The organism is Sphingobium sp. CECT 9361 (assembly GCF_918741285.1).
Classification (GTDB): Bacteria; Pseudomonadota; Alphaproteobacteria; order Sphingomonadales; family Sphingomonadaceae; genus Sphingobium.
In genome coordinates this window covers 634,387-747,206 of sequence record NZ_CAKKNC010000001.1, presented here as the reverse complement: position 1 = coordinate 747,206, position 112,820 = coordinate 634,387, and the positions used below count along the sequence as shown (strand labels likewise).

The window sequence follows — 112,820 nt, the reverse complement described above, 5'->3', positions numbered from 1 at the left end:
CGATGGGATCGCCGAAATTGCTTTCGTCAGTGACGATGGCGACGCCCACAGAGGAGCCTTCGTTAACGGGCTTTACGACATAGGGCCGCGGGATCGGGTCACGTTCGAACAGGGTCGCGCTTTCCACGACTTGGCCGCCGGGCATGGGGATGCCGTGGGGGACCAGCGCCTGCTTGGTCAGTTGCTTGTCGATGGCGATCACCGACGTGGCGAGGCCGGAATGGGTGTAGGTGAGGCCCATAAGGTCCATCATGCCCTGCACTGTGCCGTCTTCACCTGGTACGCCATGCAGCGCGTTGAACACCACATCGGGCTTTGCTTCATGCAGGCGCACGGCGACGTCGCGGTCCATGTCGATCCGGGTAACCCGATGACCGCGAGACTCAAGCGCCTTGGCGATCCCCTCACCGGAGGAGAGCGAGACGGAACGCTCGGCGGACCAGCCGCCCATCAGGACTGCTACATGCCAGGGGCCACGGGTCATCAACTAAGTCGCTCTTCATATAAGGCGGGCTGCAAAGCTATTACGCCGGCATCGCAGCCGTCATCCCAAGGGAACAGGCCATCGACGGCCCCTGGCCACACTATCTGGACAACATCAGTCAAGCGCTGGCCGGTTCTCACCTTGTGGTACCACAGCGCGGAATTCACAAACTCTTCAGCTATCTGGCTGGGATGAACGATCCGAGCGATGCACTTGTGACCTTCCAGTAGGCCTTCGATGACGGCACCATCGGTTAGAACGAGACCTTCCCTACATTCACGAAGTGTCTGATTGACCATAAATTTCATCATTTCGATAGGTAAGCCGAATGTGATCACTTCTGGCTGATCCACCGTCTCTTTAAAGCCAATAGAGTAGGCAAAGTTCGGCTGTTCGCCGTCCGGATCGAATACCGCGTTTACCTGACAACCATGCTCGCGCACATTCTCGATGATGCCGCGCTCGAAATCATCGCGGGGCACAATGTTTGTCACTTCGCCAACCCCACCCGCTGAATTTCCCACTCAAGCTCCACGCCGCTGTCTGCTTTCACCTTGTCCCGCACGTCTTCGCCCAATGCCTCAATATCCGCGCTGGTTGCTCCGCCGAGGTTGAGCAGGAAGTTGCAATGTTTTTCCGACACTTGCGCATCACCCCGGCGCAGGCCGCGACAGCCTGCCTTGTCGATCAGCGCCCAGGCCTTGTGACCGTCGGGGTTCTTGAAGGTCGAACCGCCGGTGCGGCTGCGCAACGGCTGGCTGGCTTCGCGTTCGGCGGCGATGCGATCCATCTCTGCGCCGATGACGGCGGGATCGCCGGGCGTGCCTTCGAACAAGGCTTCGATGACGACCGCGCCGACGGGGAGGTCGCTATGCCGATAGGTGTAGCCCAGCTTTGCAGCGGGCCATGTCTCGACGCTGCCGTCGCGCAGGACGAGCGTGACTTCGATCAGAATGTCGCTGGTGTCGCGCCCATAGGCGCCCGCGTTCATGCGGACGGCGCCGCCCACCGTGCCGGGGATGCCGCGCAGAAATTCGAGGCCAGCAATGCCCGCATCGCGCGCGGCGCTTGCCACGGAGATGCCCATGGCTGCGCCACCGGCACGCACGCGATCGCCGGGTTCGACAACGACTTTCTGCATGGATTTGGGCAGGCGCACCACTACACCCGGAACGCCGCCGTCTCGGACGATCAGGTTGGAGCCAACACCCACCGGAAGCACCGGCATCGCGGGATCGAGCGCAGCAAGGAAGCGCGACAAGTCCGCCACATCGCGCGGGCGCACCAGATATTCGGCCGGACCGCCGGTGCGGAACCAGATGAAATCGGCAAGGCTGCCGCCCGGTTCTATCGTGCCGTCGAGAGGGGGAAGCGGAGCGAGCGCGGTCGTCATTTCCGCCCTGTCCACAGCGCGATCCAGCGTTCCCACGCGGCGATGTTCGCTTTGCCGGTGTCGTTCAGTGCCTGCTGCATGGCAATCGGCGCATCCGCTCCCGTCAACGTGTTACGGGCAGCTTCCAGGCTCTTTTCATGCGCTTCAATGACGCGCTTTTGCATGTCGATGCACAGGTCGACAAACTCGATCATCCCGCCGTCTCCGGCAGGCTGGCGGCGATGCCCGTCGCGAGACCGGCGGCCCATTTGGTGATGTCACCCGCACCGAGGCAGATGACCATGTCGTTGGGCTGAAGATCGGCAGCGAGGGCAGCGGTCAGCGCTTCGGGACCGTCGATCACGCTGGCGGCGCGATGGCCGCGCCGCTTGAGACCCGCGACAAGTGCGGCGCTGTCAGTGCCTTCTATCGGTTGTTCGCCAGCAGGATAGACAGGCGCGGCGTAGACAACATCGGCATCGTTGAATGCCTGCTGAAAGTCATCCATCAGATCGCGCAAGCGCGTGAAGCGGTGCGGCTGAACCACGGCAATAACCCGACCCCTCGCGCCTTCGCGCGCTGCAGCGAGAACTGCGCGGATTTCGACCGGGTGATGGCCGTAATCGTCGATGATCGTTGCGCTGCCGCCGGGGAGCGCGACTTCGCCGACCTTGGTAAACCGACGTTTGACGCCACCGAACTTGGCAAAGCCGGTTTGGATGGTCGCGTCGTCGATGCCCATTTGCAGGGCGACGCCGATGGCCGCCATAGCGTTGAGGACATTGTGGCGACCGGGCATCGGCATTTCGATGCCTTCGATCTTGCGCGTGGCGCCGTCCCGCTCGCGCACCTGCACGTCGAAGCGGTTGCCGCCGGGGAAGGAGACGACATTATCGCCGCGAATATCGGCCTGCGCACTGAAGCCGTAGGTCACCACGCGACGATCCTGCACGCGCGGCAAGATGGCCTGCACTTCGGGATGATCGAGGCAGACGATGGCCGCGCCGTAGAAGGGCACATTCTCGATGAAGTCGACGAAGGCATCCTTCACGGCGTCGAAGCTGCCGTAATGATCGAGATGTTCGGGATCGATGTTCGTCACCACGGCAATCGTGCCGTCCAGGCGGAGGAAGCTGCCGTCGCTCTCATCGGCTTCAACCACCATCCAGTCGGACGCGCCGAGACGCGCGTTGGAGCCGTAGCTGTTGATAATGCCGCCATTGATGACGGTCGGATCGACGCCGCCTGCATCGAGGAGCGCGGCGACCATCGAGGTGGTCGTGGTCTTGCCGTGGGTTCCGGCCACAGCGACGGTGGACTTGAGCCGCATCAGTTCGGCCAGCATTTCGGCGCGGCGTACCACGGGAATGCGATTTTCGAGCGCCAGTTCGACTTCGGGATTGCCGCGCTTGATCGCCGTGGAGGTTACCACCACCGCAGCGTCGCCCAGATTTTCCGCCTTATGCCCGATGGCGACGGCGATGCCCTTCTTGCGCAATCCTTCGATCACATAGCCTTCGGCAACGTCGCTGCCCTGCACCTTGTAACCCAGATTGTGCATGACTTCGGCGATGCCCGACATGCCGATGCCGCCGATGCCGATGAAATGGATCGTGCCGATATCCGTGGCGACACCCTTCATGCCGGGATACCCTGCAAAGTGAGGCTGGAGGGTGCGGGGGGTGTGGTCCGCAGGGGGTCGTTCATGATCGGGGCTTTTCCAATGCTTTCCAGTAAATCGGCCATGTCGCGCGCCGCATAGGGACGCCCGCAGGCACGGGCGCGCTTGGCCGCATTGGCGAGCGCGCCAGGTTCCATCGCCATCTTCTGCATCTGCTTGGCGAGTTCGACGGGGGTGAATTGCGATTGTGGAATGGACCGCGCGCCGCCCGCGTCGACCATCTCACGGACGTTGGCGGTCTGATGATCGTCCATCGCCGTGGGCAGTGGGATCAGGATCGCGGGGCGACCGGCGGTGGTCAGTTCGGCGATAGTCGATGCGCCCGCGCGCGCGATGACCAGATGCGCCCAGCTCAGCTTTTCCGCCATATCCTCGATATAAGTCGACAGGTCGGCCGGGATTTCCATTTCAGCGTAAGTCTGGCGAACCTTTTCGATGTCTTCGGCGCGGCATTGCTGCGTGACTTGCAGACGGCGGCGCAGGCCGACCGGGAGCAAAGCGAGGCCATTGGGAACGACGCTGGATAACACCGTCGCGCCCTGGCTGCCGCCGGTAACGAGAAGGCGGAATACGCTTTCATCCGTCAGCGCGGGAAATTCCTCCTCGCGCAATGCCATGACTTCGGCGCGAACGGGGTTGCCGATCAGATGGACCTTGTTTGCATGTTTGTCGGCCAGCCGTTCGACAATGGGATAAGCGGTGGCGATGGCGTCTACCTTGCGCGCCATCAGGCGGTTGACGCGGCCCAGCACGGCGTTTTGCTCGTGCAGCGCGGTGGCAATGCCCATTTTCTGCGCCGCGAGTACCGCGGGCAGCGCGGGATAGCCGCCAAAGCCGACGACCGCCGTAGGTTGAAAGGTTTCGTAGAGGCGCATCGCCATCGCGCGGCCTGCGAGGATTGCCTTGCCGCCGCGCAGCCAGCCGATCGGCCCGCCCTGCATACGGCCTGCGGGCAGGACGTGGACCTGCATATCCTCGAATATGCCGGGAATCTTCGCGCCGCGATCGTCAGTGACCAGCGCGACATGGTGGCCACGCGCGGTCAGTTCCTTTGCCACCGCATAAGCGGGGATCATATGCCCCCCGGTCCCGCCGGCTGCGAGGACGAAGTGACGGGAAATGCTCATCGACCGCTCCATTTCACGACATAGGGGCTGCGGTCCATGAAGGGATTGCGGCGCGTGAACGCCAGCAACAGGCCGACCCCGATGCAAAGTGCGATCATAGAGGAGCCGCCGTAGCTGATAAAGGGCAGCGTCATACCCTTCGACGGAAATATATGCGCGTTCACGCCCATGTTGATAATCGCCTGCAACCCGAACTCAGTCGTGAGGCCAGCGGCGGCCAGAATGATGAAGCTGTCCTCCTCGTCCAGCAGACGCAGGAGAACGCGCACGACGATGGCCAGATAGACGATGGCGATGCCGATGCACGCGAGCAGGCCGAATTCTTCGCCAATGACGGAGAAGATGTAATCGGTGTGCGCTTCAGGCAGGTTGAACTTCGCCTGCCCGCCGCCCGGACCCACACCCGTAAAGCCGCCATTGGTGATCGTCTTATGCGCAAGATCGACTTGATCCGGGCCGGTGTCGGTTGCGACGTTGAAGCCCAGAAAGTCGTTGATGCGATTGCGGCCGTTTTCGTAGAAAATATAGGTGAGAACGAACAGGCCCATGGCCCCGGCCACCAGCCCACCAATAGCGCGCATCGATACGCCCGACAGCAACAGAAGCGCACCCCAGACGGCGCAGAAGATAACCGTTTGCCCAAGATCCGGCTGACGCATCAGGAGCAACGCGACGATGGCCGTCAGCAATCCGCTCAACGGGATGACCGGCAGATTGGCGTCCTTGCCACGCAGGGACAGCAGCCACGCCAGCGTGACGACGAACGCAGGTTTCAGAAATTCCGATGGCTGAAAACGCATGCCGGGTAAGTCGATCCAGCGCTTGGCGCCGTTGATCGTATTGCCAAGGATGGGAACGAGCAACAGCATGAGCAGGAAGAAGGCCGTCATGCCCAGCGCAAGCCGCCGCGCCTGCGTTCGGGGGAGCATAGATATAACCAGCATGACCGGTAAGCCGATGCCCACCCACATGAGCTGACGATAGAAATAGATCAGCGGGTTGACGGCAATCTCACTGGTCGAACGATCAATGGCTGCGACAGGCGACGCCGCCGCCACGGCAACAAGCCCTATGGCGATGAGCACCGCGATCAGCGATAGCAGTACCCTGTCGATTTCCCAGAACCATATGGCCAGTGCAGTGCGCTCACGCGGTACCGTCTTGCCGCGGAAGCCTTTGACAAGACGACCCGGTTTGAAGCTGCCGCTAGCCATCGGTGCAGGCTCCTATCGCATGCACCGCTGCCACAAAGGCATCGCCGCGCGCTTCGAAATCGCGGAACTGATCGAACGAGGCGCAGGCGGGGGACAGCAGTACCACGTCGCCGGGTTGCGCGACGCGGGCAGTGCGGCGCACGGCGGTCAGCAGCATCTCGCTGTCGTCGACGTCCATATGAGGGCGGAGGATATCGGCAAACATGTGGCCGGATTCGCCGATGGTGTAGGCGTGGGCGACGTTGCCATAAAAGGGGACGCACTCGTCGAGATTGTCGGTCTTCGCGATGCCGCCGAGTATCCAGTGGATGCGGGGTTTGCCGTTGATGGGGGGATAGGCCGCGAGTGCCGGTGCAGTGGAGGCGGCGTTGGTGGCCTTGCTGTCGTTGACGTAGAGGACGCCGTTGACTTCGGCGACACGTTGCATGCGGTGGGGCAAGCTGGAGAAGGTTTTCAGCGACGACTGGATGACGGTCTCATCTATGCCAAGGGCGCGCGCTACGGCGATAGCAACCACCGCGTTTTGCGCATTGTGTGGGCCTTGCAAGGAGGGCCACATGGATTGCGCAGCGGTGTCCACGTCGTTGGCGCTTACCCGCTGTACGCCGTTCTCCTGCGAAGGCTGGAGTCCAGGCTGAGTGGCACCGAGCTTCCCTAGGCTCCTGCTTTCGCAGGAGCACAAGTTATCGGCGATGCGGCGTGTCGTATCATCATCGACTGCTATTACTGCAGGATGGCCGACTGTCTGCATCGCGAACAGACGCTCTTTCGAGGCGACATAGCCTTCAAACCCATCATAGCGGTCGAGATGGTCTGGGGTGATGTTGAGCAACACCGCCACGTCGCAATCGAGGCTGTAGGTCAGATCGATCTGATAGCTCGATAGTTCGAGGACGTAGATGCCGCCTTCGGGCAAGGGTTCTTCGCCAAGGACCGGCAGGCCGATATTGCCGCCCATCGACGTGGCAATGCCCGCACTTTCGATGATGTGGTGGATGAGCGCGGTTGTAGTCGACTTGCCGTTGGTGCCGGTGATGGCGACCACGCGATGTGGGGGCAAGGTCGGCCGAGCGAGCGCGAATAGTTCGATATCGCCGATGACCGGGACGCCTGCTTCCCGTGCCTTTTCCGCAATCGGGTGACGGTTGAGCGGGACGCCCGGCGATACGACGATGCCGTCGAAACCGGTGAGGTCGATGGTCAGCGGATCGGCGATTTCTGCCTTGTCCGCAACGAGCGCCTGCGCTTCCTCGCGGGTGTCCCACGCCACGACGCGCGCGCCGCTGGCGACCAGCGTGGCGACGGTCGCGAGGCCGCTGCGCGCCAATCCGAGTACGGCGTAGGTCTTCCCCGCAAAGGCGCTGCTGACGATCACCGCAGCTTCAACGTCGCAAGACCGGCGAGGGCGAGAACGAAAGCGATGATCCAGAAGCGGATGACGACAGTGGCTTCGGCCCAGCCGAGCTGTTCGAAATGATGGTGGATCGGCGCCATTTTGAACACGCGTCGACCGGTGCGTTTGTAGAAGAACACCTGAATGATCACCGACATTGCTTCGACGACGAACAGACCGCCGATGATGCCGAGCACGATTTCATGATGCGCGCTGACGGCGATAACACCGATGGTTCCGCCCAAGGCGAGGCTGCCGGTGTCGCCCATGAACACCGCGGCCGGCGGCGCATTGAACCAGAGGAAGGCCAGCCCTGCCCCCACGATCGCGCCGCACAGGATCGTCAGATCGCCAGCACCCGGCACATGCGGGATACCCAGATACTCAGCGAAATCGGCGCGGCCGACCAGATAGACGATCAGCATGAAGGCGAGGCTCGCGATGATGACCGGCATGGTGGCGAGGCCGTCTAGTCCGTCCGTCAGGTTCACGGCATTGCCGAATGCCACGATAACGAAGGCCGCGAACACATAGTAGAACGGCCCAAGGTTGAGCGCGGGGCCATTCCAGAACGGGACGTAGAGCGCGGTGCCGTTATGGCCGACGATCAGCCATGCCGCGAAACCGGCTATCGCAAATTCGCACAGGAGACGGAACTTGCCGGACAGCCCCTTATGGCTGGCCTTCGTCACCTTGTCGTAGTCGTCCATGAAGCCGATGGCTCCAAAGCCCAGCGTCACGAAGATGCAGGCCCAGACGTACACCGACGAAAGGTTCATCCACAGCAGGACCGAAACGATCATGGCGGTGAGGATCATCAGGCCGCCCATGGTTGGCGTTCCGCGCTTGGCGAGGTGGCTTTGGGGGCCGTCTTCGCGGATCGGCTGCCCCTTCCCCTGACGGACGCGGAGCCACCCGATGAACCGCGGGCCGATGATTAAGCCGATGACCAAAGCGGTCGCAATCGCCGCGCCGGTCCGGAAGCTCAAATAGCGGATGAGGTTGAAAACCCCCTGAAAGTCTAGCGTCTGCGCCAGCCAGTACAACATTATGCTTTATCCCCATCGGCCAACGCCGCGACCACGCGCGATAAGCCGACACTGTTCGATCCTTTGACCAATATCGCGTCACCAGCCTGCACCCGTGACAGGATGAGGCTTTTGGCGGCATTGGCGTCGGGCACATGCGCGAAAGCGACCTGTCCTTCAAGCCGCTGCGCGAGCGGGGCCATGTCTTCGCCGACAAGGATCGCATAATCGACACGGCTGGTCGTGATCGGATCGGCGAGACCGGCGTGGAGTTCCGCGCTGCGGTCGCCCAGTTCCTTCATCGCGCCCAGGACTACGACCCGGCGCGCCGCCTTTTCGCGCCCGAGCTGGCGTAGGGTCGCGGCCATGGAAAGCGGATTGGCGTTGTAGCTTTCGTCGATCAGCAGCGCCTCCCGGCCATCGACATGCAGTGTGGTGCGTGCGCCGCGACCGGCAAGGCCTGGCAACTCCGCAAGCGCGAGACCGGCGGCAGCGATGTCACCCCCCAGCGCTTCGACTGCGCCGAGGACGGCCAGCGCATTGGTCACCCAATGATCGCCCGGTGCGCCGATGGTGAAGCACAACTCCGCCTTGGGGAATTTTGCCGTGACGAGCGTGCCGCCCTGTTCGGCTGGTACGGCCTCAACGGCCCGAATATCCGCGCCTTTGCCGATGCCGAAAGTCAGTATGTGAGCCGCGAAGCGTTCGGCGTGCGCGCGCAGCCCGTCGATATGCGGGCTGTCGAAGGGGATGATGGCAGTGCCGCCGGGTTCGAGACCTTCGAATATCTCCGCCTTCGCATCGGCGATGGCGGCTTCCGAGGCGAAAAATTCAATGTGGGCGGGAGCGATGGCAGTGACGATAGCAACGTTGGGCCGCACCAGCCGCGTGAGCGCTGACAGCTCGCCGGCATGGTTCATGCCCATTTCGAACACGCCATAGGCGCTGTCGGCAGGCATGCGCGACAGGCTGAGCGGGACGCCGACATGGTTGTTGTAGCTTTTGACCGAGCGATGCACCTTGCCGGGGTTGGCGCGGTCGAGCGCCTGGAAGAGCGCTTCCTTCGTTCCTGTCTTGCCGACCGATCCGGTAACACCGATGATTCCCGCCGACGTGCGAGCGCGAGCGGCGCGGCCCATCGCCTGCAATGCGGCAAAGCTGTCATTGACCAGCACATGCGGCACGGCAACGGGGGTACTGACGAGAACGCCCGACGCGCCGGACGCGATGGCGGTATCGACATAGTTATGGCCGTCGGTCGCTTCGCCTTTGAGCGCGACGAACAGATCGCCCGGTCCGACTTCGCGGCTATCGAAAGCAACGCCCGAAACGGCAAAAGCGGCGGACGCCGTTCCGCCCACCGCCGCTGCGATTTCGTCTGAGGTCCAGAGCGCACTCATCGCATTACTCCGCGCACTCCCGTGCGACAGTCACATCGTCGAAGGGCAAGACGCGGTCGCCGATGATCTGGCCCTGTTCGTGGCCCTTGCCCGCGAGCAGGACGATATCGTCGGGGCCCGCCAAAGCGATGGCGGCGGCGATGGCAGCGCGGCGCCCGCCGATTTCGGTTGCGCCGGGTGCGCCCGCCATGATGGCCGCCCGGATGGACGAAGGTTCTTCAGAGCGCGGATTGTCATCCGTCACTATGACGACGTCGGACAGGTCGGTGGCGACCTTGCCCATTTGCGGACGTTTGCCTGCGTCGCGGTCTCCACCTGCGCCGAACAGGGTTACCAGCTTGCCGCGCGTGTGCGGGCGCAACGCTTCGATAGCAGCGCGCAGGCCGTCCGGTGTATGGGCGTAATCGACATAGACCGGCGCGCCGGTGTGCGTGATGACGGCACGTTCCAGACGACCGCGCACGGGCTGGACACGGGCGAGAAATTCCAGAACTTTGGTCGTGTCGCCGCCGGTGGCAATCACTAGTCCGGCGGACACCAGCGCGTTGGCGGCTTGGTAAGCGCCGATCAGCGGCAAGTTGATCTTGTGGGTTTTGCCTTCGGCTTCAACCAGCAATGTTTGTCCGAGATGCGTCGGCGTGCGCTCAACGAGTTTGAGGGCTTCACCCTGAACGCCAACGGAGAGGATGCGCAGGCCGCGTGCTTGGGCGCGGGCGATGACATCAGCGGACTTGGGATCGTCGGCCCAGATGACCGCTGCACCGCCGGGTGCGACCACTTCGTCGAACAGGCGCATCTTGGCATGGAAATAGCTGTCCATATCGCCATGATAATCGAGATGATCGCGGCTGAGGTTGGTGAACGCGCCAGCCTGCACCGGCAAACCTTCGGTGCGGAACTGGTCGAGGCCGTGGCTGGACGCTTCGAACGCAGCATGGGTGATGCCTTCGCGGCGGAGGCCCGACATGTTCGACAGGAAGGTAACGATGTCGGGCGTGGTGAGGCCGGTCGATACCTGATCGACTGCCGTCGTCACGCCCAAGGTGCCGATGGAAGCCGACTTCTCGCCCATCAGCCGCCAGATCTGGCGCGTCAATTCGACTGTCGAGGTCTTGCCGTTGGTGCCGGTCACAGCGACGGTCGTTGCCGGGAAGGGCGCGAAAAATTTGGCGGCCAAGGACGCGAAAAGCCGACGCGGCTCGGCATCGGACAGATGCACCGCGCCATTCACGACCGCTTCGGGACGCGCTACGATGGCGACGGCACCAGCGGCTATCGCATCGGCAATGAAATCCTCGCCATTGAAGCGCGCGCCGGGGAACGCGCCGAAGACGGTGCCGGGCGCAACCTTGCGATGATCGATTGCAAAGCCGATGACCGCAACATCACCTTCGGTCGGATTCAGTCCTTCAATCAGTGCGTCCAGCCGCATTATTCCTCGCCCTTCGGATTCCATAGCAGCGGCATCAGTTCGGAAATATCCACGTCGCGCCGCTCATCGGGAATGATGCCTAGCATAGGGCCGACCCGTTCCACCACGCGCTTTACCACAGGCGATGCCGTCCAGGCTGCGGTGCGCAGACCGAATGTCTCAGCATTGCCCTTCGGCTCGTCCATCATCGCGAGTACGACATATTTGGGATTGTCCATCGGGAAGGCCGCGGCAAAGGTAGTGACGAGCGAGTGATGCGCATAGCCACCCTCGAACGGCTTTTCCGCAGAACCGGTCTTGCCGCCTACGCGATAGCCCTTGGCATCCGCGCTGCGGCCTGTCCCAGCGGCGACGATCATGCGCAAAAGCTGCCGCATCCGTGCGCTGGTCGCAGCGGAGAAAACCCGACGACCGTGCGGCACATCATTGGCCGACAGACGCCGCAACGTGGCCGGGCGCCAGATGCCGCCGTTAACGAGCGCGGCATATGCGCTGGCCAGATGCAGCGGCGTAACCGCGATCCCATGGCCATAGGAGGTGGTCATCGTGGTGATGCGTCCCCAATTGACGGGCCAGAGCGTACCGGCGCGCTCCTTTAACTCGATGCTGGGGCGGCTATCGAATTCGAGCGACCGGAACACCGCCTGCAATGGAGCAGCGCCCATTTCGTCGGCTATCCGCGCGGTGGCGATGTTGGAACTATGTACCAGCGTTTCCGGGACATTGATCCAGCGGCCCAGCGGATGGTCGTCCTTGATGTGAAAGCCGCCAATCGGTAGCGATGCGGTCGCGTCATAGCGCTTCGACATCGACTTGACCGTGCCATGATCCATGGCGGCGGCTATCGATATGGGTTTGAAGGTTGACCCCAGTTCGTAGCGCGATTGCACCATATCGTTGCAGCGTGCGGAATCGTTGCAGCTTGTGGCGGTATCCGCCACAAGCTTGTTCGGGTCGAACACGGGGAGCGACGCCATGGCGATGATTTCGCCGGTATTGGCGTCCATGATGATCCCACCTGCGCCCTTGGCCTGCTGCGAGATCATTTGCGCATACAGCTCACTTTCCAAGGCCGCCTGAACGCGCGTGTCAATCGACAGCATGAATGGCTTACCGGTGGCGCCGTGCCTGGTCAGTTCATCGTTGAAGGCGAGTTCCACACCCATCCCGCCTGCCCCATCGGTCGGCGGGAAGCCCAGCACATGCGCCGCAAGCGTGCGTTGCGGATAAACGCGCTCCTTTTCGCGCGGAAATTCGATGCCGACTTCGCCCAATGCGTTCACGGCCGCCACCTGTTCGGGCATGGCGCGCTTGCGCAGATAGGCCCAGCCTTTGCCTGTCAACTTCTTGTAGAAGTCGGCGGCACTTTGGTCCGGAAAAATCTCATTAAGCTTGCGCGCCAGTTCGGCCGGATCGCCGATAAGCCGATCCGGTCGCACCGAAATCGAATAGCCGTCCATCGTGCGGACCAGCGGCTCGCCATTGCGATCCACGATATCGGCACGCGGCAGGATGCCCGAAGCAATGCTGCTGCGCGCGCCACTGCCGGAGAACACGCCCATCCACATCAGCCTTAAGGCAATGAGGCCCGTGATCGCGATGAAGAGGACGAGCAAAAGCATCAGCCGCTGATGCGCCAGCGCGGTCAGGTTGATGCGGTCCGTGCCGGTGCGAGGCCGGTCCGGGCGGACGACCAGCGTGGCCATCAGTGGTTGCCCTTGCGTTTTTCGCTGGCGGCGCGCTTGCTGAGGTCGCCCAAGGTGCTGTCATCCAGCAGCTTGGCATCGAGCATCGCCATGCGTTCGGCATTGCGCGCTACGGGGCCGGGGCGGCTCCGTTCGGATTTGTCAGACGAAGCCGCAGCCTTGGCGGGACGCGCCAGCTTTTCGACATTGTCGGCAGCCTGCGCCGTTCGAATGATCGCAATGTCGCTGCGAATCTGGGTAGCGGCAGGGCTGGCCTGCGCCACTTGCGTCGCGGCGGGAAGGTCTGCGGGCGTTTGCACCATCGCCGCCATTACCGGCGGCGCGACATAGGCAGGACCGTTGGGCTGCACCCCGTCAAGGCTGGCCAAAGCGCGTTCGCCGCTCAGATATTGTCCAACGGTGGGCGTGGAATAGCGGAAATCCTCTGCATTCCAGCGCTCAAGCTGACGCAGACTGGCCCGCGCGCTAAACTCCGTTTCGAGATAGCGGATGTCGCCACGGGTTTGCGCAATCTGGGCGCGGACCTTGTTCAATTCGTTGCGCTCGGTCGCCGCGCGCAGCGAGACCAGATAAGCGGACAGCGCGCCAAGAGTGACAAGCAATACCCAGAACAGACTTTGCAAACGCTTGACGGCGATCATGACCGGACCCCCATTGCGACGGATGAAAGAGCAGGCGCAGCCGTGCGGACGGCACTGCGCAAGGTGGCCGAGCGGGCGCGCGGATTGGCGGCGAGTTCGGACGGACCGGCGCGCACGGCCTTGGCAGGCTTGGCGAAAGTCGGTGCATCGGCCTTCGTCTGCATCGGCATATGGCGCGAACCGGCACCTTCGCCTCCGCTGCGGCGGCGCAGGAATTGCTTTACGATCCGGTCTTCAAGACTGTGGAAGGTGACGATGGCGAGACGACCGCCCGGCTGCAGCACAGCTTCGGCTGCTTCGAGACCGCGTTCCAGCTCTTCCAGTTCCTGATTGAGATGGATGCGGATCGCCTGAAACACGCGGGTCGCGGGATCTTTCTTGTCATGCGGCTTGTGACCCAGTGCGCGGCGCACGACAGCGGCCAGTTCGCCGGTGCGCGACAAAGGCCGCGCCTCGACGATGAAGCGCGCGATCCGGCGCGACTTGGGCTCCTCGCCATAGCGATAGATGACGTCGGCGATGGCGTCTTCGGGCGCAGTGTTGAGGAAATCGGCGGCGCTAGTCCCGGACTGGCTCATTCGCATGTCGAGCGGACCGTCGGACTGGAAGGAGAAACCACGATCCGCCCGGTCGAGCTGCATCGAGGACACGCCGATGTCGAGCGTGATACCCGCCACCTGATCGACGCCTGCATCCGCGAGCAAGGCCTGCATCCGCGAAAATTCGCCTTCGATCAGCGTGATGCCAGCCGCGTCGGCAACAGCCTGCCCTTCGCGGATAGCGTCGGGATCGCGATCAAACGCAATGACGCGCGCGCCCCGCCCTGCCATGGCGCGGCTGTAGCCGCCTGCGCCGAATGTGCCATCGACATGCGTTTCGCCAGGGGCAATGACGAGTGCGTCGAGAACTTCATCGAGCAGGACCGGAATATGCGGCGCGTCGGTATGGAGAGCAGCGGTCGTCATTTGCCTGACGCCTCCCGTCCGGCAAGGAACTCACGGCACTTTGCCTTCAGAATGGCATGGCCGGACTCGCTGGCTTCGTAAGACGCGGGGTTCCACATCTGGATATAGCGGCTGACGCCGACGAAGAAGATTGCGTCGGTAATGCCGCTGGCGCGTTTCAGGTCGTCAGGCAGGAAGAAGCGACCGCCATCGTCGAAGTTGATGTCGTCCATCAGCGGGAACAGCTTTTCGCGCTCCGCATCCTCATCGTAATCGTCGCCACGGTTCATCGCCGCGAGGGCGCGAGCGGCAATGGAGTCTTCCTGTTGCTGGCGAAAGATGGTGCCGAAACCGGTGGCGCAAGGGTGTTTGTCGTGAAACGACGTCACCAGCCGGTTTTCGTTGCTGCTGCCCAGCTTGACCTGTTTGCGCATTTCGAGAGGCAGGACGAAGCGTCCCTTGCCATCGGCGAGGCTGAAGGCGTTACCCGAGAAGAGTATGTTGCTCGTCACGAGAAAACCGCCTTGCCCCTTTCTTCAGGGGCCGCAGCTCTCCCGCCGCGAAAAGCAGATGCGCAAAGCCTTTCGCCGTCACAGGAATCACAAAGCCTGAACAGCCCCTATGGACACCTAAGTATCAAGGGTTAGGTCGGGAATAAAGGGGAAAATCTGGGTCATGATGGGAATCTACTGTTCGGAGATGGTTTTTCACCGTCGAACAACCCTTTGAAAGCGCGTTGTTCTACACTTGTTCTTTCCTGTTTCTCCAATTGTCCGGGCGTGACTGCGTTCCTTCCAAATGCAGGATCAGCATAGCGCCCAGAATCGCCCAGAGCGCGCCAGCGAGTAACGCCCAACGGAGGCCCGCCACCACCGCCCGATTGCTTTGCGTCCAGATCGGTGCCCCGGACCAGTTCTGTACGGAAGCCAGAGGCTTGCGCAGCCATTGATCGATCAGGGCCATGTTGTCGCCGATCAGCACGCCGCCATCGGGCGCCTGCCATGTCCTTTCGTTCAGCATGTCGGCATCCGCGATAAGGCGCACCTTGCCTTTGCCGATACGGCAGGTGACCGACCATCCGTTGCCGACCTTCTGGCAACGCGCAAAGTTACTGTGTCGAAGCGCGAACCGGGACGCGGCAGACATTATCAGCAGGCGTCCGTTATCGACGAATTGGCGCTGCGCTGCCGTATCCAATGCAGGCTCCAGCGTGAGACCCCAATGCGCCAGCAAGGGATCGAGCAGGCTGGTCACAGGAGGACGACGCCGGTCGCCGGACGCCAGATCGGTGGGCCAGACGAGCAGCGGATCGGCAAGGATGACCGCGCGCCCTCCATCGCGGACCCACTGGTCCAGAGCAACCAGTTCCTCGGGTTTCAGCAAGCGCGGCTGTGCCAGCAACAGGCGGTCGTGCATCTCCAGATTCTGAGGCGATAGCAGATCAAGGCGGTCTATCTCAAATGCCTTGTCGAGCGTGGCCAGCGTGCGGCTTTGCCCCCAATACAGGTCGAGCGCGGTGTGGATCGCGAGCGGTTCGCGTGGCCCTGCGGGCGGAGCGCTTGCCGTCGCAGCCCGAAAGGCAGGCATGGCACCTGCGGCGACACAGCATAATATCAGCGCGCTGAGCAAACCGCCTAGCAAGGTCCACAGGGCGACGAGCACGATTCCCCGCCGCTTCCCCAACATCCACCCGACACCGCTCGCCAATGCCGCGGCGATCAGGATGAACGGCACCCAGGATGCCAGCGCGACCTGTCCGCTACGCAATATCGGCCCATAATATAGTCCGCCGATCAACGCGCCGACGATGGGGAGCAGCATCATCGCCGCGGCGCCAAGCAGGCGGCGCACTACCGCAATCGTCGACAAGTTATTGCGGCTCGCTGTCCATAGGCTTGCTGAGTGCCGGGTCCGGCTGCAAGTCGGGGACGACCTGGCCGGATTGTTCGGCAGACGGCGTTACCCCGAGTTCCGCCAAAGGTTCACGCGGCGCGACAGCGTTTTCAGCGCCTGCGTTCAGCGTCGGCACGACCGGCGGCGGCATGGTCCGCTCATCCAGTTGCGCCTTGTCGATCACGATGTTGGCGAGGCCCACCAGCAGAATGACACCCGCCAATCCCGTCAGCCCGATCTGTACCCGGTGCAGGCCATCCTGCCGCCGATCGCTGCCCTTGCTTTCGCGTTCGGGCATTCTGGTCCTGGACTGTTCCGGGGACGAAGGGCTCACGCCGAAGCCGCCGCTGCAATATGTGATGTGCGTGCCATAGCTGGCATTGACCCTCTTATCCCGCTGCGGATCAATCCTGCGCCAGCCAAGGGAACACCGTCAACCCCTTCGATTCGAGCCACTGGCGATTGTAGAGCGTCGAGAGATAGCGGAATCCGGTGTCGCACAGGATCGTGGCGATGCGATGCCCCGGCCCCAATTGCCGTGCCAGCGCCACCGCGCCCGCCACGTTGATGCCGGAGGACAGACCGAGGCACAGTCCCTCTTCGCTGAGCAGACGGCGGACCCAATCGATCCCTTCAGCATCGGAAATGCGGAACTGGGTGTCGATCGGCGCGCCTTCCAGATTGGCGGTGATGCGGCCCTGCCCGATGCCTTCGGCAACCGAACTGCCCTCCGCCTTCAACTCGCCATGTGCATAATAGTTGAACAAGGCCGCGCCGTGCGGATCGCTGAGCGCGATGGTGATCTTCTCGTCCTTAGCCTTGAGGCCAAGGCCGACGCCTGCAATCGTGCCGCCGGTCCCTGCCGCACAAGTGAAACCGTCGATGCGGCCTTCCATCTGCGTCCAGATTTCTTCGGCGGTGCCAAGAATATGCGCCTTGCGGTTGGCGATGTTGTCGAATTGATTGGCCCAGATCGCGCCTTCGGTTTCCTCGGCAATGCGGCGCGAGGTGTGCACGAAGTGGCCCGGATTGGAATAAGCGGCAGCGGGCACCGTTACCAGTTCCGCCCCAAGGGCGCGGAGCGTGTCCATTTTTTCGCGGCTTTGCGTTTCGGGGATGACGATGATCGTCTTGTACCCCTTGGCATTGGCGACCAGCGCGAGGCCGATGCCGGTGTTGCCTGCGGTCCCTTCTACGATCGTGCCGCCGGGCTTGAGCAAGCCCTTCTCCTCGGCATCCTGTACGATGTAGAGCGCGGCGCGATCCTTTACCGATGCGCCGGGATTGGCAAATTCGCATTTGCCGTAAATGTCGCAGCCTGTCTCTTGCGAGGGGCCGGTAAGGCGCACGAGCGGCGTATTGCCGATCAGCGAAAGTGTCGTGTCGTAAACATGCATGGCGTCCTGATAGCCGAGCCGTGCGCGTTGTGCCAGTGAGGCAGGCTTTGCGACCGACAATAGCGGCTTTTAACGTCAGCCACGGTTAATGTCCCGAACGGGTACAGCGCTGTTTGGGGGGCAGAATAGTAAGGAAAAGGCCGGTATAGGCGCCAGATGCGCCCCACATCGGCATCTTTCGGTACAAAAGCGAAAAGCGTCATGCGGCACCGCGCCACATGGATCGGTTGCGCCATGCTGGCCATCGTCGCCCCGCATCTGTTGCCGGCCGCGACGATGGGGGCGCTGGATCTGTTGCGCGGACCGACGGCGTTTATCGACCCGAGCGAAATGGCGCAGGACAATTTCCCTGGATCGGCATTCTTCTATGCGGAGGGAGCGTTCGATCCCGCGCCGGGGACGACGGTTGCGCAGAGCAGCAAGGTTCTGGCGCTGAGCAACGGTCCCGCCGCCATAGCCGCGCCGTTTCGGGGGCTGACGGCGGTCGACCAGTATCGGGCGACCAACTGCCTGACCTCCGCCATATATTACGAAGCGGGGAACGAGCCGGACGATGGCCAGCGGGCGGTGGCGCAGGTCGTGCTGAACCGGGTGCGTCATCCGGCCTGGCCGAACAGCGTGTGCGGCGTGGTGTATCAGGGGTCGGAACGGGCCGATACCAAGTGCCAGTTCACCTTTAGCTGCGACGGGGCGATGGCGCGGATGCCCAATAGCGCGAGTTGGGCAAGGGCGCGGCGAATCGCGACCGAGGCGCTGGCCGGGGCGGTCTACGCCCCCGTCGGGCTGGCGACGCATTATCATACGCTGGCGGTGCATCCGGCCTGGGCCAGCAGCCTGACCCCGGTGGCCGTGGTCGGCGCGCATATCTTTTATCGGTGGCAGGGGATGAACGGCACCGCCCGCGCTTTTTCGGTCCGGTATAGCGGTCGGGAGTTGCAGGCAGGTCCCTCGCCGCGGATCTTCGTGCCGACGCAGGGTGTCGTGCCGCCGATTGCACCGATCATTGCCCTGCCTTCGCCATTCAGCTCTCCGGCGATGCAAGAAGCCGCCCCGGCCGAGGCGCTCCCGCAGTCTACAATCCGGCCCGAGTTCCGCAATAGTGGGCGACCTTTGCCAGATAAGTCGACACGTAAAATATAGTTTCTGTAATAATATTGTTTATTATCAGTTACTTATAAAATGCGTGTTGGAATTCGCCGAAAATTTTTGGCGAAGTTGAATTTGTCGGGAACTCCAGTTGACATTGCGGGTTCTTACTTTCGGATAGCAAATCTTTTGCCCCCCCGCTCTTGCTATCCACACACATGGACCCGGACGCAACTCTCCCCCCCGATTGCGTTCCGGGTCCAATTTCGTTGGGGCACCCTTCTTCGCTTTCGACAAACAAATCTGGAACGCTTTGCGAACAAGGGGGTTCTGCTGTTGCAGCCTTCGGGCGCACGACGCGCCAAGCGTTCGCTTTCTTAAAAGGAGACTTCCTATGTCGAAGAAGATTATCGCAGCGATGCTGCTTTCGAGCGCACTGGTTCTGAGCGCATGCAACACCGTCGAAGGTGCCGGCAAGGACGTACAGAGCGCAGGTCAGGCCGTCGAAAAGGCTGCTGACTGATTTTTTCTCTGAAAAGAAGGCTGCCGATCGACGCAGCCTCGATATCTTCTATGCCGGGTCCGCCCCGGCATTTTTTTCGTCCTGCGCAGCAACCTTTGCCTGGTGCCGATCGGTAAACCAGATGGCGATGATCGTGATTTCGTAGAGCAGGATGAGCGGGATCGCGAGCATGAGCTGCGATACGACGTCCGGCGGGGTAAGCACCGCAGCGGCGATGAACGCGCCAACGATCATATAACGGCGCAACGCGATAAGCTGGGCGCGCGTGACGAATCCCGCGCGATTGAGCAGCATCAGCAGCACGGGCATCAGGAAGCTGATGCCGAACGCCAATATGAATTGCATGACGAGCGACAGATAGGCGTCCGCGCTTGGCAATGCCTCCACGTTCAGGCCACCGGCGTTGCCCTGAAACGTCAGGAAGAAGTGAAACGCCGTCGGCATGACAATGTAATAAGCGAGCGCCGCGCCCATCGTGAACAGCACTGGCGTTGCAATGATGAACGGCAGCAGCGCACGCTTTTCCTTCGCATACAGGCCGGGGGCCACGAACGCCCAGAGTTGATTGGCGATCACCGGGAACGACAGGCAGAATGCGCCGAACATCGCAATCTTCACCTGAACGAAGAACGCTTCGTACAGCTTGGTATAGACAAGTTGCCCCTTCCCTTCGCCAAAAGCTTCGCGCAGCGGCTGAATAAGGAAGGCAAAGAGCTTGTCGGAAAAATAGAAGCAGATGACGCCGCAGATGACGAGCGCGTACACGCATTTGAGCAGCCGCCCGCGCAGCTCGATCAAATGGTCGAGCAGCGGTGCCTTGCTGTCATCGATATCCTGAGTCATGCAGCCGTATCGTTCTTTGCGCTTGCTGGCTGCACGGGTTCCTCAGCAGAGGCGGTAGCGGCCAGCGGGGTCATCGGCGTATCGGACAAATCGAGCTGAGGCTGCGCATCCGACGCATGCAAGGGCGGAGGTGGCGGGAGATCGGCCTCGCCCATCTGGGTGCTGTCGATGGCTGGCGCGACAGCAGGGGGTTCGACAGTTTCAGGCGGATGTTCTTCCATGATCCGCTTGTTCTGTTCGGCCCACTTCTTTTCCAGTTCCTGCAATTCCACTTCGCGGACCATCGCGTCGATGCCCGTGCGGAAATGTCGGGCCATGCCGCGGGCTTTCCCCACGATCTGCCCGACCTTGTAAAGCGCGCGCGGCAAGTCCTTCGGGCCGATCACGACGATGGCCACGATGACGATGAGCAAAAGCTCCGTCGATCCGATGTCGAACATAATGCTGTCTGAAACTTAGGTTTTTATCAGACCTGCTTATGCTCTTCGGTCTTGGGCACGCTCGGCTCCGGCGCGCGCTGTCCTTCGATCTTGGCCGCAGGACGCGCGGTGGGCAGATCGTCGGAATCGTCTTCCATGCCCTTTTTGAAAGTCTTGATACCCTTGGCCACGTCGCCCATCAGGCTGGAGATACGTCCGCTGCCGAACAGCAACATGACCACCAGCAGGACGATCACCCAGTGCATCAATGAAAACGAACCCATCACAATTCTCCAAAAGCTACGACACTATCTAGGCGTCTTCATCACCCATTTCCACCACGGATTGGCCGTCTTCCTCCGCAGCGCCTGCCGCCATCGCGCTTTCCATCGCGAGATCGACAGGATCGAGCAGCCCGGCAGCACGCAAATCGTCGATGCCGGGCAGATCGCGGCGACTCGTAAGCCCGAAATGCGTCAGAAATTCGGGCGTCGTTGCGAAAATCAGCGGGCGACCCGGCACTTCACGCCGTCCGGCGGGGCGCACCCAGCCTGCTTCCATCAGCACATCCAGCGTCCCCTTACCGACCTGAACGCCCCGGATCGCTTCGATCTCGGCACGGCTGACCGGCTCATGATAGCCGATGATCGCCAATGTTTCCATGGCAGCGCGCGACAACCGCCGCGTCTCTTCCTTCTCCCGCCGCAAAATATGCGCCAGATCGGCGGCCGTCTGAAAATGCCAGAGCCCGCCCCGTTCGACCAGATTGATGCCGCGCCCGGCATAGTTGGCCTGTAGCTTGTGCAGAGTGGCGGACAGATCGCCGGAGGTGCCGACGTGGAGGCGCAGGTCTGCGGTCGACATCGGCTGTTCCGATGCGAACAGAGTCGCTTCGACGGCACGAGTGAAATCGTCGGGTTCGGTGGTCATGCGCGTGCGCCTGTCTGTGGTGCGCGGAGATAGAGGGGGGCGAAAATGCCTTCCTGCCGGATTTCCACTTTGCCCTGCTTTGCCAGTTCCAGCGCGGCGACGAAGCTGCTGGCCAGCGCGGACCGACCCAATGCGCCGCTCACCCCTTGCGGCAGAAAGGATTCGAGCGTCGCCCAGTCGATCCGCGTGCCGATCAGCGCGCCGACGCGGACGATCGCCTCGTCCAGTGTCATGACCGGGCGGCGGGAAACGACGTGGACGGCAGGTTGGGTGCGGGCGCGGATCTGGCCATAGGCCTGGATGAGTTCGAACAGGCTGGCGGACCATGCAGCCTTCCGCACGGTGCGCAATCCTTCGGGTGCGGGGCGGACGAAGACGTCGCGCCCCACCCGGTCGCGCGCCATCAAGCGCGCCGCCGCTTCGCGCATCGCGTGGAGTCGTTGCAGGCGGAGTTGGAGGCGGAGCGCGAGTTCTTCGGGCGACGGATCGACCTGTTCATCGCGGGGAAGCAGCAGGCCGGATTTGAGATAAGCGAGCCACGCCGCCATCACGAGATAATCGGCGGCAAGTTCAAGCTTCAGTTCGCGCGCGCCGTCAATGAAGCCCAGATATTGTTCGACCAGCCCGAGGATCGAGATTTCGCGGAGGTCGACTTTCTGCGTGCGGGCGAGCGCAAGGAGCAGGTCGAGCGGCCCTTCCCATGCGTCGAAGCTGACGGTCAGCGTTTCAGGGCCGGTTGGGCGATCGGTAGGAAGGAAGAGATCGTCCATCGGCGGCGGAACCTCAGGCCAGCGCCAGAAAGCTGTCGCGCTTGGCGAGCAGCACGTCGAGCGGCGCGTCGTCGGTGGGCGTGGCGGCATAGGACATGGCGGCGTCCAGCCGTTCGCGGGCGCGTGGGGTGATGTCGGGGAGTGCGTCCGCGATGCCGATCATCTCGTCCATCCGCGCCCAGCAGTTGAGCGCAAGATCGCATCCCGCCGCGACGACGCCCGCCGCCAGTTCCGGCACGCTGCCGCTTAACGCCTTCATATCGAGATCGTCGGACATGAGCAGACCATCGAAGCCGATGCGGTCGCGAATGATATTCTGGAGGACCGTGGGCGACAGGCTGGCGGGAAGCGTGTTGTCCCATGCCGCATAGACGATGTGCGCAGTCATGCCGATGGGTGCCCAGTTGAGCGTGCGGAACGGTTCCAGATCGATGGCGAGTGCCGCTTCGTCGGCATCGACATGGGGGAGTTCGAGGTGGCTGTCGACAAGCGCGCGGCCGTGGCCCGGCATATGCTTGACGATGCCGGTGACGCCGCCCCGTTTGAGGCCGTCCAGCACCGCCCGTCCGAGCGCCGCGACGCGCATCGGGTCGCTGCCGAAGGTGCGGTCGCCCATGATGTCGCTGGCGCCGGGTTGGCGCACGTCGAGCAAGGGCAGCGCATCGACGGTGATGCCACATTCGCGCAAGGTGGTGGCGATGGCTTGGGCATTGGTGCGTGCCGCCTCGATAGCGGAAGCGGGGGCGATTTCGTACAGTGCGTCGAACGCGGAGCCGGGCGGGAAGGCAGGCCAGACGGGCGGGCGCATCCGGGCGACGCGGCCACCCTCCTGATCGATCATGATGAGGAGATCGTCGCGGCCGTGGAGGGCGCGCAGCGAATCGGTCAGCGCGCGGACCTGCGCGATGTCCGCGATATTGCGGGCGAAGAGGATATAGCCTGCCGGATCGGCATCGCGAAAGAACGCGGCCTCGTCGGGCGTCAGGGACAGTCCCGACATGCCGAATATGACGGGCTTCATGAAGCAGGCTCGATTGTCATGTCCGCTGTCTAGCGTTTAGGCCCGCCGCTGTCGAAGGGTCAGTTAACGACGCCTTAGTTTACTACCAGGCAGCTTTCCCCGGCAACGCGCAACTTGCCGCACAGCGCGCTGGCCTGGCTGGCGCTCCCGGCGCTGGCGCGCAGGCGGTAGAGCGTGGTGTCGCCGACCTTCACCGATTCGACGGATGTGCCGAGCGCGGCAAGATAATCGAAGCGTTTGGACAGGCGGCCCCATGCGTCTTTCGCGCTGGACTGGCTGCCATAAGCGCCAAGCTGGATCATCGCGCCGCTGCCTTTGGTTCCGGCGGCGGGCTGTGCGTTGGCGGGGCGGCGGGTTTCGTCGGCGACGGGCGCGCTGAAACGGGCGGCGGGCTTCGCTCCGGTGACCTTGGCGGTCTGTGCGGGCGCGGGAGTCGGACCGCCGGTGACGGGCGCTTCAGGAACGCGGCTGGGGTCGATCTTGCCAGCGCGCTCAACGCCTTCGCTCGCCGCGAACGACGCATCGCCTTCGCCAGCAAATTTCTTGGCGTCCGCTTCATTGGCGGGGACTTTATAATCGCCTGGAGGTGCAGCGATGAGTTGCGCATCGCCTGCGGCTGCGGCGATATTGCGGCTTTGCACCCAGTAGACGATGCCCACGATCGCGCCGAGCGCAATCAGCCCCGTCAGGATGAACGCCAGCAGCTTGAGCGGCGAAACGCCGTCATTATCCTCTTCACGATCGGCGGGCTCCAGCCATGGAAGGCGGTCGTCGTCCTCCAGATTGAGGCTGCCACGCCCATAATCGCCCATCATTGCATCTCCGTAAGCGCCTCGACCCCCATGAGGGCGAGACCGTTACGGATTATCTGCCCGATTCCCTGACTTAAGAAAAGCCTTGCCGATGTCGTCGCCGGATCGGTCGCGACGATCACGCGCAGTTCCGGATTGTCGTTGCCCTGATTCCACCAGCCGTGGAACGATGCCGCCAAGTCATTGAGATAAAAGGCAATACGGTGCGGTTCGCGGTTCTGCGCAGCGGCCTCCACAATGCGCGGAAACTGGGCGGCGCGCTTCACCAGCTCCAGCTCACCCGTCCCAAGGCGGGACAGGTCAGGCGCAGGAAGTGCGATACCTGCCTCCGCCGCGCGCCGATCCAGCGAGGAAATGCGCGCGTGGGCATATTGCACGTAGAAGACGGGGTTGTCCTTCGACGCTTCCACCACCTTGGCGAAGTCGAAATCCATCTGCGCGTCGGCCTTGCGCGTGAGCATGGTGAAGCGGACCACGTCCTTGCCCACTTCCTGCACCACGTCGGCCAGCGTCACGAAATTGCCCGAGCGTTTCGACATCTTCACCGGCTCGCCATCGCGGAGCAGGCGGACCATCTGGACGAGCTTCACGTCGAAGCGCGTCTTGCCGCCGGTGAGCGCGGCAACCGCCGCCTGAATGCGCTTCACGGTCCCGGCATGGTCGGCGCCCCAGATGTCGATCAACTGATCGGCAGCCTGCGCCTTTTGATAGTGATAGGCCATGTCCGCGCCGAAATAGGTCCAGCTTCCGTTGGACTTTTTGATCGGGCGATCCTGATCGTCGCCAAATTTGGTCGAGCGGAACAGCGGCAGTTCGACCGGTTCCCAATCGTCAGAGGCTTCGCCCTTGGGCGCTTCGAGCACGCCGTCATAGACGAGATCGTGTGCGCGCAGCCATGCTTCGGCTTCCTCGGGCTTGCCCGCTGCCTGCAATTCGGCTTCCGACGAGAAGAGATCGTGATGGATGCCGAGCAGCGCGAGATCGTCGCGGATCATGTCCATCATCGCGGCAACCGCCTGCCGCCGGAAAGGCACGAGCCATGTGCTCTCAGGCGCGGAGACCATCGCATCGCCATATTCGGCAGCGAGTTTCTGGCCCACGGGAATCAGATAGTCGCCGGGATACAGCCCTTCGGGGATGGCGCCGACATCTTCGCCCAGCGCTTCGCGATAACGGACATGCGCCGAGCGGGCGAGAACGTCGACCTGACCGCCTGCGTCATTGATATAATATTCGCGAGTAACCTTATGCCCTGCATATTGGAGCAGCGTCGCCAGTGCATCGCCGACGACAGCGCCGCGGCAATGGCCCATGTGCATGGGGCCGGTGGGGTTGGCGGAGACATATTCGATGTTGACGTGCACACCCTGCCCCATGTCGGAGCGACCGTAATCGGCGCCTTCGGCATGAATCGCGGCCAGCTCCGCCCGCCATGTGGAATCGGTGAGGCGCATGTTGAGGAAGCCGGGACCGGCGACCGACACTTCGGCCACTTCCTCCAGCGCCTGCAATCCCGCCGCGATCCTTTCCGCCAGTGCGCGCGGGTTGGTGCCCGCTGGCTTGGCAAGGACCATCGCGGCGTTGGTGGCAAGATCGCCATGGCTGGGATCGCGTGGCGGTTCGACCGTCACGCCCTTGCGATCCAGCCCTTCGGGCAGATCGCCAGCCGCGACCATCCGGTCGAGAACGGTATCGAGATAAGTCGCGAAACGCGCGTAGAGAGTCACTGCCATTGTCCTTGAATCTGTCGCTTAGGCCGTTCGACCTTTCGACAGGCTCAGGACGAACGGGATTGCAGCATCATATTTATGCGGATCAGCGCGTTACATTATACTGCAACTGATCCTGCGTCAGGTTGAAGCCGACGAGCAGCTCAAAGCTGGTTCGCTGCAACGCGGCCTTCACTTCCGGCGCGGAGAACGGATCGAGCGCAGCGTCGGCATCGCCTGCCTTGCGCTTTTGCGTGATACGCTGCTGAATGTCGGCTGGCAGGGTGGCGACATCCTTGTCCACGTAGGACGCTGCCTTCGCCGAAGCGGTTGCGCGATATTCGCCCGGTGCGAAGCGCAGGACCACTTGCCCGACGCGCTTGGCAATCACGCTGTTGCCGCCGCGCACGACCGACGCGAAATAGGGCAAGGTCACTTCGCGCGCCGCGGTCGCATCGCTGCGGCGGGCCTGAACGTCGAAGGTCGCTTCGGTATAAAGCTGCGTGCCGTCGGCGCAGGTGGCGCGAACATTGGTGATGCTGGCCACCACGTCGATGGCGGCTGCGTCGCGGCTGTTTGCAGGATTGAACAGCGTCACATCGCCGGTGTAGGCGGGAATCGCCGCCGTCGGGCAAGCCGAGCGAACCGTGGTGATGCCGCCGGTCGGATCGATTTCCCCGCTACGCGAACAGCCCGCAAGAGCGACGAGAGCGAGGCTGACAAGGGCGGTTCTGGCAATGGTCACGGGAATTCCCTGAAAAATAAGACTGACCGGCTTCTTATCCATCCACCCCCCGCGAAGCAACACGGATCAGGAAGCGCCTTCCCACGCGCCGCTCCATCGCTTAAAGGCGGAAGCCATGATCGAGCCTGTATCCCAAACCGCCAAAGCCCCCTTGCTGCTGCTGATCGCTGCCCCGCGCGGCTTTTGCGCCGGGGTCGACCGCGCCATCATCATCGTGGAGCGGGCGCTCGAAAAATATGGTGCGCCGGTCTATGTCCGCCATGAAATCGTCCACAATCGCTTTGTCGTCGACGGATTGAAGGCCAAGGGCGCCGTGTTCGTCGAGGAACTGGACGAAGTGCCCGATGGCCTGCCCGTCGTCTTTTCCGCGCATGGCGTGCCGAAGTCCGTTCCAGCCAACGCGGAAGAGCGTGGCCTGTCCTATCTGGACGCGACATGCCCGCTGGTGTCGAAGGTGCATCGGCAGGCGGAGCGGCAGGTGGAAGCCGGGCGGCACATTATTTTCATCGGTCATCGGGGCCATCCCGAAGTCATCGGCACATTCGGTCAGGTGCCCGAAGGGACGATGACTTTGGTGGAAACGGTAGAGGATGCCGAATCATTCGCGACCGACGAACCCCAGAACCTGTCCTTTCTGACGCAGACGACGCTGTCGGTGGATGACACGGCGGCCATCATGGACGTGTTGCAGCGCCGCTTTCCCGATATCGTCGGGCCGAAGGGCGAGGATATCTGTTACGCGACATCGAACCGCCAGAATGCGGTCAAGGCCATCGGGCAATCATGCGATGCCATGTATGTCATCGGCGCGCCCAACAGTTCCAATTCGCTGCGCCTGGTTGAAGTGGCCGAGCGGCAGGGGACGCGGGCGCGATTGATCCAGCGGGCCGACGAAATCGATTTCGCCTGGCTGGAAGGCGTGACGACGCTGGGCATTACGGCAGGGGCGTCCGCGCCCGAAGTGCTGGTGCGCGAAGTCGTCGAAAAACTGGCCGAGCGGTTCGAGATCGAGGAACGGCAAGTCGAGACCGTGCGGGAAAACATATCGTTCAAATTGCCACGCGGCCTCGAAGCGGCCTGACAGCATATGGCCGTTTATACGCATGTGCCCGCCGAAGACATGGCGGTCTTCCTGACGCGCTACGATGTTGGCAGCCTGGTTTCCGCCAAGGGGATCGCCGAGGGAGTCGAGAACAGCAATTACCTGATCGAGACGACCAGGGACCGCTATATATTGACGCTGTATGAAAAGCGGGTCGATGAAAGCGACCTGCCTTTCTTCATGGACCTGCTCGATCATCTGGGCGCGCGGGGGTGCAAGGTGCCGCGCTTCATCGGCGACCGTAGCGGACGGAAGTTGCAGCAGCTTGGCGGACGACCGGCCTGCCTTATCGAATTTCTGACCGGCGTTTCCGTGACCGAACCGACAGCGGCGCAGACGCGCGGCGCAGGCGTGGCGCTGGGGGAACTGCACCGGGCAGCAGCGGATTTCGGCGGGTCGCGGCCCAATGCGCTGGATCGGCAAGGCTGGCACGATCTGGCGGAGAAATGCGGCGACGATTTCGACACCATCGCACCGGGGCTTGGCGCGCGGGTGGCCGATGAACTGGCGTGGCTCGACGCGCACTGGCCCACGGACCTGCCCCGCGCGGTGATCCATGCGGACCTGTTCCCCGACAATGTGCTGATGCTGGGCGACGATGTCACCGGCCTCATCGACTTCTATTTCAGTTGCACCGATATTCGCGCCTATGATCTGGCAGTGACGCATACGGCGTGGTGTTTTGCCAATGATGGCAGCGTCTATCATCCCGAGCGGGGGGCAGCGCTGGTGGCGGGATATGATGCCGCTTTCGGGCTGTCGGATGCGGAGCGTGCGGCGTTTCCGGCGCTGTGCCGGGGGGCTGCCCTGCGCTTTTTGCTGACGCGGGCCTATGACTGGATCAACACGCCGCCCGATGCGATGGTGACGCGCAAGGATCCGCTGGCGTTTCAGCGGCGGCTCGATTTCTACGCTGCTGCGGAATCGGGCGAGTTACCGGGCGCATGAGCGAGGCAACGAAAGTCCAGATTTTCACCGATGGCGCGTGCAAGGGCAATCCCGGTCCCGGCGGCTGGGGCGCCGTCATCCGGTCGGGCGCGCATGAGAAGGATCTGTCGGGGGGCGAGAAACTCACCACCAACAACCGCATGGAACTGATGGCGGCTATCGAAGCGCTGAATGCGCTCAAGCGCCCGTGCCATGTCGTGCTGACCACCGACAGCAATTATGTGAAGGACGGCATCACCAAATGGGTGTTCGGCTGGCAGAAGAACGGCTGGAAAACGGCGGACAGGAAGCCAGTGAAGAATGCCGAATTGTGGCAGGCGCTGGTCGAGGCGACGCGCCGTCACCAGATCGACTGGCGCTGGGTCAAGGGCCATGCCGGGCATCCCGACAATGAGCGCGCCGACCGGCTGGCCAGCGATGCCGCCGATGCGATGCGGGCGAAAGCATAAGGCGTGGAAAAGGGCGCCATGGCCATTGCCTTGGCCATGGCGTTCGGTAAGTCTGAAGCGTGGGAAAAGGCGAGGCGGGACCGTCATGACGCAGCATAAAATGGTGAGCCAGTGGAGCCGCAGGAAGAAGAGTCTGGTGGCGCTTGCGCTGGCCACTCTGGGCGTGAGCGGCACGGTGTGGGCGTGTGCGGATTCCTCCTGCTATCCGACATGGCAACTGGCTGCGCCTTCCTATGACTGTGCGGGGCGCGGCGTCCTCAATCCGGGGAACGATACGCGCATCAATCTGGTGCTGCTGATGCGCAGCCTGTCGCCTGTCGCGGATGCCGGGGCGCGTCCCGCCGGCGATGAGGACAACCGGCAGTTCGGGCAGACGTTCATGAGCTGGGTGGGGCTGAAACAGACATTCTGGCCAAAGGCGACGCCTGATCCCGAGCCGAGTTACGATCCCGCGCCTGCCTGTTCCGTGTCGCCCGATGTCGCTTCGGATTTCAATGCTGCGTTGTCCGCCGAGCAGCGGCTGTCGCCCGCCGAGCGCACCGCATTGGGCAAGATCCGCGCGCAGGTCGGCTGTGGCGAGGTGGCGTGGGACGATGCCGCTGTGACGAGCGCGCAGGGGCGCGATTATCTGGCGTATCTCAAGGCAGCGGATGCTTTCTACAAGGAGGATTGGGCAGGCGCGCGTCAGCGTTTCGCGTCGCTGAGCCGCGCGAAAAGCCGGTGGGTGGCGGAAACCGCAACCTATATGCCGATCCGTATCGGCCTGCGGTCCGCGATTGCAAAAGCGGTCAACGAATATGGCGATTTTGCGGGGCCGGATAAAGTCGATCCGGCAGCCGTGGCGGAGGCGCGGAGCGGCATCGCGGCCTATCTCAAGGCCTATCCCAAAGGGCGCTATGCGGCATCCGCCGAGGGGCTGAAGCGGCGCGTGGCGTGGTTGACGGGCGATACCGCCGCGCTTGCCCGCGCCTATGAAAAGCTGATTACGACAACATCGGGCGGCGACGAGGCAGCCGCCTATCTGGCCGAGGAAATCGACATCAAGCTGCTGGAGCGCGAGGACGCGACCGCAGCGATTGCAAAAGCAGGCGACACGCCGCTGCTGCTCGCCATTGCCGACCTCAAGCAGATGCGTGCCGAGGAAAGCGAACCCGCGGCCTTTGCCGCTGCCGATCTGGCGAAGCAGAAGGCACAGTTCAGCCGCTATGGCGACCTGTATGGATTGCTGCAGGCGACGCGCGCTTATTATGCGGGGGAAGAGCCCGGCGCGATCCTGGCTTTGCTGCCGGATGCGGCGCGCGCCAAAAGCTATACGCCGCTGGCGTTTAGCCGTCAGGTCATGCGCGGCATGGCGCTGGGGCGGAAGAACGATCCGAATGAAGCGGCATTCTGGCGCGATCTGCTGAGCGGGGCGAGCGCCGTGTATCAGAAGTCGCTGGCGGAGATGGGGCTTGCCGTGCGGTGGCAGCGCGACGGGCGGCTGGACACAGTTTTCGCGCAAGGATCGCCTGTCGTCGATCCCTCGATCCGCGAAGTGCTGTTGCAAACGATGGCGTCCCCCGCGATCCTGCGGAACACCGCCAGAGACAACGCGCGCCCGGCGCATGAGCGCGATGTCGCGCGTTTTACGCTGTTGTTCAAAGACCTGCGCCGGGGTGCTTATGGCGATTTCGGGGCGGATATGGCGCTGGTGCCTGCCGATGCCAATATCGATGCGGGATTATGGGCGTTTGCGCAGCAGGAGAACATTCCGGTCGGCTTGTTCCGCAGCGCCACATGGTCCGATGGCTTCCCCTGCCCCTCCATAGCACAGACGGCGCAAACGCTGGCGCGGACGCCGAAGGATCACAAGGCGCTGTTGTGCCTGGGCGATTTCTATCGGCTCAACGGCTTCGATGGGTTCGGGCTTTATACATCGGGCGAAGGCAAGGACGTGCTGGGCAGCGGCCCTGACAGCTTCCCCGGCAAGCCGCTGCTACGGTCCGATATTTACAGCGCGATCATCGCCGACCGCAGCGCGTCGCCGGACAACCGCGCCTACGCTCTCTATCGCGCGGTGATGTGCTATGCGCCGTCGGGCTATAATGGATGCAGCGGACCTTTCACCACCAGCGCAGCCATGGACGCGGCGCAGGTGCCCGTATCCCAGCGCAAGGCGTGGTTCACCGAACTGAAGACGCGCTATCCGGCGAGCAACTGGGCCAAGACGTTGCGTTTTTATTGGTGACCCGACGGGTTTGCCGATGGGCGATGGCAATGCTGGCATCATCGATGCTGTCGGCGTGTCAGCAGCCTGCCGCCCCGGATGCTTCCGAGGTGACAGATGATCCCAAGGCGACAGTAAACGCGCGCGATTACGATGCCTTTTACGTCTGGCCGGGGGTTCGCCCCGCCGAGGGCTTGCGGGAAAAGACGCTCTATCTGCTGGATGGCGAAGTAAGGCGCAACGGGCCGCCGCAACTGGTGCGCGTGCGAATGGGTGTACCGCGCTTGCCGGGCAGGACGGTGTGGCTGGTAGTCCGCACCGATCGGCTCGATTGGGACGAAGCCACTTACGCCACGGTGCTTTCGGACATGGGAAAGTGGCAGGAGGCGGGGAACGCCATTGCGGGGCTGCAAATCGATTTCGATGCGGCGACGCGCGGGATCGATCGGTATGGCGAATTTCTGTCCGACTTGCGTCGCCGATTGCCGCAGCGATGGCGGCTGTCCGTGACCGGGCTGATGGACTGGAGCGCGCATGGCGATCCGAAGGCTCTGGTCAAGCTGGCGCAGACAATCGACGAAGTGGTCGTGCAAACCTATCAGGGGCGCACCACCATTCCGGGGTACGAAGCCTATTTTCGACAGATGGACAGCTTTCCCATTCCCTTCCGCGTGGCGCTTGTCGATGGGGGTGCATGGGAAGCACCGGCCATGCTGGCGCGGCATCCGCAATTTCGGGGCTATGTCGTGTTTCTGCTCAACGCCCGTGACAAACCGTAAACTTATACCGCTGTACCGACCAGCTTGCCGATGCCAGCCGTCAGGCCCATCGCCAGCGCGCCCCAGAAGGTGACGCGCACTACGGCGCGCCAGATATGCGCGCCGCCCGCGCGTGCCCCGATACCGCCGAGCAAGGCAAGAAACGCGAGCGATGCGACCGCAACGGTCGGAACCAGTGCGCGAGTTGGAACGAACAGCACAAGCGCGAGCGGCAAGGCGGCGCCGGTCGTAAACGTGGCCGCAGACGTCAACGCCGCCTGTATCGGACGCGCGGTCGTGGTTTCCGATATGCCCAGTTCGTCGCGGGCGTGCGCGCCCAAGGCATCATGGGCCATAAGCTGTCGCGCGACTTCAGTGGCGGTGTCGGGCGCGAGACCGCGGTTGATGTAGATTCCCGCAAGCTCTGCGCGCTCGCTCTCAATATCCTGCGCCAGTTCGGTGCGTTCCCGCGCGAGATCGGCCTGTTCGGTATCGGACTGGGAGCTGACCGAAACATATTCGCCCGCCGCCATCGACATCGCGCCAGCGACCAATGCCGCAGCCCCGGCGATCAGCACCGCGCCGGACGCCGGCGTGGCCGCAGCGACCCCGATGATCAGGCTGGCCGTCGACACGATACCGTCATTGGCACCGAGGACGGCAGCACGAAGCCAGCCGATACGCGACACCAGATGCCGTTCCCGATGGATATATTGGCGTGCCATGATGAGTCCCCCGCAAAGATGTTGTCGAGGAATGACAGGCGGACGGAATTGCACAATACGCATTATGCCCGCGATTATCCCGATCCCCGGTTGGCAGGATGCCATTGCCATAGTATCGCCCCTCGGGTTCACTTACAGAAAGTCACGCATGGCCCAGGATAGCGACACGATTTCGATGCAGATGCGCGGTGGATTGCGCCGACTGGCCAAGGCCGTTGTCGTTATCACGACCAAGAAGGACGGTCAGCGCCACGCCATGGCCGCGACCGCCGTCAGCGAACTGAGCATGGACCCACCCTCCATGCTGATCTGCGTCAATCAGTCTGCATCCCTGCATCCCATATTAGAGTCCGGCGCGGATTTCTGCATCAACATCCTCGACGCGGCGCATGTGCATATTTCGGCGGCGTGCAGCGGCAAGGTGAAGGGTGAGGCGCGGTTCGAAATCGGAAGCTGGGCTGACAGCAGCATCGACATTCCCCGGCTGGAAGACGCGCAGGCAAGTTTCGTGTGCCGCCAGACCAAGCAGGTGCCTTATGGATCGCACTCGATCTTCATCGGCGATGTCGTCGAAGTGTTCAGCAGCGAAGCCGTCGATCCGCTGGTCTATGTCGATGGGCGCTACACGCGGGTCGGCGAGGACGTAGCGGCGACCGCCTAAAGCTCTCGCAATGCCCGTGCGGGCCGTGCGGCCAGCGCGGGCAATGAACCGATAAGACCCAGCACCAGCGTCAGCAGCGCGCCGCCCGCCAGTGTCAGCAGCACGACTGTCCAGTCGGGCGCCCATTGCAGGCCCAGAGTCTGCGTGGCGAGATACCAACCTGCGCCCGCAGCCACGGCCAGCGCTATGCCCGAGACGATCAGCGCCAGCAGCGTATATTCCATCGCCTGCACCGCCAGCACCTGACGCCGGGTCGCGCCGAGCAGCTTGAGCAGGACGGCGTCATAGGTGCGTGAGGCACGGGCGGCAGCGATAGCGCCGACCAGCACGGCGATGCCCGCTGCAATCGCCACCGATGCTGCGACCCGCACCGCCGCCGACAACTGACCGAGCAAGTCGCCGAGCGAAGCGATCACTTCCTTGACGCGGATCAGCGAAGCCGACGGGAAAGCGCGGATGACATCCCGGTTGATCGCCTTTTCCTGCGCCGCCCCTGCCCCGCCGGGCAAGGCGATGGTGGCGAGATAGCTATGCGGTGCGCCCTCCAGCGCGTTGGGGGAGAAGATCATGCCGAAGTTGAGGCCCATCGAATCCCAGTCGATTTCGCGAAAGCTGGCGATGCGGGCAGGGATTTCGACACCCAATACGGCGACAGTCAGCATGTCGCCGATCTTGAGATCGAGCGCCTTTGCCGCGCGGATGTCGACGGAAACGAGCGGTTCGCCGGTATAGTTTTTCGGCCACCATTTGCCGTCGACGATGCTGTTTCCCTTGGGCAGCGTATCAGCATAAGTCAGACCACGGTCGCCGCGCAGGATCCATGCGTCTTCGGGAATGTCCTTCATATCCGACACGCGCTGATCGCGGATGGCGACGACGGGGCCGCGCAATGAAGGCACGGTGACGATATCGGCAGCGGGTGCCTGACGCTTTACGATAGTGCGGAACTGGGCGACGCCGTCGGACGGGATGTCGAGCGCGAAGAAGCTGGGCGCGGTTGCGGGAATGCTGCTGGCCATCTGGCCCGAGAGGTTGGTTTCGACGACCGCCAGCGTGGTGAATAATGAGAGGCCTAGGCCGAGGGCGACGATAAGGCGGCCGGTTTGCGCTCCGGGTCGGTGCAGGTTGGCGAGCGCGAGTCGGGCGAGTGGGTGGCTGGGGCGCGGGAGGCGCGCGGCGATCCACTGAACGAGCGCGCCGAGGACCGACAGCAGGCCGAGCAGGACGACGGCTGCGACGAGGAAGATCGATGCGAGTTTGGGCTCGCGCGCGGTGGCGATGGCGAGCACTGCTATGAGAGCGGCTGTCACCAGCACGGCGATCCATACGCCGCGCCCGGTCTTGCCCCCCTGCCCCAGTCCGCCACGGAACAGCGTGGCGGCGGCGACATGGCGCGCGCGGACGAGCGGGACGAGCGCGAACAGCAGGGCCGTGAGGAGGCCATAAGCGGCGCTGGTAGCCAAGGGAACCGGATAGAGGCCGAGGCGCGGCGGGACCGGGAGCAAGTCCCCGGCCAGCACCGTAACGAGCCTGGGCAGCAGCGCGCCGACGACCAATCCGGCCAATAAGCCGATGAGCGAAACAAGAATGATCTGAAACAGGTAAGTCAGGAATATCGTGTAACTTGAAGCGCCTAGTGCCTTTAGCGTCGCAATGCCGGGGCGCTTTCCGTCGAGATAGCTGGCGACACCGTTGCCTACGCCGATCCCGGCGACGACGAGCGCGGTCAGGCCGACGAGCGCCAGAAACTGCCCCATGCGGTCGATGAAGCGGCGGGTGCCGGGCGATCCGTTGGAGCGGTCGCGGGTTTCCCAGCCTGCTTGGGGGGCATCGGCATTCGCGCGGGCTATCGCTGCCTGCGGATCGACACCGGCGGGTAGGCGGACGCGATAGTGGGTTTCGTAAATGCTGCCGGGTTGCAGCAGGCCGGTCGCGGGGAGGCTGTCGGCAGCGACGATGGCAGTGGGGCCGAAGGTGAAGCCGGAACCGAGACGGTCGGGTTCCTCAGCGATGATGCCCGACACGCGGAAGAGTGTGTCGCCGATCCGGACCTGCCCGCCGCGCTTGACGCCCAGCCGGTCGGCGAGAGTATCGGCCAGCGCGACTTCGCCGATGTCGGGGCGTGCGCCGCCGGGGGTGAGGGTGAAGGTGCCGTACAGCGGCCAGACGGCGTCGACGGCCTTGAGTTCGCTCAGCACCGCGTCGGCACCGTCGGCGCGGGCGACCATCGCGCGCATGCGGGTGATTTGCGTGACCTCCCCCTGCTTTTCGAGGGTGGCGCGTTCGTCAGGGGTTGCGCTGCGCTGGTTGAGATCGAAGGCAATGTCGCCGCCAAGGATCGTCTGCCCCTGTTCGGAGAGGGCCGCGTTGATCGACGCGGTCAGGCTGCCGATTCCCGCCAGCGCGGCGACGCCCAGAAACAGGCAGACGACCAGCAGCCGCAGCCCGGTGAGGCCACCCCGCAAATCCCGCAGTGCGAACCGCAGCGCCAGCTTCACGCGATGCGCCCGTCGCGCATGGTGACGATCCGGTCGCAGCGGTGGCTGAGCGCGATGTCGTGGGTGATCATCACCAGCGTCGCGCCGGTTTCCTTCTGCCGCGCGAACAGCATGTCCATGATCGTTTCGCCGGTCGCCGCGTCCAGATTGCCGGTCGGTTCGTCGGCGAAGAGCAAGGCGGGGCGCGGCGCGATGGCGCGGGCGATGGCGACACGCTGTTGCTCACCGCCCGACAGTTGCGCGGGATAATGGGTGAGGCGATGACCGAGGCCAACCGAGACGAGTTCCGCTTCGGCACGGGCGAAGGCATCGGGTGCGCCCTCCAACTCCAGCGGGACGGCGACATTTTCGATGGCGGTCATGGTGGGGAGCAAGTGAAATGCCTGCAGCACGATGCCGATGCGGCCGCGACGGGCGAGCGCGAGGCCGTCTTCATCGAGCGTGCCGAAATCCGCGCCCGCGACATGGATCGATCCGCCGCTGGCCCGCTCCAGACCGGACAGCACCGCCATCAGCGAGGACTTGCCCGACCCCGACGGACCGAGCAGCGCCACGCTCTCCCCCGCCGCGACCGACAGGCTGACGCCGCGCAAAATATCGACGCGCGCCGCATCCTTGCCGAGCGAGAGGGTGACATCGCGGGCTTCGATCACGATATGGGGGTCAGTCATGGACGATGGAGACTTTCAGATGCAGGCGGACCGAGATGCGGCCAGGAAACTATATGGTGCGTTGCGGCATCTTGTCCAAGCCATTGCATTGTTTTGTAGTGTTGCTGCGGTGCCTGCTTATGCTGCCGAGAAACTGGTGCTGGCGTTCGGGGACAGTTTGACGGCGGGCTATGGCCTGAAACCAAATGAAAGCTTTCCCGTGCAACTTGAAGCGGCGCTGCGCAAAGGCGGGCAGCCGGTGCGGGTGCGCAATGCCGGGGTGTCAGGCGATACCACGGCGCAGGGGAAGGCGCGGCTCAACTGGGTGCTGAAATCGCTGGGCCGCAAGCCCGATCTGGTGATCGTGCAACTGGGCGGCAACGACATGCTGCGCGGGATCGACCCGGCGCAGACGCGCGCGAACCTGAACGGCATACTGGCGGAATTGAAGCGGCAGAAGATCAAGGTGCTGCTGGCGGGCATGCTGGCTCCGCCGAATATGGGGAGCGCGTATCGCGCGAAATTCGATGCGCTGTATCCGGCGCTGGCCAAGCAATATGGCGTGGGGCTGTACCCGTTTTTCCTGAAAGGCGTGACGGGGAACCGGGCGTTGTTGCTGAAGGACAATCTGCATCCTACGGCGCAAGGTGTGGGTGTGGTTGTGCGGGGGGTAGCGCCGGTGGTGTGGGGGATGCTTTAGGGGATGTGTCGCGACGGCATGAGGGTGGTTTGCGCCACCTCCCGCTTCGTCATGCCAGCGCAGGCTGGCATCTCAGGCGATGGCGCGCGACATTAGACGGGGTGTGGCGCGGCGGGTGGTGCTGCCCCGTCGAAGCGTTATGGGCAACCCTCATCTCGCCATCGCATGAGACCCCAGCTTTCGCTGGGGTGACGGGTATTGGTGGCAAGCCGCCATTAAGTTGTTGCGAGCCGAACCTCACTAACTCGCCAATCCGACACGTCGCCTTCCACTACTAACTCCCCCGTGCGGACCAATTTAGCCAATTCGGCGGCTACAAGATCATAGCTTGCTTCATCGTCTGGAAGCACCAAATCTCTGTGTGCGAGCCAGACCACGCGAGCAGTTTTGAGCCAAGTAGAGCGGCAGTTTGCTAATATGGTTTCTCGTATTTGCGTCATGCTTCCAGCTAAACGGCTTCACCAACCCGCGCAATGTCTGCAGTTGGGGCATTATCTGCCCCGCCTACATTCCTGCATAGCGCACCCAATCAATTCACCGGCGCGCGTCTTCGGTAACTTAGCGCCTCAGCAATATGCACGCGGCCTATGTTTTCGCTACCGGACAGGTCGGCGATGGTGCGGGCGACGCGGAGGACGCGGGTGTAGCCGCGGGCGGACATGCGCATTGCGCCTGCCGCTTGTGCCAGAAGCTGTCGACCCGGTTCGTCGGGGGTGGCGACGGTTTCGAGGAGATCGCCGTCGACTTCGGCATTGGTGCGGATCGCGTGGTCAGCGTAGCGCGCGGTCTGGATCGCGCGGGCGGCGGCGACGCGGGCGGCGACTTGTTCCGATCCTTCGGCGGGGGGTGGCAGGACGAGATCGGCGGCGGTGACGGCGTTGACGTCTACGTGCAGGTCGATCCGGTCGAGCAGCGGCCCCGATACCTTGGCCTGATAATCCGATGCGCAGCGCGGGGCGCGGGCGCAGGCCAAGGCGGGATCGCCCAGATGGCCGCAGCGGCAGGGGTTCATCGCGGCGATAAGCTGAACGCGGGCGGGGAATGTGACGTGCGCGTTGGCGCGGGCGACGCTGACGGTGCCGGTTTCGAGCGGCTGGCGCAGCGAATCGAGGACGGCGCGCTGAAATTCGGGGAGTTCGTCGAGGAACAGCACGCCCAGATGCGCGAGGCTGACTTCGCCCGGTTTGACGCGCAGGCCGCCGCCGACGAGCGCCGCCATCGAGGCGCTGTGATGCGGCGCGCGGAAGGGGCGCGCGCGGCTGATGCGCCCACCGTCGAGCGTACCCGCGACGCTGGCGACCATCGAAACTTCGAGGGCTTCGGCGGGGCTGAGTTCGGGCAGGATGCCGGGCAGGCAACTGGCCATCAGGGATTTGCCTGCGCCGGGAGGACCGGCCATCAGCATGTTATGCCCGCCCGCTGCCGCGATTTCGAGCGCGCGCTTGGCGGTTTCCTGCCCCTTCACCTGCCGCAGATCGGCGGTGCGCACCGGTGCTTCGACTTCGCCGGGGTACGGGGCGGAGAGCATGGCGGTGCCCTTGAAATGATTAAGCAAGGGCAAAAGGCCGGGTGCGGCGACGACTTCGACATGCCCTGCCCATGCCGCTTCGCTGCCTTGCGCGGCGGGGCAGATCAGGCCCAGCCCCTGCTCGCCCGCATGGAGCGCGGCGAGCAGCACGCCGGGCGACGGCGCGATTCGCCCGTCCAGTCCCAGTTCGCCGACCACGACATAGCCGCTCAGCGTCTCCGCATCGATGACGCCCATTGCGCCCAGCAAGGCGAGCGCGATGGGCAGATCGTAATGCGATCCTTCCTTCGGCAAGTCCGCAGGGGATAGGTTGACGGTGATCCGCTTGGGGGGCAGCGACAGACCGATGGCGGCAATCGCGTTGCGCACCCGCTCCTTGCTTTCGGTGACGGCCTTGTCACCCAGACCCACGACGATGAAGTTGGGGAGGCCGGGAACTAGTTGGCACTGCACCTCAACCCGGCGCGCCTCCAGCCCCAGATAGGCCACCGTCGATACTGTTGCGACCAAGCCGTTGCCCCTCAATCTGTGCCGCTTTTGTTCGCGCCTCTTCTGGCGAGGGTGCGGCAAAAAGTCGAGCGGTTTATCGGGGCGCGCTGAGGTCCGGCGCAGTGGGCGGCAGGGGGAACAGGGACAGGAAGCGTTCGAGCAGCTTGCGGTCTCCGGTGACGGCTAACTGGTCCGCCACGTTGGCTAAAGGGACTTTGCCGTAGAGGCACGCGACGAAGGCGTTGTGGTCTCCGGAGAAAAGGATGTCGACATCATCGATCTCGCCACGGTCCACGGCGATCGTACCGTTGCGGATTTCGGCCAGATAGGTTTCCAGCCCGAAAAATAAGCCGACACGTAAAAACAGGTCTTTCGCCTGTTCGGCGCAGAACATGGTGCGCATCGACAGGACGATGGAGACGGGGCTCATGGGACCGGCTTCCTTGTGCGGGGACCGCGCGGCCCAGCGGCCCATGACCTTGAGCAGTTCCTCGGCTTCCAGCCCCCAGGGCGTGAGTTCATAGACTTGTACGGATGCAGGCGGCGGCAGTTTGCGGCGCTGGACGATGCTGTTGCGCTCCAGTTCCTCCAGCCGCTGCGTCAGGACATTGGCGCTAAGGCCCGGCAGAGCGGCGCGCATGTCGGAAAAGCGGCGCGGCCCCAGCATCATTTCCCGCATAACGGGCAGCGCCCAGCGATCCCCCACAAGATCAAGGGCATGCGCGGCTGCGCAGCCATCGGAATAGACTCTCTTCTTCAAATCGGACCCCAAAAACAAACATTAGTTATTTTTTATAACTTTGCTGTTGCCTTAAATAATCATCTTGGCATGATTGTTCAACATAGCGACTCAGAGGCCTGCGCCGTTCGAACGCGCGTTGGCGGATTTCACACCGAGGTGCACGAAGGAGTAGCAGCATGAGCTATATCGACGGATTCCTGGTTCCTGTGCCGGATGGCAATAAGGAAGCCTATCGAACGATGGCGGCGAAGGCAGCGCCGATATTCATCGAACATGGCGCATTGCGTGTCGTCGAAGCGTGGGACGATGACATCAAGACCGGAAAGACGAATGATTTTCGGACCGCGATCATTGCCGAAGAAGGCGAGAAAGTCGTCTTTTCCTGGATCGAATGGCCATCGAAGGCTGTCCGCGATGTCGGGATGCAAAAGGTCATGGTGGATGAACGCATGAAGCCCGATGGCGACCTGCCGTTCAGTGGGCCGCGTATGATCTATGGCGGGTTCGCGACAATCGTCGACGAAGCCGCGTGAGGGAGGGTGCAATGGCCAGTGTAGCTGAAGGCGGCAATCCGTTCGTCTGGTATGAACTGATAACCAAGGACGTTGCGAGCGCCAAGGCGTTCTATGCGCAGGTGACCGGGTGGACCTATACCGACATGGAGGGCAATGGCGCGCCCTATACCGTTTTTCTGGCCGATGGTCAGGCCGTCGGCGGCATCATGGCGGCTCCGGTGCCCGATGCGCCGATAGGTTGGTTAGGGTATATCTCCGTTCCCGATGCTGCAGCGGCGCTGGCCGAGATGGTGGAGGATGGCGCCACGGCGCAGATGCCCGTTACCTATATTCCGCAGGTGGGGCACATCGCCATGCTGGCCGACCCGCATGGCGCGACATTCTATATCATCCAGCCGGAAGGCGAAGGAGAGATAGCGCCATTTTCGGCCATGCCCTGCCCCGGCAAGTTCGGGTGGAACGAGTTGCTGGCAGCGGACGCGAAGGAAGCACTGGCATTCTATGGCCGTCACGCCGGGTGGGAAGAAAAAGGCGCGATGGATATGGGGCCGATGGGGCAATATCATTTCTTTGGTCTGCCCGGTGGCGCGACCTTGGGTGGCCTGATGACCGCGACCGAAGACATGCTGCCGCCCAAATGGAAACATTATATCTGGGTCGCGGATATCGACGCAGCGCATGCGCGCGTGACAGCGGCAGGCGGCGAAGTGCGCTCCGGTCCGCATGAAGTCCCCGGCCCGCTGTTCATCCTGGAAGCGGTCGACCCGCAGGGCGCGACATTCTCCCTGGTCGGCCATCGCAATGACGTGGAGAAAGCATGATGAGCGACCCGTCCGAAACCTGCGAACTGTCGATCGAACGGCATATCGACGCTTTGCCCGCGCATGTGTGGGAGATCATGACCGAGCGGATGGCGGAATGGTGGTGCCCCAAGCCGTGGACGGTCGAGCTGGTGGAGATGGATCGTCGGCCCGGCGGCCGATCCGCCATGATCATGCGCGGTCCCAATGGCGAGGCAATGCCGCAGGAGGGAATCTACCTCGCCTATGAGCCAGGCCGCCGATTCGCGTTTACCGATGCGGTGACGGCGGACCTGAAGCCTGCGAAGCCATTCATGATCGGGATATTCGAGATCGAAGCGGATGGCGACGGCACGCTGTACCGTGCCTGTGCCCGACACTGGACCGAGGAGGCCATGAAACAACATGCGGAAATGGGCTTTGAACAGGGCTGGGGCGCAGTCGCCGATCAATTGAAGGCGTTGTGCGAAGCTTAGCCGATAGCGCCCTTTTCGTTGCGCGCCCGGTTGACTTGCAGCGCCCTTTTGCCTATCGGACCCGCTCGACACGCGGCTGCCGGATTGGCGGCCCTTTTTTGTCTTGCCGATTTTAGACTAGTATTTTGAGGAATGAGCGATGAAGCGCACCTTTCAACCGAGCAACATCGTCCGCAAGCGGCGGCACGGGTTCCGGGCACGGATGGCAACGGTCGGCGGCCGCAACATCCTGCGCGCACGCCGCAGCCGCGGCCGGAAGAGCCTGAGCGCCTGATCGTTCCGTCCGGAAAAGACGGCGCCATCGCGATCCTCGCGAAGCGCGCCGATTTTCTGGCAGCGAATCGGGGACGCAGGCAGCCGATGCCCGGTTTCGTGCTTTTGGTGCGGGACCGACAGGATGGCGATCCATCCAAGCGAATCGGCTTTACCGTGACCAAGAAGATTGGCGGCGCTGTCGTCCGGAATCGGATGAAGCGCCGTTTTCGCGTTCTCGCGCGGGAGCTGTTGCCCGAGCTGGGGATCGCCGGTGCGGACCATGTGCTGATCGGTCGCGCGGGCGGTGTCGAGCGTGACTTTGCGCAGCTTCGGGCGGAAATGGTGAAGGCTTTGCGGAAGCTGTCGTCCAAGGATGGCGCGCCTTCGCAGCGACGGGATCACAGAAAAGCAGCACCGCCGCGCGGGGATGATGTTACTGGGTTCCTGCCTGCGCAGGACCATGTAGAGCGTGGGCGGTGATCGCGCGGTTCCTCACTTTGATTGCGCGCGGTTGGCAGCTTGGCCCTTCGCGCATTTTGCCACCCACTTGCCGCTATGCCCCCAGTTGTTCGGAATATGCGATCGATGCGCTCCAAAAATATGGTGCGGTCAAGGGTAGCTGGCTGGCGACGAAGCGGCTAATGCGATGCCATCCCTGGGGCGGGTCGGGTTACGACCCGGTTCCCTAAAACCCCTTCAACATAGACTTTCATCGGCGGGAGCCAATCTGACGTGGACGACAAGCGGAACATCATTCTCGCGGTAGTGCTGAGCGCACTGATCCTGTTCGGATGGCCCTATCTGCAGGCCCGGTTCTTCCCGGTGGCCAATCCGCCCGCGACCAAGATCGTCGGCGGCAAGACCATTCCGGTGGCCGCGCCCAATGCCGACCCCGCCGCCGACAACCCTGCAGCGACCATGGATCGCACAGTGGCGTTGAAGGCCGGACCGCGTGTCGCCATCGAAACGCCCAAGCTGCTGGGTTCGATCAACCTCAAAGGCGCGCGGATCGACGATATCGTGCTGCCGACCTATCGCGAGACCATCGCGAAGGATTCGCCGGCGATCCGGCTCTATTCGCCCGCCGGGACCAAGGATGCCTATTTCGCAGGCTTCGGCTGGTCGGGCGAAGGGCTGAAAGGCCCGGATGCCAATACCGTCTGGGCGGCGTCCGCGCCGAAGCTGACGCCGACATCGCCGGTTACCCTGTCGTGGAACAATGGCGCGGGTCAGCTTTTCGAGATCGGCTTGTCGGTGGACAAGGATTTCATGTTCACCGTGAACCAGAAGGTGACCAACACCGCGGCTGCCGCCGTGGGCGTGCGGCCTTATGGCTATATCAGCCGCGACGGACATTCGAAGGATCCGACGAGCTGGACGATCCACACTGGCCCCATCGGCGTGTTCAACGGTGCGACCAATTATGATGTGGATTTCAAGGATCTGGACAAGGACGGCAATCAGTCCTTTCCCAGCACCGGCGGCTGGATCGGCTTTACCGACAAATATTGGCTTTCCGCTCTGGTCCCCGATCAGCGCACGGCCTTTACCGGGCAATTCCGCAAAGGTGCAGGCATACAGTATCAGGCCGATTATAGCCTGAACCCCACTCTTCTGGCCCCCGGCAAGTCCATCACGCAATCCTCACGCCTGTTCGTCGGCGCGAAGGAAGTGCGGACGCTCGAAGCCTATCAGGATGCGCCCGCGCCGCAGGGCATTGCCCTGTTCGACCGGGCGATCGACTGGGGCTGGTTCTACTGGTTCGAAAAGCCGATCTTCTCGCTGCTGCACTGGTTGTTCACGCAGATCGGCAATTTCGGCGTGGCGATCATCTGCCTCACGCTGGTCGTGCGTGCGTTGATGTTCCCGGTGGCGCAGAAGCAGTTCGGCAGCATGGCGGCGATGCGCGCCGTGCAGCCCAAGCTGAAGGCGCTGCAGGAGAAGTACAAGGACGACAAGCCCAAGCTCCAGCAGGAAATGATGGAGCTGTACAAGCGTGAGAAGGTCAATCCGCTGGCAGGTTGTCTGCCGATCTTCATTCAGATTCCGATTTTCTTCGCGCTGTACAAGGTGCTGCAGCTTACCATCGAAATGCGGCATCAGCCGTTCGTGCTGTGGATCAAGGATCTGTCCGCGCCCGATCCGCTGCATGTGCTCAACCTGTTCGGCTTGCTCGATTTCCAGCCGCCTGCCTTCTTGGCGATTGGTGTGCTGGCGATCCTGCTCGGTATCTCGATGTGGTTGCAGTTCAAGCTGAACCCCGCACAGATGGACCCGATGCAGCAGCAGATATTCTCGCTGATGCCGTGGATGATGATGTTCGTGATGGCGCCGTTTGCTGCAGGTCTGCTGGTATACTGGATCACCAACAACCTGCTGTCGATGACGCAGCAATGGTGGCTGTATAAGCGGCATCCTGTGCTGAGCACGCCGGTGGTTGTGGGCAAGTAACACTCTCAACAATCCGTTCGGGCTGAGCTTGTCGAAGCCCTGCTCTTTCGCGAAGAAAAGTATGGCCCTTCGACAGGCTCAGGGCGAACGGAATTGAAGGCTTTCCCATGAACGACATGACAGATGACGACCGCACCGAACTGATCGAAACCGCGCGCAAGATTTTCGCGGGGCCGATCAGCTTCCTCAAGTCCGCACCGGATTTGAAGTTTCTGCCCGACGCCGCGTTTAACGAAGTGGCGTTTGCGGGGCGGTCCAATGTGGGCAAATCCACGCTGCTGAATGCGCTGACCAACCGCAACGGGCTGGCGCGCACGTCCAATACGCCGGGGCGGACGCAGGAGCTGAACTTCTTCGACGTGGGCGAACCCACGACCTTCCGCCTCGTCGACATGCCGGGCTATGGCTATGCCAAGGCGCCCAAGGATGTCGTGCGCAAATGGCGGTTCCTGGTGAACGATTATCTGCGCGGGCGCGCGGTGCTGAAGCGGACGCTGGTGCTGATCGATAGCCGCCACGGCATCAAGGATGTCGACCGCGATATCATGCAGATGCTGGACGATGCCGCCGTCAGCTATCGCATCGTCATGACCAAGGCCGACAAGGTGAAGGCGACCGAACTGACCGCCGTGGTCGCGCGCACCGCCGAAGAGATCAAGAAGCGGCCCGCTGCGCATCCCGATATCATTGCGACGTCGAGCGAAGGCGGCATGGGCATAGCGGAACTGCGCGCCGCCGTGCTGGAAGCCGTTACCGGGTAAGTGCATCCAAAGAGGTGGCAGTATGTTGAAACTGATCATCGGCAATAAAGCCTATTCCAGTTGGTCGTTGCGCGGCTGGCTGGCGGTCAAGCAGTCGGGTCTGCCGTTCGAGGAAGTGGTCGTGCCGCTGTACGACGACGCCTGGGCTACGCGGAAGCAGCAGAACGATCTTGCCCCGTCAGCGGGCAAGGTGCCGACGCTGTGGAACGATCAGACGCCCGTGTGGGACAGTCTGGCGATCATCGACTATCTCAACGACCTGACCGGCGGCACGCGATTCTGGCCGCAGGATCTGGCCGCGCGCGGCATGGCACGGTCGATGGCGGCGGAAATGCACGCGGGATTTGTCTCCCTGCGCCGCGCCTGCCCCATGAATACGCGGCGGATATTCGATCCCGTTACGCCCAACGAAGCCATTGCAGCCGATCTGCATCGTATCCAGCAGCTTTGGGCGCAGGCCCGGGCCAGCTATGGCAGCCAGGGCGATTTCCTGTTCGGGCGGTTCGGCGCCGCCGACATCATGTTCGCTCCCGTCGTCAGCCGCATGGTCAGCTATCAGCTACCGCTGGAGCGCTTTGCCCGACACTATGTCGATGCGCTGATGGCGCATCCGTGGATGCAGGATTGGATCGCGGCCGCGCAGGACGAAGACTGGGTGCTCGATCAGTATGAGCAGCAGCCGGTACTGGACGCCTGACCCTTATAGCGGTGCTTCGGCGGCCAGATATACCCGGTTGCGGCCATGTTCCTTGGCCAGATACAGGGCGCGATCCGCGGCCTTCAGCGCTGCGCGCGGGTCTTCATAGGCCAGTACGTTGGCAACGCCGGCGGAGAATGTAACGCGCTCCATCCGTGTACCGGTCGACCTGTTCACGAGACTACGCGTAGCCAGATCGGCGCGCGCCGCATCGACCATTGCACACGCCTCTGCTGCGGTTTTACCCCGGAACAACATCACGAATTCTTCGCCACCGTGGCGCGCGACGTGGCATTTGTCGTTCGACACCTTGGCCAGCAATCCGCTGACGAATTTCAGAACGCGATCGCCGGTTTCGTGGCCATGCGTGTCGTTGACCACCTTGAAATGATCGATGTCGCAGAATGCGACGCTGATCGGTTCATTGGCGGCCTGCGCGGCGAGCGTTTCCGCGGCGAGCGTCGTTTCGAAAGCACGGCGATTCGGCAAGCCAGTCAGATGATCCTGTTCGGCGGCACGGCGCGCGCTTTCCAGACTTTGCTGAAGCGCTCTGGTCTGCTTGGCGCTGTCGCGCATCTGGTTTTCCACCAGCCGGGTCTTTTCGACCATGGAACGGGTCAGGCTGATTAACTTCGCAAGGACAGGCTCTGCTTTTGCTTCGTCCGAAAGGTCACGCACCTGCTCCTGCAAAGCAACGCCGTAATCCTTGGCAGAGTTGCGCGATTCATCCACCAGTCCAGTGAATTGCGAAAGGTTCTCTTCCACCTTTTCCAGCATCTCGTGCAGCGATTCCGGCGTCACATCCTTATTGGTGGCGCTGGCAACGACCGATTCGACCCAACCGTTGGTAATCTTCCCGCGCTCTGCCAGCACGGCAGCCACAGCCTTTTCAATGCCATGATCGTTGCCGGTCAGATAATCATGCGCGACCCCGAAATTGAGCGGCGTCAGATCCAGATCATGGGCAAACAGGAAAGACCCGATATCCTGATAAAGCTGTCGACGACGGTCGACTTCGCGACTGAACGTCTGGCCGGGGGGCGTGCGGACAGGGGCAGCGTCTTCGCCTTCATCCTCGCCCTTTACGCCCAGACGACTGGCCCAGCGGGCTATCCTGTCGGTGAGGCCGGCTTGCACGGCGATGGCTGGTGAATGTGTGGCTGTGTCCCTCATGCCCACCATAACGACAGGAGCGAAACGACATTTAGGTTAAAGCCGCGAAAATCATATGTCCACGCCGACCAACCAGTCGTGGAAAATCCTAACCGCCCGATTTTGCAGCGCTTTAGGGCGACATACAAAAAAGTACCGATAGGGACTTTCCACATGCTGATCGAACAGGCGCATCAGGCGGGGATCATGCGCGTCGTTGTAATGGCTGGCGTGCATGACCGCGACGCCCAGCCCCTGCGCCGCCGCTTCGAGCATCAAGGGACCGGAATCATAATTGTCGATGGCTGCGGGGGTTAATTCCGGAAGCCCGATGGCCTCTTTCCAAGCGTCGAAGCTGGCGGACATTTCGCGGTGGAGCAAAATGGTATGGCGCGAAAGCTGTTGCGGGGCAGTAATCGAACCTGGACCTTCCACCAATGCCCGGCTGGCGATGAGATAGACTTCATCGCGATCCAACTCATGTGCGTACAGCGCGGGGTCGATGTCCTTTGCCAGCACGATGGCCGCGTCCAGCCCCTCCCCCAGTCGCGTGACAGCATAAGGGGTGGTTTCGACATCCAGATGCAAGGTGGGATGCAAGCGACGCAATTCACCGAGGCGCGGAAACAGCCGCTGACTGGCGAACAGCGGCAGCACCGCCAGACGAAAGCGCAATTGATTGCCGCCGCTTTGGATATTCTCAATCGCCGTGGACATCGCGTCCAGCGCAGGCGCTATGTCATCGAGCAGGCGCTGACCGTCGGTGTTGATTTCCATCGACTGGTGTTTGCGATCGAACAGGGATTTGCCGATGAACCGCTCAAGCGCCTGAACGCGGCGGCTTAGCGCAGGCGTGGACAGCGCGAGTTCCTCCGCAGCCGCCTTTACCGAACCCAGGCGTGCGACCTGTACGAAAGCCTCCAAGGCCGTAAGAGGCGGCAATCGACGCATTTACCTTTAATCGGACCCCACCCTTGTTGCATCGCACCATAGCGACATATGCCGTCGTTGATCAACGGCGACAAGCATCCTTCAAGCAAGAAGCCAGAAACGACACGCATGTGCAAGATGCAAATTTTGCAATTACAACATCGCCCTTCGCACTTGCGGTAGAACAATTGGAAAGCCATAGAGAAGGTGCCTTTCAGGCATCCTCTCCTAAAACTTTTCAGGCTGGTCTTCGGACCGGCCTTTTTTTTGCCTTGCAGCAGCGCGAAGGGCTGGTGGACCTGTCGGATGAACCAGTCGTGCCGCCGCGCGTTGATGATGCGCTCCGGCATGGCGCTTGCAATCAGATGACAATTTTGCGACGCCATGCCGATAACGACAACGGCAGGAACCGAATGGCGACCGTACAACTGAAGAAGCTGCAAAAGGCGCACGGCCCCGTGGCCCGAGCGCTTCGCACCTTACGTCCCTGGGCAACATTCTTTCGCCAGTTCGTAAAACACCCGGCGATGATCGGGTCGATTATCCCGTCATCGAATGCCCTGGTGCAGTCCATGCTGGCCCCCGTCGATTGGTCGACGACCCGGCTCTTTGTGGAATATGGGCCGGGTGTCGGCACGTTTACCCGTCCGATACTGGAAAAGATGCGCCCCGATGCGATGCTGGTGGCAATCGACACAAACGCCGATTTCGTACGATATCTAAACGGGGATATCGCGGATCACCGGTTTCGCGCCGTGCATGGGTCGGCCGTCGATGTTCGCAGCATCATAGCCGATTATGGGTTTTCCGAAGCGGACTATATCCTTTCAGGCCTGCCCTTCTCGACATTGCCCGAAGGCGTCGGCCCGCAAATTGCCGAAGAAACCCACGCCGCGCTGCGCCCCGGCGGCACATTTCTGGTCTATCAATATTCCCGGTTCGTGCAGGCTGTGCTGTCCCCCAGCTTCTCCAAGATCGACACAGCGCTCGAATGGATCAACATTCCGCCGTGCCGGATGTTCTGGGCCACAAAGGAAGCACCCTTGGCGCAAGCAGCGTAGCGGAAAAGGGCGGCAATTTACGTTTGATCATAAGATTGCCGCCAGATGCGGGCTGCCATCAATCCGTAGCCGACAGGGCATAGATCAAGATCGACGGCCCAGGTAAGCATAGGCCAACCGGGCGTGGGGGATTGCGTATGACGGCCTTATCTCAGCAGCAGGCAAAGGCCCCCGACTGGTGGCGCGGAGCGGTCATCTATCAGATTTATCCGCGCAGCTTTGCCGATTCCAACGGCGATGGCATAGGCGATCTGCCGGGGATCACCGGCAAGCTGGACTATGTTGCGTCACTGGGCGTCGATGCGATCTGGCTATCCCCTTTCTTCCCGTCGCCGATGAAGGATTTCGGTTACGACGTGTCCGATTACTGCGGGGTCGATCCGATCTTCGGGACGCTGGACGATTTCGATGCGCTGATCGCGCGCGCGCATGCGCTGAACCTGAAGGTGATCATCGATCAGGTCTACGCGCACACGTCCGATCAACATGCCTGGTTCGAAGAGAGCCGGTCGGGCCGTAAGAACCCCAAGGCCGACTGGTATGTATGGGCGGATGCCAAAGCCGATGGTTCGCCGCCGACAAACTGGCAGTCGGTCTTTGGCGGTCCCGCGTGGACATGGGACGGACGGCGGCGACAATATTATCTGCACAATTTCCTGTCGTCGCAGCCGCAATTGAATGTCCATGCCGAGGCGGTGCAGCAGGCATTGCTAAGCGCAGCGCAATTCTGGCTGGATCGCGGCGTCGACGGGTTTCGGGTCGATGCGATCAACTTCGCGATGCACGACCTGGAGATGCGCGACAATCCCCCCGCCCCGGACACCGGCGCGATCCGCACGCGGCCGTTCGATTATCAGTTGAAGATCTATAATCAGAGCCATGCGGATATTCCGCGCTTCATCGAACGGCTACGCGCACTGACAGACCGTTATGGCGCGAAATTCACCGTCGCCGAAGTGGGCGGCGACGATGCCGAGCGGGAAATGAAGCTGTTCACGCAGGACGACACCCGGTTCAACAGTGCTTATGGATTCGACTTTCTTTACGCGCCTGCGTTGAAACCGCAGGTCGTTGCCGAGGTGATGGCTGGCTGGCCCGATACACCGGGCATGGGTTGGCCAAGCTGGGCGTTTGAAAATCACGATGCCCCGCGCGCCATTTCGCGATGGTCGGCGCCGGAGGAACGAGAGGCCTTCGGCATGGTGAAGATGCTGCTGTTGACCTGTCTGCGCGGCAACATCTTTCTATATTATGGCGAGGAACTGGGGCTGACGCAGGTCGATATTCCGTTCGACAAGCTGCAGGACCCCGAAGCCATCGCCAACTGGCCGTTGACGCTGAGCCGCGATGGTGCGCGGACACCGATGCCGTGGGCGGCCGATGCGCCTTCGCTGGGGTTCGGCGCGGCAGAGCCGTGGTTGCCAGTGGGAGACGATCATGCCGCGCTGGCCGTGGACCGGCAGGAAGCGGACGGCGCATCCATGCTCGCCGTCACCCGCAGATTGCTGGCGCTGCGCAAGGCGACCCCGGCGTTAAGATGGGGCAGTCTGGAGATAGTGGAGGCGACCGGCGATTTGCTGGTGCTTCGGCGCGTTCACGGCGAGCAAGCGATGCTCTGTGCATTCAATCTGGGGAGCGCGGCGATGCAATGGACAGCGACGCACCCCGAGAGCTTGCGTGTGGTGGAGAGCGTGAACGGAGCGACTCTCGATGGGCTGCCGGGATATGGGGGCATCGTTATCGAGGAACCGCGCCCGGAAACACGCGCGGAAATATAGTATCATTTGACACCATATCCCCGATAGCCGATAAGAAGGGAAATGCCTTTATCGGAGAGTGATGCCACCATGACCGACATTCACGAGAACCCTCTGGGTCTCGACGGGTTCGAATTCGTCGAATTCACAAGCCCCGAACCGGAGGCTCTGGCCAATCTGTTCGTTGCCATGGGCTTTACCCATCTGGCCAATCATCGGTCCAAGAATGTGCGGCGCTATGCGCAGGGCGACATCAATTTCATCCTGAACATGGAAACCCAGGGACAAGCCGCCGAATTCCGCAATGCCCATGGCCCGTCCGCCAATGCGATGGCGTTCCGCGTCCATGATGCCCCCGCCGCGTTCGACGAAGCCGTGCGTCGCGGCGCGACGCCGATATTGGGGCCGGTCGGTCCGATGGAACTCAACATCCCCGCGATCGAAGGCATAGGGGGATCGAACCTGTATCTGGTCGACCGCTATGGCGCGCAGGAAATCTACGATGTCGATTTCGTCGCAGTCCCGGGTGCGGAACGCGACGCCACCGCCGCCGGTCTGCACACGCTCGATCACCTGACGCACAACGTCAACCGTGGGCGCATGAACCACTGGGCGGACTTCTACGAACGCATCTTCAACTTCCGCGAAATCCGCTATTTCGATATCGAAGGGCAAGCAACGGCGTTGCTGAGCAAGGCCATGACTGCCCCGGACGATAAGATCCGCATTCCGCTGAACGAGAGCCAGGACGAGCATAGCCAGATCGAGGAGTTTCTGCGCGCCTACAAGGGTGAAGGCATCCAGCATATCGCGCTGGCCACCGACGATATTTTCGCGACCGTCGATCAACTCCGCGCGAACGGCATACGGTTTCAGGATAGCCCGGACAGCTATTTCGACATGATCGACAATCGCTTGCCCGGCCATGGCCATGACGTCGAGGAAATGCGCAAACGGCGTATCCTGATCGACGGTGCGCCGGAAACCGGCGGCGGCCTGCTGCTGCAGATATTCACCGAGAATATGGTGGGGCCGATCTTCTTCGAAATCATTCAGCGCAAAGGCAATGACGGCTTTGGCGAAGGGAATTTCAAGGCGCTGTTCGAATCCATTGAGTTGGATCAGATCAGGCGAGGCGTGATAACAGTCGATGGTTGATTTGCAGACGACATTGCCGGGGGTCGATGCGACGCATGACCCCGCGCGGACAAGCTGGGTCGACAGTGCCAATGGACATCGGGAGTTTCCGATCCAGAATTTGCCGCTGGGTGTGTTCAGTCCGGCGGGATCGGATCGTCCGCGTATCGGCGTCGCGATTGGGGATAGTATACTCGATCTCACTGCGCTGGCGGCGGCAGGATTTGTGCCGGAAAGCTGTGTTGCGCCATTGGCTCAGTCGGTACTGAACGGCGTGTTCGGCTTGCCCAAGGCGGAGCGCGTTGCGCTGCGGCAGCGGATCAGCGCGCTATTGTCGGATGCGGCGCAGCGGGATGCATTGCAGTCCATGCTCCATCTGCAGGCGGATTGCGCGATGCACCTGCCTGCCGCCATTGGCGACTATACCGATTTCTATGTGGGCATTCACCACGCCAACAATGTGGGACGGCTGTTTCGACCCGATGCGCCGTTGTTGCCCAACTATAAGCATATTCCGATTGGCTATCATGGTCGGGCGTCGTCGATACGCCCCTCCGGCGTACCGGTCACGCGGCCCAATGGGCAGCGCAAGGCACCCGATAGCGACGCGCCGGTATTCGGCCCGTCGGCGCGCCTGGATTACGAATTGGAGCTAGGCATCTGGATCGGGCCGGGGAACGCATTGGGCGAGCCAATCGATATTGCGAATGCTGCCGACCATATTGCAGGCTATTGCCTGCTCAACGACTGGTCTGCGCGAGACCTGCAAGCGTGGGAATATCAGCCGCTTGGGCCATTTCTGGCCAAGAATTTTCATTCGACCATCTCGCCTTGGGTCGTAACGGCCGAAGCGCTGGCGCCGTTCTATGCCCCACAGCCGGAGCGGCCGGCGGGCGATCCGGCACCGATGCCGTATCTTTGGGATGAGGGAGATCAGGCCGCGGGCGCGCTGCAGATCGCGCTTTCGGTCGCGCTGGCATCCGCGGCTATGCGCGCATCGGATACGCCCCCTGCCGTTCTGGGGTCCGGGCCTGCGTCGAACATGTATTGGACCGCTGCGCAAATCGTGACGCATCATGCTTCCAACGGATGCAATCTGCTGCCCGGCGATCTGCTGGGGACAGGGACGATCTCAACGCCGGACGACAGTGGGCTGGGCAGCTTGCTGGAGCTTACGCGCGGCGGCAGTCATCCCGTGCATTTGCCCAATGGCGAAAGCCGGACATTCCTGGCCGACGGCGACGTGGTGGTGATGCAGGCGCATGCCTCAGCCGATGGATATGTGTCGATAGGTTTCGGCGAATGCCGGGCTGAGGTTGTGCCGGCCAGGACGGTCGCGCGATAAAAGCACCGCGTGATGCGTAGAGCGATGAACTTTGCGCCGCATTGTTCATCGCGGGCGCAGGGGACAATTAAGGCTAGAGCGGTTTGGAGCCCTTATGGGCGCTCGCGCGCACGTTCTCATTGCGGACGATGTGATCGAAAATGGCCGGATGGAGCGGCCGTTCGAAATTGCAGCCGCCTTCATGGTCGCGTACCCACATCACGGTCGCCTTACGACCTTCGAAGCCCGGAAGCATGACCCACAATTCCATGCCGACGGTCAGTTTGACGAAAGTCTGTACGCGGAACCCCGTTGCGGACAGATCGGCAATCCGGCTCGAGAACCAGGTCTCGCCGGGACGACGCAACTTCACGTCGATCAGCACGTTGCGGCGACCAGCTATCCGCCCCGTATCCAACCCGATGTTATGCTTTGCGACCATGCTCTGTTACGCTTGTACCTGAACCACCCCTCTATATTAGACGGCAATCATAACAAATCTGTTAACTTATTGGTTCAACGCAAAAAAAAGGGCCGCTAAATGCGGCCCTTTTCAATGAGATAGCTCTGATCCGACAGAAAACTATGCGTCAGAACGAACCATATTGTTCGTTGCCGACGAAGCCCAGCTTCGTGACGTTGGCCCGCTTGATTTCAGCCAGAACCTGATCGACGACGACATAGCGCGTCTGTGAATCAGGCTGAAACTGCAGTTCCGGTTCGACCGGCATTGCCAGCGACTGCTTCAGATAGAGACGCAGCGTCAGCAAATCGATCGGCGAACCGTTCCACGTGATCGTCCCGGCAGCGTCGATAGCGACCTTGTTCTTCACAGGATCGACGGGGCTGTCCGTGGGGGGCGCGTTTTGCGGCAAGTCGATCTTAACCGCGTGGGTCTGGATCGGGATGGTGATGATGAACATGATGAGGAGAACGAGCATGACGTCGATCAACGGCGTCGTGTTCATTTCCATCATCGGCTCACCATCTTCAGAGGCTGCAGCCATCGCCATAATCTATAACTCCTGTCTGGTCTCTCAGAGACGCTGGATCGTGAGCGACGAGGGATCGGGCTCGGAAATGAAGCCAACCTTCGGGAAGCCCGCGCGCTGCATGGTGTAGATCGTACCGCCGATGCAACGATACGGCGTGTTGATGTCGCCGCGTATATGCACTTCGGGGAGATCTTCCGGCGTCATATTTTCGATGCCGCCAACCTTCTTGATATCCGCTTCCAGCTTGGCAACGGCGCGGTTCAACAGGTCTGTCGAATCGACCTTGGTCATGTTCCAGTAGACTGCGCAGCTACCGTCCTTTTCCGTGGTAACCGACAGGGAAACATTTTCCGGCTTCGTCGTCGTTACTTCGAATGCGACCTTGGGCAGTTCCAGATCGACAGTCTGGATAACAACCGGAACCGCGATAAGAAAGATGATGAGCAGCACGAGCATGACGTCCACGAGCGGCGTCGTGTTGATCGTGTTAATCGGCTGGTCTTCGCCGCCGCCTCCAACACTCATTGCCATGTATCAATATCCTAACATGTTGTCTTTGGCTCTAGGCCAGGGCCGGAGCCAAGGGGCCGGACGGAACGCAGCCCGTCCTGTCCGGCTTCCCTATCGCAATCAGGCCTTGGTGGGCGTTGCAGCAACCGGCTTTGCAACCGGAGCGGCAGGTGCCGACGAAACGGTCGGCTTCACGGCGCCGTTGGACACCATGTAACCCAGAAGGTCGGTCGAGAACGAGCTCAGGTCTTCAGCAATCGCCTTGTTACGGCGCTGCAGGAAGTTGTAAGCAAGCACGGCAGGAACAGCGACGACCAGACCCAGAGCGGTCATGATAAGCGCTTCACCGACCGGACCGGCAACGGCGTCGATCGATGCCTGACCCGATGCACCGATCTTGATCAGTGCGCGGTAGATACCGATAACCGTACCGAACAGACCGACGAACGGCGAAGTCGAACCCACGGTTGCAAGGAAGGCGAGACCGCCGCCGAGCTTCCAGTTGATGGCATTTTCCGAACGTGCCAGCGAACCGTGCAGCCAGTCATGGGCTTCGACGGGATCGGTCAGCTTGCCATGCTGTTCCTGAGCGGCGATACCGTCATCGACAAGCTGCTTGTAAGCCGAGTTCTTTTCGAGCTTGGCCGAGCCTTCCTTAAGGCTGTTCGAACGCCAGAACGTGGTGCGCACCTTCTTATACTGATTGATCACCTTCTGCTGTTCGATCAGCTTGGTGAACAGGATGAAGAAGGTTCCGACGGACATGCCGACGAGAATGATGAAAACGGTCCAGGCAATGACACCGCCCTGTTCGAGCGCTTCCATAAGACCATAAGGGTTGGCTGCGGCCTTTGGGGCGGCGGCGGCTGCGATAGACATCAACATGTTCGTGACTTCCCTCTCAATGGGTTCGGTAAATAGGGGCGATCCTGCGCTGTGCGGCTGGACCGCCCCAAATTGTTAACGCATTAACATTACTGCGGCAGTTTCCAGACGATACGGCTGCTGAAACTATCTGCCATCGGCTGGCCATCCGATCCCACCGCTGCCTTAAAGCGCGCACGGCGAGGGAGAAGCCGACAGGTTTCAGCATCGAGATCGGCATGGCCGCTGGACGATGTAACCGTGCAGTTGGTAACCCGACCGTCGGGACCGATTTCCAGCCGGAATCCTGTAGTACCCGAGCGTTCTTCACGCTGCGCACGGCTGGGATAATCGGCATCCGTCACCCAGCTTCCCGGCGAACCGCGGGGCGATGCCTTTGTGGCAGCGACCTTCGGCGCAGGGGGAGGCGGCGGCGGCGCAGCGACCGGCACCGGATTGAATACCGGCGGAGGCGTACGAACCGTCTGGATCGGCGGCGCAGGCGCCGGCGTCTGGACGATTGGCGGAGGCGCAACGACCGGCGGCGGTTCGATCGGCTGATCTGGCGGCGGTGGCGGCGGTTCCTCGTCTGGTGGTGGCGGCTCTTCCTTAACGTCGATGACGTTCAGTTGCTCCGCCGCCTTTTTGACATATTGCATGCCAAGACCGGACACGAACGCGTAACCGAGAACAGCATGAATCAGGGCAACGATGACGATCGAGACCGTGCGACTCGAACCCTCTGAGTGGTCAGCATAAGCCATTCAGCAACGACACTCCTTAACTCGGCTTCTTGAAAAATGACGACCTATGGCCAACATGAGCCCCAAGGTGAGCGGTTCCCCGTTCATCTTTAAGGCCCTTGTCCGCTTGTTTGCTATCGCCGTAACTCCTATCGCGGGCAATCGCATGACGCAAACGCTTTATCAGACCAGCAAGATCCATTTCCTAAAAACTGACAAAAACACTTGCCTGTGACAACATCGCCACGGCTAGCAGGAGGTCAAACGAACATGCAACGGGTATCCTCCAAAAATCTCCTCGGAAAATCGGCGGCGGCGTGCCTTTTTTTTGCCTTAAATACAGCGTTTCCGCTGGTTTGTTCAACCGGATGGGCGCAAAATGGGGTTAACGCGCCCCCTTCTGCGGACGCCTCCGGCAACGCGCTTGCCTATGCCGATCTGGCCGATCTGGCATCGGCCGCGCCGCTCATCATCAATGCGGAAATTTCACGGGCGATTTCTCTGAAACCCGAGCAATCCGCCGGTGTCCCCGCCGGATTTCGCCGCGCCTACATCACCGCGAAGACCGAAGGGCTGATTCGGGGGGATGGCGGAGTCGCGCCCAACCTCTCCTATCTGTACGATGTCGCGGTCAACGCGCGTGGGAAGATGCCGAAGCTGAAAAAGCAGCGCGTCCTGCTGTTTGCGCGCGCGGGAACCCGGCCGGGGGAAATCCAGCTTGTTGCGCCAGACGCGCAGATTCCTGCGACCCCTTCGAACGAATCGACCGTGCGCAGCATCGTGGCGGAACTGCTATCGGCCAAGGCAGCGCCTAAGATCATCGGGCTGGGCGATGCATTCTATGTGGCTGGCACGGTTGAGGGCGAAGGCGAAACGCAGATTTTCCTGCGGACCGACAGCGGCGACCCGGTATCGCTCTCTATCGTCCGGCGTCCCGGTGTGGAGCCCCGCTGGGCCGTCGCATTGGGCGAAATCGTCGACGAGGCGGCCGCCACGCCCAAGCCGGGTACGTTGCTTTGGTATCGCCTGGCCTGCGCATTGCCCCCTGCCCTGACGCCGCAGTCCGTGCGCACGCTTTCCGTACCGGATGCCGAAGCCGCGCGCGCCGACTATAAGATAGTGCTCGCCGGTCTTGGTCCCTGTGGACGAACACGCACCGTCCGCTGATTCGCGTATCGATAGCCCTTGGAAAACGCTGTCCCCCCGTCTATCAGCGCCGCCAATCGTTACAGACCGGCGTTTGAGGGACGGGAAACAGTATGACGGATCAACGGTCAAATGGGCTGAAACCGCTGCGCGTGGCCATAGTCGGCCTCGGCACGGTAGGCGGCGGCGTGATCCGGTTGCTGGAGACCAACGGCGCACTAATTGCCCGACGGTCGGGACGACCGATTCAGATCGTGGCGATTTCGGCGCGCGACAGGACCAAGGATCGGGGTATCGATCTGTCCGCCTATGAATGGGTGGACGATATGACGAGTCTGGTCCAGCGGGCCGATGTCGATGCCGTAGTCGAGCTGATCGGCGGGGCAGACGGTCCGGCGCTCACATTGGCGCGGCAATGTCTGGCGGCAGGCAAGCCTTTCGTCACCGCGAACAAGGCGATGATCGCGCATCACGGACTGGCGCTGGCGGGCGCTGCCGAAACCGCAGGCGTTGCCCTGAAATATGAAGCGGCAGTTGCAGGCGGCATTCCGGTCATCAAGGGACTGCGCGAAGGCGCTGCGGCGAATGAGATCGGCCGCGTCTATGGCATCCTGAACGGCACCTGCAATTACATCCTGACGACTATGGAAAAGGCCCAGGAAGCAGGCAATCCACGCGACTTTACCGAAGTGCTGAAGGACGCGCAGGCATTGGGCTATGCCGAAGCCGACCCCAGTTTCGACATAGATGGCGTCGATGCGGCCCATAAGCTGTCGATTCTGGCCAGTCTGGCGTTCGGCACGCGGCTCGACTTCGGCGGTGTCGACATCACCGGGATTCGCCATGTGATCGCTGCGGATATTGCGGAAGCGGCTGCGCTTGGGTTCCGAATCCGTCTGGTCGGCATGGCGCAGAACGGTGCGGAAGGCCTGTTCCAGCGGGTGCACCCGATGCTGGTGCCACTCAACCATCCGCTGGCGCATGTCGATGGATCGCTGAATGCGGTCGTGGCGGAAGGCAATTTCGTCGGTCGCCTGTTCTTTCAAGGCGCGGGCGCAGGCGATGGCCCGACTGCCTCAGCCGTGGTCGCAGACCTTATCGACGTGGCGCGGGACGAATATGGCGATGCGTTCGCGATGCCCGTCGCGTCGCTGGCGGATCAGACCAAGGCCGATGCAGGTGCGCGAATCGGGCGCAGCTATCTGCGCTTCCAGGTTGCGGATCGTCCGGGCGTGCTGGCGGAGATCGCCGCAGCGACGCGCGACGCAGGCGTTTCCATCGAAAGCATGATCCAGCGCGGGACCGCCGCGGCCAATGACGGCGGCGTCCTCGTCGCCATAGTCACCCATGCAGGGCAGGAACGCTGCATCGCCGACACGCTGGCGCGGCTGGCGGGGTCGGACAGTCTGCTCGATCAGCCTATGGTGATGCACATATTGGATTGAGGTCAGGGGGGCGTTGCGCCTTCGAACTGCTTCGGCAAAGCGGGCGGCGCGGCGAGGTCGGCGTCCGGATCGGCCAGCGCGGTGATCCCTTTTACGAGGCCATCCAGCATTTTTGCGCCAGACCATCCGCCCGTGCACGTTGTATAGGCGTTTATCGTAATCCCGCAGGCGCCTTCGCGGACTTTAGCTGCCGATGCCCGCGGTGCCTCATTCCGGACGATACCGCTCTGCGCCGCGTCGCGTTCTTCGGGTAGCGGGATTCGTTCACGGGCGTTGCGTTCCGCTCTGCTACCGCAGACGACGATGCTGCCCGGATCGCGTCGGCAGGGGCGGACGATTTGGGTTTTGTCGCGATAGGCAGCCATGATGGCATCGTCCGACGCACTCTGCGCAAAGCCGACGCCCGGAACGATGGCCGCGAGGAATGGCGCTCCTGCCATCGCTATGTGTGCGACACTGCGTTTTTCCACCATTTCGTCGTTTTGCCGCTGGTTCATGGCAGCAATATGACGCACATCATGCCACATCTTATCGAATCCCGTTCTCGACAAGGATGGACGCACCGCCTATCGGCTTACCCACGTGCAGCAACGATTACAGACAGTTTAAAGGGGCTTAGGATATGCAGGCTAGTTCGATCCTGGATCGCGTATTGGTGCTTGAAATGGTGCGAGTCACCGAAGCAGCGGCCATCGCCGCATCCAAGCTAATCGGCCGCGGCGACGAAAAGGCCGCCGATGCCGCCGCCGTCGAAGCGATGCGAATCGCCTTCAACGACCTTTACATGGACGGCACTGTCGTCATCGGCGAAGGCGAGCGCGACGAAGCCCCGATGCTCTACATCGGTGAAAAGGTCGGCAATGCCATCGGCACCGGCCCGAAGATCGACATCGCGCTCGACCCGCTGGAAGGCACGACGATCACCGCGAAGGCCGGTCCCAACGCGCTGGCCGTGCTGGCAATCTCCGAAGAAGGCGGTCTTTTGAACGCGCCGGACGTCTATATGGAAAAGCTGGCTGTCGGCCCCGGCTATCCCGAAGGCATCATCGACATGAACAAGTCGGTGCGTGAGAATGTCGAAGCCGTCGCCGCGCACAAGGGTGTTGAGCCGGGCGATATCATCGTCTGCGTGCTGGACCGTCCGCGCCACGAAAAGCTGATCGGTGAACTGCGCGCCATCGGCTGCGGCATCATGCTGATCCCGGACGGCGACGTTGCCGGTGTGATCGCGACCACCAATCCGGAAACGACCATCGATATGTATATGGGTTCGGGCGGCGCACCCGAAGGCGTGCTGGCCTGCGCAGCGCTGCGTTGCGTCGGTGGGCAGTTCAAGGGTCGCCTGTTGTTCCGCAACGATGACGAGCGTGGCCGCGCTCGCAAATGGGGCATCACCGACCTCGACAAGATCTACGACCTGAAGGAACTGGCAATCGGCGATTGCATCTTTGCCGCAACTGGCGTGACCGACGGCTCGCTGCTGGCCGGCGTGAAGCGTCTGCCGGGTGGCAAGATGACGACCGAAAGCGTCGTGATGCGCGCCAGCTCCGGTACGGTACGCTGGGTGAAGGGCGAGCATCGCTCCGCCTGACGCGATCTCCGATCATCAAAATTCGCGGCGCTCTCCCCCCGGGAGGGCGCCGTTACTTTTTGAGCCGATAGCCCGTGTTGAACATCCATGTGATGATCGCGAGGCAGAGGACGAGCATGGCGGCAACGATCCCCATGCTCCAGCCGATGCTGACGTCGCCCTTATCGAAGAAGGTCCAGCGGAACCCGCTGATCAGGTACACAACCGGATTGAACAGGGTGATCGTCCGCCATGGCTCCGGCAGCATCTGGATCGAATAGAAGGCACCGCCCAGGAACGTCATCGGGGTGACGACGAGGAGCGGAATCACCTGAAGCTGCTCGAAACTCTGCGCCCATATCCCCAGAATGAAGCCGAACAGGCAGAAGGTGACGGCGATCAGCACGAGAAAGCAGACCATCAGCACAGGGTGCGCGATAGGCAGGGCAACGAAGAGATGCGCCGTCGCGAAAATGATGAGGCCAAGAATCAGGGATTTGGTCGCGGCCGCCCCGACATACGCGACGACCGTTTCCAGCGCCGATACGGGCGCGGATAGCAGCTCGTATATCGTGCCAGTAAACTTGGGCATGTAGATACCAAAGCTGGAGTTGAAGATGCTTTCGGTGAACATCGACAGCATGATCAGGCCGGGAACGATGAACGCACCATAAGGGATGCCGTCGATCTCCTTCATCTGGCTGCCGATCGCGGAGCCGAAGACGATGAAGTACAGTGAGGTCGTGATGACCGGCGTCGCAAGGCTGGTGAGGATGGTGCGCCCGAAGCGTGCGAGTTCGAACGTGTAAATCGCGCGAACGGAATTAAAGCTGAAGTGGATCATGCTGCCGCCCCCTCTGCCGGTGCATGGACAAGGCCCACGAAAATATCCTCCAGGCTGCTCTGCCGCGTGTTCAGGTCCTTGTACGCGATGCCGAGATCGCCCAGCCGCCGCAGGAGAGAGGAAACGCCGGTGCGCTCAGCATGGGTATCGAAGAGATATTCCAGTTCATGGCCCTCCGCCTTCAATGCCACATCCCATTCGGCAAGGTCCGATGGAATGGACGCAAGCGGTTCGGCGAGCATGATGGTCAGCGTCTTCTTCCCCAGCTTTTGCATCAGCGTGGCTTTTTCTTCGACGAGGATAAGCTGGCCGCGATTGATGACGCCCACGCGGTCGGCCATTTCCTCGGCTTCCTCAATATAATGCGTCGTCAGGATGATGGTGACGCCGGTTTCCCGCAGTTGCCGGACCAGTGCCCACATATCGCGCCGCAACTCCACGTCTACGCCCGCCGTCGGCTCATCGAGGAACAGCACGCGCGGTTCGTGGGACAATGCCTTTGCGATCATGACCCGCCGCTTCATCCCGCCGGACAATTCCATGATTTTCGAATCGCGCTTGTCCCACAGGGACAGGTCGCGCAGGATTTTCTCGATCAGCGCATCGTTGCGGGGCTTGCCGAACAGGCCCCGGCTGAACCGCACCGTCGAAATGACTTTTTCGAACTGATCGGTGTGCAATTCCTGCGGCACCAGCCCGATGGCAGACCGCGCCCCGCGATAATCCCGGACAGTGTCGTGTCCCGCCACGGTGACCGTGCCTTCGCTGCCGTTCACATTGCCGCAAATGATCGAGATAAGCGTCGTCTTACCCGCGCCATTGGGACCGAGCAGTGCGAATATCTCGCCCTCCTCAATCTCCAGATCGACACCGTGCAGCGCGACGTGTCCCGAAGCGTAGCGCTTCGTTAAGCCGGATATGTGTATGATGGATGCCATGCTGTGGCGAATGCCCCTTGTATGAGGGTCCAAAAATAAGGCGAAGGTAGCGATTTACAACCCATCGTGCCGCATAAAGCCAGCTAGCCCAAAGGCGCCGCTCTTGCGGAAACGCCCGAAACATTGAACAGCGACAGAAACCAATATGCGGACGATCATCTTATGAAGCGCCTTTCAGTCCTGCTGCCACCCAGCTTGCTGCTTCTCTTGTCCGCTTGCGCCACCCACCTGCCCCCGCCTGACCCCGCTGCATGGGTGAAGGATTGCGTGGCGACGCCAATCCCTGCCCCGACGACGGATCAAGGCACGGGGCCATTGCTGTTCGCCACGACGCGCCTGCCCGACTGTCGCACCGGAACGTTCGATATGTCCACCGAACGGGCCAACACGATCCGTCTGGGCTGGTACGACGCATCCGAAGCGGTAAAGCCGGGCGATCCGGTCGTGCCGAATATGGCGGCAGAGGGCGATTGGTGGGATACGCTGGGCCAGCAGCTCGTCCGGGGCAATGGCCGCGTGCTCCTGTTTGTGCATGGATATAACAACAACTTCGCATCCCCTGCTGCGCGGCTTCGGATGATGCGGGTGGCAGGGGAGTTCAAGGGACCGGCGATCCTCTTCACATGGCCGTCGCAGAACGCCGCCCTCCGCTATCTGTGGGACGAAACCAATATCGACTGGTCGCAAGCCTATCTGAACGTGATGATTCGGCGGCTGGCGGCGGACGCGGCGGTAAGAGAGATCGTTCTGGTCGGCCATTCGATGGGCGCGCGCAGCGTGATCGATGCAATGGAAATGCTGGATGCCGCAGGCCTGGCGAAAGTGAAGACGGTGATCCTGGCGTCGCCGGACGTTGACCGCGAACGCTTTGGCCAGATCATACAGGGTATTCCCGGTCGCCCCGGCATTGCCAGCGGCCAACGCCATTATACAGTGTATATGTCCGGCAAGGACGGCGCGATCCGGGTGTCGCGCGGTCTGCACCATTATCCCCGCCTTGGCAGCCCGTTCTGCCTGACCAAGGACAAATATCAGCGTTGTTACCCCAAACCCTCCCCCGTTGTGGATGTCATCGACACGACAGCCGTGAGCCGGAAGGGCATCGGCCATAACGACTTCCTCGATAGCCCCGAGGCAGCAGAGGATCTCAAGCTGGCCTTGCAAGGCAAGGGTGGCGCGCAGCCGGGGCGTTTGCCTGCCGTTAGTGGCATTGAAGAAACGCCGGTCGGCGAAGGGATCTGGCGGTTGTGCCCCTCAAAAGGCTGCAAGCCGATCAGGAAGAAACTAAAAAACTAAGGGCGCTATCGCCCACGCTTCATTTTCACGATGGCTTCGTCGAGCGACTGAAGGAAGCGGGAGCGATCCGTTTTGCCGAAGGGTGGCGGCCCGCCGATAGCGGTGCCGTCTGCGCGCAGATCGGCCATGATCGCACGGGTAGCGATGGCCGCACCGATGGAGCTCAGCGTGAAAGGCTTGCCGTTGTTGCCGATGACGGTGGCACCTACTTTGAGGCAGCGGTCGGCGAGCAGGATGTCTGCCGTGATGACGATGGCGTCAGCCGCTGCCTTCTCCGCGATCCAGTCATCCGCTGCGTCAAAGCCATCGCTTACTACGATGCGGTCGATGAGCGGATGGGCGGGAACGCGGATCGGGCTGTTGCTGACGATCGTCACGGCGACCTCGTGGCGATAGGCCACGCGGTAGATTTCGTCTTTTACCGGGCAGGCGTCTGCATCGACGAGGATGCGCGGCATACGGAAACCTCAGATGTCGTCATCCCCACACAGGCGGGGATGACGTGTTATTGGGAACAGGTCTGGTTAGCCCGGACGACCGCCGCGTGGCTTGCCTGCGAAGGGCTTGCCACCGCCGCCGGGCTTGCCGCGGAATGTCGGACGACCGCCGCCGGGGCCGCCGGGTCCACCCGAACCGCCGGGACGACCGCCAAATGGCTTGCCGCCGCCACCATTGCCGCTGGGGCGTGTGCCGAGTTGCTTGCGCTCGGTCGGCGCAGCGTCATAGCGACGCGGCGGCGGACCGTCGTTGCGACGATTGCTGCGCGCTTCATCGCGCGGCGTACCGCCCTTCACTTCCTCGATCAGCACTGCGCCTTCGCCATCTGGATCGTCGCCTGCCGTCCGGTTGACTGCGGTCATGAAGCGCCCGGCGACAGGGCGCGGGATTTCGAACAGGGTTTCGCTGGCGGCGAGACGGATCGCGCCGATTTCACCGCGCGTGATATGTCCGCGGCGACAGAGCAGCGGCAAGATCCAGCGCGGATCGGCATTGTCCTTGCGCCCGATGTTCATGCGGAACCAGACAGTATCCTCAAAGCCAGGACGCGGGCCGTCGTTGCGCTGGGGCGACTGCGCACCGTCCAGCAGTTCTTCGGGTGCAGGCATACGGGCGCGATGGACACGCACGAGAGCGGCGGCGATATCCTCCGCACTGCGTTCGGCCAGCACGCGCTTTGCCAGTTCGCGATCTTCCTCGTCGATTTCCACCGGTTCAAGCAGTGTGGCTATCAGGCGTTCGCGGTCGTTGCGGCGAATGTCCTCAGGCGTCGGTGCGCCGATCCATTCTGCATTGATCTTTGCGCCGCGCAGCATCGATTCGACACGCTTGCGGCGGGGATAAGGGACCAGCAGCACGGCGGTCCCCTTCTTGCCTGCACGACCCGTACGGCCCGAGCGATGCTGGAGCGTTTCGGCGTCGCGGGGGAGTTCGACATGGACGACGAGGCTGAGCGTGGGCAAATCGATCCCGCGCGCGGCAACGTCGGTCGCGACGCAGACGCGAGCGCGACGATCACGCAGGGCCTGCAGCGCAGCGTTACGCTCGTTCTGGCTATGCTCACCGGACAAGGCGACCACGGCGAAGCCACGCTCGGTCAGACCGGCGTGAAGGTGGCGGACATTGTCGCGCGTGGCGCAGAACAGCATCGCCGTTTCCGCTTCATGGAAACGGAGAAGATTGACGCAGGCGTTTTCGATGTCGGCAGGCGCGACGGTCACAGCCTGATAGCTGATGTCGCCATGACCGCGATCTTCACCCACGGTCGAGATGCGCAGTGCATCCTTCTGATAGCGCTTGGCCAGCGCCACAATCGGCTTGGGCATGGTGGCCGAGAACAGCAGCGTGCGGCGGCCTTCGGGGGTGGCGTCGAGGATCTGTTCGAGATCTTCACGGAAACCCATGTCGAGCATTTCGTCGGCTTCGTCGAGCACGGCGGCGCGCAGTTGAGCAAGGTCGAGCGCGCCACGCTCAAGGTGATCGCGCAGACGGCCCGGCGTACCGACGACGATCTGAGCGCCTTGGCTGAGGTTACGACGCTCTTTCGAAGCATCCATGCCGCCGACACAGGTCGCGATGCGCGCGCCGGTGGGGCCATAGAGCCAGATCAACTCACGGCTGACCTGCAGGGCCAGTTCGCGGGTCGGCGCGATGATGAGCGCGAGTGGCTTTTGCGTTGGCATCGCGAAGCCTTCGGCATTCAGCAGATCGCCTGCCATCGCGAGACCGAAAGCGACGGTCTTGCCGGAGCCGGTCTGCGCGGAGACGACGAGGTCGCGACCGAGCGCTTCGGGTTCGAGGACTGCGGCCTGAACCGGGGTAGGCTCAGCATAGCCACGGGAAGAGAGAGCCTCTGAAAGAAGCTTGGGCAGAGTCGTGAAGGGCATTACATACTCGAATCAGTTTGGCACGCCGCAACGGCTGGAATTATGACATGTGACGTCGGAACGGCCGGTCCCCCATTTTTCTTATGTTTTACAGCATGTTCCGTATCGTCAGGGCTTTATACCCGACGGGAAAATGCTTCTCCGGCCTGAAATCACTCCGGGGCAGCGTGCGCTAAAGAGCCTGCCCGGCTGCCCACCCACTAGCCCATGCCCACTGAAAATTATAGCCCCCTAACCAACCTGTTACGTCAACGGCTTCTCCGATGGCGTAAAGGCCAGGATTTTTGCGGGATTCCATGGTCTGCGACGACAGATCGGCGGTGCTGATTCCGCCCAGGGTGACTTCGGCCTTGGCAAAGCCTTCGGTGCCGTTGGGGTGGAATTGCCATGCGGACAGGCGCTGCGCCGCCGCCGTCAATGCCTTGTCGGTCTGGCTGGCCAGATCGCCGGACAGCGCCAGCCGTTCCGCCAGAGTTTCGGCGAGGCGGTCGGGCAAGGCCGACGCCAGCGCGGACCGCACCGTTGCGCGCGGTTTGGTACGCTTCGCTTCCACCAGCCATTCGGTGCCGTTGGCGGGCAGGAAGTCGATGGCGACAGGTTCGCCATGCCGCCAATAGGACGATATTTGCAGGATCGCGGGGCCAGATAGCCCCCTGTGCGTGAAAAGCGCCGCTTCGCGGAACCCCACCTTGCCGCAACGCGCCACGACATCGGCGGAGACGCCCGACAGATCGCGGAACAGGGTTTCATCGCCCCCCAGCGTAAACGGCACCAGCGCCGGACGCGGCTCGACCACTTTCATGCCAAATTGGCGGGCGAGGTCGTAGGCGAAGCCTGTGGCGCCCATTTTGGGGATGGACGGTCCGCCTGTCGCGATGACGAGGGCAGGCGCGGACACGGTGCGTGCGCCGAAGGTCACGCGATAATGCGCGTCGGCATGGGTTACTTCGGTGATGGCGTCGCCCAAAGCGATCTCCACCCGGCCCTTCGCGCATTCCTCCAGCAGCATGGCGACGATCTGCCGTGCAGAACCGTCGCAGAAGAGTTGCCCCAACGCCTTTTCGTGGAAGGCGATGCCGTATTTCTCGACCAGCGCGATGAAGTCTGCCGGAGAATAGCGACCCAGCGCAGACTTCACGAAATGCGGATTGGCTGACAGATACCGGTCCGCCACCGTGTTGACGTTGGTGAAGTTACAGCGACCGCCGCCGGAAATCAGGATTTTCTTGCCCGGCGCATCGGCATGATCGATTACCAGCACCCGCTTGCCACGCTGCCCCGCAACGGCGGCGCACATCAGCCCGGCGCCGCCTGCGCCGAGTATGATCACATCATAATAGTCGCTCATTCGCCGCGACGGACGAAGCGAAATACCGTGGCGGGCGGGAAATTACGGACGGTCTGGCCAACGCGCACGACGTCCAGATCGAGCGCATCCAGCACCGATTGCGAAACGGGCGGACGCAGGGAGTAGGTAAACTGCACGAAGCTGCCGCCCGGTCGCAGCATGGCGAAGGCTTCGGACAGGATTGCAACATGCGCGCTCTTGTCCATCGCCAGAAGGGGCAGGCCGCTCACCACCATCTGATAAGAGCCACGCTCCCCCGCCGCATGTGCCGCGACATTCTGTGCCGGCACTTCCAAAATCGACGTCTGCGGGAAATGGCGTTTCAGGCTGCGCGCGAAGCCGGGGTTGATTTCCACGACCTCAAGCTGATCGGCGGGAAGGCCGGTGAACAGGATGGCGCGGGTAAACACGCCAGTGCCACCGCCAAGTTCCAGCACGCGCCCCCCGGCCGGGTCCAGTCCGCGCACCATCATGCGCGCAAGATAGCGGCTGCTCGGCACCACCGACGCCGTCTGGCGCGGCTTTTTCACCCAAGCGGCGATGAAATTCAGATATTCGGTTGCTACCGTCCGGCCATCGTGAAGCGCGATGGCGCGAAATCGTTTGGGCTTGGAATGGATTGGCAAGTTGCAAACGCTCCGTGGCGACCCTGTTATGTGTTCCATTATCGTGGCGCAGGCGGAACGCCAAGCGTCGTAACACGCTGATGTAGCCATTGCGCCACTGCGGCGATCCGCGCAAGGCTCCTCAAGTCCTCATGTGTGCCCAACCGGAAACGGCGCACGATTTCGATCCGGTCGCGCATGAGCCGAACGAGGCGCGGATCGCGGTTGCGTCGATGCCGAGCAGTCGCGCGGCTGGCGCGATCTTGCACGCACGCGACGGCGAGGAATATGCGCAGATCGCCCCAGTCGAACCTCGAACACTCGCCCCATTATTTCAGGATCGGAAACCTGCATAATTGCAGCGCAGCGCTGCATATCTGCGCCATTGCATGCAATTACGCAATGGCGCAAAAACACTCCATAAGTTTCCGAGTCGAGAGGATGACGAGAAATGCGCGAGATTACGCACAAGCTGGCCCCGTCGGTCGTATTGCCCACCGCCACCGGACCCGCGCGCTACAGCGATGTTTTCGATCCCAATAATGGCGGCGTGCAGGCGCGCGTCGAGCTGGGCGATCGCGCCGTGCTGGATGCTGTCGTGGCCGTCGCCAAGAAGGCGCAACCGGGCTGGGCCGCTACCAACCCGCAGCGTCGCGCGCGTGTCATGTTCAACTTCAAGGCGCTGGTCGAGAAGAACATGGACGAGCTGGCGCATATGCTCTCGTCCGAACATGGCAAGGTCATTGCTGACTCCAAGGGCGACATTCAGCGCGGTCTGGAAGTCATCGAATTCTGCTGCGGCATTCCGCATGTATTGAAGGGCGAATATACGCAGGGCGCAGGACCGGGCATCGACGTCTATTCCTTCCGCCAGCCACTCGGCATCGGTGCAGGCATCACGCCGTTCAACTTCCCCGGCATGATCCCGCTGTGGATGTCCGGCGTTGCCATCGCGACTGGCAATGCATTCATCCTGAAGCCTTCGGAGCGTGATCCTTCGGTGCCTGTGCGCCTGGCCGAACTGTTCAGCGAAGCCGGCCTGCCGGATGGCATTCTGCAGGTGCTGCAAGGCGACAAGGAAATGGTCGACGCGATCCTCGACCATCCGGACATCAAGGCGGTCAGCTTCGTCGGCTCCTCCGACATCGCGCATTATGTGTACAAGCGCGGCGTCGATGCGGGCAAGCGCGTGCAGGCGATGGGCGGCGCCAAGAACCACGGCATCGTCCTGCCTGACGCGGATCTCGATCAGGTGGTCAACGATCTGTCCGGTGCTGCCTTCGGCTCGGCAGGCGAACGCTGCATGGCGCTTCCGGTCGTCACCCCGGTGGGCGAGAAGACGGCGATTGCGCTGCGAGAAAAGCTGATCCCCGCGATCAATGCACTGCGTGTCGGCATTTCGACCGACAACGAAGCCCATTACGGCCCTGTCGTGACGGCCGCCCACAAGGCGAAGGTCGAAGCATGGATCACCAAGGGCGTCGAGGAAGGCGCGGAACTGGTCATCGACGGTCGCGGCTTCAGCCTGCAAGGACATGAAGAAGGCTTCTTCGTCGGCCCGACATTGTTCGACCATGTGAAGCCGACGATGGAAGCCTATAAGGAAGAAATCTTCGGCCCCGTGCTGCAGATCGTCCGCGCCGACAGCTTTGAGGAAGCCCTCGCGCTGCCCAGCCAGCATCAATATGGCAATGGCGTCGCGATCTTCACGCGCAACGGTCACGCCGCGCGCGAATTCGCCAGCCGCGTCGATGTGGGCATGGTCGGCATCAACGTGCCGATCCCGGTGCCGGTCGCCTACCACACCTTTGGTGGTTGGAAACGCTCGGCATTTGGCGACACCAACCAGCACGGCATGGAAGGCGTAAAGTTCTGGACCAAGGTGAAGACCATCACCCAACGCTGGCCCGATGGCAGCGCCGATGGTAGCAATGCGTTCGTCATCCCCACAATGGGGTGACAGGTGAGCCGGACCGTCATGGTCCGGCCTTACCCTTTGGAGAACGCCGTAATGAGACTTCGCACTTTTTCCAGCCTGTTGCTGACAACCGCTGCGACTTTGGCATTGGCGGCGTGTCAGAAGCCAGCCGACGCGCCGGTGAGCGAGAATGGAGCCGGTGCGGTCAATGGTGTCGACAGCGTCGAAACTATCGGCGAACCCGACGCCAATATCGCGCCCCCAGCGAACAGTGTCAGCCCGGCGATCAAGGAAATTCCTACGGCGTTCCTTGGCCGGTGGGGCATGGCCCGGAACGATTGCGATCCGAGCCGGGACGACGCAAAAGGATTGGTCACTGTCACGCCCGACGCGCTCAAATTCTACGAATCCATGGGGCGTCTTGAAAGCATCGAAGGCGTGTCGCCGACTGAAGTGAAAGCCACCTTCGCCTTTACCGGTGAGGGACAAAGCTGGACCAAGACGATGACGCTGGCACTGGATGAAGGTGGCACAACGCTGGTACGGACCGAGCAAGACCCATCCGGGACATATCGTCACCAAAAGTGCGACTGATCGCCCTTCCCTTCCGCAGGACAACCGACTTACCATGACCCAATTCGACCTAACCGACGATCAGCGCGAAATACAGGAACTGGCCCGGCGGTTCACCGCTGACGCCATCACGCCCTTCGCCGCCGAATGGGACGAAAAGCATATCTTCCCGCGCGACGCGATCAAGGCTGCGGCCGAGCTGGGCTTTGGCGCGATTTACGTGTCTGAGGAATCCGGCGGCATTGGGCTGGGGCGGCTGGAATCGGCGCTCATAATGGAAGCCATGGCCTATGGCTGTCCTTCAACCAGCGCGTTTATCTCTATCCACAATATGGCCGCGTGGATGATCGACCGGTTCGGCGCGCAGGCAGTGAAGGACAAATATCTGCCTGCCATGGTGTCGATGGACACGCTGGGCAGCTATTGCCTCACCGAAGCGGGGTCTGGCTCCGATGCGGCTGCGCTGAAGACCAAGGCAGTGCGGGATGGCGATCACTATGTCGTCACCGGGTCCAAGCAGTTCATTTCTGGTGGCGGTCAGAATGAAATCTATGTCGTCATGGTCCGCACGGGTGAGGACGGGCCCAAGGGCATCAGTTGCCTTGTCATCGAAAAGGACATGGAGGGCGTCAGCTTCGGCGCGAACGAGCGCAAGCTGGGCTGGCACTCGCAACCCACTGCGCAGGTGAATTTCGATGCTGTGCGCGTCCCGGTCGAGAACCGCGTCGGCGGCGAAGGCGAAGGCTTTCGGATTGCGATGATGGGTCTCGACGGCGGGCGTCTGAACATTGGCGCCTGCTCGCTGGGCGGGGGGCAACGATGCCTCGACGAAGCGATTGCCTATACCAAGGATCGCAAGCAATTTGGGCAGGCCATTGCCGACTTCCAGAATACGCAATTCACACTGGCGGACATGGAGACCGAATTGCAGGCTGCACGGACGCTGCTCTACGCAGCAGCAGTGAAAGTGACGGAGAACGCGCCGGACAAGACGCGCTTTGCTGCCATGGCCAAGCGGCTGGCCACCGATACGGGATCGTCCGTCGTCGATCGCGCGCTGCAGTTGCATGGCGGCTATGGCTATTTGCAGGACTACCCCATCGAACGCTTCTGGCGCGACTTGCGCGTCCATTCGATCCTTGAGGGCACCAATCAGGTCATGCGGATGATTATCGGCCGCGAGTTGGTGCGCCAGTGAGCGACGCCGTTCTTCCCGATGTCCTGACGTTCATTGAAGGCAGCGTCGGACGTATCCGCCTCAATCGGCCCAAGGCCATTCATGCGCTGACGCCGGGGATGGTCGACATCATCACGCGAGCGCTGCTCGCGTGGCGGAATGACGATGCCGTAGTAGCCGTAATGATCGACCATGCCGCCGCACCCGATGGCGATCCTAAACTGTCCCGCGGCTTTTGCGCGGGCGGCGATATTGCGTTGATTGCGAACAGTGCGAAGACCGACTGTGTCGAAGCCGAAGCCTTTTTGTTCCACGAATATCGGATGAATCATCTGCTGTTCGTTTACGATAAGCCGACACTCGTGTTCATGGATGGCATCACCATGGGCGGCGGCGTCGGCATTGCTGCACCGTGCCGCTATCGAGTCGCGACCGATCGGACGATGTTCGCGATGCCCGAAACAGGTATCGGCTTATTTCCCGATGTAGGCGGTGGATGGTTCCTGCCGCGGCTGCCCGGACGTGTCGGCTTTTGGCTGGCGGCGACCGGGGCGCGGATCGACGGGGCGGATGCTTTGGCCATCGGCCTGGCATCGCATTACATGCCGAGCGATACGCTGGATGCGGTAAAAGCGCAGATCGTCGCTCATCCTGAGAACCTGCTGGCGATTCTGGATGCCGCGCACCAGACGCCGCCCCCCGCGAAACTTGACGGGCAGCGCGCGTACATCGACCGGCTGTTCGCTTCGGACCGCTATGAGGATATTCTCGCCGCGCTTGCAGCGGACGGATCGGAATGGGCGAACAAGCAAATCGCCGTGCTCGCGACCAAATCCCCGCAAACGGTGAAAGTCGCGCTTCGCCAATTAGCGGAAGGTGCGCAGTTCACGGACTTTGCCGACAATATGCGCAATGAATATCGGATCGGCCATCACGTCATTCGCCGTCCAGACTTTGTCGAGGGCGTGCGCGCCGTTATCTTCGACAAGGACAATGCGCCGAAATGGACCCCGGCCACTCCCGAAGAAGTGACCGACGACCTGATCGACTCGCTCTTCGCGCCATTGCCGCCGGAGAAGGAGTGGACACCTTTGCCTGAACTTGGAGCCAGAACCGCATGAGCTACGAAACCATCCTCGTCGAACAGCATGACGCGGTGACGCTGATTACGTTGAACCGGCCGCAGGCGTTGAATGCCCTTAACGGTCAGGTGCTGAAGGATTTGATTGCGGCCTTTGCCGCTTACGATGCCGATCCGTCGCAGCGTTGCGCCGTCCTGACCGGCAGCGAGAAGGCATTCGCGGCGGGCGCAGACATCAAGGAAATGGCCGACAAGCCTGCGGCCGACTTCTTCCTTGAAGATTTCTTCTCCGAATGGACGTCAAAGGTCGTCGCGACGCGCAAGCCGTGGATCGCAGCAGTCGCCGGTTTCGCACTGGGCGGCGGGTGCGAGCTGGCGATGATGGCGGACTTCATCATCGCGGCGGACACCGCTAAATTCGGTCAGCCGGAGATCAAGCTGGGTGTGGCACCGGGCATGGGCGGATCGCAGCGGCTGACCCGCGCGGTGGGCAAGGCGAAGGCCATGGACATGTGCCTCACGGGCCGGATGATGGACGCCGCAGAAGCGGAACGTGCCAGCCTGGTGTCCCGCGTCGTTCCCGCCGCCGATCTGGTCGCCGAAGCACTGAAGACGGCAGCGGCGATTGCCGCGATGCCGATGATGGCCACCATGGTGAACAAGGAAATGGTCAACATCGCGTTTGAAACCGGCCTTAATCAGGGCCTGCTTACCGAACGCCGCCTGTTCCAGATTCTGACCGCCACAGAGGACAAGAGCGAAGGCATGGCAGCATTCGTCGAAAAGCGTCCGGGTGTGTGGAAGGGGCGGTAATCGCCGATCCATATTGGGCTGGCGTGACGTAGCTTCGCGCCGGCCTTCGAAATAACGCCCTGCGATACGCATGGGGCAAATGGTTGAGAGGGAATATCCATGACGCAGACAATTGCTATCATCGGCCTGGGCAATATGGGCGGCGGCATGGCGGCCAATCTCGTCAAGAACGGCTATGTCGTGCGGGCGTTCGATTTGTCGGAAGAGGCGCTTGCTAAGGCGGAAGCCGCGGGATGCGCCCGTGCCAGCAGCGCAGCGGAAGCCACCAGTGGCGCGGACGCCGTGGTCACGATGCTGCCTGCCGGCAAGCATGTCGAATCTGTCTATACCGGCGAAGTCTTCGGCGCGGCCAAGCCCGGTGCGCTTTTCCTCGATTGTTCGACCATCGACGTGGCGACGGCGCGTCGGGTTATCGAAGCCGCCACGGCCAAAGGTTTTGCCATGGTGGACGCCCCCGTCTCGGGCGGGATCGCGGCGGCAGCGGGCGGTACGCTGACCTTCATGGTCGGGGGCACTGATGAAGCCTTTGCGCGGGCTCAGCCGATCCTGTCGGCCATGGGCAAGGCCGTGATCCATGCTGGCGGCGCAGGTACGGGCCAGGGCGCGAAAATCTGCAACAACATGCTGCTCGGCGCGACGATGGTGGCCACCTGCGAAGCCTTCGCGATGGCGCAAAAGCTGGGTCTCGATCCGCAGACGTTTTACGATATCTCCAGCGTCTCGTCGGGTCAGAGCTGGTCGATGACAAGCTATTGCCCTCTTCCCGGTGTGGGGCCGACGACTCCGGCTGACAACGACTATCAGGGCGGCTTTGCCGTGGCACTGATGCTGAAGGATCTGAAGCTGGCAACGCAGGCTGCGCAAGCGGTCGATGCAAGTGTGCCGATGGGCAATGCGGCAGAAGCCTTGTATCAGGCATTGGCCAACGCCGGACAGGGCGGCAAGGATTTCTCATCCATTATCAAAATGTTGGGATAAGGCAGCGGGGCGTCGTTGTCCTGACGCCCCCCCTTAAGCAACATCAGACGATCGCACCACGCCACCCCAAGAACGAATCGCAAACATTGGCGTGTGCATGTAGGATAGCCTTCAGCGGTTACCCGCCAGCCATGATGAAACGGCAAATCCCAAGCGTTTGCGATTCATCTGCTAATCCCAACGAGAAGCCCGACTCCTGCGGTCGCATGGTGGATTTCGTCGTCAATGGCGATATCACGCAAAATAGCTGCGCATATTTCTTCGTTCTTGGAGCTTTGCATCCGCTAAAGCGGCACACATGTATGAAAATTAGCATGAAGGCGATGGACAGCTATTAAAATCCATGATTGAATTGCCCTCATAAGATAATACTCCCGGAGAGGCTCGTAATAACTAGAGCAACGCACAGGGGGCTAGTGTGGATCGGGTTCGCGCAAAACTGGAATGGTTCAAAACCACCTTGCTGCCGCATGAAACGGCGCTTCGCGGACGGTTGAGGCGGATATTGCCGCCGACGCAGGAACTGGAGGACACTGTCGCGGAAGTGCTCGCGCGGGCCTATGCCACCGACAACTGGCAGGCGGTGACGGCGGGCCGTGCCTATCTCTTCACCATTGCGCGCAATCTGGTCATCGACAATGCGCGGCGCAACAAGATCGTCAGCTTCGAAGCGATTGCCGACCTCGAAATGCTGCAGTCCGAAACAGCGCTGGAAGGTCAGTTGCATGCTCGCGATGCGCTGCGTCAGGTCGAGGCGATCGTCGCTGCCTTGCCGGCCCAATGTCGCCGCGTTTTCGTGTTGCGGCGCGTGCACGATAAATCCATGGGTGAGATAGCGGAGGAAATGTGCTTATCCGTTTCTACTGTTGAGAAACATCTGGCCAAAGCCATTGCGCTTGTTATGCGCGCATGGTCACAACGCGAAGAAACGGATCTGGAACGTGCAGGGGTCGGATTGCGGCAATCGGCAGGAGATCGAAGAGCAAGCCGCCCGGTTGCTTGTTCGGTATAATTGCGATCCCGACGAGGCCGAAAAGTCTGAAATTTGCAGATGGATCGATGCCCACCCCGCCCATGCCGTAGCATTCGCCCGTGCCGAAGCGGCATGGGAACGATCTGAGAGCCTCAAAGGGACGGCCCAAAAGGCGTCTATGAACGTCGTTGAAATGGAGCCGATATCATTCACGCAGAGACGCAATATCGTCTAAATGTGGATGATGGATGTCATCGCCACAGCATTCGGCTGACCCGCCCACGTGCTGTGGAAGCCTTACCATCGGCGTGTATGGGCCAGTGGGCAGTTATCCGCTGTGCGCATAGGTCCATGAACGACTAGACATATCGTCTATCACGGTACGCCAGCGGATTCCTGCATACGGCGTTCGGCAAACCATTGCCTGAGCATGGCAGCCGTACATCCGGTGGCGCCATAGCTGCCATTTACCGAGCAACTGCCGGGGATTGTTTGCCGCCCGATGGCTTCCATATTGGCAACCTGACTGCCCCAACCTGGCCCGCCGGACACCGCAGGCTTATCCCTCAACGTCTTGGGAATGCGGTAGCGTTCGGCTTCGGGCTTTCTGGCGCAGACGACAATGTCATCGCCTTCCGCCTTTGGGCAGGCTTCATCGCCATACACCACGAGGGCGAATATCTTCTGCGGTGGGTCCGCAGCCAGCGCGGGCGAACTCACGATAGCGGCACAAGCCAGAAGAACTGATGCAACCCGATGTGTCATTCGCCAATCATCTGCTTACGCAAGTGAATGGCGCATGTATGGAACGGCCAATCCGTTAGCGTTCACTTCGGAGCGTCAGGTGCCGGTGCAGGCGTTTGCTTGGCCTTTGCAGCTTCTTCGGCTTTCACGCGCGCTTCGATTGCGTCCGAATCGGCGTCGATAGTGGACAAACGCTTTGCCCGTTCTGCAGCGACCAGATCGCCCCAGGAGGCACTGCCCATTTGCTTGCGCTCTTCCTTGGCATTGCGCGCAAGCTGGTTGAAGCAACCGGTAAAGCCACCGATGCCGGATGGCGAGCAGCTATCGATGCCGGACTTGCCGACATATTCCAGAGCCTTGTACTGCTGACCCCATGCCTGATTGGCAGGTGCATTGGGATCGCCACGCAAGGGTTCCGGAATGCGGTAGCGTTCTTTCTCTTCCTTGCGGCCGCAAACGATCAATTCATCGCCAGTTGCCTGCGGACAAGGGTCGTCGCCATAGACGATGACAAGATTGATCTTCTCGTTATCCGGCCCAGCCACCGTCTGCGATGTTTGCGCCAGCGCAGGCGTTGCCAGCATGAGGATTGCCATTGCTGCGAAAGGCAGGGTTTTCATCATTCGGTCCTTCAAATACGCGCCGAGAGTTTGATCGCCGCACGGCAGCCCAAGCGGATAACGCCCGCCAACAGGGAATAGGCCATCGCCTTTTCCGCACCGTTCGCGAGTGCAGTGTCGCGATGTTCGACTTCCTCAGCCTGAAAATCCGCGATGGTGTCGGATAGTTCCGGATCGGCGTCACCAAGCTGCTCCCGCTGCTCGGCATAGTGCCTGTCGATTTCGGTTTCTATCGCTGCGGTGCAGGCCATTGCCGCTTCCGGACCTATAGCGGCCGTCACGGCACCGAGGGCATAGCCCGCGACATTCCAGAATGGCTGCAATATGGTGGGGCGGACGCCCCGTTCGATCATCATACGATCGAAGGTACGGCGATGGTGCTCCTCCTGCGCGGCCATACCCGCAATCAGGCGGCTCATGGGATGCCGGTCGCCCATGACGGCGAGTTGCCCGGCATAGATACGGGTGGCCCCATATTCGCCAGCCTGATCGACGCGCATCATCGATGCAGTGTCGGGCTTGTGACCTGGCTTTGGATAGTCCCTGAGTGCAGTCATGCGGCCCTCCGTGCCTTTGCCAACAGTGCCAAAGTGGCGATGGCAGCGGCCACCGACAAGAGCGCATTGTACCCTGCCAACGATATGCCGAACAGCGACCACGGCGCAACGTCGCAACGCACCAGCGGGGTTGCCATGATGCTGTCGAGAATATCGGCAGCGCTGCCGCCAACCGGCGTCGTAGAACATGCGGTCAAGCCGACCCACCAGCCATATTCAACCCCCGCATGGAAAGCGCCGATACCGCCGCTGATCGCGATCGCAATCGCTGCGAATGCCGTACTGGTCGATCGTTGCGTCCGCGTGACAATGGCCACGAGTGCCAGTGCGATTGCAGCAAGGTGCGGCCAACGTTGCCACATGCACATTTCGCACGGGTGCAGGCCGAAGACATATTGGGAGATCAATGCACCGCCCAGCAGTGCCGTGGGGGCAAGAATCGCAATGAGGCGAGCTTTGGATAGCGGCGTCATGACAAAGGCTCGTCATTCCCGCAAAGGCCGGAAATGCGGATGACCACGAAGGCGAACATTCAGCGTGAAGCGGGCTTGCGAGCGGGAGGCGTCGCCCGCGCTACCAGTGTCGGCTTCATACCGCCCGAACGCCCGATGGTCTGCATCGCGTAGTAGAGCTGGAAGTCTTCGATACCCTTTTTCTTCAGCTCTTCAGCCGACATGGTGAAGCGCGGATCGTCCTTCGTGTCTTCTTCCAGCGTATTGTTATCGACCTTCATTTCGTTGATGAGGTGGCGGCGCAGATCGCTTTCGCGGAATTTCGGACGCGCCTTGTAATCCGGATCGGATATCTGCGGGACACGGATGTCAGGTTCGATCCCGCCTTCCTGCACCGAACGGCCCGATGGGGTGTAATAGCGCGCCGTCGTCAGCCGCAGCGCTGTCGTCTGGCTGAGCGGCAGCAGGGTCTGCACGCTGCCCTTGCCGAAGCTGCGTTCGCCCATGACCAGCGCGCGATGCTGATCCTGCAAGGCGCCGGCGACGATTTCCGACGCGGAAGCCGAGCCGCTGTCGACCAGCACGATGACCGGCAATCCCTTCGCGTCATCGCCCGGCTTGGCATAGTAACGCTCGACATCGCCCTTCGCACGGCCACGCTGCGACACGATCTCACCACGTTCAAGGAACACGTCGCTGACCGAGACGGCTTCATCCAGCAGGCCGCCCGGATTGGACCGCAGGTCGAGGACATAGCCAGTCGGCTTGTGGCCAAGCGACTTGTCGATGCTGCGGACGGCGGAACGCACGTCTGCGCCGGTGTTGGCCGAGAAGCTGACGATGTTGATGATGCCGATATTGTCTTTCACTTCCCACTTCACCGGCTTCAGCTCGATGATCTCGCGGGTGAGCGAAAGGTCGATGGGCTTGTCGCGGCCGGGACGCACGATGGTCAGCTTGACCGCCGTACCGGGCGCACCGCGCATCTTGTCGACGGCTTCGTCCAGGGTACCACCGTAGATAAGCTGGCCGTCGAGGTGAGTGATATAATCGCCGGCCTTGATACCTGCGCGGAATGCCGGCGTATCCTCGGTCGGCGCGATCACTTTGACGGCACCATCCTCCATCGTGACCGACAGGCCAAGACCGCCATAATTGCCCTCGGTCTGCGTACGCAGATTGGCGAAGTCGCGCGCATCGAGGAAACCGCTGTGCGGATCGAGGCTGGCCAGCATCCCTTCGATTGCGCCCTTGATCAGCTTTTCATCGTCGACCTTTTCCACATAGTCGCTGCGGACCTTCTGGAACACGTCCATGAACTCGTCGAGCGCCTTGTAGCTATTCCCTTCCGCCTCGGCGAGAGCGGCAGTCGTAGCGGGAATAAGGGCAAGCGCGCTGAGAGCGGCGGCGCTTTTCAGGAAGGCGGATTTCATCGGGTCGTGGAGTCCTGACTGGAGGTTCTGCAGTAATATAGGCGTAATCTGACCGAGGCGCAAAGCCGCGCTCGACCAACGTCGCACAAAGTCGATGAGCGTGGCGTTAATGCGATAGCATAGCCCTCAGCTTGCCGCCAACGCTGCCTTCGTCCGCTCTTCAATGCGCCGTTCCAGAATGGACAGCGGCATCCGTCCGTCCTTCAGCACATCGTGAAACTGCTTCACATCGAATTTGGCACCCATGGCCGCCTGCGCCTTGTCGCGCGCGCGCAGCCATGCGGCATGGCCGACCTTGTAGCTGCAGGCCTGACCCGGTTGCGTGCAATAGCGTTCGACTTCGCGCTGCGAACGTGGCTGCGCGAAGCCCGTTTTTTCGACCAGATAGGCCGTCGCTTTTTCACGGCTCCACTGCTTGGTGTGGATGCCGGTATCGACGACGAGGCGAGCCGCGCGGAACAGGAAGGATTGAAGATAGCCTGCCCGTTCCAGCGGATTGGCATAACCGCCCAGGGTTTCGGCGACCTGCTCGGCATACAGCGCCCAGCCTTCACCATAGGCGCTGTACCCGCCCATCGAGCGCAGGCGGGGGAGATTACCCGCGAACGAGGCGATGCTGTTTTGAAGATGATGGCCCGGCACGCCCTCATGATAGGTGAGCGAGGGCAAGGTGTATTTCGGCCAGTCTCCCACATCCTTAAGGTTGATGAAGTAGAGCGCAGGGCGCGACTGATCGAGCGGCGCGCGGCGGTAATAGCCGTTGGAAGCGCCGTCCTGAATTTCGACCGGGACCGCGCGAATTTCCAACGCGATGTCGGGCACGCTGGAGAAGGCTTTCGGGAGCTTTGCTTTCATCGCGAGGTAGCTGCTGTTGAGGTCCGCAATCAGCGCTTCGCGACCGGCGGGGGTGTCGGGATAGAGTTGCGCGGGGTCGGCATTGAGTTGCGCAAGGCGCGCACCGACCGATCCCTTGGTCAGCCCCTGCCCTTTCAGGATCGTGTCGAGTTGCGCGCTGATATCGGCAACCTGTGCCAGCCCCATCTCGTGGACCTGCTGCGGCGTAAAGTCGGTGGTGGTCGCCTGATTGAGCGCAGCGGCGTAGATTTCCTGTCCGCGCGGTACGCGCCACAAGCCATCGCCCGCTTTGGTCGTGCCGCGCAATTGCTTGAGCAAGGCAATCTGACGATCAAGCGCAGGATAGATCTTGCCATCGAGTATGGCGCTGGCCTGCGATTGCCAGTTGCCTGCGACATTGGCGGCGGCAGCACGCTTTACGAGCGAGTGAACCAAGGTGCTTTGGGCGGACGGCTGCCCACGCAATTTGGCAAGCTGCCCCAAGGTCAGGTCAAGCGACCAGCCGGGGGCAAGATAACCGCGTGCAGCCTCCGCCTTTTGCACTTCGCTGTCATTGTCGAGGTTCGTTGCAAAGGCATCGAGGCGCGCCAGATAGGCATCGCAATCGGCTTTATTCGCGATGCTGTGCGCGGTGTTGAGGAAGTCGGGCGTGTTGAAGTAGCTGCCGCCCTGCTGAAAGATACGGTAGGGGCGGATGACCGATGAGAGGCCGAATTTTTCCGGTGCAGTAGTGTCCTGGTCGAGCGTGTAGAGCACCACTTCCAGATTGAGCGCCGCAGCGTCCGAAAGCTTGGCAGACTTGAAGGGCGCAAGCTGTTCCAGCGCAGCGCGAGTCAGTGCCAGATCGTCTTTCATACCCTGCGCACTGTTGTCGCCAAGCTGGCTCTTGGCCCCTGCCCGCGCGCCTTTATCGAGGCCGAGTGAGGTCACCATCGTGGGCGAATGGTCGAGATAGCGTTCGAAGATAGCATCGAACGCAGCATTCAACTGCGCGTCGGTCGTTCCTGATTGCGCCATGACGCGGTCGGCGGCGGTGGCAAGGGCAACGGCACCGCTGGTCAGCAGAAAAGCGCGACGATCCATGAGCATCTTCTCCAAGATATTGATCACGCTACCTTAATCACAGTTGCACGGACGTCCAGCAGGCATTTTGGATGCGGGCTTATTCGCGCGCTAACAAGGGGACGATATCGATCGGGCGGCTGTTGCGGCGCAACTCGACAGTGACGGTCGTCGCGACGGGGCCTGCGATGGCGAGCGGCGTTCCCTGACGCACCGAATCGCCTACACTGACCGACAGGCGGTGGAGGTTGGTGATGAGTGTCGTCCATCCCTGCCCGTGATCGATAATCAGGATCTGGCCGAAGCCGCGATAGTAACCGGCGAAAACGATCCTGCCTGCGGTCGGTGCCACGACCTGCGCATTGGGCTGTGTCGCCAGCGTCAGTCCACGCGAGCGCACCCCGCCTTCCGACACTTCGCCAAAGCCGGTGACAAGCTGTCCGACGACCGGCATGCGGTAGGCCGGCAGGCGGTTTTGGGTTGCTATGGCCACCACCTGTGGCGAGGCGGTCTGGCCCGGTTGATTAGGCCGCAATGTCGGGCCGGGCAAGCTGGCCAGCCGTTCCCGAACGGCACCCGCCTCCTCCAGCCGGTCCATCAGATCGACGATGTCACGGGCGCGCTCTCCCAGAGCAATGGCGCGATCAGCCTCCACATTCGCGCTGGACCGATAGTCACGCGACGCAATGCGCTTTTCGGTTTCCAGGCGGCGCAGTTCGCCTTGACGGGTTGCAAGCTGGGCCTGGCTGAGCTCAAGGGCTTTGGCGGCCTGTTCGGCAACACCCCGCAGTTTTCGGCTGCGTACCAGCTCTGCGCGGAGTCCCGCCGTTCGCGCCCGGATTACGGGCAACACGGCGTCGAGGACGAGGCGCATATGCACCGCATCGCTGATCGATCCGGGCTGCGCGATGGCAAGCGCAACAGGACGACGCGCGAGCATTTGCAATGCCGCCGTCAGTTTCACAATCGGTTGCTGGCGTTCCGCAAGCCTGTGCGCCTGAGCACGTTGCAGGCGCGTGATGATGGCGATCCGCGCCTGTGCCGCCTGAATATCGGCTTCGGATTCCTGAATGCGCGCAGCGACAGCGGCGGCGCGGCGACTGGCGCGGTCCGCATCCTGCGTAGCCTGATTGGCCTGTGTTTCGAGGAGCCGGGATCGACGCGCGGCGGCCTGCGCCTGCTTGCGCGCGGAGGTCAGGGCTTGCTGTTCCGACGCCAGACTGGTCGGGCCGGTGCCGGGAAGAACGACATCCTGCGCCAGCGCCGCATAGCCCAGCAGCGCGGCGACGCCCGCTGCCGCTATGCCTGCACTGATCCGCCCCCTGCCCATAACATCACCCTTCGCGATGATAGGGGTGATTGGCAAGGATGCTCGTTGCGCGCCACAATTGTTCGGCAAGCATCGCCCGCGCCATCATGTGCGGCCATGTCATCGCGCCGAAGGCGATCAACAGGTCCGCATCGGCGCGCGCAGCATCGTCAAAGCCATCCGCCGCGCCGATCAGGAAGCGACATTCGCGGGTGCCGTTGTCGCGCCAGCCTTCGATCCGGCGGGCGAAGACCATCGACGAAAGCTGCTGCCCCTTTTCATCCAGCATCACGGTCACGGTACCGGGAAGGACGGGCGGCAGCTTACCGCCACGGTCAGGCATCTCGGTCACTTTGGTCGGCAGCGTGACACGCTTGAGATAGCGGTCGACAAGGTCCGCTTCGGGCGAGCGGCCGATCTTGCCACGCGCGATGATGTGCAGGAGCAAGTGACGGTCTCCCGATGTAGCGCTTTACTGCACCCCGTTCGGTTCTAGCTGATCGAGAACGCAGCTTGACGTTCTCGACAAGCTCAAACCGAACAGAGGTGGTTTGAGGTCTTAGTAGGCGGCGTTAAGCCGTGCCAGCGACCGGCGCATCGACAAAGCCCCACATCCGTTCCAGATTGTAGAAGCTGCGTACTTCCGGCCGAAACAGGTGGACGATGATGTCGCCTGCGTCGATGAGTACCCAGTCGGCAACCGGGAGCCCTTCGATACGCGCGCTGCGTCCGGTGGAATGCTTCACGCGCTCGGCCAGCTTCTGTGCCATGGTAGCGACCTGACGCGACGAACGACCGCTTGCGATCACCATATAGTCGGCGATGCTGCTTTTGCCTTCGAGCGGGATCGAGATGATGTCCTGCGCCTGGTCGTCGTCAAGCGACTGCATGACAAGGGCGTGCAGGGCGGCCACGGATTCGGTGTCGGCATAAGGACGATCTTCGATCTCTTCATGCTGCGCCGTATCGTTGGCGGGGGTCGGTCTGGGCAATTCTACTCCTTCATACAATCATTGCGCGCGTGAGCGGATCGCGCACGCGCAAATTCTTAAACTCACGATGCCAGAGGGGGTCCGCCTGCCGCAGCAGGGTCGCCGATCTTGGATCAGGGCGAAAGCGCAACAGCACAAGCGCTGGCGGTCTCCAGTCCGTCCAGTGTCTGCTCTGGCGCGCGGGCCGGACGAAGCGCCGCAGCCACGCCATGGCGAACGTGCCATGAGCCTGTCCCTCATAGCCCGGACGCGCGATTACGGCAATGGGCATGATTCGCGCGATACCGCGCCAGTTCTTCCATTGGCCGAACTGAATCAGATTGTCCGCGCCCATCAACCAGATGAAGTCATGCGCGGGGTAGCGCCTTGTCAGCTTTCGGAGCGTATCGACGGTATAGCGCGTACCCAGTTGCCGTTCGATTGCGGTCGGGCGGATAGGCGCGCGGCGCGCCTGATGCCGGGCGCTGGCCAAGCGGGCGGGCAGCGATGCCATGCCCTTGGCCGGTTTCAGCGGATTGCCCGGGGAAACGAGCCACCACACTTCATCCAGCCCCAGCGCCTTGAGCGCGAAGAGCGAAATGGCGCGATGGCCGCCATGCGCGGGATTGAAGGAGCCACCCAATATGCCGATCCGGGCCATGGTCCCGCTTTGGCAGACTGGGACGCGGGCGGCAATCTATGGCTTGCGACGATAATGGGTACGCTTGCAAAGAAATAGCGCGAGCGGCACTGTTTACGGGCGCGTCTGCCCCGTGCCGCGCACCAACCATTTGTAAGTCGTCAGCCCTTCCAGCGCGACAGGGCCGCGCGCGTGGAGGCGTCCGGTCGAAATGCCGATTTCCGCGCCCAGGCCAAATTCGCCCCCATCGGCGAACTGGGTGGAAGCGTTCCACATAACGATAGCGCTGTCGACGGCGTTGAGGAACTGCTCAGCAGTTGCGGCATCTTCGGTGATAATGGCATCGGTATGATGGCTGCCATGCGCAGCGATATGGGCAATGGCGTCCTCCGGCCCATCGACCATTCGCACCGACACGATGGCGTCGAGATATTCTGTGTCCCAATCGTCATCGGCCGCGGGCGTAGCGCGCGTGTCCAGCGCCTGCACGTCGCCATCCCCCCGCACCGCGCATTTCGCGTCGAGAAGCGCTTGGACGAGTCGGTCTGCACCGACGAAATTACGATCGATCAGGACCGTTTCCGTGGCGCCGCAGACGCCGGTCCGCCGCATCTTGGCATTGACCACCAACGCGCATGCCATGTCAGGATCGGCCGCAGCATGGACGTAGCTGTGGTTGATGCCGTCGAGATGCGCGAGGACGGGAACGCGCGCTTCCTCTTGCACGCGCGCGACAAGGCTTTTGCCGCCGCGCGGGATGATGAGGTCGACAAATTCGGATGCCTTGAGCAAGGCCCCGACGGCAGCGCGGTCTGTGGTCGGCACGATCTGAACGACGTCAGCAGGCAGGCCTGCTGCCACAATGCCGGACAGCATGGCGGCGTGGATGGCGCGGTTGCTTTCGACCGCTTCGCTGCCGCCGCGCAGGATGACGGCATTGCCGGCACGCAGACACAGTGCAGCGGCATCGGCGGTGACATTGGGGCGGCTTTCGTAGATGATCCCGATCACGCCCAGCGGCACGCGGACACGCTGCAGGACAAGACCATTAGGCCGTTCGCTGCTGTCGATGATCGCACCCAGCGGATTGGGGAGTGTGGCGACCGCTTCCACACCGTCTGCCGTGGCGGCAATGCGCCCCGCGTCCAGACGCAAGCGATCGAGCATCGCTGGCGACAATCCGTTGGCTGCGGCGTTTTCCATATCGCGGGCATTGGCGGCTGCGATGGCCGGTGCCGCATCGCGCAGAGCCTGCGCAGCAAGTTTGAGCGCCTGCGCCTTTTGTTCGTCCGTGGCCTGCGCCAGAATCGCTGCCGCCTTGCGCGCGCGCGCGCCGAGCATGGCGATGAGCATTTCGGGTGTTTGAGTCATGTCGTTCATGGGCGCGTCACTACCATGATTTGCTGGTGTAGGAAACGCACCCATGCAGCCGCGATGAGCAGTTGCCAAGAGAAGCGCGCATGATAGGATCGACGCCATGACGGGGGAAATCGAAGCAGCGGGCGATGCCCTGACAGGCGGCATGATCGCGCGCGCTGTCGAACCGGCCCATGGTGCGGCTGCGCATGACGTACATGGCCCCTGCGCCAATTGTGGCGCGGCGTTGACCGGCCCCTATTGTGCGCAATGCGGACAGGCCGGGCATATTCACCGCAGCCTGGGATCGCTGGGTCATGACATATTGCACGGCGTATTCCATTTCGAAGGGAAAGTGTGGCGCACGTTGCCGGAGCTTGCGTTCCACCCCGGCAGGCTGACGCGGCGATTCATCGATGGCCAGCGGGCCAGATTCGTGTCGCCGATGGCGTTGTTCCTCTTCACGGTGTTCCTGACCTTTGCCGTCTTCGGCTTTACCGGCGGCGCGCTGCTGGGTGGCAATCAGAACGTCAACATCGGTGGCAAGGATGTGCCGGTCGGGGATTGGCGCGCGGGCATCAAGGAGGAATATGCCCGAACGCAGAAAGAGATCGACACGTTACAGAAGGTGCGGCTGGATCCCAAGCTTAGTGCCGCCGAAAAGGCCAGACTGGATACGCAGATTGCCAACAAGATCGACGATCGCGACGGCATGGCGGCGGTAGCAACGGGTGACTGGTCGAAGCTTGCAGAACTGGACAAGCGCACTTCGAGCAAGGCGAACACTGGCGGCAAGAGCGATCGTTTTGACGCCAACACAGGCTGGACGGCGCTGGATCACGCGATCGAGAAGGCGCAGGATAACCCCTCGTTGCTGATCTACAAACTCAAGACCAACGGGTATAAATATAGCTGGATGCTGATCCCGCTGAGCATCCCGTTCCTGTGGATCATGTATTTCTGGCGGCGGGACATTCACCTGTACGACCATGCCATTTTCGCGACCTATTCGATCAGCTTCATGCTGTTGTTGCTGATCGTTTTGAGCATCGCGGCGTCATTGGGGGTCGGCATCGCCATCTGGGGCGTGGCATTGATGATCATTCCGCCGATCCACATGTATAAGCAGTTGCGCGGTGCCTATGGCAGCTCGCGGGTGGGCAGTGCGTTGCGGCTGATGGTGCTGATGATGTCGACCGTCATCGTGCTGCTCCTGTTTGCGATAGTCCTGCTGCTGCTCGGGGTGCTGGAATAACGATCAGTAGGGCGGCGCTTTGGCGGCCCGCTGTGTCTTTGCCGCTTGTGCCCACCATGACAGATCGTCGGCAAAGCGCGGGAAGGCGCGGTCGAGCGATTTGCCCGCGTCGCCGGTGGTCTTGCCCTGTTCGTCGAGAGTCTGGGCAATCGGTCCGACGGTCAGGGTGCTGGAAATGACGACCATGCCCATCTCGCTGAGCGTAGGATGCCACATGCTGTTGGCGCGTGCCCCGGCAAGCCGACCCGCCGAATAGCTGGCGATGGCGGCGGGACGCCAGAACCATTCTTCGAGAAAATGGTCGGTCAGGTTTTTGAGGCCCGGCTGCATCCCCCAATTATATTCGCCGGTGACGAAGACGAAAGCATCCGCGTCACGGATTGTTTCGGCCAGCTTTTCCATCGCCGGTGGCGCTTCGCCCTTGGGATATTCCTTGTACATGCGGTCGAGCATCGGCAAGTCGATAGCCTTTGCGTCGATCAATTCTGGTTTGTCGCCACGCGCCGCAAGGCCCGCGACAATATAGTCCGCGAGGCGGATGCCCATCCGGTCGGAGCGATAGGAGCCATAGAAAACCGGGATCGAGAGGGACATGGCGTGGCTCCTATAGTTGTCAGTCCGCGAAGGGGTCGCGCACCAGAATCGTGTCGTCGCGTTGGGGCGAAGTCGATACCAGAGTGACCGGGCAGCCGATCAGTTCCTCGATCCGGCGGATATATTTGATGGCCTGTGCAGGCAGGTCGGCCCAACTGCGTGCGCCCGCAGTGGTGTCGGGCCAGCCTTCGATGGTTTCGTAGACGGGCTGTGCGCGGGCCTGATCCTGCGTATGGGCAGGCAGATAATCGTAAGTCTTGTCACCGATGGTGTAGCCGACGCAGATTTTCAGTTCCTCGAACCCGTCGAGCACGTCCAGCTTTGTGAGCGCAATGCCGGTGACGCCCGACACGGCAACCGACTGCCGCACGAGCACGGCATCGAACCAGCCACAGCGACGCTTGCGGCCGGTGACGGTGCCGAATTCATGGCCGCGTTCGCCGAGGCGCTGGCCGGTTTCGTCCTCCAGTTCGGTCGGAAACGGGCCGGAGCCGACGCGGGTGGTGTAGGCCTTTACAATGCCCAGCACGAACCCGGCGGCCGAGGGGCCGAGGCCCGATCCGCCTGCTGCCGTTCCCGCAATGGTGTTCGACGAGGTGACGAAGGGATAGGTGCCATGATCGACATCGAGCAGGACGCCCTGCGCGCCTTCGAACAGGATGCGCTTGCCCTGCGCCTTGGCCGTGTTGAGCGTGAGCCAGACGGGCTTGGCATAAGGCAGGATGAAGTCGGCGACTTCGCGCAGTTCCGCCATCAGGGCGTCGCGGTCAATCGGCGGTTCGCCGAAACCGGCGCGCAGAGCGTCGTGATGCGCGGTCAGACGGTCGATCTGCGGCCCCAGATCGTCGAGATGGGCGAGGTCGCAGACGCGGATGGCGCGACGGCCGACCTTGTCTTCATAAGCCGGGCCGATGCCGCGACGGGTAGTGCCGATCTTGCCCGCGCCGCTGGCATCTTCGCGCAGTCCGTCGAGATCGCGATGGAACGGCAGGATCAGCGGGCAGGTTTCGGCGATCTGAAGATTTTCGGGCGTGATGATGACCCCCTGCCCCGCCAGCTTCGCGACTTCATCGCGGAAGTGCCACGGATCGAGCACGACGCCGTTGCCGATGACCGAAAGCGTGCCGCGCACGATGCCCGAAGGGAGCAGAGACAGCTTGTAGACATTTTCACCGACGACCAGCGTGTGCCCGGCATTATGACCGCCCTGAAAGCGGACGACGACGTCGGCACGTTCGGCCAGCCAGTCGACGATCTTGCCCTTGCCCTCATCGCCCCACTGGGCACCGATCACGGTCACATTGGCCACTTGGTAATCCTTGCGCTGGGAATCCTGCCGCAGCAGGAAAAGTCCCGGCCCCTCTAAGGATCAAAGACCAACATCGCAAGGCTTGCACAAGCCTTTGCGTATTGTCGTGCAAGCTGGAATATCGCGGCCCCGCAATCGAGGATTACTGCATGATTCCCGTCGCCTTGCTTATCGGATCGAACGTGATGATGACGATTGCGTGGTATTGGCACCTGAAAGGCGGGATGAGCAAACCGCTGTTCGCGGTGATCCTGATAAGCTGGGGCATTGCGCTGTTCGAATATTGTCTGGCCGTACCCGCCAACCGGATCGGCTATGCGCATGGATGGAGCGGCGCGCAGCTCAAGATCACGCAGGAGGCCATTACGCTGATCGTGTTCGGCGCGTTCATGGTGCTGGTGCTGGGCGAGCCGCTAAGCTGGCGGCACTTTGCGGCGTTCATGTGTATTATGGGTGCGGTGGCGTTTCTGTTCGTCGGGAAATAGCCAGTCAGGCGTCGCGGCGGGCAGCGAGTGCGCGGACGCGGTTGGGATCGGGCATGCCGCGGATCGCGATTTCGGCATAGTCGCCTGCGCTGAAAATCTCGATATTGCCGACGCCTAGCATCCGCTGAAAGACGCTCTGGCTGATGCGGACGGTGCGGACGCTGGAGAGGGCGAGTTGCGTGCGTTGCTTGGAGAGGAGGCCGCGCTCCATCAGGATTTCGCTGTCGCTGACGGCGAGGCGTTCCCCCTTGCACTTGATCCACCATATGCCGAGGCCGACGATGCCGACGACGGAGATGAGCAGCAGGATGAAGAGCAGCGGGTTGCTGCGGAACATGGCGGGGTGCGCGTCGTAGAGCCAGTTTTCGGTCATGTCGTTTCACTCACAGCCTTGGATGGTGTCTCATCCGATGCCGGGCTGCGATGGTCAAGCGCTGCGTTATAGATAGCGATTGGGGCGAGCGAAACTGTGTCCGCCCGCCCCATAGCCTTTGCCTTAGCGGCAGGTGGTGCCGCCGCGATCGATTTCGCGACCGACCAGTCCGCCGCCGCCTGCACCGATCAGCGTGCCGAGCAGGCCGGAGCCGCCATTGTCGATGCGGTTGCCCAGCAAGCCGCCGATGGCCGCGCCGACGATCAGGCCAGTCGTGCCGTCATTGCGGCGGCAGTAATAGCGACCGTCGCCACCGCGATAAACGCGGGTGTTGCGCGTCACACGCTGCGGCTGATAATAGCGGCCATCGCGATAATAGCGCTGTGCGTCGTAGCGCTGGCCGCGTTCGGGGCGGTTCCAGTCGTAATTGCGATACTGGCGATAATCGCGCACTTCCCGACGATGGTCGCGGCGGTCATCGCGCCGGTCGGCACGGCGATCCTGACGGTCGTCGCGACGATCGTCCCGGCGGTCCTGACGCTCTTCGCGACGGTCTTCGCGCTGATCCTGACGCCAGCCTTGTCCGGGTTGCTCCGCCATGGCGGGGGCGGCGGTGATGGCCATCGATGCGATGGACAGGCTGAGCAAGAACTTCTTCATGGCGTGTTCCCTTGTGTCTTTAGTGAGGGCAGAACGAGGGGCGCTGCAAAGTAGTTGCATGAACGGAACATAACCGCGTGGACGGGTGGGGTTCAGCTTTCCGTCGGAGCTCGGAACGGGCGGGAGGGGCGCGGCGTTATCCCGGCAGCTTGCTCTTTTGCATGAAGGATATGCCATGACCGCCCAGACCCCCAACACACCCCCCTTCCCCGACGCCGACCCCGACAATAGCGAGCAAGCCGATAGCGGTCAGGCGCAGGACGTCGCCGCCGATGCGCGGCGCCATGGCACCGAAGTCAATGAAGAAAGCGAGCGCGGCGGCAAGCCGGACCGCACACAGATCATCCCCGACGATGTCCCCGACCTGGTCGATACGATGAACGCGATGGTTTCCAGCGGGCATATCGACAATGGCGCCTATGCCGGTGAGCCGAAGATGGACGATGAGGAAGACATCATGGGCGAGACGGACCGCGACGAGGACGAATAGCCCCTTCCCAACCCGCGCCGCCGCCTGCTGCCTCGTATAGACGGGCTCAGGCGGCGGGGGCGTCGGCCCTTTCGGCGGCGAGGTTGATCATGCCCTGCGCCATATGGCCCATCTTCTCCGCCATGCGCTCGGCAAGGTCGGCGTTCAGAGCGGGCGTTTCCGTGCGATAGGCGATTATGGCGCGGCCCATTGCGTCCGACCATTGGGTGGCGATGGCGGGGGTGATCGGGAAAGCGCGGTGCATCGACATGATGCACGTTCCCCGGTCGAACCAGTCCCGCGGTCCGCCGAGCCAGCCCGTCAGGAACCGCTCCAGCGAATGGCGCACCGGGCCGAGATCGGCAGCATGAAGCGCCCTTAATGCCGCATATTCGGGCTCTTTTTCCACCAGATCGTAGAAATGACCGACGATGGCGACCACGGCTTCGTCGCCGCCGATCATGTCGTAAGGCGTGACGGGGGATGCGGCGTTCATAAGCTAAGCCTTTGTCAAAGCGCCAAAAGGCACGGAAATGCTAAGTGTGATGGGGGCCGGGAGGGCGCGCATTGATATGGGTCAATCCGCGGCAGGCCGCGATGCGAATGGCCCATGCGTTCCAACAGGGATTTTGGCGCGGAAAGCCTCAAAGGTCACACTACGTCACTACCCATTGGGGGCGGTTGCGGTGTTGGTGGTGTTGGATTTTGGCGGCGTTGGGGGGCGCCTGCGACAGCAGGGGTATCGGGCATGGCTTGCACATAGATCCTGCCGCGCCGCCGCTGCGCGGGCAGGAGAAGGTTTCCTTCGGGACGACGATCGGGGCAGTGGCGCAAAGTCCGCGTTCTCAAATGACCCATCGCCGCGCTGGCCGGCCCGAAGGCGCAATCGGCAAGCGCGCGGTCGATGCGGCTACCGCTGGCGGCGCACTCTTTCCGCGTATCGAGGAGCGGGAGGCGCAGCGGCGACGGATCGACTTTGGAGGTTACATCAGAGAGTCAGACGCGCGGCACCACCGATATATCGGGTTGAAGGAGCGGCGGTGTTAGCGGATTGGGGGGCGTGTAGGACAGGGGGGATTAGTTACCGGTTTCGTGAGCTAATTTTCGCGCGCCCTTGCGATCGATTTCAAATTCGATACCGTTCGTACCAATTCGCGCCTTGGCAGTCGCATCAAACAACGCAGCGAACGCGTCGAGTGATCGATAATCCTCAACGGCTTTGCTAGATCTTACAAACAGATCTCTACACGCATTTTCCAACCATTCTCTTGGCACTTCGGCTTGCTCGGCTGCGTTCATTTGTAAGATCGTTTCAACTATCCAACTCGCGCGATCCATGTCGAAAGCATATCTTTGTACAGCCTGTTCATGTTCACGAGCCGCAATAGTAGACGATTTTAGACCGGATAGCCCCGCCCATGTGAAAGCTGCACCTGCGACGCCTGCAACCAAACTTTTTGCAGCATTCACCCAAAATGCAGCTGATCCAGAGACTTCTAAATTACTAAAAATCGTTAGACTAAACGACAGAATCAGAAAAACAGCTCCAGCCGCAATGTAAAAATAGTATGAGCGCCTTTCCGTAACTCCTGTAACTATAGGAGGGTTAATGATCGTCTGCTGCAACCGTTCTGTAAGATGCTCACGCAATCTCCTTCGTTCGTGTTGCGGCTCTCGATCATTGATTTCTTTTCGCAAGTTCGATAATTCTATCTCTTGCTCTTTCAACAAAGATTTTCGTGCTTCAAACTCTTTATCGAGTTTTTCAGTTTTTTTAGCTAAATCCGTATCTATATTAGCGCGAGCTTTAGCCAAACCTGAAGTCATCTCCAGATTAAGTTGCCGGAGGTCAGCAATTTGCGCGGCAACCATCTGATGTAGATTTTCTTTAGCCGAGTCATCGGCTAGCAATCCTTCGACTGACTTGCCGTTGATAAGGGAGATAACCGAAAATATTACCTCTTTCGGCAGCTTATCATGTTGTTGCTGTTGCCCATATGAATTTCGTTCAGGTTCTAGGAAACCAATCTCATCAAAATATGCATGTGGCTGGCTACGCGCGAACCCGTTAATATTCGGATGCTGGCGCCAAAAATCAGGTTCGACTACCCCCCTATGGAAGCAGACCACCTCTTGAACTGACCCTCCAAATCCAAACTTCATATCTAATATAATTCTGTTTTTGTCTTGCAGCTGAGTATCGCTCAATTTTGAGTCAGAGTTTATACGTACTATGTGACCTATAGGGTAATTTATTACAGCTTCTCCCGTGGGGTCACAATTCAACAAAGATTTTACGAGCGCAAGTATCTCACCGTCTGTCAGCTTAGCTGTTCGCACAACTGCACTAACCATCCCCCTTACTCCGCCGCGATCCCCGCCTGCTTGAACATGTCGTCGCCCGTTTCGTCCTCGACCGTATCGTTCGCCTTGAGCTTCTTGCGGCGATCGAAGCTGTCCCACACTTCGTTCCAGTTGCCGCGGGTGGCGCCCTTTGAGTATTCGGTGGCGCGGGTTTCGAAGAAGTTGGCGTGCTCCACGCCGTTCAGCAGCGGGGCGAGCCATGGCAGGGGGTGTTCCTCGATCATGTAGATCGGCTGGAAACCCAGTTGCCCCAGACGCCAGTCGGCGATGAAGCGGATGTACTTCTTGATCTCCTTGGCAGTCATGCCGGGGACCGGACCCATTTCGAACGCCAGATCGATGAAGGCATCTTCCAGCCGCACGGTCTTCTGGCAGCAATCGATGATGTCTTCGCGCACAGCCTTGGTCAGGCAGCCGCGTTCCTTGACGAAGGTGTGGAACATCTTGACGATGCCTTCGCAATGGAGGGTTTCGTCGCGGATCGACCAGGTGACGATCTGGCCCATGCCCTTCATCTTGTTGAAGCGGGGGAAGTTCATCAGCATCGCGAAGCTGGCGAAGAGTTGCAGCCCTTCGGTAAAGCCGCCGAACATGGCCAGCGTGCGGGCGATATCCTCGTCACTGTCGACGCCGAATTGCTGCATATAATCATGCTTGTCGCGCATTTCCTGATATTCCAGGAACGCGCCATATTCGCTTTCGGGCATGCCGATGGTGTCGAGCAGATGGCTGTAGGCGGCGATATGGATGGTTTCCATATTGCTGAACGCAGTGAGCATCATCTTGACTTCGGTCGGCTTGAACACGCGGCCATATTTGTCGTGGTAGCAATCCTGCACCTCGACATCGGCCTGTGTGAAGAAGCGGAAAATCTGCGTGAGCAGGTTGCGCTCATGATCGGAGAGCTTTTGCGCCCAGTCGCGGCAATCCTCACCCAAAGGCACTTCCTCAGGCATCCAGTGGATCTGCTGCTGACGCTTCCAGAAGTCGAAGGCCCAGGGATATTCGAAGGGCTTGTACTGCTTGGACGCTTGAAGAAGGGACATGGGATTACTCCGGACGTGCAGTGAATGCGGTGAAAAGTTGCGGGCGGCTGGCCCCATGCCACGCGGCGGTGCGTTCAAACGTCACCACCCCCGGTACAGGAGCAATATCATGGTCGATACGAGCACTATCAAGGAACATGCCGACGTGATCGGCGCGGACGGCGTGCATGTCGGCACCGTGGACCACATGCAGGGCGACCGCATCAAGCTGACCAAGGCGGACAGTGGCGAAGGCAGTCATAAGGGCCACCACCACTTCATCGGCAAAGGCCTGATCGCCGCAGTCGAGGACGACGGCAAGACAGTGCGGCTGTCCGCCAATGGCGACGTGGCCGTGACGTTCGAAGAAGAAGAGAACGAAGCGTAAAAGCGCTGGCGCGGTGACGGATGTTGCCGCGCCGCTGCCTTTGGCGGGCAGGCCCGGGTCGAATCGGGCATGCGTGCGAAATGTCGCATAAGTAACCTCCTCTTCCCTATCCAAAAACCCAGCACAGCGCATGGAATGGCGCACTAGCGCCGCTTCCCCCGGCCTCGCCCCCGAAGCCGACCCGAATGTTACTCCATAGTCAAAAAAGCGCCACAGAATTTTTGCGCGATTGGGCGCAAATATTTGTTCGCGCCACCAATGCTAGGGGTTGACGCGGTGCGTTAAGCACAAGCTGTAGTGGCCGGATGACGCAGCCCGTAGCGCGTTCGCGGCGCGGAAATGGCGGATTTCCGCGGGATTCCGGTCGTGAACAAAAGGGGGACAGAGGCACATGTTGTGCCCCTGTCCCCCTTTGTTTTCAGGCCCTGACGGGCTGGTCATCTGGAACGGACATTGGGCGTGTAATTATCCGTGCTATGTACCCATTGTTCCCCCGCGAAAGCAGGGGAACGGCGGGCTGGATCAGAACAGATAGCCGAAGCGGATGCCGAAGCGGTGGTTGGCGAGGCGCTCCCCCGACAGCGTGTTCGAATTGACGTCGTTCAATTGATAGATGAGGCCGGCATACCATTGGCGGCGGAAGGTCGCGCCCGCTTCCACGTCGGCCGTGATCCGCTCGTCATGGCGATCGAACCCGGCGAAGCGGCGGTAGTCGATGAACTGATAGCCCGGCTCCACCGAGACAGTGTAGCCGACGGTGTCGCGATCCCCCCATTCGTAGGAATAGGCAAGGCTGGCACCGTAGCGCCAGGTATCGAGCGCGGGATTGTCCACATCGCGGCGCAGGATGACCGCTTCGCCGCGCAGAGTCTGGCCGAGGCCGACGGTATCGCGCAGCCACAGGCGACCGTTGTGCGACGTGCCGTCCAGCCCGGCGCGACGGTCGCTGCGCTTGGTCAGTTCATAGGCAGCGCCCAGCACCATCTGTCCGGCGAGACGCTTTTCAAGGTTGATGCCGCCGCCGAAGTTGGACTGCACGAAATCGCCCGAGCGCCATTCGCCCGCAGCAATCGCCACGATGCCCAGCGTCAGGCGCGCGGCGGGCAAGTTGAAATAGGGGCCTGTCTCGACGTCCAGCACGCTGCGGTTGATGCGGTCCAGTTTGAACTGCGCGGTTTGCAGGCCAGTGAAGCGCGTGCGCCATTGGTCGCCATTTTCGTTGAGGCGCACCCGGTGATCGATCTGTGCGCGGACCAGTGCGCTGGTGTCGTCGAACCGCTGATTATTGGGATAGCCGTCATCGTCGACTTCGGTACGGAGCGAATTGACCAGCGCGGGGGCGTTGGTGTCATAGGATATGCCCGTGACGATCGACCCGTGCAGCGACTGCTTGGGATTGTCCGCTTCGATCCGGGCGAGGACGGCGTTGGCGCGCTCGGTGAGGCGCTCGTTCTGTGGGGCGGCGGTGACGGTCTGGACGATGCTGCGCGCCTTCACATAGAAACGCTCGCGGCGCAGGATGTCGGCTTGCGTGAGTTGCGCGGACTGGATGACGGCAGGGGACGGCGCGGGCTGCTGCGCGATGACGGCGTCGAGCATCGCGAGGCTTTCGGTGGGATGGGTGCGCGATCCGGTCTGCGCAACGTCGATGCGACCGCGCGCGGTGTAGTCGATCTCGCGCTGGGCGAGTTGGGCGAATTTCTGATCGACGCGGGGCATCTGTTCAGGCGTGGCGAGGGACTTGGCGGTGTCGAGTTCGGCGCGGGCAGCGGCGAAATTGCCGCGATCGGTCGCGATGTTTGACAGGCCGAAATGCGCGCTGATGAGGCGGCTGACGGACGGCGGCGGTGTCATGGCCAGCACCTGACGATAGCGCGCCTCGGCACCGACGGTATCGGCGGGATCGGCATCGGCCAGCGCATCGCCTTCGCGGATCAGCAACGAGGCATCGATATCGCGCTCTGCCTGCGCCGCGCGCTCCCGGATGCGGGTGGTGCGAGCGGGATCGGCAAGGCCGGTCGCTTCGCGCGCCGCATCGCCAAGGCTGGCGCGCGCACCGTCGACATCGCCCGATTCCGCTTTCACATCGGCAATCTGAAGATGGATGCGCGCGTGATAATCCTCCGCATAGGGGCAAGGCGCGGCGAGCAGCGCATCGTAAGCAGGCAGCAACTCTGCGGCAGGTTCCCCGGCCATACGGCGCGCCGACACGGCATCATAGGCCGCACCGCGCGCAGCGACAGTCTGCGCATAGTCGATGCGCTTGACGAGATAGGCCGCTTGCGCCGCGATATCGGCATTGGCGCCCTTTGCCGCTGCCCGGGCGGCAAAATCGCGCGCCACGGCATAATCATCGCGCGTGAGAGCCGATTGCGACAGCCGCAGAGCGGCACGCCGCGCCGTCTGGCGACGGTCGGCAGGCGTGTTGAGCAGGCGCGTATAGATGGTGTCGGCTTCCTCCCGCCTGCCCGCGCGGCGCATGATGTCGGCATCGTAGAAAGCGCGGGCCGCCGGTTCCACGGGCGGCTTGCTCTTCCCGGTCGGTGCCGGAGCAGCACGCTCGCTGACCGGGGCCGGGCAGGCCGCGGCCAGCGCCGCCGTGGGCAGGCAGAAGCCAGTCGTAGCCAGCAAAAGAACGCGGGTAGAGCGGGATAATGTCATGGGCTTAGCTCCAAAAGGACTTGAACCAAGCCGCCAGGCGGCTGAACAAGGTCGGTGTTGCGGGATTGGGATCGATAGGATCGACGGCCGGACAAAGCTGCGTGCGCAGCGTGCCGGACAACGGGTCATTGCTGCGCACCGCGATGTCGGACAGGAGCGCGCGGTCGTCTGGCAGGATGAAGGTATAGTTCGCCGCCATGTCGGGGGCGGCGCGGCTATCCATGTCGACGGTATCCTGACGCCCGTCGACATAGTTCAGGAAGACAGTGAAGCGCTTGAAAGCGGCATTGTCGCTTTTGACGGTCATCTGGATCGGTGCGCCTTCCGGGGCGGCGTTCGCAATGTCCTCCCCGGTGGCAAGGGCGCTGAGGCCTGCGCCCAATGCTGCGCTGGTCGCTGGCGTGTTGGCCGGGCATGCCGTTCGCAGCACACCCCCAAGCTGGCTGGCGAAACCGGCATCGGACATCATGGACGGCGAAAATTCCCAGATGAGATATTTGGGCTTGTCCGTCTTGAACCGTTCGGACGCAGCATATTGCCGGAACGCCGTCAGCGGCCCGCCGCCAGCGACGGCCAGGTTCTGCGTAGCCATGCCGGAATAGGCCTGAACGAATGGTGCGAACCCGTAGCGATGGGTGAGCGCCGAAAAGCTGGTGCCGACCAAGATGATGTCCGCGCGGTTCTGCGTAGCGGGCGTAGCAGGGAGAGTGAAAGCACGGACCGTCTGCCCCCGCCCCGGCGTGCGGCACAGGGTATCGAGCGTGGTGCGATAGGACTCCGCCCCCACCAGCGACGCCGTTCCCATCAGTGGAGGAACGCCGCCTTTCAGCTTTTGCGGGGCAATCTGGCGCGTGACGGCAAGCGACGTGACCCATGCCCCGGTCGTGGACCAGTGCATGTCCGAAGGGCTGGTCAGACGATCCAACGAAACGCCATTCCGATTGGCCTCCGCCAATATATCCGGCACCATCGGCCCGGCCCGGCGAATATGATCGACGAAGGACTGGTATGCCCGGAGGCGGGCGTCATATGGCGTCGCCATGGTCCCGCGCGCCTGCGGCGGCAAATGGCTGTACGCGAGCAAGCCGCGCGGCGGCGGCACCACCACCACCAGTTTGGTCCCGCGCTGTGCCAGCGTCCGCGTCAGGCGCGTGAAATCGTCCAGCAGATCGGGCGTTATCGACGGATTCGAATCGAGTTCATCGGCATGGAAGAACCAGCCCGTGTCGCCTTCGAACACTTGCTTCGATGGCAGCGCGTAACTCTTCGTCCGCAGCGACGCGCGGCAGAAGGCGTAACGGGTCGGGGCCGGGTCGATAAAGCCGTCGCTTGGCTGGAAAGCGCGTAACGGACCGTGCACCGCCGCGACCGGAGAACCGCTGCGCATGTTTTGCGCGACGGCCAATCCATGCGTTAATGCAACAGCAATCGCAAATATGCTAGCGGTCGCACCGCGAACGCAATACGAAGAGTTCGAACCGTTATTCATCCTGCCCTCAAATCTGTGGAGGCTCTATGCATCGCATGGCCATCAAGACCGTATCTTGCCTGCTTGTATCGTCCGCCTTCACGGGCTGCGCGGCGCGCGCCTGGGAGCCAGCGACGCTGTATCCTGCGCTGGTGACGATGGCCCCGTCGACCGATAGCGAAGCGTTCGAATGCCCGACCGCCCCCATTGCCGTCGTCGACATTCAGACCGTCAGCAAATATGGAGAAAAGGCCGGAAAGCTCAACAATTCCACGATTGTCGACAAGGAATCCGAAGCGGAATACACAGCGGATATCGCGCCCATCAAAGCCTATGTGAAGTTCATCGTGAAGCGCGCCGACAACTATGTGGAAGGCAATACGACAGCCAATGCCGAAGCGCGCTGCGCGCTCGACTGGCTGGATGCCTGGGCAAAAGGTGGCGCGTTCCTGGGGCAGATCAACCGGCAGGGGCAATCGGTGCGCAAATGGGAACTGGGCAGCTTTGCCACCACCTATCTGAAGGTTCAGTCCGCGTCCGACGACGCAGCGAAGAAAGCCCGAATCCGCAAATGGATTAGCGATATTGCATATAAAGCCAAAGAGGATTTTTCCACGCACACGGAGATGAAGAGCCGGCAGAACAATCACCTGTACTGGGCGGCATGGGGTGTGCTGTCCGCTGGCCTCGCCACCGGCGACAAGACCTTGTTCGATTGGGGCATCGACCGGTATCGATTTGCCGTCGGCCAGATCCGCGACGATGGCTCGCTCGACCTGGAAATGGCGCGACGCACCAAGGCTGCAAGCTATCACATGTTCGCTTTGCTCCCGCTGGTCATGATCGCCGAAGCGGGCGAAACCAACGGCATCAAAATGTATGCCGAGCGCGGCAATCGTCTGCAGAAACTGATCGACCTCAATCTGGCCGCGCTGGACGATCCCGACGTGATCGGCCGCAAGGCCGGATATGAGCAGGAGGACCTGTACAACGAGTCCTCGCTCGCATGGATTGAACCCTATTATGCGCGCTTCCACGACAAACGCGTGGTCAAATGGCTGGAGAAATATCGCCCCATGGGATCGAGCCGCATCGGCGGAAACATGACCGCGCTGTACGGCACCGGCGAACCGGCGATAGGCGCGGTCGTCAAGCAACAGAAGTAGCTTTCGCAGGGGCCGGTGACGCCGGGCGGCGGCGGGCGATGCGCCGTGCAAATTCGATGAGCAGGACGAACGGCCCCGCCATTGCAATGGCAATCAGCCACATCAGCGGCAGGACATATTGCTCCTCCGCCCGACGCCAGTCGCCCGGATAGAGCAGCGCCCACAGCACCACGGGCGCGACGGCGAGCAGCGCCGTCATCAGCGGTTCGAGCCGCCCCGCCCTGGGATGGAGCGGCTCCACCGCGGCGTAGATCATCAGCCCGAACAAAACGGTAAACAGCAGATCGAACGCGCCAAGCGGCCCCAGCAGATTTTCACCGCTCAGCCATTTGTAGGTGCCGGTGGCACCCGCAATGAAATCGCCGATGCGCCCGGCTTCGCGGGTATCCATCAGTTGATCGCGCAGGACCAGAGCTGCATAGTTCCAGCCGCTCGTCACGCCCACCAGCGCTGCGTAAGTGAACCAGCACAGCAGGACCGTGAGCATGTAGAGCACCGCCGTGCGCAGCACGACCGGGCGATCCGCCGCCGTTGGCCCGACCATCCGGGCAAGCAGCATCATGCAGCCCAGCCCCACCGGGACGCTGCCGCCCGCAGGATCCAGAGAGACCAGAGCCGCCGCCATGAACGGAGCGGCGACATACAGAGAGTCAGGCGCGGCCCCGTGCTTTCGCAGCGCGATCAGGATGCCCACGAGGCTGACGACGAGCAGCGCGATCGTCGGTATGGCAGTCAACGATCCGGGAATGGCGAGGATGAAAGCCGCAGCGCCCATCATGCAGGCAGTTGCCGCAATCCGATCCCGTCGTCCGCCCATCGCAGGCGCCGTGCAGATGAACCACAGTCCGCAGGCAGTCGCCCCCAGCAGAATCGAGGCACTGGCCCACCGGGTAGCCGCAACGCCCAGCATCGCCATCGCAGGCAAGGTCAGACTGCCCGCCGTGTGAAAACCGTCGCGGCGCGACACCTCCCGCATGTTGCCGGACAGACGTTTGCGCTCGACGGCGCTGGCGAGCAGCACGCAGGCATTCACCTTGCGATCCGCCAGCGCGAACTGCGGGCGGGCGATGGCGGCACCGACGGTCAGATTGCCAGAAACCAGTGGCATCAGTTGCTGGCAATCGAGTTGCGCTCTGGCGACGAGCCACCAGGGCGCCAGGTCCACAGGCGTGATCGTTTCGAGCGCGCCGCTGGCAAACCCATCCTGAATCGCTGTGCCGTTGCTGGCACGCGTTGCCGTGAAGTTGATTGCTATGCTGCCCAAGGCGAACGCCAGCAGTGCAGCCAGGATATGGCGCCAATGGCGCGGATGACGGCGTTGGGCCGATGTCAGTTCCAAAGGTGCGTCGGTCATCCTTTTGCTCCCGCAAGCAGGAGGTTTTCACGCCGCTGCTGGTCGATTTTCTGCTGCTGGCGCGGGTCGAACTGGTTCATGCTGCGCAAGACGGCGCGAGCCGGGCCATAGCCCCGCTGCGCCGCGCTGGTCAGGATGCGGATTGCCTCCGCCTCGGACCCCGGCGCTTCGCCCTTCAGCATCAGGATCGCCGTCTGGAAATCGACGTCGTTATTGCCGCGCCCGAACACGCTGACGATCAGGGCATTGCCCCGCGCAGGCTGAGGCCGGGCACCGCATCCATCGATATAGCATCCGGCCAGAAGGATGATCGCCTTGAGATCGCCAAGCGCAGCGCCACGCTCATAATAAGAGATCGCCCGGCGAATATCCTTGGGCACGCCGAAGCCCGCCGCATAGGCGACCCCCATGCCGCGGAAACCCGAAGCCGTGCCGCGACTGGCCGCCAGCTTGTAATATTGGAAGCTGAGTTCAGGATTGACCGGAACCCCATTGCCCGAAGCATAGATCGACGCGAGAGACGCAAGCGCTTCGCCATTGCCGCTGGCCGCTGCCTGCTTGAACAGCTCCATCGCCTGCGCCGCGCTTTGGGGGTCGCCGATGGACAGGAGCAGACCGCCCAGCTTGGTGCGCGCCTCTACGCTGCCCCCTGCTATCGCCAGATTGAGCAGTTCCTTGGCGCGGCTGAGTTCGGCAGGGCTGATGCCGCCCACCACCACGGCCTGCGCAGCGATGATGCGCAGATTGTTGTTCGTGCTGCCTGCATTGACGGCGCGCAGGGCCCATTCGTTCGACTGTTCGATATCGCGATCGACGATTTGCCCGACACGATAGATTTCGGCCAGTTGCGACATCGCCCGGATGCTGCCGCGCTTGGCCGCTGCGGTATAATATTCGACGGCCTTGGCATTGTCCTGCGGCATCGTGCCGCCCGGCATGTAGGCCTGCGCCAGTCGGGCATAGGCCGATGCACTGCCAGCCGCAGCGGCGCCGTTGTACCAGGCGAAGGCCTTTTGCGGGTCGGGTGTACCGACTGTCCCCTGCGCCTCGAAATCGCCCAGTCGCACTTGTGCGCCCGCGCTGCCACCGCGCGCCGCCACCTGATAATAGGCGTAGGCCTTGCGATTATCGACCGGCACACCGCGGCCGAGCCGATAGTTTTCCGCCATGATATAGGAGGCCTGCGACGATCCCCTTTTGGCCGCATTCTGCAAAAGGTCAAACGCGCGCCGCGCCTCCGCCGGAGTGAAGCCGGGGCTGAGAAGCAAGTCGGCAAGCCGCACCATGGCGCGCACGGAGCCTGCCGCATTGGCCTGCTCATAAAATTCGCGCGCCTGCCGGATATCCTGCGCCCGACCGCGTTCGCGCAGCAAATCGCCCAGGCTGACCATCGATGTCGTGTTGCCGGAAGAGGCTTCGCGCCGCATGAGGCGCTCCGCCACGCGGCGGTAATCGCGCGATTCATAGGTGCTGAGCGTCAATTTCGGCTGAAAGCTGAGAAACTCTGCGGTCTTGAGCGCCGCTTGCGAACGCTTCATCGCGATGGAGCGCCATAGCGGACCCACCTCGCCCCGGCGCAGGTTGATGCTTTCCAGGCTTTCCGCCAGCAGCGCAATCGCAGCGGCGTCGCCCGTTGCCGCCATACGCTGCAACGTCGCTATGCCGCGCGATGCCGTGGCAGCGGTCAGGGCCAGTTCGAACGCATATTGGCGTTCCGCCTCGTCGCGCGTCTCTGGATATTTCAGTGTCGCCAGCCGTGCCGCAGTCTTTGCGTCGGCAATCTGCTCCGGCGGCAAGGGCAGAACCGTCTTGCCGACATTCTCATAGCGCCGCAGCGAAGCCAGCGCGGGAGACAGTGCCTCCAGCCGCTTGAGATTTGCCGCGAAGGCGAGGCGATCGTCCTGCGCAACCGCAAGCCGGACGGCGTCATCGGCCTGAACGATGGGATTGGGAGGCGCAACCTTGAAGATGTAGGCGCCCAGCGCCATCGTCCCCAGCCAGAGCAGGACGACGCCGGAGATCAGGACCGACCTTTTCATAGCGAACGCCTCTTTCTAGGGGCCGCCGGGGGAAGCAAATCAGCAGAGTCCTCGACATCGTCCTCACGCGCACGATCCGGGGCAAAGCCGGCAGCGCCCTGTTGGGTCGCGGCGTTGACGATGGTGTTGCCCGGACAGGACGGGAAAGGGCGACCGACCGACGGTGCAGCCGCCAGCTCACCCGACAGATAGTTTTGCTGCACGAACGGGCAGGCATAGGGCCGCTTGGGACGCGGGCAGGCGCCCGACACCATCACACCGTCGGCCTGCCGCGAACCGAGGCCGTTTTCCGCGCGTTTCAGATCGTTGAGGAACAGACGCTTGGACGAACCGATCAGCGTATTGTCCTCCAGCAGCATCGCCCCCATGCCCGTCATGCCCAAAGCGCCCTGCCCGTTATTCTTCACACGGTTGGAAACCGCAGCGGCGGACAGGAATTGCTCATAGGGATCGAGCAGAAGGTTACGCGACGGAGCCCCCGGCTTCGTCACGAACTCGACGGCATAGCCCTCGATACCCAGATTGCGGTTGTCGCGGATCGTATTGCGGAAAATGCCCACGTCCCAGCTGTTGCGTACCGTGATGCCGGAGCGGCCATTGTTGAACACGCTGTTCGAAGCGATGATGTTGCACGGGCTTTCGTAGATCGAAATGCCGTTCGAATGATTGTCGAAGGCCGTGTTGGCATACATGATGTTGCGACCGGCATAGCGGTCCATCATCATGCCCGACCCCTTGTTGTCGAACGTCAGATTGCCGATGTACCAGCTATCCTCGACGTTGCGCGAGCCGATGATGCCGTGCTTCTTGAGCGAACCGTAGACGGTGTTGTAGGCGAACAGCAGCTTGTGCGAGCGATCGTGCGGATCGATGCCATATACGATATTATCGCGATATTCGTTGCCCACGACCTGCACGTCATTGGCTTCGTAACTGTAGAAACCGTAGAGCATATTCTGGAAGCTGTTCTCAACCAGCGTGCCGGTCGGCGGACGCACCTGTTCGACGTTACGCTGCAGCAGGGAGACCGGACCGTAGGTCAGCGTCATCCCGTACGCCTTACCCGCCGCATATCCCAGATTGAGAAACTGGGTGCCGACTGCCCGCGTCGCCGAATTGCTCCAGGCGATGTAGAAAGGTCGGAAATCGTGGCGGGTATCGTAGGTCATCGGCGTCGGCGCACCGGTGCTTTCGGTCCAGCCGACCAGCGTGACGTCCGCAATCCGCATGTCCCCGGCGTTCACGATGAAGCTGGCGCGCTCCGTAGACAGTCGCAATGCCTTCACATCGCTGCCCGATACGGTCAGAGTCGCGCCATCGCTGACGAACAGCGGCGCGCGCAAGGTGTAGGTGCGGCCGTTGCGCAGCAGAAATTGCCCCTGCCCCCGAAGCGTCAGTTGTTCCCAGAGCTGCGGAATATCGAGGCGTCCGCGGCTCAAGTGCAGATAGACCGGATGGCGGCTCGATTGCGCCGCCATGACGATAGTCGCGCCAACCAGCGTCCAGTCATCCTGTACAGAGCGGGCCGTCAGGAATTTCTTGTTATAATCGTTGTTCACCAGCGGAATGATGTCGAGATGACCGCTATTGTCATTGTGCGGCAAAGCGCTTCGCACGGTCGATCCGTCGACGGCATCGCTGTTGGGAAGACGGGGCAGATAATCCCCCAGTTTCTGCTGCCTAACATCAAAGGTGGCATAGAAATCGCGCTCAAACTCCGGCACCGGAACCGTCTGACGACCCGTATCGGGTATCAGGGGCTGCTCCTGTCCCTGAAGCGCCGAAAAATGATCGAGGCGATTGGCCTGAAGCCCTGCGATAGTCCGGAAGGTGCGAACGCGCTTATCCACGTCCATCATGGACCTTGCGGTATACGCGGCGGCACGGATCGCACCGATCTTGCCAAGCTCCACAGCCAGATCGGCCCTGAAGGCATCGGCATTCGCCGTATCCATCGCCGGAAAATTGCGCTGCAAGGCTATCGCGCCTCTATAATCGCCCTTGCGTAGCAGCGCGACGCCCAGGCTACGGGCCACCTCGCCCCGCAGGGCGAGGTCGGTTATCATCGGCAATCCGCGAGAGGACAGAGCGTAATTGCCCTGCGCAATTGCGAGGGCCGCATCGGCATAGGCCTGATCGACTTCACCTTTGGGGTCGGTGGTCGGCATCGCCGCCAGACGCGACCGGGCATTGGCGACCCACGGCTTTGCCGTGTAGCCTGCCATCGCCAGCCGCGCTGCCGCGTGAAGCCACGCATTATCGTCGGGTGCCTGCGCAACCAGCCGTTCGGCCAGCGCAAAATCGCCCGACCGATAGGCGATGGCCGCAGCCCGGCCGATCAGGTCTCCCGCCGGTCCGCCTGTCGTCCAATCGGCGAGATCCGCAAGGCTCTTGGCGTCCTTCACGCGGATGTAGTGGTCGGCGATGCGTATCAACGCAGCGTCAGTGAGTGGCGTATTGCGACCCGCCAGACTCAATAGTTCCATCGCGCCATCCAGATCGTCCGCCTCGGCCAAGGCGCGCGCGCCATAAGCCGCAGCAGCCTGTCGGGCGCCAGCGTTCTTCATTGCGGAGACAGCGGGCAACGCGCCTGCCAGATAAGGCTGTGCCTGCGTCTGATATCCCGGCCTGACGAGGGCCAGACCGATCAGCATGTTTGCCATCGTCTGCCGGTCTGTGTCCTCGATCCGGAATTGCGCAACTTGCGCCTCGTGCATGTAACCGCGGCCGCTGCCGACATTGACGACGCGAAGCAGGGCCGCATCGCGCAAGGCCGGATCGGCAATCGCCAGAGCTGCGTCCAGCCCGTCCAGAACATTGCCGTCCGTGAGCAGCCGGTCGGCCACCATACGCAACATGCCGTCGCGGTTCTTGCCCGAGCGCACCGAAAGCGCGGCGGCGGCGGCCACGGCGGTCTTGCCCTGTTTGACCAGCAGCGCCGCATTGGCAGCATCGATTAGCCCGCCGTCGGTCCGATTGCCCAAAGTCGGGCGCATCATCAACGTCCCGATTTCGCGATAGGTCTGCACGCGCATCGGCGCATTGCCGATCCGCCGGGCGAGCAGGAATGCCGATTGCTGTGCGTCCGCGCTGATAGTGGCATGCGCCGCGAAATAGAGCGCAAAGTCGCGCATCAGCGCGTCGCAGCCCTGCGTAGCGGCCGGGCAGGAGCGGTCCGCCAAGGCCAAGGTGCGGAACAGCCGATCCAGCCGGTCCGGCGCCATAAACGGGCCCTGCATCGTAAACAGCGCCAGACGGCGCGCCGCTAGCTGCCGCACCTCAGCACTGTCGATAAGGCCGAAAGCCTGTTCCGCGGATTCATAGGCTGCATTGCCATCGCCCCGCAAAAATTCGCCCCTGGTGACGGCAATAAATCGCATCAGATGCCGGTCGAGCGCGATTCCGGAGCGGCCCTTCACCAGCTTTAGCGTCGAAAGCAGTTTGAGATGGTCGTCCGCACGTTCGGCAAATCCTGGCGTGCCGGGTTTCAGCGCCGCAAGGCGGTGATCGAGATTGGCGATATCCGGTGCGCTCAGTGTCGACGTGTCGCGCGCGGCGCCGATGCTCCATGAGCGGTGCCCGTTGCTGTCGACCTCTGTATACAGCAAAAGGACAATCAGGAGCAGGACGACCAGCCCCGTCACGATAGCCGCAGATTCAGGCCGATGGGCACTTACCCAGGAGACGCCGCGCCGAAGGGCGCTGCCCCGTTCAGGGGGCATGGCAATATCGGAGGGGGTGGTAGGCATATCCATGGCCGCGTTCACGATCTCAGCGATATTGCGGGGACGCGGAGACGGGGCTCCCGCACGTCATGCGACAGGAGCGACGGCAGGGCCGCATCGGCGATCCTGCCACGGGGTAGCCGATCGACTGTTCGAGGCGGGAATACTGCATAGGGTGTCCTCAAGCGCCCGCGTTACAGGCCGAACCGCAGGGTACGGACGCGACCCGACACCGGCTGACCGATGCGCGCAGCATTGATCGGCGTATCGAACGCGACGACGACCGAGCCCGCCAGATCGGGCACGCGCAGGCCGGTGCGCTCAAGCGTTTCAGGGTCGGTCAGACCCGGCAGCAGGATGCTCTTCACCCGGCCCATCGCTTCGGTATCGTCGTTGAAGAAGTTGATCGCCACGCGGTCGCCCACACTGACCTTGCGCAGATCCTTCAGGCGTACGACGAGCGTGGATTCCACTTTGCCCCGCAATGGCGCGAGGCTGATGATCGGCGCAGCGCGCGACAGCGGCGTGCCGAGCTGAGCCAGACGTTCCCCCACCACGCAGCGGCAATTGCTGACCACATTGAGGATCGACCCGTCGATGCGTTCCATCGATGCGAGGATCTGGTTGGGTTCGACCTTGTCCCCCGGCTTGACGGCGAAGGATGTAACGGTCGCGCTGGAAGGCGAGCGCAGCACGGTGCCCGACGGGCTGGTGACTGCCCCTTCCGCCGCCACGACGAAGGTGCGCGTATAGAGGTTGACGGCGACATAGGCGCACAAGGTGGCCGCCGCGACGACGAACAGCAGCAGCCCGAAATTCTTGCTGAGTGCATCGAACAGCGCGCGACGGGGCGTCTTTTCTTCTTCCGGCACGCTGCTGGAGCGGACGCGGGCGCTATTGTCGCGCTGAATGACGTGGAGCATGTCCCCGGCGTCGACCACTTCGCCGCTCAGATAAGCGTCGCGGACATAATGGAGCAGCGAAAGCTGCTGCCAGCTCATCTGGGAGAATGCGCCGCCGATGGTCTTGCCGTCGGCGCTGATGTGGCGGACGGCCAGTTCGACGTCGATGGTCATGTCGAACCCATCGAAATTGAAGCGGATTTGCGGGAGCAGGATGTCGCCGACCGCGATGCTCTCATCATAATCCTTGATGCACACGCCGCCCACGGACCAGTCGAATGTAGGATAGACCTTGCCATCGATGATCGCCTCCGCAGCGACCTTCATGCGGGTATGCTGACGCTGGCTAGCCGCCTCATGGCTAATCGTTGCGGCTGTGCTCATAAATCCTCCTGAATCACTATTCGCTAAACATCAGATCGACATTCTCCACACTGTCGACAGTCAAGGCTCTCATGAAATTCCCGACGAATACGATGAGCGCAAGAATGGCGAAAGAATGAACGAAGAATGAGGATGCCGAGATATATCGTTGTCTGAACAGGGACGTGACGCCCTTGTTCGTCGTATTTTGACGGGTCCATTTCTGCCGGTCGAGCCGGAAGAATATGTATGTCTTTACAATCGATCCGTAGATCTGATTGTAGTAAAGCAGGAACGGATAGGTCCAGTTGACTTCCTGCCGCACGGTCAGCAGCGCGATGGTCTGCAGCAGGCGAGTCAGCGCGACCCAATAGAGATACCCAAGGATCAGGGTCGGCTCGATGAAGATGCTCGCCAGGATCGCCGCGACGAGGCCCGTGAGCGACGTCCACATCGAAATGCGCTGATCGAAGATCGACCACCATGTCCACCAGGTGATCTTCTTTGGCCCAAGCTTCAGCGCGCGTCCGTTGGTGCGCAGCATGTTGCCGAACCAGCGGACCATCAATTGCGTGGAGCCGATCAGGAAGCTGTTGTGCGGCGGATGCTCGATGGTGACGATCCGGACGTCGGGGATGTAAAGCATCTGCCAGCCGCGACGCAGCAGGAAGAACCAGCTCGACTTGTCGTCCCCGGTCAGGAATTTGAGACGGCCAAGGCGCCAGTGGTCGATCCAGTCGACTTCGATCTGCCGCACGAAATCGGGATCGGTAACGAGATCGGCGCGGAACGCCGACATGCGACCGGTCAGCGTCAGAACGCGCCGGGCGAGACCATGCGACGACATCAGAATCTGCCGCTGGGCAAAACGCATCGAATACCACTGACGGAAGATTTCGCGGCCTTCGACCTTGCAGACTTCGTCGGTGGTGAAGGCGCCTGCTCGGGGGTAAACCGACAGGAAGGGCAGGCTGCGCCGCAGGGCGCCGTCTTCCAATATCGAATCGCCATCGATGACACAGGCCACCGCACCGGGCGGCGGCTCTTCACGGGCAATGAGGCGGAAGCCTTCGGCCAGCGCATCGCGCTTGCCGGTGCCGGCGATGCGCACGAATTTGAGATCGACCAGATCGGTCTCCCCCGCCATCAGCCGCAATTGCTTGACCAGTCGCTGATCGCCCATTTCCACAAGCGACGCGACGACCGTGCAGCGCAGGCCCGATTCAACCGCCTCCTTGAAGACCGAATGATAAACCTTGCGCGTCGTTTCGGTGTCGATGCGGAAGCTGGTGACGAGCAGATAGACGTGGGACGGCATCGCCGCTTCGCCCGCTGCCTCCACCTTGCGGCGCATGCGGGGGAAGACGATGTGCAGATACAGCATGGCGCGCACGATGTGGATCGCGGCCCAGCCATAACGCCAGATCCCGATCGTGCCGATCAGCGCCAGATAATAAGGCGACAACGGGTCCAGCCAGCTCTCGTCGAGTTGGTAGACGAGAGCAGCCAGAATCAGGGCATAGAGGATTAAACCGCGCATGGGGTTCGCCGCGTTCGCTATGCGTCGTTTACCAGCTCAGCCCTTCATAATTGCTCTTGGTGCGCAGCGTGCGGTCGATGCGAACGAGATCCACGACCGTCTTGCCGGTCGGGATATTGCCGGGCAGTGCGCGGAAACGTTGGTCGCCATTGCCGATCACGATGGTGTCGCCATGCGAGACCACTTCCTCGACATCCTCGACCAGCAATTCGGCCAGATGCGGAATGTGCGAGCGGATGAAATGAAGGTTCGCGCCGACCAGCTTCGAATAGCTGACATTGGCATCGAAAATCTTGAGGTCGTAACCTTTGCCGTACAGCTTCTCCGCAACGCTGACGAGCGGGCTTTCGCGCAGATCGTCGGTTTCGGATTTGAAGCTGAGGCCCAGCATACCGATACGGCGGCTGGTGGCGCGCGAGGCGATCAGATCGAACGCGCGATCGACTTGCAATTCGTTCGATTGCTGCACCGCTTCGAGCATCGGAACGCGCACATCCATCGACGCCGCCTTGTACCGGAGCGCGCGCAGATCCTTGGGCAGGCACGAACCGCCAAAGGCCATGCCCGGCTTCATATAGGCAGGCGAGATGTTCAGGCGCTTGTCCGAGCAGAGCACTTCCATGACTTCATGGCCGTCGACATCGGCGGCCTTGCAGATGTTGCCCATTTCGTTAGCGAACACGATCTTCGTCGCGTGCCAGCAGTTGTTGGCATATTTGATCGCTTCGGCGGTGCCGACTTCGACCACGCGGACTTCGCCGACGATGCCTTCGTTGAGTTCGCGCAGACGCTCTACCGTCAGATCGTCCATCTTGCCGATGACGATGACTTCGGGTTCGAGATAGTCGGCAATCGCAGTGCTTTCGCGGAGAAATTCGGGATAGATCGCCACACCGAAGTCCTTGCCCGCTTCCATGCCCGAAGAGCGGGAGAGCGAGGGAATGACCGTGCCCGACATCGAGCCGGGAAGCATCGTGGAGCGCATGACGACGGAGTGGAACATGTCCTTCTTCGCCAGTGCGACGCCGATTTCCTCACAGACGGTGACGACATAGTTCAGATCGAGATTGCCGTTCGGCAGGCTGGGCGTGCCGACGCAGACGATGGATAATTCGGTGTTGGCGATGGCATCGGCGACATTGGTGGTCGCACGCAACGCACCGCGCGCCACGGCGCCGGAGATCAGTTCGGGCAGGCCCGGTTCGACGATAGGCGCCTTCCCGGCGTTGAGCAGGTCGACCTTGGCAGCGTTGTTGTCGACGGCGATGACTTCATGCCCGCTCTTGCAGAGGCATGCCGCGGTGACCGCACCCACATAACCGATTCCAAAGACTGATACGCGCATGGAAACCCCCGACATTGATTGAACTCGCAGGCGCACAGTGATCGAATTCCCCTCCAATTCGGTGATTGGCAATCGAATCTGTGCGTTAGCGCGTCTATTACCTTCTTATATTGCTTAAATGCAAATTTCTTTTTGCGTTTGCGAACATATGCACGGATAAGCTGAGTAAGCCGTACCAAAGTGGACCAAGCGGCGAAGCATGTATTAATTCCAGTATAGTTTTGATTTACATTATTTTTATTGGCCGTTTACGGCGAATACGCCAAACCGCCCTGTCAGACATGATTCGAGATCGCACACATCGTCCGTCGGCCCTGCGGCAATAATGTAGTTAATTGCTGATTTGGGCGTTTACTTTCGATGGCAATGAAATTGCCTCCGGCAGTTCGGTGACACGATAGAATGACGGCGCCGAACACTAGAAAATACCAGGATAATTCCCACTCTCGGATCTATGGCCGATTGAAATGGGTCCAGAGATCCAGCGAGACGGCCCCAACCCATGAAAGAATATGGTTAATCGTAATCGTTAATTCTGAATTACCCACGTTCTTTGCGAAGATTGGATGGAATCACGTTGCATATATGCACCCCTGTTCACGGGCAGCATGATATTTTTCGTAGATTATCACAATATATACGGGGTTGAGCAAATGAGCATTACTGCAAGCGGATTTGAGTATTCAGAGTGGCGGATTGCGCTTCCGGTGGACGCAGCCGGCAAAACCACGGGCAATGCGGCCCAGATTGATAAGTTGGCAGGCTATGGCGGATCGGAATATTTCCGCCCATCCGATACGGCGCTGGTCTTCCGCGCTGCTGTCGATGGCGCGACAACTTCGGGCAGCAAATATGCCCGATCCGAATTGCGCGAACTCACCAACGGCAACTCGGCCGCATGGAACCTGAAACAAGGCGGCACGATGACCGCAACCTTGTCGGTGGACAGCGTGCCGACCTATTTCAACGGCACGCCGGGCAGACTGGTGATCGGCCAGATTCACGGCAAGGAAAACGAGCTGGTGCGCCTATACTGGGACAACGGCACCGTATATTTCGTCAACGATCTGGCCGGTCCTTCCAACAAGGAGCTGAAGTTCCAGCTCCTGTCGCCCAATAACGAAACGCCTTCGATCGATCTGGGCGAGGCATTCTCTTACAAGATCAACGCCGTCGGCAACACGCTGGAAGTGGTGGTCTATGCCGACGGGCAAACTTACAGCAGCACCACACAGATCAACGCGATCTGGCAGTCGGATTCGTTATATTTCAAGGCAGGCGTCTATCTGGGCGTCAATGAAACGCAGGGCACTGGCGTCGGGCAGACCAGCTTCTTCGGGCTGGATATCGCGCATACGCAGGGCGACGGCCTGGGCGGTCTGGGCGCACCGAGCGGTCCCGGCGGGCCTGACGGTTCGGGCGGGCCGGGCGATCCAGACACTCCGGTCGAGACGGGCAACGTCCTGATGGGCACCGCGGGCGACGACCAGTTCGACGTGACCGCCAGCACCGATATCATCCGCGAAGCCGCGAACGGCGGGATCGATACCGCGACGGCGCATGTGGACTACACGCTGGGCGACAATGTCGAGAACCTGATACTGGCCGATGGCGCCACCACCGGCACGGGCAATGGTCTGGCAAACGACATTACCGGAACCGACGGCAATAACAGCCTGTACGGCATGGCAGGCAATGACCGGCTTTACGGGCTGGCGGGCAATGACGTGCTGGACGGTGGCACAGGCGCCGACGTCCTGACCGGCGGCGAAGGCAATGACAGCTATTATGTC

The 112,820-nt window shown here is 61.8% G+C and carries 114 protein-coding genes (2 of these 114 only partly in view); 42 read left to right on the top strand and 72 right to left on the bottom strand.

The features are described 5' to 3' along the window. The 18 genes from LQ220_RS03325 to LQ220_RS03240 all read right to left on the bottom strand — a co-directional run. On the bottom strand, positions 1-484 hold the 5' portion of the coding sequence (locus tag LQ220_RS03325) for a D-alanine--D-alanine ligase (RefSeq protein ID WP_230186843.1). 461 nt of this gene lie to the left of the window's left edge; 484 of the gene's 945 nt are visible here — the first part of the coding sequence; it begins with the start codon at positions 482-484; its stop codon lies beyond the left edge, outside the window. Beyond that, entirely contained in the window at positions 484-978 is a 495-nt protein-coding gene (locus LQ220_RS03320) for a DUF4262 domain-containing protein (protein ID WP_230186842.1), read from the bottom strand. Before LQ220_RS03320 ends, LQ220_RS03325 begins: the two co-directional genes overlap by 1 nt. Then, the gene (gene murB, locus LQ220_RS03315) at positions 975-1,877 is read right to left on the bottom strand and encodes a UDP-N-acetylmuramate dehydrogenase (protein ID WP_230186841.1); all 903 of its coding nucleotides are present in this window, start codon (positions 1,875-1,877) and stop codon (positions 975-977) included. The genes LQ220_RS03320 and murB overlap by 4 nt, the downstream gene beginning before the upstream one ends. Then, complete coding sequence (locus tag LQ220_RS03310; RefSeq protein WP_230186840.1) at positions 1,874-2,071, bottom strand: hypothetical protein; 198 nt, start codon at positions 2,069-2,071, stop codon at positions 1,874-1,876. The genes murB and LQ220_RS03310 overlap by 4 nt, the downstream gene beginning before the upstream one ends. Beyond that, complete coding sequence (gene murC / locus LQ220_RS03305; RefSeq protein WP_230186839.1) at positions 2,068-3,498, bottom strand: UDP-N-acetylmuramate--L-alanine ligase; 1,431 nt, start codon at positions 3,496-3,498, stop codon at positions 2,068-2,070. The genes LQ220_RS03310 and murC overlap by 4 nt, the downstream gene beginning before the upstream one ends. Then, positions 3,495-4,664, bottom strand: coding sequence for an undecaprenyldiphospho-muramoylpentapeptide beta-N-acetylglucosaminyltransferase (gene murG / locus LQ220_RS03300; RefSeq protein WP_230186838.1), 1,170 nt, complete (start codon positions 4,662-4,664; stop codon positions 3,495-3,497). The genes murC and murG overlap by 4 nt, the downstream gene beginning before the upstream one ends. Beyond that, positions 4,661-5,878, bottom strand: coding sequence for a putative peptidoglycan glycosyltransferase FtsW (locus tag LQ220_RS03295; protein ID WP_230186837.1), 1,218 nt, complete (start codon positions 5,876-5,878; stop codon positions 4,661-4,663). Before LQ220_RS03295 ends, murG begins: the two co-directional genes overlap by 4 nt. After that, a complete protein-coding gene (gene murD, locus LQ220_RS03290; protein WP_230186836.1) occupies positions 5,871-7,253 on the bottom strand; it encodes a UDP-N-acetylmuramoyl-L-alanine--D-glutamate ligase in 1,383 nt (460 codons plus the stop codon). The genes LQ220_RS03295 and murD overlap by 8 nt, the downstream gene beginning before the upstream one ends. Continuing rightward, positions 7,250-8,320, bottom strand: coding sequence for a phospho-N-acetylmuramoyl-pentapeptide-transferase (gene mraY / locus LQ220_RS03285; RefSeq protein ID WP_230186835.1), 1,071 nt, complete (start codon positions 8,318-8,320; stop codon positions 7,250-7,252). The genes murD and mraY overlap by 4 nt, the downstream gene beginning before the upstream one ends. Continuing rightward, complete coding sequence (gene murF, locus LQ220_RS03280) at positions 8,320-9,699, bottom strand: UDP-N-acetylmuramoyl-tripeptide--D-alanyl-D-alanine ligase (protein WP_230186834.1); 1,380 nt, start codon at positions 9,697-9,699, stop codon at positions 8,320-8,322. The genes mraY and murF overlap by 1 nt, the downstream gene beginning before the upstream one ends. Before the next feature lie 4 nt (positions 9,700-9,703). Then, the gene (locus LQ220_RS03275; RefSeq protein WP_230186833.1) at positions 9,704-11,131 is read right to left on the bottom strand and encodes a UDP-N-acetylmuramoyl-L-alanyl-D-glutamate--2,6-diaminopimelate ligase; all 1,428 of its coding nucleotides are present in this window, start codon (positions 11,129-11,131) and stop codon (positions 9,704-9,706) included. Continuing rightward, positions 11,131-12,837 carry a penicillin-binding protein 2 gene (locus LQ220_RS03270; RefSeq protein ID WP_230186832.1) on the bottom strand — a complete coding sequence of 569 codons (1,707 nt, stop codon included), beginning with the start codon at positions 12,835-12,837 and terminating at the stop codon, positions 11,131-11,133. The genes LQ220_RS03275 and LQ220_RS03270 overlap by 1 nt, the downstream gene beginning before the upstream one ends. Then, positions 12,837-13,478, bottom strand: coding sequence for a colicin transporter (locus tag LQ220_RS03265; RefSeq protein WP_230186831.1), 642 nt, complete (start codon positions 13,476-13,478; stop codon positions 12,837-12,839). Before LQ220_RS03265 ends, LQ220_RS03270 begins: the two co-directional genes overlap by 1 nt. Continuing rightward, on the bottom strand, positions 13,475-14,443 hold the full coding sequence (rsmH, locus tag LQ220_RS03260) for a 16S rRNA (cytosine(1402)-N(4))-methyltransferase RsmH (protein WP_230186830.1): 969 nt from the start codon (positions 14,441-14,443) through the stop codon (positions 13,475-13,477). Before rsmH ends, LQ220_RS03265 begins: the two co-directional genes overlap by 4 nt. Continuing rightward, positions 14,440-14,934 (bottom strand): division/cell wall cluster transcriptional repressor MraZ, encoded by a 495-nt coding sequence (locus LQ220_RS03255; RefSeq protein ID WP_230186829.1) that lies wholly within the window; start codon positions 14,932-14,934, stop codon positions 14,440-14,442. Before LQ220_RS03255 ends, rsmH begins: the two co-directional genes overlap by 4 nt. 229 nt (positions 14,935-15,163) lie before the next feature. Next, complete coding sequence (locus LQ220_RS03250; RefSeq protein WP_230186828.1) at positions 15,164-16,291, bottom strand: Gldg family protein; 1,128 nt, start codon at positions 16,289-16,291, stop codon at positions 15,164-15,166. A 1-nt stretch (position 16,292) separates the two neighbouring features. Continuing rightward, positions 16,293-16,613, bottom strand: a complete 321-nt coding sequence (locus LQ220_RS03245; protein WP_230186827.1) for a hypothetical protein — start codon at positions 16,611-16,613, stop codon at positions 16,293-16,295. Positions 16,614-16,719: 106 nt separating this feature from the next. Then, entirely contained in the window at positions 16,720-17,712 is a 993-nt protein-coding gene (locus LQ220_RS03240) for a cysteine synthase A (RefSeq protein WP_230187250.1), read from the bottom strand. A 201-nt stretch (positions 17,713-17,913) separates the two neighbouring features. Between LQ220_RS03240 and LQ220_RS03235 the strand changes: the two genes are divergently transcribed. Continuing rightward, positions 17,914-18,852, top strand: a complete 939-nt coding sequence (locus LQ220_RS03235; protein WP_230186826.1) for a cell wall hydrolase — start codon at positions 17,914-17,916, stop codon at positions 18,850-18,852. 340 nt (positions 18,853-19,192) lie between these two features. Beyond that, on the top strand, positions 19,193-19,321 hold the full coding sequence (locus LQ220_RS03230) for an entericidin A/B family lipoprotein (protein WP_230186825.1): 129 nt from the start codon (positions 19,193-19,195) through the stop codon (positions 19,319-19,321). A 48-nt stretch (positions 19,322-19,369) separates the two neighbouring features. Here the strand turns inward: LQ220_RS03230 and tatC are convergent, their stop codons facing one another. The 9 genes from tatC to LQ220_RS03185 all read right to left on the bottom strand — a co-directional run bounded on the left by tatC (position 19,370) and on the right by LQ220_RS03185 (position 26,570). After that, positions 19,370-20,164 carry a twin-arginine translocase subunit TatC gene (gene tatC, locus LQ220_RS03225; protein ID WP_230186824.1) on the bottom strand — a complete coding sequence of 265 codons (795 nt, stop codon included), beginning with the start codon at positions 20,162-20,164 and terminating at the stop codon, positions 19,370-19,372. Beyond that, the gene (gene tatB / locus LQ220_RS03220; RefSeq protein ID WP_230186823.1) at positions 20,161-20,604 is read right to left on the bottom strand and encodes a Sec-independent protein translocase protein TatB; all 444 of its coding nucleotides are present in this window, start codon (positions 20,602-20,604) and stop codon (positions 20,161-20,163) included. The genes tatC and tatB overlap by 4 nt, the downstream gene beginning before the upstream one ends. 26 nt (positions 20,605-20,630) lie before the next feature. Further along, the gene (locus tag LQ220_RS03215) at positions 20,631-20,867 is read right to left on the bottom strand and encodes a twin-arginine translocase TatA/TatE family subunit (RefSeq protein ID WP_230186822.1); all 237 of its coding nucleotides are present in this window, start codon (positions 20,865-20,867) and stop codon (positions 20,631-20,633) included. 28 nt (positions 20,868-20,895) lie between these two features. Beyond that, on the bottom strand, positions 20,896-21,513 hold the full coding sequence (gene scpB / locus LQ220_RS03210; protein WP_230186821.1) for an SMC-Scp complex subunit ScpB: 618 nt from the start codon (positions 21,511-21,513) through the stop codon (positions 20,896-20,898). Next, a complete protein-coding gene (locus LQ220_RS03205; protein WP_230186820.1) occupies positions 21,510-22,283 on the bottom strand; it encodes a ScpA family protein in 774 nt (257 codons plus the stop codon). Before LQ220_RS03205 ends, scpB begins: the two co-directional genes overlap by 4 nt. A gap of 13 nt (positions 22,284-22,296) precedes the next feature. Then, positions 22,297-23,304, bottom strand: coding sequence for a beta-N-acetylhexosaminidase (nagZ, locus tag LQ220_RS03200; RefSeq protein ID WP_230186819.1), 1,008 nt, complete (start codon positions 23,302-23,304; stop codon positions 22,297-22,299). Positions 23,305-23,378: 74 nt separating this feature from the next. Then, on the bottom strand, positions 23,379-24,116 hold the full coding sequence (locus tag LQ220_RS03195; protein ID WP_230187249.1) for an SPOR domain-containing protein: 738 nt from the start codon (positions 24,114-24,116) through the stop codon (positions 23,379-23,381). Then, positions 24,116-25,843, bottom strand: coding sequence for an arginine--tRNA ligase (gene argS / locus LQ220_RS03190; protein WP_230186818.1), 1,728 nt, complete (start codon positions 25,841-25,843; stop codon positions 24,116-24,118). Before argS ends, LQ220_RS03195 begins: the two co-directional genes overlap by 1 nt. Before the next feature lie 88 nt (positions 25,844-25,931). Next, positions 25,932-26,570, bottom strand: a complete 639-nt coding sequence (locus LQ220_RS03185) for a hypothetical protein (protein ID WP_230186817.1) — start codon at positions 26,568-26,570, stop codon at positions 25,932-25,934. A 115-nt stretch (positions 26,571-26,685) separates the two neighbouring features. Here LQ220_RS03185 and ispH point away from each other — a divergent pair, with 115 nt between their 5' ends. The 5 genes from ispH (at position 26,686) to LQ220_RS03160 (ending at position 32,054) form a co-directional block, all read left to right on the top strand. Next, on the top strand, positions 26,686-27,651 hold the full coding sequence (gene ispH / locus LQ220_RS03180) for a 4-hydroxy-3-methylbut-2-enyl diphosphate reductase (RefSeq protein ID WP_230186816.1): 966 nt from the start codon (positions 26,686-26,688) through the stop codon (positions 27,649-27,651). A 6-nt stretch (positions 27,652-27,657) separates the two neighbouring features. Beyond that, entirely contained in the window at positions 27,658-28,620 is a 963-nt protein-coding gene (gene thrB, locus LQ220_RS03175) for a homoserine kinase (RefSeq protein ID WP_230186815.1), read from the top strand. Beyond that, a complete protein-coding gene (rnhA, locus tag LQ220_RS03170) occupies positions 28,617-29,069 on the top strand; it encodes a ribonuclease HI (RefSeq protein WP_230186814.1) in 453 nt (150 codons plus the stop codon). Before thrB ends, rnhA begins: the two co-directional genes overlap by 4 nt. An 85-nt stretch (positions 29,070-29,154) precedes the next feature. Continuing rightward, positions 29,155-31,296, top strand: a complete 2,142-nt coding sequence (locus LQ220_RS03165) for a hypothetical protein (RefSeq protein WP_230186813.1) — start codon at positions 29,155-29,157, stop codon at positions 31,294-31,296. A gap of 29 nt (positions 31,297-31,325) precedes the next feature. Further along, complete coding sequence (locus LQ220_RS03160) at positions 31,326-32,054, top strand: DUF3142 domain-containing protein (RefSeq protein ID WP_230186812.1); 729 nt, start codon at positions 31,326-31,328, stop codon at positions 32,052-32,054. A 2-nt stretch (positions 32,055-32,056) separates the two neighbouring features. Here the strand turns inward: LQ220_RS03160 and LQ220_RS03155 are convergent, their stop codons facing one another. Next, a complete protein-coding gene (locus LQ220_RS03155; protein WP_230186811.1) occupies positions 32,057-32,758 on the bottom strand; it encodes a VIT family protein in 702 nt (233 codons plus the stop codon). Positions 32,759-32,906: 148 nt separating this feature from the next. Here LQ220_RS03155 and LQ220_RS03150 point away from each other — a divergent pair, with 148 nt between their 5' ends. Further along, positions 32,907-33,419 carry a flavin reductase family protein gene (locus tag LQ220_RS03150; protein WP_230186810.1) on the top strand — a complete coding sequence of 171 codons (513 nt, stop codon included), beginning with the start codon at positions 32,907-32,909 and terminating at the stop codon, positions 33,417-33,419. Here the strand turns inward: LQ220_RS03150 and LQ220_RS03145 are convergent. Both LQ220_RS03145 and LQ220_RS03140 read right to left on the bottom strand, forming a co-directional pair. Continuing rightward, positions 33,416-35,917: an FtsX-like permease family protein gene (locus LQ220_RS03145; RefSeq protein WP_230186809.1), complete on the bottom strand. Its 2,502-nt coding sequence runs from the start codon at positions 35,915-35,917 to the stop codon at positions 33,416-33,418. The genes LQ220_RS03150 and LQ220_RS03145 overlap by 4 nt on opposite strands. Further along, the gene (locus tag LQ220_RS03140; RefSeq protein ID WP_230186808.1) at positions 35,914-36,588 is read right to left on the bottom strand and encodes an ABC transporter ATP-binding protein; all 675 of its coding nucleotides are present in this window, start codon (positions 36,586-36,588) and stop codon (positions 35,914-35,916) included. The genes LQ220_RS03145 and LQ220_RS03140 overlap by 4 nt, the downstream gene beginning before the upstream one ends. Here LQ220_RS03140 and LQ220_RS03135 point away from each other — a divergent pair. After that, positions 36,587-37,267, top strand: a complete 681-nt coding sequence (locus LQ220_RS03135) for an arylesterase (RefSeq protein WP_230186807.1) — start codon at positions 36,587-36,589, stop codon at positions 37,265-37,267. The genes LQ220_RS03140 and LQ220_RS03135 overlap by 2 nt on opposite strands. A 529-nt stretch (positions 37,268-37,796) precedes the next feature. Here LQ220_RS03135 and LQ220_RS03130 read toward each other — a convergent pair. Together LQ220_RS03130 and LQ220_RS03125 are read right to left on the bottom strand one after the other, a co-directional pair. Then, positions 37,797-39,305 (bottom strand): YifB family Mg chelatase-like AAA ATPase, encoded by a 1,509-nt coding sequence (locus LQ220_RS03130; RefSeq protein ID WP_230186806.1) that lies wholly within the window; start codon positions 39,303-39,305, stop codon positions 37,797-37,799. A 73-nt stretch (positions 39,306-39,378) separates the two neighbouring features. After that, entirely contained in the window at positions 39,379-40,044 is a 666-nt protein-coding gene (locus LQ220_RS03125; RefSeq protein ID WP_230186805.1) for a winged helix-turn-helix transcriptional regulator, read from the bottom strand. A gap of 158 nt (positions 40,045-40,202) precedes the next feature. On the opposite strand from LQ220_RS03125, the gene LQ220_RS03120 reads away from it, so the two are divergent. The 9 genes from LQ220_RS03120 (at position 40,203) to LQ220_RS03080 (ending at position 45,981) form a co-directional block, all read left to right on the top strand. Beyond that, positions 40,203-40,559 (top strand): DUF1428 domain-containing protein, encoded by a 357-nt coding sequence (locus LQ220_RS03120; RefSeq protein ID WP_230186804.1) that lies wholly within the window; start codon positions 40,203-40,205, stop codon positions 40,557-40,559. An 11-nt stretch (positions 40,560-40,570) separates the two neighbouring features. Beyond that, positions 40,571-41,362 (top strand): VOC family protein, encoded by a 792-nt coding sequence (locus LQ220_RS03115; RefSeq protein WP_230186803.1) that lies wholly within the window; start codon positions 40,571-40,573, stop codon positions 41,360-41,362. Further along, on the top strand, positions 41,362-41,817 hold the full coding sequence (locus LQ220_RS03110; protein ID WP_230187248.1) for an SRPBCC family protein: 456 nt from the start codon (positions 41,362-41,364) through the stop codon (positions 41,815-41,817). Before LQ220_RS03115 ends, LQ220_RS03110 begins: the two co-directional genes overlap by 1 nt. 139 nt (positions 41,818-41,956) lie before the next feature. Beyond that, on the top strand, positions 41,957-42,091 hold the full coding sequence (rpmH, locus tag LQ220_RS03105; protein ID WP_230186802.1) for a 50S ribosomal protein L34: 135 nt from the start codon (positions 41,957-41,959) through the stop codon (positions 42,089-42,091). Between the two features lie 32 nt (positions 42,092-42,123). Further along, positions 42,124-42,552: a ribonuclease P protein component gene (rnpA, locus tag LQ220_RS03100; RefSeq protein WP_290369012.1), complete on the top strand. Its 429-nt coding sequence runs from the start codon at positions 42,124-42,126 to the stop codon at positions 42,550-42,552. Continuing rightward, positions 42,549-42,761 (top strand): membrane protein insertion efficiency factor YidD, encoded by a 213-nt coding sequence (yidD, locus tag LQ220_RS03095; RefSeq protein ID WP_230186800.1) that lies wholly within the window; start codon positions 42,549-42,551, stop codon positions 42,759-42,761. The genes rnpA and yidD overlap by 4 nt, the downstream gene beginning before the upstream one ends. 43 nt (positions 42,762-42,804) lie before the next feature. Continuing rightward, positions 42,805-44,523, top strand: coding sequence for a membrane protein insertase YidC (gene yidC / locus LQ220_RS03090; protein WP_230186799.1), 1,719 nt, complete (start codon positions 42,805-42,807; stop codon positions 44,521-44,523). A gap of 116 nt (positions 44,524-44,639) precedes the next feature. Continuing rightward, entirely contained in the window at positions 44,640-45,284 is a 645-nt protein-coding gene (gene yihA / locus LQ220_RS03085) for a ribosome biogenesis GTP-binding protein YihA/YsxC (RefSeq protein WP_230187247.1), read from the top strand. A gap of 22 nt (positions 45,285-45,306) precedes the next feature. Then, a complete protein-coding gene (locus tag LQ220_RS03080) occupies positions 45,307-45,981 on the top strand; it encodes a glutathione S-transferase family protein (protein WP_230186798.1) in 675 nt (224 codons plus the stop codon). Between the two features lie 3 nt (positions 45,982-45,984). Here LQ220_RS03080 and LQ220_RS03075 read toward each other — a convergent pair whose 3' ends face one another. Together LQ220_RS03075 and LQ220_RS03070 are read right to left on the bottom strand one after the other, a co-directional pair. Further along, the gene (locus LQ220_RS03075) at positions 45,985-47,154 is read right to left on the bottom strand and encodes a GGDEF domain-containing protein (protein WP_230186797.1); all 1,170 of its coding nucleotides are present in this window, start codon (positions 47,152-47,154) and stop codon (positions 45,985-45,987) included. A 51-nt stretch (positions 47,155-47,205) separates the two neighbouring features. Next, positions 47,206-48,084, bottom strand: a complete 879-nt coding sequence (locus LQ220_RS03070; protein ID WP_230186796.1) for a LysR substrate-binding domain-containing protein — start codon at positions 48,082-48,084, stop codon at positions 47,206-47,208. Positions 48,085-48,476: 392 nt separating this feature from the next. Here LQ220_RS03070 and LQ220_RS03065 point away from each other — a divergent pair, with 392 nt between their 5' ends. The 4 genes from LQ220_RS03065 to fahA all read left to right on the top strand — a co-directional run bounded on the left by LQ220_RS03065 (position 48,477) and on the right by fahA (position 53,363). Continuing rightward, complete coding sequence (locus LQ220_RS03065) at positions 48,477-49,124, top strand: methyltransferase (RefSeq protein WP_230186795.1); 648 nt, start codon at positions 48,477-48,479, stop codon at positions 49,122-49,124. Positions 49,125-49,261: 137 nt separating this feature from the next. Further along, positions 49,262-50,902 carry an alpha-amylase family glycosyl hydrolase gene (locus LQ220_RS03060; RefSeq protein ID WP_230186794.1) on the top strand — a complete coding sequence of 547 codons (1,641 nt, stop codon included), beginning with the start codon at positions 49,262-49,264 and terminating at the stop codon, positions 50,900-50,902. A gap of 69 nt (positions 50,903-50,971) precedes the next feature. After that, entirely contained in the window at positions 50,972-52,039 is a 1,068-nt protein-coding gene (gene hppD, locus LQ220_RS03055) for a 4-hydroxyphenylpyruvate dioxygenase (protein WP_230186793.1), read from the top strand. Next, on the top strand, positions 52,032-53,363 hold the full coding sequence (gene fahA, locus LQ220_RS03050) for a fumarylacetoacetase (protein ID WP_230186792.1): 1,332 nt from the start codon (positions 52,032-52,034) through the stop codon (positions 53,361-53,363). The genes hppD and fahA overlap by 8 nt, the downstream gene beginning before the upstream one ends. 73 nt (positions 53,364-53,436) lie before the next feature. On the opposite strand, the gene LQ220_RS03045 is transcribed toward fahA, so the two are convergent. From LQ220_RS03045 to LQ220_RS03025, 5 genes are all read right to left on the bottom strand, one after another. Continuing rightward, positions 53,437-53,784: a PilZ domain-containing protein gene (locus LQ220_RS03045; protein ID WP_230186791.1), complete on the bottom strand. Its 348-nt coding sequence runs from the start codon at positions 53,782-53,784 to the stop codon at positions 53,437-53,439. 148 nt (positions 53,785-53,932) lie between these two features. Continuing rightward, the gene (locus LQ220_RS03040; RefSeq protein WP_230186790.1) at positions 53,933-54,355 is read right to left on the bottom strand and encodes a biopolymer transporter ExbD; all 423 of its coding nucleotides are present in this window, start codon (positions 54,353-54,355) and stop codon (positions 53,933-53,935) included. 24 nt (positions 54,356-54,379) lie between these two features. Then, entirely contained in the window at positions 54,380-54,868 is a 489-nt protein-coding gene (locus LQ220_RS03035; RefSeq protein ID WP_230186789.1) for a biopolymer transporter ExbD, read from the bottom strand. A 99-nt stretch (positions 54,869-54,967) separates the two neighbouring features. Beyond that, on the bottom strand, positions 54,968-55,732 hold the full coding sequence (locus LQ220_RS03030; RefSeq protein WP_230186788.1) for a MotA/TolQ/ExbB proton channel family protein: 765 nt from the start codon (positions 55,730-55,732) through the stop codon (positions 54,968-54,970). 89 nt (positions 55,733-55,821) lie between these two features. After that, positions 55,822-56,475: an energy transducer TonB gene (locus LQ220_RS03025; protein ID WP_230186787.1), complete on the bottom strand. Its 654-nt coding sequence runs from the start codon at positions 56,473-56,475 to the stop codon at positions 55,822-55,824. Positions 56,476-56,724: 249 nt separating this feature from the next. On the opposite strand from LQ220_RS03025, the gene LQ220_RS03020 reads away from it, so the two are divergent. Both LQ220_RS03020 and LQ220_RS03015 read left to right on the top strand, forming a co-directional pair. Continuing rightward, entirely contained in the window at positions 56,725-57,621 is an 897-nt protein-coding gene (locus LQ220_RS03020) for a hypothetical protein (RefSeq protein WP_230186786.1), read from the top strand. A gap of 92 nt (positions 57,622-57,713) precedes the next feature. Further along, positions 57,714-59,045 (top strand): homoserine dehydrogenase, encoded by a 1,332-nt coding sequence (locus LQ220_RS03015; RefSeq protein WP_230186785.1) that lies wholly within the window; start codon positions 57,714-57,716, stop codon positions 59,043-59,045. 2 nt (positions 59,046-59,047) lie between these two features. Here the strand turns inward: LQ220_RS03015 and LQ220_RS03010 are convergent, their stop codons facing one another. Further along, complete coding sequence (locus LQ220_RS03010) at positions 59,048-59,560, bottom strand: hypothetical protein (RefSeq protein WP_230186784.1); 513 nt, start codon at positions 59,558-59,560, stop codon at positions 59,048-59,050. A gap of 107 nt (positions 59,561-59,667) precedes the next feature. Here LQ220_RS03010 and glpX point away from each other — a divergent pair, with 107 nt between their 5' ends. Further along, entirely contained in the window at positions 59,668-60,636 is a 969-nt protein-coding gene (gene glpX / locus LQ220_RS03005; protein WP_230186783.1) for a class II fructose-bisphosphatase, read from the top strand. 52 nt (positions 60,637-60,688) lie between these two features. On the opposite strand, the gene LQ220_RS03000 is transcribed toward glpX, so the two are convergent. Together LQ220_RS03000 and LQ220_RS02995 are read right to left on the bottom strand one after the other, a co-directional pair. Beyond that, entirely contained in the window at positions 60,689-61,459 is a 771-nt protein-coding gene (locus LQ220_RS03000; protein ID WP_230186782.1) for an ABC transporter permease, read from the bottom strand. Then, positions 61,456-62,397 (bottom strand): ABC transporter ATP-binding protein, encoded by a 942-nt coding sequence (locus LQ220_RS02995; protein ID WP_230186781.1) that lies wholly within the window; start codon positions 62,395-62,397, stop codon positions 61,456-61,458. Before LQ220_RS02995 ends, LQ220_RS03000 begins: the two co-directional genes overlap by 4 nt. 162 nt (positions 62,398-62,559) lie before the next feature. Here LQ220_RS02995 and LQ220_RS02990 point away from each other — a divergent pair, with 162 nt between their 5' ends. Further along, positions 62,560-63,693, top strand: a complete 1,134-nt coding sequence (locus LQ220_RS02990) for an alpha/beta fold hydrolase (protein WP_230186780.1) — start codon at positions 62,560-62,562, stop codon at positions 63,691-63,693. Positions 63,694-63,698: 5 nt separating this feature from the next. Here LQ220_RS02990 and LQ220_RS02985 read toward each other — a convergent pair whose 3' ends face one another. From LQ220_RS02985 to LQ220_RS02970, 4 genes are all read right to left on the bottom strand, one after another. Then, complete coding sequence (locus LQ220_RS02985) at positions 63,699-64,151, bottom strand: YaiI/YqxD family protein (RefSeq protein ID WP_230186779.1); 453 nt, start codon at positions 64,149-64,151, stop codon at positions 63,699-63,701. Between the two features lie 66 nt (positions 64,152-64,217). Beyond that, on the bottom strand, positions 64,218-66,077 hold the full coding sequence (locus LQ220_RS02980; RefSeq protein WP_230186778.1) for a DEAD/DEAH box helicase: 1,860 nt from the start codon (positions 66,075-66,077) through the stop codon (positions 64,218-64,220). A gap of 172 nt (positions 66,078-66,249) precedes the next feature. Continuing rightward, the gene (locus tag LQ220_RS02975) at positions 66,250-67,425 is read right to left on the bottom strand and encodes an NAD(P)/FAD-dependent oxidoreductase (RefSeq protein ID WP_230186777.1); all 1,176 of its coding nucleotides are present in this window, start codon (positions 67,423-67,425) and stop codon (positions 66,250-66,252) included. Then, the gene (locus tag LQ220_RS02970) at positions 67,422-68,045 is read right to left on the bottom strand and encodes a methyltransferase domain-containing protein (protein ID WP_230187246.1); all 624 of its coding nucleotides are present in this window, start codon (positions 68,043-68,045) and stop codon (positions 67,422-67,424) included. Before LQ220_RS02970 ends, LQ220_RS02975 begins: the two co-directional genes overlap by 4 nt. Before the next feature lie 137 nt (positions 68,046-68,182). On the opposite strand from LQ220_RS02970, the gene LQ220_RS02965 reads away from it, so the two are divergent. From LQ220_RS02965 to LQ220_RS02925, 9 genes are all read left to right on the top strand, one after another. Next, positions 68,183-68,386, top strand: a complete 204-nt coding sequence (locus LQ220_RS02965; RefSeq protein ID WP_230186776.1) for a hypothetical protein — start codon at positions 68,183-68,185, stop codon at positions 68,384-68,386. 95 nt (positions 68,387-68,481) lie between these two features. Beyond that, positions 68,482-69,990 (top strand): CoA-acylating methylmalonate-semialdehyde dehydrogenase, encoded by a 1,509-nt coding sequence (locus LQ220_RS02960; RefSeq protein WP_230186775.1) that lies wholly within the window; start codon positions 68,482-68,484, stop codon positions 69,988-69,990. 51 nt (positions 69,991-70,041) lie between these two features. Next, a complete protein-coding gene (locus LQ220_RS02955; RefSeq protein WP_230186774.1) occupies positions 70,042-70,542 on the top strand; it encodes a hypothetical protein in 501 nt (166 codons plus the stop codon). Between the two features lie 34 nt (positions 70,543-70,576). Then, a complete protein-coding gene (locus tag LQ220_RS02950) occupies positions 70,577-71,719 on the top strand; it encodes an acyl-CoA dehydrogenase family protein (RefSeq protein WP_230186773.1) in 1,143 nt (380 codons plus the stop codon). Further along, complete coding sequence (locus LQ220_RS02945) at positions 71,716-72,819, top strand: enoyl-CoA hydratase/isomerase family protein (RefSeq protein WP_230186772.1); 1,104 nt, start codon at positions 71,716-71,718, stop codon at positions 72,817-72,819. The genes LQ220_RS02950 and LQ220_RS02945 overlap by 4 nt, the downstream gene beginning before the upstream one ends. Continuing rightward, positions 72,816-73,592 (top strand): enoyl-CoA hydratase-related protein, encoded by a 777-nt coding sequence (locus tag LQ220_RS02940; protein ID WP_230186771.1) that lies wholly within the window; start codon positions 72,816-72,818, stop codon positions 73,590-73,592. Before LQ220_RS02945 ends, LQ220_RS02940 begins: the two co-directional genes overlap by 4 nt. Before the next feature lie 99 nt (positions 73,593-73,691). Next, positions 73,692-74,570 (top strand): 3-hydroxyisobutyrate dehydrogenase, encoded by an 879-nt coding sequence (gene mmsB, locus LQ220_RS02935; protein ID WP_230186770.1) that lies wholly within the window; start codon positions 73,692-73,694, stop codon positions 74,568-74,570. 418 nt (positions 74,571-74,988) lie between these two features. Next, positions 74,989-75,582 (top strand): sigma-70 family RNA polymerase sigma factor, encoded by a 594-nt coding sequence (locus LQ220_RS02930; RefSeq protein WP_230186769.1) that lies wholly within the window; start codon positions 74,989-74,991, stop codon positions 75,580-75,582. Next, complete coding sequence (locus LQ220_RS02925) at positions 75,512-75,778, top strand: DUF4880 domain-containing protein (protein WP_230186768.1); 267 nt, start codon at positions 75,512-75,514, stop codon at positions 75,776-75,778. The genes LQ220_RS02930 and LQ220_RS02925 overlap by 71 nt, the downstream gene beginning before the upstream one ends. A gap of 140 nt (positions 75,779-75,918) precedes the next feature. Here the strand turns inward: LQ220_RS02925 and LQ220_RS02920 are convergent, their stop codons facing one another. From LQ220_RS02920 to LQ220_RS02870, 11 genes are all read right to left on the bottom strand, one after another. After that, complete coding sequence (locus tag LQ220_RS02920) at positions 75,919-76,308, bottom strand: hypothetical protein (protein ID WP_230186767.1); 390 nt, start codon at positions 76,306-76,308, stop codon at positions 75,919-75,921. Positions 76,309-76,370: 62 nt separating this feature from the next. After that, positions 76,371-76,910: a hypothetical protein gene (locus LQ220_RS02915; protein ID WP_230186766.1), complete on the bottom strand. Its 540-nt coding sequence runs from the start codon at positions 76,908-76,910 to the stop codon at positions 76,371-76,373. An 8-nt stretch (positions 76,911-76,918) separates the two neighbouring features. Then, a complete protein-coding gene (locus tag LQ220_RS02910; RefSeq protein WP_230186765.1) occupies positions 76,919-77,464 on the bottom strand; it encodes a demethoxyubiquinone hydroxylase family protein in 546 nt (181 codons plus the stop codon). Then, complete coding sequence (locus tag LQ220_RS02905) at positions 77,461-77,937, bottom strand: disulfide bond formation protein B (protein ID WP_230186764.1); 477 nt, start codon at positions 77,935-77,937, stop codon at positions 77,461-77,463. The genes LQ220_RS02910 and LQ220_RS02905 overlap by 4 nt, the downstream gene beginning before the upstream one ends. A gap of 59 nt (positions 77,938-77,996) precedes the next feature. Next, positions 77,997-79,349, bottom strand: a complete 1,353-nt coding sequence (locus tag LQ220_RS02900) for a S41 family peptidase (protein ID WP_230186763.1) — start codon at positions 79,347-79,349, stop codon at positions 77,997-77,999. A 126-nt stretch (positions 79,350-79,475) separates the two neighbouring features. Then, positions 79,476-81,287: a DUF885 family protein gene (locus tag LQ220_RS02895; RefSeq protein ID WP_230186762.1), complete on the bottom strand. Its 1,812-nt coding sequence runs from the start codon at positions 81,285-81,287 to the stop codon at positions 79,476-79,478. A 79-nt stretch (positions 81,288-81,366) separates the two neighbouring features. Beyond that, positions 81,367-82,596: a peptidoglycan DD-metalloendopeptidase family protein gene (locus tag LQ220_RS02890; RefSeq protein WP_230187245.1), complete on the bottom strand. Its 1,230-nt coding sequence runs from the start codon at positions 82,594-82,596 to the stop codon at positions 81,367-81,369. Positions 82,597-82,600: 4 nt separating this feature from the next. Beyond that, positions 82,601-83,023: a 23S rRNA (pseudouridine(1915)-N(3))-methyltransferase RlmH gene (locus tag LQ220_RS02885; protein ID WP_230186761.1), complete on the bottom strand. Its 423-nt coding sequence runs from the start codon at positions 83,021-83,023 to the stop codon at positions 82,601-82,603. 124 nt (positions 83,024-83,147) lie between these two features. Continuing rightward, positions 83,148-83,465, bottom strand: coding sequence for a ribosome silencing factor (gene rsfS / locus LQ220_RS02880; RefSeq protein WP_230187244.1), 318 nt, complete (start codon positions 83,463-83,465; stop codon positions 83,148-83,150). A gap of 112 nt (positions 83,466-83,577) precedes the next feature. Then, entirely contained in the window at positions 83,578-84,243 is a 666-nt protein-coding gene (locus tag LQ220_RS02875) for a nicotinate-nucleotide adenylyltransferase (RefSeq protein ID WP_290369011.1), read from the bottom strand. Positions 84,244-84,300: 57 nt separating this feature from the next. Continuing rightward, positions 84,301-85,566: a glutamate-5-semialdehyde dehydrogenase gene (locus tag LQ220_RS02870; RefSeq protein WP_230186759.1), complete on the bottom strand. Its 1,266-nt coding sequence runs from the start codon at positions 85,564-85,566 to the stop codon at positions 84,301-84,303. Between the two features lie 97 nt (positions 85,567-85,663). On the opposite strand from LQ220_RS02870, the gene LQ220_RS02865 reads away from it, so the two are divergent. Next, entirely contained in the window at positions 85,664-86,797 is a 1,134-nt protein-coding gene (locus LQ220_RS02865) for a DUF3667 domain-containing protein (protein WP_230186758.1), read from the top strand. 3 nt (positions 86,798-86,800) lie between these two features. On the opposite strand, the gene LQ220_RS02860 is transcribed toward LQ220_RS02865, so the two are convergent. Both LQ220_RS02860 and LQ220_RS02855 read right to left on the bottom strand, forming a co-directional pair. Then, the gene (locus tag LQ220_RS02860) at positions 86,801-87,391 is read right to left on the bottom strand and encodes an NAD(P)H-dependent oxidoreductase (RefSeq protein WP_230186757.1); all 591 of its coding nucleotides are present in this window, start codon (positions 87,389-87,391) and stop codon (positions 86,801-86,803) included. Positions 87,392-87,410: 19 nt separating this feature from the next. Continuing rightward, positions 87,411-88,700 (bottom strand): adenylosuccinate synthase, encoded by a 1,290-nt coding sequence (locus tag LQ220_RS02855; RefSeq protein WP_230186756.1) that lies wholly within the window; start codon positions 88,698-88,700, stop codon positions 87,411-87,413. A 149-nt stretch (positions 88,701-88,849) separates the two neighbouring features. Between LQ220_RS02855 and LQ220_RS02850 the strand changes: the two genes are divergently transcribed. Then, complete coding sequence (locus tag LQ220_RS02850; protein WP_230186755.1) at positions 88,850-89,185, top strand: DMT family protein; 336 nt, start codon at positions 88,850-88,852, stop codon at positions 89,183-89,185. 4 nt (positions 89,186-89,189) lie between these two features. Here the strand turns inward: LQ220_RS02850 and LQ220_RS02845 are convergent, their stop codons facing one another. Together LQ220_RS02845 and LQ220_RS02840 are read right to left on the bottom strand one after the other, a co-directional pair. Next, positions 89,190-89,558, bottom strand: coding sequence for a PH domain-containing protein (locus LQ220_RS02845; protein ID WP_230186754.1), 369 nt, complete (start codon positions 89,556-89,558; stop codon positions 89,190-89,192). A gap of 123 nt (positions 89,559-89,681) precedes the next feature. Further along, positions 89,682-90,218, bottom strand: coding sequence for a glycine zipper 2TM domain-containing protein (locus LQ220_RS02840; protein ID WP_230186753.1), 537 nt, complete (start codon positions 90,216-90,218; stop codon positions 89,682-89,684). 175 nt (positions 90,219-90,393) lie between these two features. Here LQ220_RS02840 and LQ220_RS02835 point away from each other — a divergent pair, with 175 nt between their 5' ends. After that, complete coding sequence (locus LQ220_RS02835) at positions 90,394-90,708, top strand: hypothetical protein (protein ID WP_230186752.1); 315 nt, start codon at positions 90,394-90,396, stop codon at positions 90,706-90,708. Positions 90,709-90,754: 46 nt separating this feature from the next. Here the strand turns inward: LQ220_RS02835 and LQ220_RS02830 are convergent, their stop codons facing one another. Next, positions 90,755-91,183 (bottom strand): globin, encoded by a 429-nt coding sequence (locus tag LQ220_RS02830; protein WP_230186751.1) that lies wholly within the window; start codon positions 91,181-91,183, stop codon positions 90,755-90,757. Between the two features lie 257 nt (positions 91,184-91,440). Here LQ220_RS02830 and LQ220_RS02825 point away from each other — a divergent pair, with 257 nt between their 5' ends. Continuing rightward, positions 91,441-91,734 (top strand): hypothetical protein, encoded by a 294-nt coding sequence (locus tag LQ220_RS02825; RefSeq protein ID WP_230186750.1) that lies wholly within the window; start codon positions 91,441-91,443, stop codon positions 91,732-91,734. Positions 91,735-91,764: 30 nt separating this feature from the next. On the opposite strand, the gene LQ220_RS02820 is transcribed toward LQ220_RS02825, so the two are convergent. Then, positions 91,765-93,042, bottom strand: coding sequence for a hypothetical protein (locus LQ220_RS02820; RefSeq protein ID WP_230186749.1), 1,278 nt, complete (start codon positions 93,040-93,042; stop codon positions 91,765-91,767). A gap of 5 nt (positions 93,043-93,047) precedes the next feature. Next, positions 93,048-94,097, bottom strand: coding sequence for a ribonucleotide-diphosphate reductase subunit beta (locus tag LQ220_RS02815; protein ID WP_230186748.1), 1,050 nt, complete (start codon positions 94,095-94,097; stop codon positions 93,048-93,050). Between the two features lie 109 nt (positions 94,098-94,206). Here LQ220_RS02815 and LQ220_RS02810 point away from each other — a divergent pair, with 109 nt between their 5' ends. Continuing rightward, on the top strand, positions 94,207-94,464 hold the full coding sequence (locus LQ220_RS02810) for a DUF2171 domain-containing protein (RefSeq protein WP_230186747.1): 258 nt from the start codon (positions 94,207-94,209) through the stop codon (positions 94,462-94,464). Between the two features lie 522 nt (positions 94,465-94,986). On the opposite strand, the gene LQ220_RS02805 is transcribed toward LQ220_RS02810, so the two are convergent. Further along, entirely contained in the window at positions 94,987-97,125 is a 2,139-nt protein-coding gene (locus LQ220_RS02805) for a transporter (protein ID WP_230186746.1), read from the bottom strand. Between the two features lie 4 nt (positions 97,126-97,129). After that, the gene (locus LQ220_RS02800) at positions 97,130-98,512 is read right to left on the bottom strand and encodes a hypothetical protein (RefSeq protein WP_230186745.1); all 1,383 of its coding nucleotides are present in this window, start codon (positions 98,510-98,512) and stop codon (positions 97,130-97,132) included. A 137-nt stretch (positions 98,513-98,649) separates the two neighbouring features. Here LQ220_RS02800 and LQ220_RS02795 point away from each other — a divergent pair, with 137 nt between their 5' ends. Beyond that, positions 98,650-99,759, top strand: a complete 1,110-nt coding sequence (locus LQ220_RS02795) for an alginate lyase family protein (RefSeq protein WP_230186744.1) — start codon at positions 98,650-98,652, stop codon at positions 99,757-99,759. On the opposite strand, the gene LQ220_RS02790 is transcribed toward LQ220_RS02795, so the two are convergent. From LQ220_RS02790 to LQ220_RS02765, 6 genes are all read right to left on the bottom strand, one after another. Beyond that, positions 99,743-101,113 (bottom strand): hypothetical protein, encoded by a 1,371-nt coding sequence (locus LQ220_RS02790; RefSeq protein WP_230186743.1) that lies wholly within the window; start codon positions 101,111-101,113, stop codon positions 99,743-99,745. The genes LQ220_RS02795 and LQ220_RS02790 overlap by 17 nt on opposite strands. Then, complete coding sequence (locus LQ220_RS02785; protein ID WP_230186742.1) at positions 101,110-103,152, bottom strand: tetratricopeptide repeat protein; 2,043 nt, start codon at positions 103,150-103,152, stop codon at positions 101,110-101,112. Before LQ220_RS02785 ends, LQ220_RS02790 begins: the two co-directional genes overlap by 4 nt. Beyond that, positions 103,149-106,901, bottom strand: a complete 3,753-nt coding sequence (locus LQ220_RS02780; RefSeq protein ID WP_230186741.1) for a right-handed parallel beta-helix repeat-containing protein — start codon at positions 106,899-106,901, stop codon at positions 103,149-103,151. The genes LQ220_RS02785 and LQ220_RS02780 overlap by 4 nt, the downstream gene beginning before the upstream one ends. A gap of 170 nt (positions 106,902-107,071) precedes the next feature. Beyond that, positions 107,072-108,163 carry a hypothetical protein gene (locus tag LQ220_RS02775; protein WP_230186740.1) on the bottom strand — a complete coding sequence of 364 codons (1,092 nt, stop codon included), beginning with the start codon at positions 108,161-108,163 and terminating at the stop codon, positions 107,072-107,074. A 16-nt stretch (positions 108,164-108,179) separates the two neighbouring features. Then, on the bottom strand, positions 108,180-109,682 hold the full coding sequence (locus LQ220_RS02770) for a glycosyltransferase (protein WP_230186739.1): 1,503 nt from the start codon (positions 109,680-109,682) through the stop codon (positions 108,180-108,182). 28 nt (positions 109,683-109,710) lie between these two features. After that, entirely contained in the window at positions 109,711-111,027 is a 1,317-nt protein-coding gene (locus tag LQ220_RS02765; RefSeq protein ID WP_230186738.1) for a UDP-glucose/GDP-mannose dehydrogenase family protein, read from the bottom strand. A gap of 653 nt (positions 111,028-111,680) precedes the next feature. Here LQ220_RS02765 and LQ220_RS02760 point away from each other — a divergent pair. Continuing rightward, positions 111,681-112,820, top strand: partial view of a polysaccharide lyase family 7 protein gene (locus LQ220_RS02760; RefSeq protein WP_230186737.1) — the 5' portion only. It continues 861 nt past the right edge of the window; 1,140 of the gene's 2,001 nt are visible here — the first part of the coding sequence; its start codon is at positions 111,681-111,683; its stop codon lies off the right edge, out of view.

Excerpts from the sequence above, each read along its gene's own strand:
- LQ220_RS03265 (WP_230186831.1), bottom strand. The coding sequence starts at position 13,478 with ATGATCGCCGTCAAGCGTTTGCAAAGTCTGTTCTGGGTATTGCTTGTC.
- LQ220_RS03110 (WP_230187248.1), top strand. The coding sequence starts at position 41,362 with ATGAGCGACCCGTCCGAAACCTGCGAACTGTCGATCGAACGGCATATC.
- LQ220_RS02910 (WP_230186765.1), bottom strand. The coding sequence starts at position 77,464 with ATGACTGCACTCAGGGACTATCCAAAGCCAGGTCACAAGCCCGACACT.
- LQ220_RS02840 (WP_230186753.1), bottom strand. The coding sequence starts at position 90,218 with ATGAAGAAGTTCTTGCTCAGCCTGTCCATCGCATCGATGGCCATCACC.
- LQ220_RS03040 (WP_230186790.1), bottom strand. The coding sequence starts at position 54,355 with ATGGCGATGGCTGCAGCCTCTGAAGATGGTGAGCCGATGATGGAAATG.
- LQ220_RS02905 (WP_230186764.1), bottom strand. The coding sequence starts at position 77,937 with ATGACGCCGCTATCCAAAGCTCGCCTCATTGCGATTCTTGCCCCCACG.
- LQ220_RS02995 (WP_230186781.1), bottom strand. The coding sequence starts at position 62,397 with ATGGCATCCATCATACACATATCCGGCTTAACGAAGCGCTACGCTTCG.
- mraY (WP_230186835.1), bottom strand. The coding sequence starts at position 8,320 with ATGTTGTACTGGCTGGCGCAGACGCTAGACTTTCAGGGGGTTTTCAAC.
- LQ220_RS02950 (WP_230186773.1), top strand. The coding sequence starts at position 70,577 with ATGACCCAATTCGACCTAACCGACGATCAGCGCGAAATACAGGAACTG.
- LQ220_RS02915 (WP_230186766.1), bottom strand. The coding sequence starts at position 76,910 with ATGATGAAAACCCTGCCTTTCGCAGCAATGGCAATCCTCATGCTGGCA.
- LQ220_RS02955 (WP_230186774.1), top strand. The coding sequence starts at position 70,042 with ATGAGACTTCGCACTTTTTCCAGCCTGTTGCTGACAACCGCTGCGACT.
- LQ220_RS03295 (WP_230186837.1), bottom strand. The coding sequence starts at position 5,878 with ATGGCTAGCGGCAGCTTCAAACCGGGTCGTCTTGTCAAAGGCTTCCGC.
- LQ220_RS03195 (WP_230187249.1), bottom strand. The coding sequence starts at position 24,116 with ATGGGCGATTATGGGCGTGGCAGCCTCAATCTGGAGGACGACGACCGC.
- LQ220_RS02790 (WP_230186743.1), bottom strand. The coding sequence starts at position 101,113 with ATGACCGACGCACCTTTGGAACTGACATCGGCCCAACGCCGTCATCCG.
- LQ220_RS02785 (WP_230186742.1), bottom strand. The coding sequence starts at position 103,152 with ATGAAAAGGTCGGTCCTGATCTCCGGCGTCGTCCTGCTCTGGCTGGGG.
- LQ220_RS02960 (WP_230186775.1), top strand. The coding sequence starts at position 68,482 with ATGCGCGAGATTACGCACAAGCTGGCCCCGTCGGTCGTATTGCCCACC.
- tatC (WP_230186824.1), bottom strand. The coding sequence starts at position 20,164 with ATGACTCAGGATATCGATGACAGCAAGGCACCGCTGCTCGACCATTTG.
- murC (WP_230186839.1), bottom strand. The coding sequence starts at position 3,498 with ATGAAGGGTGTCGCCACGGATATCGGCACGATCCATTTCATCGGCATC.
- LQ220_RS02865 (WP_230186758.1), top strand. The coding sequence starts at position 85,664 with ATGACGGGGGAAATCGAAGCAGCGGGCGATGCCCTGACAGGCGGCATG.
- fahA (WP_230186792.1), top strand. The coding sequence starts at position 52,032 with ATGGTTGATTTGCAGACGACATTGCCGGGGGTCGATGCGACGCATGAC.
- LQ220_RS02895 (WP_230186762.1), bottom strand. The coding sequence starts at position 81,287 with ATGGATCGTCGCGCTTTTCTGCTGACCAGCGGTGCCGTTGCCCTTGCC.
- LQ220_RS03140 (WP_230186808.1), bottom strand. The coding sequence starts at position 36,588 with ATGACTGACCCCCATATCGTGATCGAAGCCCGCGATGTCACCCTCTCG.
- LQ220_RS02775 (WP_230186740.1), bottom strand. The coding sequence starts at position 108,163 with ATGAGCACAGCCGCAACGATTAGCCATGAGGCGGCTAGCCAGCGTCAG.
- LQ220_RS03035 (WP_230186789.1), bottom strand. The coding sequence starts at position 54,868 with ATGGCAATGAGTGTTGGAGGCGGCGGCGAAGACCAGCCGATTAACACG.
- LQ220_RS02830 (WP_230186751.1), bottom strand. The coding sequence starts at position 91,183 with ATGAACGCCGCATCCCCCGTCACGCCTTACGACATGATCGGCGGCGAC.
- LQ220_RS03245 (WP_230186827.1), bottom strand. The coding sequence starts at position 16,613 with ATGCCCGAACGCGAAAGCAAGGGCAGCGATCGGCGGCAGGATGGCCTG.
- LQ220_RS03135 (WP_230186807.1), top strand. The coding sequence starts at position 36,587 with ATGGACGATGGAGACTTTCAGATGCAGGCGGACCGAGATGCGGCCAGG.
- LQ220_RS02835 (WP_230186752.1), top strand. The coding sequence starts at position 90,394 with ATGACCGCCCAGACCCCCAACACACCCCCCTTCCCCGACGCCGACCCC.
- LQ220_RS03020 (WP_230186786.1), top strand. The coding sequence starts at position 56,725 with ATGCAACGGGTATCCTCCAAAAATCTCCTCGGAAAATCGGCGGCGGCG.
- LQ220_RS02795 (WP_230186744.1), top strand. The coding sequence starts at position 98,650 with ATGGCCATCAAGACCGTATCTTGCCTGCTTGTATCGTCCGCCTTCACG.
- LQ220_RS02860 (WP_230186757.1), bottom strand. The coding sequence starts at position 87,391 with ATGTCCCTCTCGATCCCGGTTTTCTATGGCTCCTATCGCTCCGACCGG.
- LQ220_RS02850 (WP_230186755.1), top strand. The coding sequence starts at position 88,850 with ATGATTCCCGTCGCCTTGCTTATCGGATCGAACGTGATGATGACGATT.
- LQ220_RS02990 (WP_230186780.1), top strand. The coding sequence starts at position 62,560 with ATGAAGCGCCTTTCAGTCCTGCTGCCACCCAGCTTGCTGCTTCTCTTG.
- LQ220_RS02765 (WP_230186738.1), bottom strand. The coding sequence starts at position 111,027 with ATGCGCGTATCAGTCTTTGGAATCGGTTATGTGGGTGCGGTCACCGCG.
- LQ220_RS03310 (WP_230186840.1), bottom strand. The coding sequence starts at position 2,071 with ATGATCGAGTTTGTCGACCTGTGCATCGACATGCAAAAGCGCGTCATT.
- LQ220_RS03270 (WP_230186832.1), bottom strand. The coding sequence starts at position 12,837 with ATGGCCACGCTGGTCGTCCGCCCGGACCGGCCTCGCACCGGCACGGAC.
- LQ220_RS02820 (WP_230186749.1), bottom strand. The coding sequence starts at position 93,042 with ATGGTTAGTGCAGTTGTGCGAACAGCTAAGCTGACAGACGGTGAGATA.
- LQ220_RS02800 (WP_230186745.1), bottom strand. The coding sequence starts at position 98,512 with ATGCGCAGCGGTTCTCCGGTCGCGGCGGTGCACGGTCCGTTACGCGCT.
- LQ220_RS03120 (WP_230186804.1), top strand. The coding sequence starts at position 40,203 with ATGAGCTATATCGACGGATTCCTGGTTCCTGTGCCGGATGGCAATAAG.
- mmsB (WP_230186770.1), top strand. The coding sequence starts at position 73,692 with ATGACGCAGACAATTGCTATCATCGGCCTGGGCAATATGGGCGGCGGC.
- LQ220_RS03070 (WP_230186796.1), bottom strand. The coding sequence starts at position 48,084 with ATGCGTCGATTGCCGCCTCTTACGGCCTTGGAGGCTTTCGTACAGGTC.
- LQ220_RS03025 (WP_230186787.1), bottom strand. The coding sequence starts at position 56,475 with ATGGCTTATGCTGACCACTCAGAGGGTTCGAGTCGCACGGTCTCGATC.
- LQ220_RS03060 (WP_230186794.1), top strand. The coding sequence starts at position 49,262 with ATGACGGCCTTATCTCAGCAGCAGGCAAAGGCCCCCGACTGGTGGCGC.
- nagZ (WP_230186819.1), bottom strand. The coding sequence starts at position 23,304 with ATGAAGCCCGTCATATTCGGCATGTCGGGACTGTCCCTGACGCCCGAC.
- LQ220_RS02940 (WP_230186771.1), top strand. The coding sequence starts at position 72,816 with ATGAGCTACGAAACCATCCTCGTCGAACAGCATGACGCGGTGACGCTG.
- LQ220_RS03150 (WP_230186810.1), top strand. The coding sequence starts at position 32,907 with ATGGCCCAGGATAGCGACACGATTTCGATGCAGATGCGCGGTGGATTG.
- rsfS (WP_230187244.1), bottom strand. The coding sequence starts at position 83,465 with ATGCAGTCGCTTGACGACGACCAGGCGCAGGACATCATCTCGATCCCG.
- LQ220_RS03030 (WP_230186788.1), bottom strand. The coding sequence starts at position 55,732 with ATGTTGATGTCTATCGCAGCCGCCGCCGCCCCAAAGGCCGCAGCCAAC.
- LQ220_RS03080 (WP_230186798.1), top strand. The coding sequence starts at position 45,307 with ATGTTGAAACTGATCATCGGCAATAAAGCCTATTCCAGTTGGTCGTTG.
- murG (WP_230186838.1), bottom strand. The coding sequence starts at position 4,664 with ATGAGCATTTCCCGTCACTTCGTCCTCGCAGCCGGCGGGACCGGGGGG.
- LQ220_RS03015 (WP_230186785.1), top strand. The coding sequence starts at position 57,714 with ATGACGGATCAACGGTCAAATGGGCTGAAACCGCTGCGCGTGGCCATA.
- LQ220_RS02965 (WP_230186776.1), top strand. The coding sequence starts at position 68,183 with ATGTGTGCCCAACCGGAAACGGCGCACGATTTCGATCCGGTCGCGCAT.
- LQ220_RS02780 (WP_230186741.1), bottom strand. The coding sequence starts at position 106,901 with ATGCCTACCACCCCCTCCGATATTGCCATGCCCCCTGAACGGGGCAGC.
- LQ220_RS02980 (WP_230186778.1), bottom strand. The coding sequence starts at position 66,077 with ATGCCCTTCACGACTCTGCCCAAGCTTCTTTCAGAGGCTCTCTCTTCC.
- LQ220_RS03240 (WP_230187250.1), bottom strand. The coding sequence starts at position 17,712 with ATGCATGTTTACGACACGACACTTTCGCTGATCGGCAATACGCCGCTC.
- LQ220_RS03165 (WP_230186813.1), top strand. The coding sequence starts at position 29,155 with ATGACGCAGCATAAAATGGTGAGCCAGTGGAGCCGCAGGAAGAAGAGT.
- LQ220_RS02920 (WP_230186767.1), bottom strand. The coding sequence starts at position 76,308 with ATGACACATCGGGTTGCATCAGTTCTTCTGGCTTGTGCCGCTATCGTG.
- ispH (WP_230186816.1), top strand. The coding sequence starts at position 26,686 with ATGATCGAGCCTGTATCCCAAACCGCCAAAGCCCCCTTGCTGCTGCTG.
- thrB (WP_230186815.1), top strand. The coding sequence starts at position 27,658 with ATGGCCGTTTATACGCATGTGCCCGCCGAAGACATGGCGGTCTTCCTG.
- LQ220_RS03045 (WP_230186791.1), bottom strand. The coding sequence starts at position 53,784 with ATGGTCGCAAAGCATAACATCGGGTTGGATACGGGGCGGATAGCTGGT.
- LQ220_RS02975 (WP_230186777.1), bottom strand. The coding sequence starts at position 67,425 with ATGAGCGACTATTATGATGTGATCATACTCGGCGCAGGCGGCGCCGGG.
- glpX (WP_230186783.1), top strand. The coding sequence starts at position 59,668 with ATGCAGGCTAGTTCGATCCTGGATCGCGTATTGGTGCTTGAAATGGTG.
- tatB (WP_230186823.1), bottom strand. The coding sequence starts at position 20,604 with ATGTTCGACATCGGATCGACGGAGCTTTTGCTCATCGTCATCGTGGCC.
- LQ220_RS02890 (WP_230187245.1), bottom strand. The coding sequence starts at position 82,596 with ATGGGCAGGGGGCGGATCAGTGCAGGCATAGCGGCAGCGGGCGTCGCC.
- scpB (WP_230186821.1), bottom strand. The coding sequence starts at position 21,513 with ATGACCACCGAACCCGACGATTTCACTCGTGCCGTCGAAGCGACTCTG.
- LQ220_RS02770 (WP_230186739.1), bottom strand. The coding sequence starts at position 109,682 with ATGCGCGGTTTAATCCTCTATGCCCTGATTCTGGCTGCTCTCGTCTAC.
- LQ220_RS03205 (WP_230186820.1), bottom strand. The coding sequence starts at position 22,283 with ATGGACGATCTCTTCCTTCCTACCGATCGCCCAACCGGCCCTGAAACG.
- yihA (WP_230187247.1), top strand. The coding sequence starts at position 44,640 with ATGACAGATGACGACCGCACCGAACTGATCGAAACCGCGCGCAAGATT.
- LQ220_RS02870 (WP_230186759.1), bottom strand. The coding sequence starts at position 85,566 with ATGAACGACATGACTCAAACACCCGAAATGCTCATCGCCATGCTCGGC.
- rnhA (WP_230186814.1), top strand. The coding sequence starts at position 28,617 with ATGAGCGAGGCAACGAAAGTCCAGATTTTCACCGATGGCGCGTGCAAG.
- murF (WP_230186834.1), bottom strand. The coding sequence starts at position 9,699 with ATGAGTGCGCTCTGGACCTCAGACGAAATCGCAGCGGCGGTGGGCGGA.
- murB (WP_230186841.1), bottom strand. The coding sequence starts at position 1,877 with ATGACGACCGCGCTCGCTCCGCTTCCCCCTCTCGACGGCACGATAGAA.
- LQ220_RS02900 (WP_230186763.1), bottom strand. The coding sequence starts at position 79,349 with ATGAAATCCGCCTTCCTGAAAAGCGCCGCCGCTCTCAGCGCGCTTGCC.
- rpmH (WP_230186802.1), top strand. The coding sequence starts at position 41,957 with ATGAAGCGCACCTTTCAACCGAGCAACATCGTCCGCAAGCGGCGGCAC.
- LQ220_RS03155 (WP_230186811.1), bottom strand. The coding sequence starts at position 32,758 with ATGGCACGCCAATATATCCATCGGGAACGGCATCTGGTGTCGCGTATC.
- LQ220_RS03275 (WP_230186833.1), bottom strand. The coding sequence starts at position 11,131 with ATGCGGCTGGACGCACTGATTGAAGGACTGAATCCGACCGAAGGTGAT.
- LQ220_RS03115 (WP_230186803.1), top strand. The coding sequence starts at position 40,571 with ATGGCCAGTGTAGCTGAAGGCGGCAATCCGTTCGTCTGGTATGAACTG.
- LQ220_RS03075 (WP_230186797.1), bottom strand. The coding sequence starts at position 47,154 with ATGAGGGACACAGCCACACATTCACCAGCCATCGCCGTGCAAGCCGGC.
- LQ220_RS03160 (WP_230186812.1), top strand. The coding sequence starts at position 31,326 with ATGCTGGCATCATCGATGCTGTCGGCGTGTCAGCAGCCTGCCGCCCCG.
- LQ220_RS02810 (WP_230186747.1), top strand. The coding sequence starts at position 94,207 with ATGGTCGATACGAGCACTATCAAGGAACATGCCGACGTGATCGGCGCG.
- LQ220_RS02985 (WP_230186779.1), bottom strand. The coding sequence starts at position 64,151 with ATGCCGCGCATCCTCGTCGATGCAGACGCCTGCCCGGTAAAAGACGAA.
- LQ220_RS02815 (WP_230186748.1), bottom strand. The coding sequence starts at position 94,097 with ATGTCCCTTCTTCAAGCGTCCAAGCAGTACAAGCCCTTCGAATATCCC.
- LQ220_RS03000 (WP_230186782.1), bottom strand. The coding sequence starts at position 61,459 with ATGATCCACTTCAGCTTTAATTCCGTTCGCGCGATTTACACGTTCGAA.
- hppD (WP_230186793.1), top strand. The coding sequence starts at position 50,972 with ATGACCGACATTCACGAGAACCCTCTGGGTCTCGACGGGTTCGAATTC.
- LQ220_RS03230 (WP_230186825.1), top strand. The coding sequence starts at position 19,193 with ATGTCGAAGAAGATTATCGCAGCGATGCTGCTTTCGAGCGCACTGGTT.
- LQ220_RS03235 (WP_230186826.1), top strand. The coding sequence starts at position 17,914 with ATGCGGCACCGCGCCACATGGATCGGTTGCGCCATGCTGGCCATCGTC.
- LQ220_RS03215 (WP_230186822.1), bottom strand. The coding sequence starts at position 20,867 with ATGGGTTCGTTTTCATTGATGCACTGGGTGATCGTCCTGCTGGTGGTC.
- LQ220_RS03065 (WP_230186795.1), top strand. The coding sequence starts at position 48,477 with ATGGCGACCGTACAACTGAAGAAGCTGCAAAAGGCGCACGGCCCCGTG.
- LQ220_RS02805 (WP_230186746.1), bottom strand. The coding sequence starts at position 97,125 with ATGACATTATCCCGCTCTACCCGCGTTCTTTTGCTGGCTACGACTGGC.
- LQ220_RS02845 (WP_230186754.1), bottom strand. The coding sequence starts at position 89,558 with ATGACCGAAAACTGGCTCTACGACGCGCACCCCGCCATGTTCCGCAGC.
- rsmH (WP_230186830.1), bottom strand. The coding sequence starts at position 14,443 with ATGACGACCGCTGCTCTCCATACCGACGCGCCGCATATTCCGGTCCTG.